Origin of the sequence: Nocardioides sp. PD653-B2, assembly GCF_002117935.1 — a bacterium.
Taxonomy (GTDB): Bacteria; Actinomycetota; Actinomycetes; order Propionibacteriales; family Nocardioidaceae; genus Nocardioides.
On sequence record NZ_BDJE01000047.1, the window covers coordinates 56,680 to 169,205 of the forward strand.

The 112,526-nt window shown below is 71.7% G+C and carries 109 protein-coding genes and 4 tRNA genes (2 of these 113 only partly in view); 70 read left to right on the forward strand and 43 right to left on the reverse strand.

Annotated features, from left to right (window positions below):
* The 3 genes from PD653B2_RS25175 to PD653B2_RS19620 form a co-directional block, all read left to right on the forward strand.
* Positions 1-119: the 3' portion of a hypothetical protein gene (locus tag PD653B2_RS25175; protein ID WP_165763552.1), read on the forward strand. Its footprint begins 31 nt before the window's first position; 119 of the gene's 150 nt are visible here — the last part of the coding sequence; the start codon falls outside the window, past its left edge; the stop codon is at positions 117-119.
* Positions 120-177: 58 nt separating this feature from the next.
* Complete coding sequence (locus tag PD653B2_RS19615; RefSeq protein WP_085874103.1) at positions 178-1,755, forward strand: phospholipase D family protein; 1,578 nt, start codon at positions 178-180, stop codon at positions 1,753-1,755.
* Between the two features lie 401 nt (positions 1,756-2,156).
* Positions 2,157-2,903 carry a hypothetical protein gene (locus PD653B2_RS19620; protein ID WP_133058998.1) on the forward strand — a complete coding sequence of 249 codons (747 nt, stop codon included), beginning with the start codon at positions 2,157-2,159 and terminating at the stop codon, positions 2,901-2,903.
* A 211-nt stretch (positions 2,904-3,114) separates the two neighbouring features.
* On the opposite strand, the gene PD653B2_RS19625 is transcribed toward PD653B2_RS19620, so the two are convergent.
* Positions 3,115-3,447 carry a hypothetical protein gene (locus tag PD653B2_RS19625; RefSeq protein ID WP_133058997.1) on the reverse strand — a complete coding sequence of 111 codons (333 nt, stop codon included), beginning with the start codon at positions 3,445-3,447 and terminating at the stop codon, positions 3,115-3,117.
* Positions 3,448-4,033: 586 nt separating this feature from the next.
* Here PD653B2_RS19625 and PD653B2_RS19630 point away from each other — a divergent pair.
* Positions 4,034-4,315: a hypothetical protein gene (locus PD653B2_RS19630; RefSeq protein ID WP_085874106.1), complete on the forward strand. Its 282-nt coding sequence runs from the start codon at positions 4,034-4,036 to the stop codon at positions 4,313-4,315.
* Positions 4,316-4,539: 224 nt separating this feature from the next.
* A complete protein-coding gene (locus PD653B2_RS19635) occupies positions 4,540-5,181 on the forward strand; it encodes a hypothetical protein (protein WP_133058996.1) in 642 nt (213 codons plus the stop codon).
* A 326-nt stretch (positions 5,182-5,507) separates the two neighbouring features.
* Here the strand turns inward: PD653B2_RS19635 and PD653B2_RS19640 are convergent, their stop codons facing one another.
* Complete coding sequence (locus tag PD653B2_RS19640; RefSeq protein ID WP_207568283.1) at positions 5,508-5,939, reverse strand: ImmA/IrrE family metallo-endopeptidase; 432 nt, start codon at positions 5,937-5,939, stop codon at positions 5,508-5,510.
* A 150-nt stretch (positions 5,940-6,089) separates the two neighbouring features.
* Positions 6,090-6,473 carry a hypothetical protein gene (locus tag PD653B2_RS19645; protein WP_085874109.1) on the reverse strand — a complete coding sequence of 128 codons (384 nt, stop codon included), beginning with the start codon at positions 6,471-6,473 and terminating at the stop codon, positions 6,090-6,092.
* A gap of 139 nt (positions 6,474-6,612) precedes the next feature.
* Between PD653B2_RS19645 and PD653B2_RS19650 the strand changes: the two genes are divergently transcribed.
* Genes PD653B2_RS19650 through PD653B2_RS19660 form a run of 3 tightly spaced genes read left to right on the forward strand, consistent with a single transcriptional unit; the run spans position 6,613 to position 8,519 of the window.
* A complete protein-coding gene (locus tag PD653B2_RS19650) occupies positions 6,613-6,918 on the forward strand; it encodes a multiubiquitin domain-containing protein (RefSeq protein WP_085874110.1) in 306 nt (101 codons plus the stop codon).
* A complete protein-coding gene (locus tag PD653B2_RS19655; protein WP_085874111.1) occupies positions 6,893-8,080 on the forward strand; it encodes a ThiF family adenylyltransferase in 1,188 nt (395 codons plus the stop codon). The genes PD653B2_RS19650 and PD653B2_RS19655 overlap by 26 nt, the downstream gene beginning before the upstream one ends.
* Positions 8,064-8,519 carry a DUF6527 family protein gene (locus PD653B2_RS19660; RefSeq protein ID WP_085874112.1) on the forward strand — a complete coding sequence of 152 codons (456 nt, stop codon included), beginning with the start codon at positions 8,064-8,066 and terminating at the stop codon, positions 8,517-8,519. The genes PD653B2_RS19655 and PD653B2_RS19660 overlap by 17 nt, the downstream gene beginning before the upstream one ends.
* A gap of 218 nt (positions 8,520-8,737) precedes the next feature.
* Here the strand turns inward: PD653B2_RS19660 and PD653B2_RS19665 are convergent, their stop codons facing one another.
* From PD653B2_RS19665 to PD653B2_RS19680, 4 genes are all read right to left on the reverse strand, one after another.
* Entirely contained in the window at positions 8,738-9,727 is a 990-nt protein-coding gene (locus PD653B2_RS19665) for a quinone oxidoreductase family protein (protein ID WP_085874113.1), read from the reverse strand.
* The gene (locus tag PD653B2_RS19670; protein ID WP_085874114.1) at positions 9,724-10,536 is read right to left on the reverse strand and encodes a citryl-CoA lyase; all 813 of its coding nucleotides are present in this window, start codon (positions 10,534-10,536) and stop codon (positions 9,724-9,726) included. Before PD653B2_RS19670 ends, PD653B2_RS19665 begins: the two co-directional genes overlap by 4 nt.
* Positions 10,533-11,699: a CaiB/BaiF CoA transferase family protein gene (locus PD653B2_RS19675; protein ID WP_085874115.1), complete on the reverse strand. Its 1,167-nt coding sequence runs from the start codon at positions 11,697-11,699 to the stop codon at positions 10,533-10,535. Before PD653B2_RS19675 ends, PD653B2_RS19670 begins: the two co-directional genes overlap by 4 nt.
* A 76-nt stretch (positions 11,700-11,775) precedes the next feature.
* Positions 11,776-12,579: an IclR family transcriptional regulator domain-containing protein gene (locus tag PD653B2_RS19680; RefSeq protein ID WP_085874116.1), complete on the reverse strand. Its 804-nt coding sequence runs from the start codon at positions 12,577-12,579 to the stop codon at positions 11,776-11,778.
* A 183-nt stretch (positions 12,580-12,762) separates the two neighbouring features.
* Between PD653B2_RS19680 and PD653B2_RS19685 the strand changes: the two genes are divergently transcribed.
* The 5 genes from PD653B2_RS19685 (at position 12,763) to PD653B2_RS19705 (ending at position 19,247) form a co-directional block, all read left to right on the forward strand.
* Entirely contained in the window at positions 12,763-13,623 is an 861-nt protein-coding gene (locus tag PD653B2_RS19685) for an extradiol ring-cleavage dioxygenase (protein WP_085874117.1), read from the forward strand.
* Complete coding sequence (locus tag PD653B2_RS19690) at positions 13,620-13,982, forward strand: hypothetical protein (protein ID WP_085874118.1); 363 nt, start codon at positions 13,620-13,622, stop codon at positions 13,980-13,982. Before PD653B2_RS19685 ends, PD653B2_RS19690 begins: the two co-directional genes overlap by 4 nt.
* Before the next feature lie 31 nt (positions 13,983-14,013).
* On the forward strand, positions 14,014-15,489 hold the full coding sequence (locus PD653B2_RS19695; protein WP_085874119.1) for an amidohydrolase family protein: 1,476 nt from the start codon (positions 14,014-14,016) through the stop codon (positions 15,487-15,489).
* Between the two features lie 127 nt (positions 15,490-15,616).
* Positions 15,617-18,220 (forward strand): ATP-dependent chaperone ClpB, encoded by a 2,604-nt coding sequence (gene clpB / locus PD653B2_RS19700; RefSeq protein WP_085874120.1) that lies wholly within the window; start codon positions 15,617-15,619, stop codon positions 18,218-18,220.
* Between the two features lie 13 nt (positions 18,221-18,233).
* A complete protein-coding gene (locus PD653B2_RS19705) occupies positions 18,234-19,247 on the forward strand; it encodes a hypothetical protein (RefSeq protein WP_133058995.1) in 1,014 nt (337 codons plus the stop codon).
* On the opposite strand, the gene PD653B2_RS19710 is transcribed toward PD653B2_RS19705, so the two are convergent.
* A complete protein-coding gene (locus PD653B2_RS19710) occupies positions 19,198-20,352 on the reverse strand; it encodes a pyridoxal phosphate-dependent aminotransferase (RefSeq protein ID WP_085874122.1) in 1,155 nt (384 codons plus the stop codon). The two genes, PD653B2_RS19705 and PD653B2_RS19710, sit on opposite strands and share 50 nt — an antisense overlap.
* A gap of 33 nt (positions 20,353-20,385) precedes the next feature.
* On the opposite strand from PD653B2_RS19710, the gene pyrE reads away from it, so the two are divergent.
* On the forward strand, positions 20,386-20,916 hold the full coding sequence (pyrE, locus tag PD653B2_RS19715) for an orotate phosphoribosyltransferase (RefSeq protein ID WP_085874123.1): 531 nt from the start codon (positions 20,386-20,388) through the stop codon (positions 20,914-20,916).
* Positions 20,917-20,931: 15 nt separating this feature from the next.
* On the opposite strand, the gene PD653B2_RS19720 is transcribed toward pyrE, so the two are convergent.
* A complete protein-coding gene (locus PD653B2_RS19720) occupies positions 20,932-21,675 on the reverse strand; it encodes a DedA family protein (protein WP_242665357.1) in 744 nt (247 codons plus the stop codon).
* A 110-nt stretch (positions 21,676-21,785) separates the two neighbouring features.
* Between PD653B2_RS19720 and PD653B2_RS19725 the strand changes: the two genes are divergently transcribed.
* Together PD653B2_RS19725 and fbaA are read left to right on the forward strand one after the other, a co-directional pair.
* A complete protein-coding gene (locus PD653B2_RS19725) occupies positions 21,786-22,424 on the forward strand; it encodes a TrmH family RNA methyltransferase (RefSeq protein WP_085874218.1) in 639 nt (212 codons plus the stop codon).
* Between the two features lie 151 nt (positions 22,425-22,575).
* Entirely contained in the window at positions 22,576-23,604 is a 1,029-nt protein-coding gene (gene fbaA, locus PD653B2_RS19730; RefSeq protein WP_085874124.1) for a class II fructose-bisphosphate aldolase, read from the forward strand.
* Between the two features lie 57 nt (positions 23,605-23,661).
* On the opposite strand, the gene PD653B2_RS19735 is transcribed toward fbaA, so the two are convergent.
* A complete protein-coding gene (locus PD653B2_RS19735) occupies positions 23,662-25,224 on the reverse strand; it encodes an MFS transporter (protein ID WP_085874125.1) in 1,563 nt (520 codons plus the stop codon).
* On the opposite strand from PD653B2_RS19735, the gene PD653B2_RS19740 reads away from it, so the two are divergent.
* Positions 25,223-25,648 (forward strand): DUF3151 domain-containing protein, encoded by a 426-nt coding sequence (locus tag PD653B2_RS19740; protein ID WP_085874219.1) that lies wholly within the window; start codon positions 25,223-25,225, stop codon positions 25,646-25,648. The two genes, PD653B2_RS19735 and PD653B2_RS19740, sit on opposite strands and share 2 nt — an antisense overlap.
* Positions 25,649-25,657: 9 nt before the next feature.
* Here the strand turns inward: PD653B2_RS19740 and PD653B2_RS19745 are convergent, their stop codons facing one another.
* Complete coding sequence (locus tag PD653B2_RS19745; protein ID WP_085874126.1) at positions 25,658-26,551, reverse strand: LysR substrate-binding domain-containing protein; 894 nt, start codon at positions 26,549-26,551, stop codon at positions 25,658-25,660.
* 101 nt (positions 26,552-26,652) lie between these two features.
* Between PD653B2_RS19745 and PD653B2_RS19750 the strand changes: the two genes are divergently transcribed.
* Positions 26,653-27,615 (forward strand): YeiH family protein, encoded by a 963-nt coding sequence (locus tag PD653B2_RS19750; RefSeq protein WP_242665358.1) that lies wholly within the window; start codon positions 26,653-26,655, stop codon positions 27,613-27,615.
* Positions 27,616-27,726: 111 nt separating this feature from the next.
* Here the strand turns inward: PD653B2_RS19750 and lysS are convergent, their stop codons facing one another.
* Positions 27,727-29,475, reverse strand: a complete 1,749-nt coding sequence (lysS, locus tag PD653B2_RS19755; protein WP_085874128.1) for a lysine--tRNA ligase — start codon at positions 29,473-29,475, stop codon at positions 27,727-27,729.
* 298 nt (positions 29,476-29,773) lie between these two features.
* Between lysS and PD653B2_RS19760 the strand changes: the two genes are divergently transcribed.
* Positions 29,774-30,766 (forward strand): helix-turn-helix transcriptional regulator, encoded by a 993-nt coding sequence (locus tag PD653B2_RS19760; protein WP_085874129.1) that lies wholly within the window; start codon positions 29,774-29,776, stop codon positions 30,764-30,766.
* 37 nt (positions 30,767-30,803) lie between these two features.
* Here PD653B2_RS19760 and PD653B2_RS19765 read toward each other — a convergent pair whose 3' ends face one another.
* Positions 30,804-31,715: a diacylglycerol/lipid kinase family protein gene (locus PD653B2_RS19765; protein WP_242665359.1), complete on the reverse strand. Its 912-nt coding sequence runs from the start codon at positions 31,713-31,715 to the stop codon at positions 30,804-30,806.
* A gap of 124 nt (positions 31,716-31,839) precedes the next feature.
* Here PD653B2_RS19765 and PD653B2_RS19770 point away from each other — a divergent pair, with 124 nt between their 5' ends.
* From PD653B2_RS19770 to purB, 4 genes are read left to right on the forward strand one after another with little or no spacing between them, the layout of a single operon-like run.
* Positions 31,840-33,123 (forward strand): adenylosuccinate synthase, encoded by a 1,284-nt coding sequence (locus tag PD653B2_RS19770; protein ID WP_085874130.1) that lies wholly within the window; start codon positions 31,840-31,842, stop codon positions 33,121-33,123.
* A gap of 23 nt (positions 33,124-33,146) precedes the next feature.
* A complete protein-coding gene (locus PD653B2_RS19775; protein ID WP_085874131.1) occupies positions 33,147-34,031 on the forward strand; it encodes a catalase in 885 nt (294 codons plus the stop codon).
* 21 nt (positions 34,032-34,052) lie between these two features.
* Positions 34,053-35,318, forward strand: coding sequence for a phosphoribosylamine--glycine ligase (purD, locus tag PD653B2_RS19780; RefSeq protein ID WP_085874132.1), 1,266 nt, complete (start codon positions 34,053-34,055; stop codon positions 35,316-35,318).
* 12 nt (positions 35,319-35,330) lie between these two features.
* Complete coding sequence (gene purB, locus PD653B2_RS19785; RefSeq protein ID WP_089504027.1) at positions 35,331-36,758, forward strand: adenylosuccinate lyase; 1,428 nt, start codon at positions 35,331-35,333, stop codon at positions 36,756-36,758.
* On the opposite strand, the gene PD653B2_RS19790 is transcribed toward purB, so the two are convergent.
* Complete coding sequence (locus PD653B2_RS19790; protein ID WP_085874134.1) at positions 36,755-38,203, reverse strand: MFS transporter; 1,449 nt, start codon at positions 38,201-38,203, stop codon at positions 36,755-36,757. The two genes, purB and PD653B2_RS19790, sit on opposite strands and share 4 nt — an antisense overlap.
* A gap of 31 nt (positions 38,204-38,234) precedes the next feature.
* On the opposite strand from PD653B2_RS19790, the gene PD653B2_RS19795 reads away from it, so the two are divergent.
* Positions 38,235-38,504, forward strand: coding sequence for an acylphosphatase (locus PD653B2_RS19795; protein WP_085874135.1), 270 nt, complete (start codon positions 38,235-38,237; stop codon positions 38,502-38,504).
* 3 nt (positions 38,505-38,507) lie between these two features.
* Here PD653B2_RS19795 and PD653B2_RS25180 read toward each other — a convergent pair whose 3' ends face one another.
* Positions 38,508-39,125, reverse strand: a complete 618-nt coding sequence (locus PD653B2_RS25180; RefSeq protein WP_165763554.1) for a hypothetical protein — start codon at positions 39,123-39,125, stop codon at positions 38,508-38,510.
* A 71-nt stretch (positions 39,126-39,196) separates the two neighbouring features.
* Here PD653B2_RS25180 and PD653B2_RS19805 point away from each other — a divergent pair, with 71 nt between their 5' ends.
* From PD653B2_RS19805 to PD653B2_RS19825, 5 genes are all read left to right on the forward strand, one after another.
* Positions 39,197-39,775 (forward strand): antibiotic biosynthesis monooxygenase, encoded by a 579-nt coding sequence (locus tag PD653B2_RS19805; protein WP_085874137.1) that lies wholly within the window; start codon positions 39,197-39,199, stop codon positions 39,773-39,775.
* Positions 39,776-39,836: 61 nt separating this feature from the next.
* Positions 39,837-40,319, forward strand: coding sequence for a hypothetical protein (locus tag PD653B2_RS19810; RefSeq protein ID WP_085874138.1), 483 nt, complete (start codon positions 39,837-39,839; stop codon positions 40,317-40,319).
* A 110-nt stretch (positions 40,320-40,429) separates the two neighbouring features.
* Complete coding sequence (locus tag PD653B2_RS19815; protein ID WP_085874139.1) at positions 40,430-41,314, forward strand: phosphoribosylaminoimidazolesuccinocarboxamide synthase; 885 nt, start codon at positions 40,430-40,432, stop codon at positions 41,312-41,314.
* Between the two features lie 8 nt (positions 41,315-41,322).
* Positions 41,323-41,715 (forward strand): SRPBCC family protein, encoded by a 393-nt coding sequence (locus tag PD653B2_RS19820; RefSeq protein ID WP_278248183.1) that lies wholly within the window; start codon positions 41,323-41,325, stop codon positions 41,713-41,715.
* Positions 41,712-43,274 carry a long-chain-fatty-acid--CoA ligase gene (locus PD653B2_RS19825; protein WP_085874141.1) on the forward strand — a complete coding sequence of 521 codons (1,563 nt, stop codon included), beginning with the start codon at positions 41,712-41,714 and terminating at the stop codon, positions 43,272-43,274. The genes PD653B2_RS19820 and PD653B2_RS19825 overlap by 4 nt, the downstream gene beginning before the upstream one ends.
* 55 nt (positions 43,275-43,329) lie before the next feature.
* On the opposite strand, the gene PD653B2_RS19830 is transcribed toward PD653B2_RS19825, so the two are convergent.
* A complete protein-coding gene (locus PD653B2_RS19830; RefSeq protein WP_207559397.1) occupies positions 43,330-43,827 on the reverse strand; it encodes a general stress protein in 498 nt (165 codons plus the stop codon).
* Between the two features lie 38 nt (positions 43,828-43,865).
* Here PD653B2_RS19830 and purS point away from each other — a divergent pair, with 38 nt between their 5' ends.
* The 3 genes from purS to PD653B2_RS19845 are packed head-to-tail and all read left to right on the forward strand — an operon-like array spanning position 43,866 to position 45,237.
* Positions 43,866-44,132, forward strand: a complete 267-nt coding sequence (gene purS / locus PD653B2_RS19835) for a phosphoribosylformylglycinamidine synthase subunit PurS (RefSeq protein ID WP_085874143.1) — start codon at positions 43,866-43,868, stop codon at positions 44,130-44,132.
* On the forward strand, positions 44,129-44,797 hold the full coding sequence (gene purQ / locus PD653B2_RS19840) for a phosphoribosylformylglycinamidine synthase subunit PurQ (protein ID WP_085874144.1): 669 nt from the start codon (positions 44,129-44,131) through the stop codon (positions 44,795-44,797). Before purS ends, purQ begins: the two co-directional genes overlap by 4 nt.
* Positions 44,794-45,237, forward strand: a complete 444-nt coding sequence (locus PD653B2_RS19845; protein ID WP_085874145.1) for a DUF3817 domain-containing protein — start codon at positions 44,794-44,796, stop codon at positions 45,235-45,237. Before purQ ends, PD653B2_RS19845 begins: the two co-directional genes overlap by 4 nt.
* 9 nt (positions 45,238-45,246) lie before the next feature.
* Here the strand turns inward: PD653B2_RS19845 and PD653B2_RS19850 are convergent, their stop codons facing one another.
* Positions 45,247-46,659: a glycoside hydrolase domain-containing protein gene (locus PD653B2_RS19850; protein ID WP_085874146.1), complete on the reverse strand. Its 1,413-nt coding sequence runs from the start codon at positions 46,657-46,659 to the stop codon at positions 45,247-45,249.
* Between the two features lie 221 nt (positions 46,660-46,880).
* Between PD653B2_RS19850 and PD653B2_RS19855 the strand changes: the two genes are divergently transcribed.
* A complete protein-coding gene (locus tag PD653B2_RS19855; protein WP_085874147.1) occupies positions 46,881-47,084 on the forward strand; it encodes a hypothetical protein in 204 nt (67 codons plus the stop codon).
* A 13-nt stretch (positions 47,085-47,097) separates the two neighbouring features.
* Here the strand turns inward: PD653B2_RS19855 and PD653B2_RS19860 are convergent, their stop codons facing one another.
* Positions 47,098-48,573, reverse strand: a complete 1,476-nt coding sequence (locus tag PD653B2_RS19860; protein WP_085874148.1) for an MFS transporter — start codon at positions 48,571-48,573, stop codon at positions 47,098-47,100.
* Positions 48,574-48,693: 120 nt separating this feature from the next.
* Between PD653B2_RS19860 and PD653B2_RS19865 the strand changes: the two genes are divergently transcribed.
* The 4 genes from PD653B2_RS19865 to PD653B2_RS19880 all read left to right on the forward strand — a co-directional run bounded on the left by PD653B2_RS19865 (position 48,694) and on the right by PD653B2_RS19880 (position 52,866).
* Positions 48,694-49,242, forward strand: coding sequence for a TetR/AcrR family transcriptional regulator (locus tag PD653B2_RS19865; RefSeq protein ID WP_085874149.1), 549 nt, complete (start codon positions 48,694-48,696; stop codon positions 49,240-49,242).
* Positions 49,243-49,338: 96 nt separating this feature from the next.
* Positions 49,339-49,668 (forward strand): hypothetical protein, encoded by a 330-nt coding sequence (locus tag PD653B2_RS19870; RefSeq protein ID WP_085874150.1) that lies wholly within the window; start codon positions 49,339-49,341, stop codon positions 49,666-49,668.
* Between the two features lie 78 nt (positions 49,669-49,746).
* Positions 49,747-52,017: a phosphoribosylformylglycinamidine synthase subunit PurL gene (gene purL / locus PD653B2_RS19875; protein WP_414689173.1), complete on the forward strand. Its 2,271-nt coding sequence runs from the start codon at positions 49,747-49,749 to the stop codon at positions 52,015-52,017.
* Between the two features lie 69 nt (positions 52,018-52,086).
* Complete coding sequence (locus PD653B2_RS19880) at positions 52,087-52,866, forward strand: alpha/beta hydrolase family protein (RefSeq protein WP_085874151.1); 780 nt, start codon at positions 52,087-52,089, stop codon at positions 52,864-52,866.
* Between the two features lie 6 nt (positions 52,867-52,872).
* Here PD653B2_RS19880 and PD653B2_RS19885 read toward each other — a convergent pair whose 3' ends face one another.
* Positions 52,873-53,481: a hypothetical protein gene (locus PD653B2_RS19885; RefSeq protein WP_133058994.1), complete on the reverse strand. Its 609-nt coding sequence runs from the start codon at positions 53,479-53,481 to the stop codon at positions 52,873-52,875.
* 22 nt (positions 53,482-53,503) lie between these two features.
* On the reverse strand, positions 53,504-54,058 hold the full coding sequence (locus PD653B2_RS19890) for a helix-turn-helix domain-containing protein (RefSeq protein ID WP_085874153.1): 555 nt from the start codon (positions 54,056-54,058) through the stop codon (positions 53,504-53,506).
* 66 nt (positions 54,059-54,124) lie between these two features.
* On the opposite strand from PD653B2_RS19890, the gene PD653B2_RS19895 reads away from it, so the two are divergent.
* Positions 54,125-54,757, forward strand: a complete 633-nt coding sequence (locus PD653B2_RS19895) for a class I SAM-dependent methyltransferase (RefSeq protein ID WP_085874154.1) — start codon at positions 54,125-54,127, stop codon at positions 54,755-54,757.
* Between the two features lie 119 nt (positions 54,758-54,876).
* Here the strand turns inward: PD653B2_RS19895 and PD653B2_RS19900 are convergent, their stop codons facing one another.
* Positions 54,877-56,142: an MFS transporter gene (locus PD653B2_RS19900; RefSeq protein ID WP_085874155.1), complete on the reverse strand. Its 1,266-nt coding sequence runs from the start codon at positions 56,140-56,142 to the stop codon at positions 54,877-54,879.
* 69 nt (positions 56,143-56,211) lie between these two features.
* Here PD653B2_RS19900 and PD653B2_RS19905 point away from each other — a divergent pair, with 69 nt between their 5' ends.
* The 3 genes from PD653B2_RS19905 to PD653B2_RS19915 are packed head-to-tail and all read left to right on the forward strand — an operon-like array spanning position 56,212 to position 58,523.
* Positions 56,212-56,799, forward strand: coding sequence for a helix-turn-helix domain-containing protein (locus PD653B2_RS19905; protein WP_085874156.1), 588 nt, complete (start codon positions 56,212-56,214; stop codon positions 56,797-56,799).
* Positions 56,799-57,158 carry a sterol carrier family protein gene (locus tag PD653B2_RS19910; protein ID WP_085874157.1) on the forward strand — a complete coding sequence of 120 codons (360 nt, stop codon included), beginning with the start codon at positions 56,799-56,801 and terminating at the stop codon, positions 57,156-57,158. Before PD653B2_RS19905 ends, PD653B2_RS19910 begins: the two co-directional genes overlap by 1 nt.
* Positions 57,159-57,185: 27 nt before the next feature.
* A complete protein-coding gene (locus tag PD653B2_RS19915; protein ID WP_085874158.1) occupies positions 57,186-58,523 on the forward strand; it encodes a dipeptidase in 1,338 nt (445 codons plus the stop codon).
* Positions 58,524-58,596: 73 nt separating this feature from the next.
* On the opposite strand, the gene PD653B2_RS19920 is transcribed toward PD653B2_RS19915, so the two are convergent.
* Entirely contained in the window at positions 58,597-60,378 is a 1,782-nt protein-coding gene (locus PD653B2_RS19920) for a sensor histidine kinase (protein WP_085874159.1), read from the reverse strand.
* A 60-nt stretch (positions 60,379-60,438) separates the two neighbouring features.
* Here PD653B2_RS19920 and PD653B2_RS19925 point away from each other — a divergent pair, with 60 nt between their 5' ends.
* Together PD653B2_RS19925 and PD653B2_RS19930 are read left to right on the forward strand one after the other, a co-directional pair.
* Positions 60,439-62,757: a molybdopterin cofactor-binding domain-containing protein gene (locus PD653B2_RS19925; protein ID WP_085874160.1), complete on the forward strand. Its 2,319-nt coding sequence runs from the start codon at positions 60,439-60,441 to the stop codon at positions 62,755-62,757.
* A 9-nt stretch (positions 62,758-62,766) separates the two neighbouring features.
* On the forward strand, positions 62,767-63,243 hold the full coding sequence (locus PD653B2_RS19930) for a (2Fe-2S)-binding protein (RefSeq protein ID WP_085874161.1): 477 nt from the start codon (positions 62,767-62,769) through the stop codon (positions 63,241-63,243).
* Positions 63,244-63,268: 25 nt separating this feature from the next.
* Here PD653B2_RS19930 and PD653B2_RS19935 read toward each other — a convergent pair whose 3' ends face one another.
* Entirely contained in the window at positions 63,269-65,053 is a 1,785-nt protein-coding gene (locus PD653B2_RS19935; protein ID WP_085874162.1) for a sensor histidine kinase, read from the reverse strand.
* A 115-nt stretch (positions 65,054-65,168) separates the two neighbouring features.
* Here PD653B2_RS19935 and purF point away from each other — a divergent pair, with 115 nt between their 5' ends.
* The 3 genes from purF (at position 65,169) to PD653B2_RS19950 (ending at position 68,112) form a co-directional block, all read left to right on the forward strand.
* Positions 65,169-66,713 carry an amidophosphoribosyltransferase gene (gene purF / locus PD653B2_RS19940; protein WP_085874163.1) on the forward strand — a complete coding sequence of 515 codons (1,545 nt, stop codon included), beginning with the start codon at positions 65,169-65,171 and terminating at the stop codon, positions 66,711-66,713.
* Between the two features lie 13 nt (positions 66,714-66,726).
* A complete protein-coding gene (gene purM, locus PD653B2_RS19945) occupies positions 66,727-67,791 on the forward strand; it encodes a phosphoribosylformylglycinamidine cyclo-ligase (RefSeq protein WP_085874164.1) in 1,065 nt (354 codons plus the stop codon).
* 132 nt (positions 67,792-67,923) lie between these two features.
* A complete protein-coding gene (locus PD653B2_RS19950) occupies positions 67,924-68,112 on the forward strand; it encodes a DUF3073 domain-containing protein (RefSeq protein WP_085874165.1) in 189 nt (62 codons plus the stop codon).
* 126 nt (positions 68,113-68,238) lie between these two features.
* Here PD653B2_RS19950 and PD653B2_RS19955 read toward each other — a convergent pair whose 3' ends face one another.
* The 4 genes from PD653B2_RS19955 to PD653B2_RS19970 form a co-directional block, all read right to left on the reverse strand.
* Positions 68,239-69,327 carry a Glu/Leu/Phe/Val family dehydrogenase gene (locus tag PD653B2_RS19955; RefSeq protein WP_085874166.1) on the reverse strand — a complete coding sequence of 363 codons (1,089 nt, stop codon included), beginning with the start codon at positions 69,325-69,327 and terminating at the stop codon, positions 68,239-68,241.
* A gap of 98 nt (positions 69,328-69,425) precedes the next feature.
* Complete coding sequence (locus tag PD653B2_RS19960) at positions 69,426-70,709, reverse strand: hypothetical protein (RefSeq protein ID WP_085874167.1); 1,284 nt, start codon at positions 70,707-70,709, stop codon at positions 69,426-69,428.
* A gap of 5 nt (positions 70,710-70,714) precedes the next feature.
* Positions 70,715-73,924, reverse strand: a complete 3,210-nt coding sequence (locus tag PD653B2_RS19965; protein ID WP_085874168.1) for a response regulator — start codon at positions 73,922-73,924, stop codon at positions 70,715-70,717.
* Between the two features lie 9 nt (positions 73,925-73,933).
* Complete coding sequence (locus PD653B2_RS19970) at positions 73,934-74,566, reverse strand: HNH endonuclease family protein (protein ID WP_085874169.1); 633 nt, start codon at positions 74,564-74,566, stop codon at positions 73,934-73,936.
* Between the two features lie 126 nt (positions 74,567-74,692).
* On the opposite strand from PD653B2_RS19970, the gene PD653B2_RS19975 reads away from it, so the two are divergent.
* The 3 genes from PD653B2_RS19975 (at position 74,693) to PD653B2_RS19990 (ending at position 77,965) form a co-directional block, all read left to right on the forward strand.
* Entirely contained in the window at positions 74,693-76,960 is a 2,268-nt protein-coding gene (locus tag PD653B2_RS19975; protein ID WP_207559392.1) for a DUF6351 family protein, read from the forward strand.
* Between the two features lie 36 nt (positions 76,961-76,996).
* Positions 76,997-77,515, forward strand: coding sequence for a hypothetical protein (locus PD653B2_RS24305; protein ID WP_089504028.1), 519 nt, complete (start codon positions 76,997-76,999; stop codon positions 77,513-77,515).
* A gap of 66 nt (positions 77,516-77,581) precedes the next feature.
* Positions 77,582-77,965 (forward strand): hypothetical protein, encoded by a 384-nt coding sequence (locus PD653B2_RS19990; RefSeq protein ID WP_085874172.1) that lies wholly within the window; start codon positions 77,582-77,584, stop codon positions 77,963-77,965.
* An 89-nt stretch (positions 77,966-78,054) separates the two neighbouring features.
* Here the strand turns inward: PD653B2_RS19990 and PD653B2_RS19995 are convergent.
* Positions 78,055-78,128 (reverse strand) — tRNA-Phe (locus PD653B2_RS19995).
* Between the two features lie 107 nt (positions 78,129-78,235).
* On the opposite strand from PD653B2_RS19995, the gene PD653B2_RS20000 reads away from it, so the two are divergent.
* Together PD653B2_RS20000 and PD653B2_RS20005 are read left to right on the forward strand one after the other, a co-directional pair.
* Positions 78,236-78,308, forward strand: a tRNA-Glu gene (locus tag PD653B2_RS20000).
* Positions 78,309-78,560: 252 nt separating this feature from the next.
* Positions 78,561-79,094 carry a DUF6326 family protein gene (locus tag PD653B2_RS20005; protein ID WP_207559391.1) on the forward strand — a complete coding sequence of 178 codons (534 nt, stop codon included), beginning with the start codon at positions 78,561-78,563 and terminating at the stop codon, positions 79,092-79,094.
* On the opposite strand, the gene PD653B2_RS20010 is transcribed toward PD653B2_RS20005, so the two are convergent.
* Positions 79,039-79,767 (reverse strand): DUF4386 domain-containing protein, encoded by a 729-nt coding sequence (locus PD653B2_RS20010; RefSeq protein ID WP_085874173.1) that lies wholly within the window; start codon positions 79,765-79,767, stop codon positions 79,039-79,041. The genes PD653B2_RS20005 and PD653B2_RS20010 overlap by 56 nt on opposite strands.
* A 219-nt stretch (positions 79,768-79,986) precedes the next feature.
* Between PD653B2_RS20010 and PD653B2_RS20015 the strand changes: the two genes are divergently transcribed.
* A tRNA-Asp gene (locus PD653B2_RS20015) sits at positions 79,987-80,060 on the forward strand.
* Between the two features lie 63 nt (positions 80,061-80,123).
* On the forward strand, positions 80,124-80,477 hold the full coding sequence (locus tag PD653B2_RS20020) for a metallopeptidase family protein (protein WP_085874174.1): 354 nt from the start codon (positions 80,124-80,126) through the stop codon (positions 80,475-80,477).
* Positions 80,478-80,555: 78 nt separating this feature from the next.
* Here the strand turns inward: PD653B2_RS20020 and PD653B2_RS20025 are convergent, their stop codons facing one another.
* Genes PD653B2_RS20025 through PD653B2_RS20035 form a run of 3 tightly spaced genes read right to left on the reverse strand, consistent with a single transcriptional unit; the run spans position 80,556 to position 82,239 of the window.
* Entirely contained in the window at positions 80,556-80,879 is a 324-nt protein-coding gene (locus PD653B2_RS20025; RefSeq protein WP_085874175.1) for a fluoride efflux transporter FluC, read from the reverse strand.
* Positions 80,876-81,298, reverse strand: a complete 423-nt coding sequence (locus PD653B2_RS20030; RefSeq protein WP_085874176.1) for a CrcB family protein — start codon at positions 81,296-81,298, stop codon at positions 80,876-80,878. Before PD653B2_RS20030 ends, PD653B2_RS20025 begins: the two co-directional genes overlap by 4 nt.
* Positions 81,295-82,239, reverse strand: a complete 945-nt coding sequence (locus PD653B2_RS20035) for an ATP-binding protein (protein ID WP_207559390.1) — start codon at positions 82,237-82,239, stop codon at positions 81,295-81,297. The genes PD653B2_RS20030 and PD653B2_RS20035 overlap by 4 nt, the downstream gene beginning before the upstream one ends.
* A 241-nt stretch (positions 82,240-82,480) precedes the next feature.
* Between PD653B2_RS20035 and PD653B2_RS20040 the strand changes: the two genes are divergently transcribed.
* The gene (locus PD653B2_RS20040; RefSeq protein WP_085874177.1) at positions 82,481-83,977 is read left to right on the forward strand and encodes an NAD(P)/FAD-dependent oxidoreductase; all 1,497 of its coding nucleotides are present in this window, start codon (positions 82,481-82,483) and stop codon (positions 83,975-83,977) included.
* 7 nt (positions 83,978-83,984) lie between these two features.
* On the opposite strand, the gene PD653B2_RS20045 is transcribed toward PD653B2_RS20040, so the two are convergent.
* The gene (locus tag PD653B2_RS20045; protein WP_085874178.1) at positions 83,985-84,653 is read right to left on the reverse strand and encodes a PaaI family thioesterase; all 669 of its coding nucleotides are present in this window, start codon (positions 84,651-84,653) and stop codon (positions 83,985-83,987) included.
* 41 nt (positions 84,654-84,694) lie between these two features.
* Here PD653B2_RS20045 and PD653B2_RS20050 point away from each other — a divergent pair, with 41 nt between their 5' ends.
* Positions 84,695-85,219 (forward strand): GNAT family N-acetyltransferase, encoded by a 525-nt coding sequence (locus PD653B2_RS20050; RefSeq protein WP_207559389.1) that lies wholly within the window; start codon positions 84,695-84,697, stop codon positions 85,217-85,219.
* Positions 85,220-85,651: 432 nt separating this feature from the next.
* On the opposite strand, the gene PD653B2_RS20055 is transcribed toward PD653B2_RS20050, so the two are convergent.
* From PD653B2_RS20055 to PD653B2_RS20065, 3 genes are all read right to left on the reverse strand, one after another.
* A tRNA-Lys gene (locus PD653B2_RS20055) sits at positions 85,652-85,724 on the reverse strand.
* 325 nt (positions 85,725-86,049) lie between these two features.
* Positions 86,050-86,766 carry a hypothetical protein gene (locus tag PD653B2_RS20060; RefSeq protein ID WP_085874179.1) on the reverse strand — a complete coding sequence of 239 codons (717 nt, stop codon included), beginning with the start codon at positions 86,764-86,766 and terminating at the stop codon, positions 86,050-86,052.
* 112 nt (positions 86,767-86,878) lie between these two features.
* Entirely contained in the window at positions 86,879-88,198 is a 1,320-nt protein-coding gene (locus PD653B2_RS20065) for a metallophosphoesterase family protein (protein ID WP_165763556.1), read from the reverse strand.
* A gap of 383 nt (positions 88,199-88,581) precedes the next feature.
* Here PD653B2_RS20065 and cspE point away from each other — a divergent pair, with 383 nt between their 5' ends.
* The 5 genes from cspE to PD653B2_RS20090 all read left to right on the forward strand — a co-directional run bounded on the left by cspE (position 88,582) and on the right by PD653B2_RS20090 (position 91,910).
* Positions 88,582-88,785 carry a transcription antiterminator/RNA stability regulator CspE gene (gene cspE, locus PD653B2_RS20070; protein ID WP_028636594.1) on the forward strand — a complete coding sequence of 68 codons (204 nt, stop codon included), beginning with the start codon at positions 88,582-88,584 and terminating at the stop codon, positions 88,783-88,785.
* A gap of 185 nt (positions 88,786-88,970) precedes the next feature.
* Positions 88,971-89,150 (forward strand): hypothetical protein, encoded by a 180-nt coding sequence (locus tag PD653B2_RS20075; protein ID WP_242665360.1) that lies wholly within the window; start codon positions 88,971-88,973, stop codon positions 89,148-89,150.
* A 41-nt stretch (positions 89,151-89,191) separates the two neighbouring features.
* Positions 89,192-89,485, forward strand: coding sequence for a metal-sensitive transcriptional regulator (locus PD653B2_RS20080; RefSeq protein WP_085874182.1), 294 nt, complete (start codon positions 89,192-89,194; stop codon positions 89,483-89,485).
* Entirely contained in the window at positions 89,482-89,697 is a 216-nt protein-coding gene (locus PD653B2_RS20085) for a heavy-metal-associated domain-containing protein (protein WP_085874183.1), read from the forward strand. Before PD653B2_RS20080 ends, PD653B2_RS20085 begins: the two co-directional genes overlap by 4 nt.
* The gene (locus tag PD653B2_RS20090) at positions 89,694-91,910 is read left to right on the forward strand and encodes a heavy metal translocating P-type ATPase (RefSeq protein WP_085874184.1); all 2,217 of its coding nucleotides are present in this window, start codon (positions 89,694-89,696) and stop codon (positions 91,908-91,910) included. Before PD653B2_RS20085 ends, PD653B2_RS20090 begins: the two co-directional genes overlap by 4 nt.
* A 6-nt stretch (positions 91,911-91,916) precedes the next feature.
* On the opposite strand, the gene PD653B2_RS20095 is transcribed toward PD653B2_RS20090, so the two are convergent.
* Complete coding sequence (locus PD653B2_RS20095; protein ID WP_085874185.1) at positions 91,917-92,978, reverse strand: hypothetical protein; 1,062 nt, start codon at positions 92,976-92,978, stop codon at positions 91,917-91,919.
* A 43-nt stretch (positions 92,979-93,021) separates the two neighbouring features.
* Between PD653B2_RS20095 and PD653B2_RS20100 the strand changes: the two genes are divergently transcribed.
* The 6 genes from PD653B2_RS20100 (at position 93,022) to PD653B2_RS24310 (ending at position 99,248) form a co-directional block, all read left to right on the forward strand.
* Positions 93,022-93,882: an NUDIX hydrolase gene (locus tag PD653B2_RS20100; RefSeq protein ID WP_085874186.1), complete on the forward strand. Its 861-nt coding sequence runs from the start codon at positions 93,022-93,024 to the stop codon at positions 93,880-93,882.
* 173 nt (positions 93,883-94,055) lie between these two features.
* Entirely contained in the window at positions 94,056-95,165 is a 1,110-nt protein-coding gene (gene pstS, locus PD653B2_RS20105) for a phosphate ABC transporter substrate-binding protein PstS (protein ID WP_085874187.1), read from the forward strand.
* Between the two features lie 75 nt (positions 95,166-95,240).
* Positions 95,241-96,176 (forward strand): phosphate ABC transporter permease subunit PstC, encoded by a 936-nt coding sequence (pstC, locus tag PD653B2_RS20110; protein WP_085874188.1) that lies wholly within the window; start codon positions 95,241-95,243, stop codon positions 96,174-96,176.
* Positions 96,173-97,264: a phosphate ABC transporter permease PstA gene (pstA, locus tag PD653B2_RS20115; RefSeq protein ID WP_085874189.1), complete on the forward strand. Its 1,092-nt coding sequence runs from the start codon at positions 96,173-96,175 to the stop codon at positions 97,262-97,264. The genes pstC and pstA overlap by 4 nt, the downstream gene beginning before the upstream one ends.
* Positions 97,265-97,290: 26 nt before the next feature.
* Entirely contained in the window at positions 97,291-98,070 is a 780-nt protein-coding gene (gene pstB, locus PD653B2_RS20120) for a phosphate ABC transporter ATP-binding protein PstB (RefSeq protein ID WP_085874190.1), read from the forward strand.
* Between the two features lie 137 nt (positions 98,071-98,207).
* Complete coding sequence (locus tag PD653B2_RS24310) at positions 98,208-99,248, forward strand: hypothetical protein (protein ID WP_089504029.1); 1,041 nt, start codon at positions 98,208-98,210, stop codon at positions 99,246-99,248.
* A gap of 94 nt (positions 99,249-99,342) precedes the next feature.
* Here the strand turns inward: PD653B2_RS24310 and PD653B2_RS20135 are convergent, their stop codons facing one another.
* From PD653B2_RS20135 to PD653B2_RS20145, 3 genes are all read right to left on the reverse strand, one after another.
* Entirely contained in the window at positions 99,343-100,341 is a 999-nt protein-coding gene (locus PD653B2_RS20135; protein ID WP_085874193.1) for an inorganic phosphate transporter, read from the reverse strand.
* Between the two features lie 7 nt (positions 100,342-100,348).
* Entirely contained in the window at positions 100,349-100,966 is a 618-nt protein-coding gene (locus tag PD653B2_RS20140; protein WP_242665361.1) for a DUF47 domain-containing protein, read from the reverse strand.
* Positions 100,967-101,045: 79 nt separating this feature from the next.
* Positions 101,046-103,196: an RNA degradosome polyphosphate kinase gene (locus tag PD653B2_RS20145; RefSeq protein WP_085874195.1), complete on the reverse strand. Its 2,151-nt coding sequence runs from the start codon at positions 103,194-103,196 to the stop codon at positions 101,046-101,048.
* A gap of 42 nt (positions 103,197-103,238) precedes the next feature.
* Here PD653B2_RS20145 and PD653B2_RS20150 point away from each other — a divergent pair, with 42 nt between their 5' ends.
* Positions 103,239-104,288, forward strand: coding sequence for an alpha/beta hydrolase (locus PD653B2_RS20150; protein ID WP_242665362.1), 1,050 nt, complete (start codon positions 103,239-103,241; stop codon positions 104,286-104,288).
* Here PD653B2_RS20150 and PD653B2_RS20155 read toward each other — a convergent pair.
* The 3 genes from PD653B2_RS20155 to PD653B2_RS20165 all read right to left on the reverse strand — a co-directional run bounded on the left by PD653B2_RS20155 (position 104,260) and on the right by PD653B2_RS20165 (position 110,329).
* Entirely contained in the window at positions 104,260-106,983 is a 2,724-nt protein-coding gene (locus PD653B2_RS20155) for a DUF11 domain-containing protein (protein WP_085874197.1), read from the reverse strand. The two genes, PD653B2_RS20150 and PD653B2_RS20155, sit on opposite strands and share 29 nt — an antisense overlap.
* A gap of 132 nt (positions 106,984-107,115) precedes the next feature.
* Positions 107,116-109,926 (reverse strand): hypothetical protein, encoded by a 2,811-nt coding sequence (locus PD653B2_RS25935; RefSeq protein WP_085874198.1) that lies wholly within the window; start codon positions 109,924-109,926, stop codon positions 107,116-107,118.
* A 43-nt stretch (positions 109,927-109,969) separates the two neighbouring features.
* A complete protein-coding gene (locus PD653B2_RS20165) occupies positions 109,970-110,329 on the reverse strand; it encodes a DsrE family protein (RefSeq protein WP_085874199.1) in 360 nt (119 codons plus the stop codon).
* A 546-nt stretch (positions 110,330-110,875) separates the two neighbouring features.
* On the opposite strand from PD653B2_RS20165, the gene PD653B2_RS20170 reads away from it, so the two are divergent.
* The 3 genes from PD653B2_RS20170 to PD653B2_RS20180 form a co-directional block, all read left to right on the forward strand.
* A complete protein-coding gene (locus tag PD653B2_RS20170) occupies positions 110,876-111,580 on the forward strand; it encodes a class I SAM-dependent methyltransferase (protein ID WP_207559519.1) in 705 nt (234 codons plus the stop codon).
* A gap of 397 nt (positions 111,581-111,977) precedes the next feature.
* Positions 111,978-112,472 carry an FABP family protein gene (locus PD653B2_RS20175; protein WP_085874201.1) on the forward strand — a complete coding sequence of 165 codons (495 nt, stop codon included), beginning with the start codon at positions 111,978-111,980 and terminating at the stop codon, positions 112,470-112,472.
* A gap of 10 nt (positions 112,473-112,482) precedes the next feature.
* Positions 112,483-112,526: the 5' end (the start) of a Fur family transcriptional regulator gene (locus PD653B2_RS20180; RefSeq protein WP_085874202.1), read on the forward strand. The gene runs 388 nt beyond the window's last position; the window shows 44 of its 432 coding nt (coding positions 1-44); it begins with the start codon at positions 112,483-112,485; its stop codon lies beyond the right edge, outside the window.

Below are 112,526 nucleotides of genomic sequence, written 5' to 3' on the forward strand. Positions count from 1 at the left end.
GCCCCCCGGGCGGAAGCCCGGAGCCCACGGACCCCACCGAGCGGCCGGACGTCGACCCGCAGCCCGAGCCGGGGCCCGACGACGACCCCGAGGTGAACCCGCCGGCCGACCCGGCCTGAGCAGCGCGGCCTGGCGTCCCCGTCAGCCGACGGGGACCATGTGAGGCACACTCACGGTGTGCTCGACGACGTGAGCGGTTGGCTCCTGACCCAGCAGGAGCGCGGCAACCCCACGACCCGTCTCGACGACGTCCACCCGCCGGGGGTCGCGTGGTCGGAGGGCAACCTGGTCCGGCCGCTGGTGCACGGAGCGTCGTACTTCGCCGAGCTGTTCGACCGGATCGAGGCCACGCGCGCGGGCGACCTGGTCCTCTTCACCGACTGGCAGGGCGACGCCGACGAGCAGCTGACCGGCCGGCCGGGCAGCGAGGTGGTCGAGGTGCTGGGCCGCGCCGACGAGCGCGGCGTCGACGTACGCGGCCTGGTGTGGCGCTCCCACACCAGCGCGATCGGCTTCACCTCCGATGAGAACCTCCGGCTCGGCCGCGCCCTGCAGCGGCGGGGCGCGGAGGCGATCTTGGACATGCGGGTGCGGACCGGCGGGTCGCACCACCAGAAGCTGGTGGTGATCCGGCACCGCGACGACCCGAGCCGGGACATCGCCTACGTCGGCGGGATCGACCTGTGCCACTCGCGTCGCGACGACCGCGCCCACGGCGGCGACCCGCAGGCCCTCGACTCCATGGCGGAGGAGTACGGCGACACGCCACCCTGGCACGACCTCCAGGCGGCCATCAGCGGCCCCGCGGTCCACGACGTCGAGACCGTGTTCCGGGAGCGCTGGGAGGACCCCACCACTCTCACGCGGAGCCCGATCATCCTGGTGCGCGACCGGCTGCGTGGCCTCGACACCACCCCCGACCCGCTCCCCGAGCAGACGCCCCCACCACCGGCGGTCGCGGGCGGGACCCACGTGGTGCAGCTGCTCCGCACCTACCCCGACCTCCGCCGCGGCCGCGACTACGCGTTCGCCCGCGGCGGCGAGCGCAGCGTGGCCCGCGGCTACACCAAGGCGGTGGGGCGGGCCCGCCGGTTGATCTACGTCGAGGACCAGTACCTCTGGGGCAACCAGGTGGGCAACGTCTTCACCGAGGCGCTGCGCAACCACCCCGACCTGCACGTCATCGCCGTGGTCCCGCTGCACCCCGACGTGGAGGGATTCAGCCGCACCGCGCAGCTCGTCGGGCGGCGTCGGGCGATGCTCGACATGATGCGAGCGGCGCCGGACCGGGTCGCGGTCTACGGGCTGGAGAACGACGCGGGCACCCCGATCTACGTCCACGCCAAGACCTGCCTGATCGACGACACCTGGGCGAGCATCGGCTCGGACAACTTCAACCGCCGGTCGTGGACCCACGACTCGGAGCTGTCCGCCGTCGTGATCGACACCGCCGAGACCTACGCCCGCACCCTGCGTCTGGAGCTGGCCGCCGAGCACCTCGACCGCGACCCCGACGACGCGATGGCCGACTGCGTCGAGCCCGCAGGCATGTTCGCGGCGTACGCCGAGTGCGCCGCCGCCCTCGACGCCTGGCACGCCGCGGGCCGACCGGGGCCGCGCCCGCCGGGCCGCCTCCGCCGGCTCTCCCCGCCCGACGTCGGACCGCTGACGCGCCTGCTCGCCCGCCCGTTCTACCAGCTCGTGCACGACCCGGACGGGCGCCCGAAGGACCTGCGACGGGCCGACGAGTTCTGACGCGAGACCGTTGACGGTGGAAGCTGCGCGCCGCTGGGCGTGTGGCAGCTGCGGGAAACCTGCCCCGCCTGTCATGCGCGGTTAGTGGAGCGCCACCTCCTTCGCGGCGGAACGACGTGGTCAGGCAGCTCGAAGAGATCAAATCTTGGATCAAGGGGCTTGATGCCAACGACGAAACGATGGAGCTCGGCTGATTTGCGACGTCACCCGCGGCAGCGACCGGGCGGTCATCGCCATCAGGATGCGACCCGCCGAAGACCCGGCTGACAGACGGGGCTATGACGTGACCGGACGGTAGAGGCGGATAGCGCATTCCGCAGGTGGGGCCGATGCTGGCTTGATTGAGGTCAAGCCTGCAGCCGTCCGAATTGCCAACATTCGTTCTGCGGAACACTGTGCCCATGGATCAGGGGACTTCACCTCACGACCAGCGGATGATCCTGGAGGAGTTGCTTGACCTCTGCGAGGTCAGTCTTGCGACATCGACCGATAGCGCGGTTCTCGCCGTCATCCACTCCTGGTTCGTCCAGACGATCGACACGGTAAGAGGCGCCCTCATCGTGCATGACGCCGGGCTAGCCAGCACGACAAGTCCCCTGGTGCGTGCGGCGATCGAGTACGCAGTTGGGATGCACTGGCTCCGTCAGGTCTGGGACGCGGGCCTTGGTGGGCTACACAACTCACATCAGCGGTGGGCGAGGAACCTCAAACGAGCACTCGCGACAGCCGAGGCGCAAGACCTGTATCCGGATGATCCAAAGTGGCCCGCTGCGTGGGCTGAGCTCATCGCCGAGATCGAAGCGAGACCTCCTGCGCCGCAGGTGAAGGGGGGCGGGAACATCGCAGAGAGGTTCGAGGTCACCGAGCTAGCCCACGTTTACGTGGCGTGGCTCAGTGAGACCTCCTTGAGCCACGCCACCCAAGCCTCCGCGACCCCGTACCTGGAACAGATCGAGGGTGTCTACAAACTCTCCCGAACCCCCCATGCGTCGCGCGGTGAGTCCTTGGAAGGAAGGTGCTTTGTCGCGCTTGGTATCGCGCTTCATGCGATCGCAGAAGCCTTGAACTCGGACTCACTGCGGACAACGCTGACGGATATCGAAGACCGCTTCGCGGCCGCTTCCGTGGTCGGCATGGAAGGGACGTAGTGGGCGCCTGTCGCGGGCGGAAACACGCACATCGCGGCAGATCAGTATTCATCGCGATAGGTCCAGGAGGTAGTCAACCTGCTGCTGGGAACGCTTCGTGCAACCTGGAAGGCCGGACCTGCAGAGTGAGGTGGGGGTGGTGTGGCTGCCGCTGACGAGGTACTTAGCGGTGCCCCCGGTTGCAGGACCGGAGGCACCGTCATCTCTATACCTAGAAGAGATGGGGTTCGTCGCCTTCGAGGGAGGCGTACAGCTCTTCGGCTGCGGCCCACATGCTGCTGACGGTCGCGACGTACGCACGGGTGCGGTCGGTGGGGGCGGTGACGGCGTCGATGATGAGGCCGCACTCGTAGAGGTCCTTCAGCGGCTTCTGCACGGAGCTGGAGTTACGGGCGCCGATCCAGTCGGATACGTCTCCGAGGTTGAAGGCCTGGTCGCGGTGGCGGGCGACGAACAGGAGCACGGAGAGCTTGTGGTCCTGGCCGAGCATGCGTCGCGACAGGTCACGTACGTCTGCTCGGTCGAACAAGCTTGCTTCGGGCACAGTTAACGAGCCTACGTGATGCACGGTACACGATACGCGAAACGCGTATCACGTATCATCGGCGTGTCTCACACCATTCGGGTGCTCGGCGGGGTGTTATAACAGCCATGGCGTCGCGGCGGTCCGACCGTTTCGCACTGCAGGTCTGTGCCGAAGCCGGGGCGGGTATCGCCCGCTGTTGTCGGCGTGTCGCGCCAGATATGACGATCCTTGGTCGATCATGTGAACTTTTGTGCAGATCTGGCTCTTCGAGGGTCGGTGAGCGTAGTGTCGGGCGGGTCCGCAGGCTTCCAAACGCTCTCAATGGGGGGCCCGCAGGCGTCGACCAAGTTGAGCACCTTCGCTGCCGCGCGAACAGGACCCGGGCTTTCGGCTCGAGGGGTTCCCCGCAGGCGGGGGTCTCTCCAAGCGCGGACGAGGTGACGGTATGAGCGAAGAGCAGCTCAGTCCCGGGCGCCCTCGAAGCGTCATCTTCTATGGATGCAGCGACTTTCCGACCGCAGCGCCTGGTGGGTCGCACCCGTTGATGGACCTGAGTATCCCGGACGGCCAAGCAGAACCAGAGCATCTTCAGTACAGGGCCTGGGTGACCATCCCGGTCGACGTGCCGGCCGGGGTGTCGGTCCTCGGCGTGGTCAAGGCCGTGAACAACAAGTTGGCCGGGCGGGACCCCCTGACGTTCGTGAAGCCCGACAGCGATGCGGTGATCACGAACTTCTCGATCTATGACGTCGGCGTCAGTTGCCGTCGCGAGGTGGACGAGTTCGCCACCTCCTTGAACGAGGTCCTTCGCCCGATGACGGTGAGCGACCCCAACGTCCAGTACCACTTCGCCGGCACCCCGATCGAGGTCCACCTGAGGCACTAACACCTTCACGCAGAAGAAAATTCACCCCGTTCCCGAGATTTGTGGGCGGGGTCGTGGCAATTCCTCGGACCTCCAACTACCTTATGGTTAAGGAGGCTGGTATGAGCGCCGAGAACTCACCAAGTGGAGGCCGCGGCTCCCAGCCTGTCTGGATGGACCTGGCCCTCGAGTTCATCGAAGCGGTCGCTCCCCGCCTCACCGACGAGCTCCTCTGGTCGTTCCAGATGGCCAACGCCGACCTGACGAACGCGAACCTCGATGCGCTCGACGCTGACGAGTTGCTTTCGCGCGCCGGCAAGCTAATGGGCACGGGACGCGCCCTCGGCATCCTGGATGACGCGGACGAGACCCTCTACGCCCGCATGACCGCTGCGCTCGTCGACCATGCGCTCAAGCACTCCCGGCCGAACGGGGCCGAAAACCCCGATGACGGCCCGCAGACCGCCGCCGACCGCCTCGGCGAGGCCCTCGGTGAGATGCGGAAGCGCGCGGTCGATGACGGCGACGGTCTCCCTGACGGTGACAGCGAGCCTCCCGCTCACAAGCGGGACCCGTCCAGTTCTTTCATCAACGCCTCCGGCAACGCCGGGGGCGTTGCTTTTGATAGGCCCGTGTGGACCACCGCGCACGGTGCACCGTTCCCGAAGACGGTCGAGGCGATCGCCCGACGTATCGACGACGAGCGGCTGGCCTACCTGCTCACGCAGTACCAGATCGCGAACCTGAACACGTGGTTGCAGTGGGAACGGGTGGGCATCATTCTCGCCACCGTCGACGCGTGGCGCCGATGGCTCACCACCGCCGGTCACGCCGAGGTCCTCGACCGGTTCAACGAGGAAGCGCCGGACTACCGGACCTGCATCTGACCTGGTGCTCGTCGGTGTCGAGCCCGGTCAAGGTTGAACCGCGAGTCGGCCACGAGCTGCCCCGCGCGGGTTATGGAGATGCCGGTGACCTCCGCGACGGCGCGGTGGCTCATGCCACCTCGGGACAACGCGACGACTGCTCGGATGCGGCAGAGCGCGACGTGTTCGGTTTCTGCGCCGCGAAGTCGCTGACCGCCTGCCCTGGTTCAGGTCCTCAGGGAACTTGCGAGGCACGACTCTTCGACGCGGCGGTCGGAGACGCTGACTTTGGCACGTTGCGTTCCGGTGGTCACCTCGGACGAGGAGTAGCGGATCGCCCGGCGCGCTCAGGTGCGGGAGTACTTCTTCGCGGCGCGCGCAGCGATGACCCGGGCGCCGTACATCCGCATCTGAGCGAACTGCTCGCTGACGTTGAACGTTCGGGCGACCTTCGCGTTGTCCCACCCCGCGTACGCCGCCTTGCGGGCACCCTCGTCCGGTACCAGCAGCTCACCGGAGATGAACGCGGCCTGCTTCTCTAGGGCCGGGTCGAACTGCTCCTTGTGGTCCTCGCCGAGGATGACGCTGTCGAATGGGTGCTCCAGGAGGTGGTGGCCCATCTCGTGTGCGATGTTCGACCGACGCCGCACCTCCAGGTGCGACTCGTTCTCCACGATCACCCGCGCGGTACCCAGCGGCACCAGGGCCGCGGACCAGTCACGGGCGCCAGCGGCGTGGAAGTGGTCCCTGGTCTCGGGGTCCAGACCGTGGTCGAGCAAGTCGGTCAGGGTGTAGGTAGGGATGCCGTGAGCCTCAGCGAGCTCGTACGGGTCCAACGGATCGAACGGATCGAGGCCGAGCTCGTCACGTTCCTCTTTGGCGACCTCACGCATACGCGCCTGGGTCCACCCCTTCTTCGCGCTCACGGATCAGTGGCCACCCTGGGTGCGCTCGGACTCGAACCGACGCAACGTGGCCTCGATGACGTCCTCCAAGTACGAACGGTTCTTGTCCGGCAGATCCGGCCTCGCTCGAAGCAAAGCAGTCAACTCCGACATCAGGGGCGCCGGGTCACCGGTCGCTGGGGCGTCGTCGCCGGCCAGGTAGAACTTCTCCGCGTCCATCCGCAGCCAGGTGGTCATTGCCGCGAACGCGTTCACGTCCGGCTTTAGGCCCTGCTGCATCCGCGAGATCGTCGACGCGTTCACGCCGATCTCCTTCGCTAACCCCCTCCACGACAGATCTGCATCCTCGCGGGCCTTATCCAGCGCGGCGTGCAGCGTCTTCACGTCAACGGTCGGGCCGGTGTTCATCGGTGCCCCGAGAAGTAAGTGGTGCTTGAAGAGTCGAGCATGTGTGATACGTTAGCATTGCTCGAAACTTCGAGCAGTAAGATAAAATCGCAACACCAGCAGGAACTCCGTACGCACCGACAAAGGAGGGGCCGCCGCGATGACCGCGACCGCAACCGAGAAGCACACCGACGACAACGACAACAATGGGAACAAGGGTCACCCGACCAAGACGTTCACCCTCATCATCAACACCCGCAAGACCGACTGGAACAAGGAGCAGATCTCCTACGAGGACCTCGTGCAGATCCGCTTCCCCGGCAAGGTCCTCGACGAGACCGAAGAGGTCACCATCGCCTACACCCGTGGCCCGAAGGAGAACCGCGAGGGCTCTCTCACTGCCGGCCGCTCGGTGTACGTCAAGAACCAGATGACGTTCGATGTCTACCTCACGATCCGTTCCTGACCCGGACCTGGGTCGCCTCCTGGACGACGGCTACGACGTCGTCGTCCAGGCGGGCCACCTGGTGATCCGGCACATCCCGTACGTGACCGCCGACCGTGAAGTGCGCCTCGGGTTCCTCACCTACCCCGTGACCGTCTCCGGCGACCGGATCGTGTCCGACACCGACCACCGCATCTGGTTCGGCGGCGACACTATCCCCTGCAACGAGCACGGCCACCAGATCAGCTGCGCCAACCCCGAGGAGCGGATCGTCTCCGAGAACTTCCGCGCCAGCTTCATGCTCTCGTCCAAGCCAGGCCCCAACGGGTATCCCAGCGAGTACGAGAAGGTCGTCGCGTACGCCCGGATCCTGTCCCACCCGGCCGCCGCGATCGACCCGACCGCGACCGCCACTCCCGGTGCCGCTTGGCAGGAAGTCGAAGACGACCTCCCGTTCGTCTACCGCGACACCGCGGCCACCCGGGCCGGCATCGCATCGCTGTACAAGGTATTCCGCGGCCAGCGGATCGGCATGGTCGGCCTCGGCGGCTCCGGAGGCTACATCCTCGACCAGGTCGCCAAGACCCCCGTCGACGCGATCGCGTGCTTCGACGGCGACACCTTCGACAACCACAACGCGTTCCGCGCACCCAGCGCGGCCACGCTCGACAAGCTCCGCGAGCGGCCCAACAAGGCCGAGTACTTCGCTGAGCTCTACTCCAATATGCACACCGGGATCACCGCGCACCCGGAGTACATCGATGAGACCAACCTCCACCTGCTCGACGCGTTCACGTTCGTGTTCATCTCCATGGACGACACCAAGGCGAAGATCCCGATCATCAACTACCTCGTCGAGCACAACATCCCGTTCATCGACGTCGGGATGGGCGTCGAGGAGATCGATGGCAAGCTCTCCGGCCTGTTGCGCGTCACCCTCGGTCTCCCCGACACGACCCCCACCCGAGAGTCGGTCCCCGAGACCGACGACCCGGATCTCGACGACTATGACCGCAACATCCAGATCGCCGACCTTAATGCGCTCAACGCGATCCTCGGTGTCATCACCTGGAAGCGACACCTCGGGCTCTACGCCGACGGCGCCCGTGAAACCTTCTTCACCTACTCCCTTTTCACCAACCACATCACCCACCAGGACACCGTCCATGACGACGAAGACTGACCAATACAAGCCGGAGTTCATCGAGTCCTTCCCGGACTCGATGAACCCCGGCGTCCTGTACATCTCCATCGAGTACGGAACCTGCGGACATCTCTGCGCTTGCGGCTGCGGCAACGAAGTCATCACCCCGCTCGGCCCTGCTCAGTGGTCGCTCACCTACGACGGCCGCAACGCCTCACTCCGACCCTCCATCGGAAACTGGAGCTTGCCCTGCAAGTCGCACTACATCGTCGACCGCGGGGGAGTCGTCCGTTGGGCCCGCACCTTCACCGACCGCGAGATCGCCCGCAACCGCGACCGCGACCGCGCATTCTTCGCTCGCGGCGACGACGACCGCACCTACGACGACTGGCCGCCCGCCCGCTGTGATCCGGGCGACGACGTCGACCAGCCGACCGGCTGGTTGCGGCCGTTCCTGGGGCGTGGCGGCGACCACTGACCCCGCGGGCGGCTAGACGGGCGGGGCCGGTTCGCAACGGCCCGGCCCTGTCCGCTGCGGACCGCGGCGCGCTGATGCTCGACGCCGCGTGCTCGTACTTCTGCTCGACGCCGCGTCATTCTGGGCGGTAGGTCGCCCGCGCGACGCCACATCCGAGTCGAGCCCGAACGCCTCGACAGTGAAACGGGATCTCACCTGCTGCGTTGCGAGATACCAGGTCAGGCGAAGCTGACGACGTAGCGCCGCTCGTTGGTGCCGTCGGCCTGGGACTGCCAGGCGGCCGGCAGGCCGTCGAGGGGGACGACGTCGTGCTCGACCGACAGATCGCCGGCGGCTGCGTGGTCCAGGAGGGCGTCGAGGGCGCCCCTGCGCAGGTCCGGGGTGAGCGCGTTGTTGGTGTAGCCGAGGATGCTCTGGCTGCCGCCGCGCAGCGTCGCCGACGAGTACGTCGCGGTCGCGCCGGCCGAGCTGCCCAGGTTGACCAGGCGCCCGTGCGGGGCCAGGCAGAGGGCGGCGGCGGTGCCGGGGATGCCGCAGAGCGGGTCGATGACCAGGTCGACGCTCCCGCCGACCGAGCGGCGGATGCGGGCGGCGAGCTCGTCGGCGTCGTCGTCGCGCAGCCGGGTGACGGAGTCGGCGCCCGCGGCCGACGCGGTCCGGGCGGCGCGGTCGGAGCGGCAGACGGCGTGGACGCTGCCGGCGCCGAGGAGCCGCGCGGCCTGCACCGCGACCTGCCCGACGACGCCGCCGGCGCCGAGCACGAGGACGGTCTCGCCCGCGACCAGGCGGCCGCGCCAGGTGAGGGACATCCAGGCGGCGACCGCGGAGAGCCCGAGGGCGGCGACCACGGTGTCAGGCACGTCCGCGGCCAGCGGCACCAGGTCGGCGTCGGCGACCAGCACCCGCTCGGCCAGGCTGCCGTCGCCCGGGGCCATGCCGGCCGAGGTCGGGAACCACACGCGGGTCCCCGGCGCGTGCTCCGGCGAGCTGACCACGGTCCCGACGCCCTGGACCCCCGGCACGTAGGGGAGCGCCGGCTCGCCGAAGTACGACGTGCCGCTCGCGCACAGCACGTCGAGCGGGGTGATCGGGGCGGCGGTGGTCGCGACCACGGCGGTGCCCGGCCCGGCGACCGGGGCCGTGGTGCGGACGAGCTCGGGAGCGGCGCCGTGCCGGGTGACGTGGACGCCGCGCACCTGGTTGCTCACTCCGGGGAGTCCGACGGGTCGACGTAGACCGCGTTGCGGTCGACCGTCATGTAGATGTCGTTGGCGATCGGGCGGCGGATCTCCTCGGCGATGTGACCGAGCAGCCCGGCGCACCGGGCCAGCAGCACCGTGCCGCGCAGCAGCTCCAGTGGCAGCCCGAGGTCGGCCAGCGCGGCCCCGCTGACACCGGCGCCGTTGAGCGGCAGCGTCTTGCCGAGCACCTCGTGGTGGGTGCGGCCGATGGCCTCGAAGAGCGCGAGGTGCGGGCCGTAGAGCCCTTCCTCGTGGGCGATCTGCACCAGCCGCGGGGTCCGCGGGTCGCCGTCCTTGTGGACCGGGTGGCCCAGGCCCGGGACGAACTTCCCCGCCTCGCGCTGCCGTCGTACGGCGGCGAGACCGACCTCGTCCCAGCCGGCCTCGTCGGTGGGCAGCCCGGCCAGGCCGGCGAGCACCCCGGCCAGGAAGCGACCGGTGTCCTCGGTGACGCCGAGGAAGCGGGAGCCGCCGCCCAGCAGGCCGGCGGCCAGCGCGCCCTGGATCGCGTCCGGGGCGCTGAGGTAGGTCAGGCGCGCGGCGATCGCGGTCGGCGTGAAGCCGTGGTCGGCCAGCCCGATCAGGACCGCCTCGAAGAGGCGGGACTGCTGCGGGGTGGGCTTCTCCAGCGTCAGCAACCAGTAGGCGAGCTCGCCGAAGGACACCGTGCCCATCAGGTCGGCGGCCAGGTCCTGGCCGAGCAGCGTGATGGTGGTGCCCTCCGAGGTGCCCAGGGAGGTGGGGAACTGCGGCGTCGGCGACGACGGGGTGGTCATGCGTTCTCCTTCGGGATGCCGAGCCAGGCGCGCACCTCGGCGCCGTGCTCGTCGAGGCCGGGCGGGGGCAGGTCGTAACGGGCCGGGCTGGCGCTGAAGCGGATCGGGTTGCGGATGGTGGGCACGCCGCCCACCTCCACGACCGGGTCGAGCCCGAGCCGCTCGGCCAGCTCGACGCCGCCGCGCACGTCGTTGATCGGTCCACACGGGATGCCCGCCTCCGAGAGCGTCTCGAACCATTCCTGCGCGCTGCGCTCGGCGAGCCGCTCGAGCAGCAGCGGGCGCAGCTCCTCGCGGTGCTCGTTGCGCTCCCCGACGGTCGCGAAGCGCGGGTCGTCGGCCAGCTCGGGTGCGCCGATCGCCGCGGCCAGCTTGCGGAACTGGCCGTCGTTGCCGGCCACCACGATCAGGTCGCCGTCGCCGGTGGCGAGCGGCTCGTAGGGGAAGAGGCTCAGGTGGGCGTTGCCCATCCGCTGCGGCACGACCCCGCCCGCGACGTACGCCGAGGTCTGGTTGACCAGCGTCGACATCGCGGTCGAGAGCAGGTTGGTCTCCACGTGCTGGCCCTCGCCGGTGGCGTCGCGGTGCCGCAGCGCGGCCAGGATGCCGATCACCGACTGCAGCCCGGTCATCACGTCGAAGACCGAGATGCCGGCCCGGTACGGCGGACCGTCGGGCCCGCCGGTCAGGCTCATCAGCCCGGACATGCCCTGCACCAGCAGGTCGTAGCCCGGCAGCGAGGCGCCGCCCTCGGCGCCGAAGCCGCTGATCGAGCAGTAGACGACCCGCTCGTTGAGCGCCCGCACCCCGTCGTAGCCGAGACCGAACCGGTCCAGGCCGCCCGGCTTGAAGTTGTGGATGAAGACGTCCGCGCGGGCGGCGAGGGCGCGGGCGACCTCGAGGTCGTCCGCGTCCTTGAGGTCGAGCGCGATCGAGCGCTTGTTGCGGTTGACGGCGAGGTAGTAGGTGCCGGTGTCGCCCCGGCGCGGCGGGACCCAGTGGCGGGTGTCGTCACCGGCGGGGCTCTCGACCTTGACCACCTCGGCGCCCAGGTCGGCCAGCAGCATGGTCGCGTAGGGCCCGGCCAGCACCCGCGAGAAGTCGGCGACGACCAGGCCCGCCAGGGGGCCGTCGGGCGTCGGCGAGGTGCCGGTCTCCGTCATCTACTACTCCTGTGACCACTAGGCGGACATCTGTCCGTCAATCTGACCGTGGCCCGGCGCCGCTGTCAAGGCGCCGTCAGGTGACCGGGGCGTCGGCGTGCGGCCTCGACTGCCACAGCGCCCAGTCGGCCGACACCTCGCCGGCGGCGCGCAGCAGCAGGGGAAGGTGGTGTCCGGTGAGCGTCTCGAGGCTCGTCTCGGCGGCGTGCACGGTGACGTTCATCGCGGCCCGGACGGTGCCGGTGGCGTCGCGCACCGGGACGGCGATCGAGCGCACGCCGCGGGCCAGCTCCTCGTCTGCGACCGCCCACCCGCGCGCCCGGACGACGCGCAGCTCGTCGAGCACCTCCTCGACCGCGGGGGCTGCGACGACCAGCCCCGAACGGGTCGGCTCCGCGAGCGCCGCCCGGACCCCGTCGTCGTCGAGGCCGGCGAGCAGCACCTTGCCCTGGGAGGTGACGGACGCGGGGAAGCGGGTGCCGATGTCGACGCGCAGCGCGATGATCTTGGGCACCGCCACCCGGGCGACGTAGACGATGTCGGAGCCGTCGAGCTGCGCCATCGACGACGACTCGTGGGTCTGCGCGACCAGCGCCTCGAGGTGCGGCCGGGCCACGTCCCACAGCCCGAGCGACCCGACGTACGACATGCCCAGGCGCAGCACCCGGGCGGTCAGCTCGAAGCCGTCGGCCGTGGCCCGCACGTAGCCGAGCTCGGCCAGCGTCAGCAGCAGGCGCCGCGCCGTGGGCCGGGCGAGCCCGGTCTCGGCGGCGACCTCGCTGAGGCTCATCGAGCCGCGGTGCGCCTCGAAGCAGCAGAGGACGTCGATCCCGCGGGCCAGGGCCTCGACGAAGTCCGGACCCGTGCCACGTCCCGCCATGCCGGCTCCTCTCGGGTGGGTGCGCCCCGATCGTGCCACAACGGACACCCGACCGGGCGGATCCACCGGCTGGTCGACGGACCCTTGACAGTGACCGCGACCACACGGCAATGTTTGAAGCCAGCCACGATACGGACCGATGTCCGCGAATGTGCGTGGCGCCCTGACCCCGGAGGTGTACGCGTGGCGAAGCTGGTGGCGATCCTGGCGACCACCCATCACCCGTTCTTCTACAAGACCAGCCGGCTCGCTCCCGAGGAGGCGCCGCCGTTCGCGGCCGAGTGGGTGCGCAAGGTCGAGGCCTACCGGGAGACCCTGACCCGGGCCCGCCCCGACGTCTTGGTGATGGTCGGCTCCGACCACTTCCACCAGCTCTGGCTCGACAACATGCCGCAGTTCCTCGTCGGGAAGGCGCCGTTCTACGACGCCAACTACTACAACGAGGAGCGCGAGTTCGGGCTGCCGCGGCTGCTGCTCAAGGGCCACGAGGAGCTCTCGTCGTACATCCTGCGCGAGGGGATCGACCGCGAGTTCGACCTCGCGTTCAGCAACGAGCTGCGGGTGGACCACTCGATCACCTGCCCGATCATCACCGTGCGTCCGCAGAACGACCTGCCGGTGGTGCCGATCTACACCAACATCTTCGCGCCACCGCTGCCGCGCCCCGAGCGCTTCGTCAAGCTGGGGCAGACGATCCGCGAGATCATCGACGCCTGGCCCAGTGACCTCCGGGTCGCCGTGATCGGCACCGGCCACCTCTCGCTCGAGCTCGGCGGCCCGCGCCAGTTCGGCGCCCACGGGCCCGACCCCGAGTTCGACGCCAAGGCCGTCGAGTGGATCGCGAACGGTGACATCGACGGCTGCCTGGCCAACGTCACCCTCGACAGCCTGCACGCGCCGGGCAACGCCACCCACGGCTTCATGGACTTCATGCTGATGATGGGCATCGCCGGGCACCGGAAGGCCGACTACGCCGACCACCTCGACCTGTTCCACACCATGGAGGCCTACTTCACCTGGTACCCGGACGGAGTCGAAGCGTGAGCAAGTACCTCGTCAACAAGTTCCTCTTCACCGTCGACCGCGACCCCGAGCTCGTCGAGCGCTACCGCGAGGACCCGGCCGGCACGGTGGCCTGGTGGGAGCAGGAGCAGGCCAACCTGCTGCTCAACTGCATCGCCGGCGAGGCGACCACCTGGCTCGAGTTCACCGACGAGGAGCGCCGGGCCCTGGCCGGGCACGACCATGTGGCGCTCTTCGAGATGGGCGCCCACCCGTTCCTGACCCTCACGTTGTGGATCGCCATGTTCGAGCGCGACCACGACGAGCCGCTCGCCATGCAGCTCGACTACGCCCACAAGCTCAGCCACATGTCGCTGCCCTACCCGGACATCACCACGTGAGCCCCGCCGGACCCCACCCCGAGGAGACCCGATGAACCCCGACGAGATCGAGCAGGTCAACGGCGGACGGCCCGCGGTCTTCCGCGGCGCGACCGTCCTCACCATGGACGACGCCGGCATCGTGCGCGACGGAGACGTGCTCGTACAGGGCGACACCATCGTCGCGGTCGGACCGCGGCTCGAGGTGCCGGACGGGACCCTCGAGGTCGACGCGTCCGACGGGATCGTGATGCCCGGCATGATCGACACGCACCGGCACATGTGGCAGACCGCGCTGCGCGGGTACGGCGCCGACTGGACGCTCTCGCAGTACTTCGTCTTCTACTACCTCACGCACGGGCCGATGTTCCGCCCCCAGGACATCCGGGCCGGCAACCTGCTCTCCGCGGTCGAGGCCGTCGACGCAGGCGTCACCACGACCGTCGACTGGTCCCACGGGCTGCAGACGGTCGAGCACGGCGAGGCCGCGCTCGACGCCCTCCAGAGCTCGCCGGGGCGGTTCGTCCTGGCGTACGGCAACCTCCTCGGCGCGCCCTGGGAGTGGACGCACGACCCCGACTTCCGCGCGTTCGTCGACCGCTTCCCGCGCTCGGACATGCTCGGGCTGCAGCTGGCCTTCGACGTCACCGCCGACCCCGAGTTCCCGGAGCGGGCGGCGTTCGAGGCGGCCCGCGAGCTCGGCCTGCGGGTGACCACGCACGCCGGCGTGTGGGGTGCCACCAACGACGACAGCATCCGGCTGATGTCCGACCACGGGTTCATGGGTCCCGACGTCACCTACGTGCACGCGGCCAGCCTGTCGACCGACAGCTACCACCGGATCGCGGCGTCGGGCGGCACCGTCTCGGTCTCCACGGAGAGCGAGCAGAGCGCCGGGCAGGGCTACCCGCCCACCTGGAACCTGCGCAAGCACGGCATCCCGGTCTCCCTGTCGATGGACACCAGCGTGTGGTGGAGCGCCGACCTCTTCTCGGCGATGCGGGCGACGCTCTCGGCCGACCGCTCCCGCGAGCACCTGGCCGCCCACAGCCAGGAGGAGACGGTGGTGGGCAACGCGCTGCGCGCCGAGGAGGTCGTGCGCTGGGCCACGCTCGGCGGCGCCCAGGCGCTCGGCCTGGACCACCTGGTGGGGTCGGTCACGCCGGGCAAGAAGGCCGACCTGGTGCTCATCAAGAACGACGCCTCCCCGGCGCTGTTCCCCCTGCTGCACCCCTACGGCACCGTGGTCTACCAGGCGGGGCGCGGCGACGTGCACACGGTGCTCGTGGACGGCCGGGTCGTGAAGCACGAGGGCGCCCTGGTCGGCGACGACCTCGCGGCCGCCAAGAGCGCCGTCGGCGAGACCGTGGACTTCGCGCGCAGCACCATGGGGGAGACGGCGTGGGAGGAGGGGATGCACCCCGAGCTGCCGGCGACCGAGCGGGTCCCCAACCCGTACACGTACACGGACTTCACGGGCAGCGACGACCGGCACCAGCCCCAGCAGGGCCCCTACGACCGGGCCTGAGTCGCGGCGGCCGACGGCCGAAATATCTCGAAGTTGAGTGGAACAGACTCAACTTTGCCGGCGTTCTCATCATGACGAGCACACTGGGTGCCGTCGACAGGTCTGAGTTGCTTGCAGGAGAACGCCCATGAGTCAGTTCGGAGCCGAGAAGTTCACGACCCGCAGTCGTGAGGCGATCGAGGCTGCCCAGCTCGCCGCGACCACGGCGGGCAACACCCACACGGAGCCGTTGCACCTCCTCGTCGCGCTGCTGCGCCAGGAGGAGGGCACGGCCCGCAACCTGGTCGCCAAGGCCGGCGTCGACGCCGCCGCCCTGACCGCGAAGGCCGAGGCCGCGATGGCCGCGCTGCCGACCGCGAGCGGCGCCACCGTCCAGCAGCCCGCCGCCTCCGCGGCGCTGACCCGGGTGCTCGCCGGTGCGCTCGACCTCGCCGCCGGCATGAAGGACGACTACGTCGCGACCGAGCACCTGCTGATCGCGATCGCCGGCACCGAGAGCCCGGCCCAGAGGCTGCTCACCGACGCCGGCCTGACCGAGGCCGGGCTGCGCGACGGGCTGACCGCCGTGCGCGGCAACCGCCGGGTCACCAGCCAGGACGCCGAGTCGACGTACGAAGCGCTCGAGAAGTACTCCCTCGACCTCACCCAGGCCGCGGAGGAGGGCCGGCTCGACCCGGTCATCGGCCGCGACGCCGAGATCCGCCGGGTCGTGCAGGTGCTGTCGCGTCGTACGAAGAACAACCCGGTGCTCATCGGCGAGCCCGGCGTCGGCAAGACCGCGGTCGTCGAGGGCCTGGCCCAGCGCGTGGTCGCCGGCGACGTGCCCGACTCCCTCAAGGGTCGCCGGGTGCTCAGCCTCGACCTGGCCGCGATGGTCGCGGGCGCGAAGTACCGCGGCGAGTTCGAGGAACGGCTCAAGGCCGTCCTCGAGGAGATCAAGGACGCCGGCGGGCAGATCATCACGTTCATCGACGAGCTGCACACGGTCGTCGGCGCGGGCGCCGGTGGCGACTCCGCGATGGACGCCGGCAACATGCTCAAGCCGATGCTCGCCCGGGGCGAGCTGCACATGATCGGTGCGACCACGCTCGACGAGTACCGCGAGCGGATCGAGAAGGACCCGGCCCTGGAGCGCCGCTTCCAGCAGGTCTTCGTCGGCGAGCCCAGCGTCGAGGACACCGTGCAGATCCTGCGCGGCATCCAGGAGAAGTACGAGGCCCACCACGGCGTCCGGATCACCGACGCCGCGCTGGTCGCCGCCGCGACCCTCTCGGACCGCTACATCACCGGGCGTCAGCTCCCCGACAAGGCGATCGACCTGATCGACGAGGCCGCGTCGCGGCTGCGCATGGAGATCGAGTCGTCGCCCGAGGAGATCGACCAGCTCCGGCGCTCGGTCGAGCGCCTGAAGATGGAGGAGTTCGCCCTCGAGAAGGAGAGCGACGACGCCTCCAAGGACCGGCTCGAGCACCTGCGCGCCGACCTCGCCGACCGCGAGGAGGAGCTGCGCGCGCTCGAGGCCCGCTGGGAGAAGGAGAAGTCCTCGCTCGAGGACGAGGGCGAGCTGCGCCGTCGCCTCGACTCCGTGCGCGTGCAGGCCGAGAAGCTGATGCGCGACGGCGGCGAGGAGAACCTGCGCCAGGCCTCCGAGATCCTCTACGTCCAGATCCCGCAGCTCGAGAAGTCGCTCGCCGCGTCCGTCGACGCCGAGACCTCGACCCTCGAGCCGCTGGTCGGCGAGCAGGTCGGCCCCGAGCAGATCGCCGAGGTCGTCGAAGCCTGGACCGGGATCCCCACCGGGCGGATGCTCGAGGGCGAGACCGCCAAGCTGCTCCGGATGGAGGAGGTCATCGGCCAGCGGCTGATCGGTCAGCGCGAGGCCGTGACCGCCGTCAGCGACGCCGTACGCCGCTCGCGTGCGGGCATCAGCGACCCGAACCGGCCCACCGGCTCGTTCCTCTTCCTCGGCCCGACCGGCACCGGCAAGACCGAGCTCGCGAAGTCGCTCGCGGACTTCCTCTTCGACGACGAGCGGGCGATCGTCCGCATCGACATGAGCGAGTACTCCGAGAAGCACTCGGTCGCGCGGCTGGTCGGCGCCCCTCCGGGCTACGTCGGTTACGACGAGGGCGGCCAGCTCACCGAGGCGGTGCGCCGCCGGCCCTACTCGGTCGTGCTGCTCGACGAGGTCGAGAAGGCGCACCCGGAGGTCTTCGACATCCTGCTGCAGGTGCTCGACGACGGCCGGCTCACCGACGGGCAGGGTCGCACGGTCGACTTCCGCAACACGCTGCTGATCCTGACCAGCAACCTCGGCTCGGCCTACCTGGTCGACCCGACGCTCGACGCCGCCGAGAAGCGCGAGTCGGTGCTGGCGACGGTGCGCGCGTCGTTCAAGCCGGAGTTCCTCAACCGGCTCGACGAGATCGTGCTCTTCGACGCCCTGACGCAGGACGAGCTGAGCCACATCGTCGAGCTGCAGCTCGGGCTGCTGGAGAAGCGGCTGGCCGTGCGCCGGATCTCGATCGAGGTGACCGACGCCGCCAAGACGTGGCTCTCCGAGACCGGCTACGACCCGGCGTACGGCGCCCGCCCGCTGCGCCGCCTGATCCAGAGCGCGATCGGCGACCCGCTGGCGAAGATGCTGATCGGGGGCGACGTCGTCGACGGTGGACGGGTCACCGTGGACCGGTCGCCGGACGGCGACGGGTTGGAGCTGACCGCCGCGTGATGAAATGGGCGGCGTGAACGAGCCGTCCCCCACCCGTCCGCGCCAGGTGACCCTGGCCGCGTGGATGATCATGGTCGGCTCGGTGGTGGTGGTCGCGATGGTCTTCGACCGGATCGCCGGGCTGCACACCATGGAGACCCGCGAGTCGATCGAGAAGTTCCTCGCGGAGCCGCCGGGCGACGACCTGGGCGTCGGCGTGAAGGGCGTGATCAGCCTGCTGCGCACGCTGTCCATGGTCGCGGCCGGGTGTGCGACGGCCGCCGCCATCCTGGGCTACCAGGTGCTCCGGCGCAGCCGCAGCGCCCGGTTCGCGCTGACCCTGCTCGCCGTCCCCCTCTTCCTCACCGGCATGGTCACCGGCGGGTTCGTCTCGTCGGTGGTGGCCGCCTCGGCCGCGATGCTCTGGCTCCAGCCTTCACGGGACTGGTTCAACGGCGTGAACCGGCCGGCTCCGGCGTCGACCCGGTCCGTGGCGCCGCCCTCGACGTCCGCACCGGTGCCTGGGGTGCCGGCCGCGGCCTGGCCGGCCCCGCCCGTGAGCGCGCCGCTCGCGCGCCCCGGGGCCGTGGTCTGGGCCTGCGTGCTCACCTGGGTCTTCGGCGCCCTGACCGCTGTGGCGATGACCGTCAGCGCGATCGCGATCGCCGTCGACCAGGACCTGCTGCTCGACGAGGTGCACCGGCAGAACCCCGACCTCCGCGAGCAGGGCGTCACCGACGGCCTCCTCGTGGCGGCGACGTACGTGATGGCCGGGCTCATCGTGCTCTGGTGCCTGGCCGCGATCGTGGTCGCCGTGCTCGTCTGGCGCCGCGTCGGGTGGGCCCGGATCGTGCTGATCGTCTCGGCGTCGGCCTGCATCGGCCTGAGCCTGCTCGGCTCGGTGCTCGGCGCCTTCCTGCTGGTCTTCCCGCTCGTCGCCGGCGTGGCCACCGTCGCGCTGCTGGTGCGCGCCGACGCCCGGCCCTGGTTCGACCGGACTACGCCGACAGGTCGGCAGCAGCCAGGCGGCGCAGACCGTCCTCGATGACGTCGGGCTGCTTGCAGAAGGCCCAGCGGACGAGCTGGTCGCCCGCGTCGGAGTCGTGGAAGCCCTGGGTGGGGATCGCGACGACGCCGGCCCGCTCGGGAAGGGCCAGGCAGAACGACAGCCCGTCCTTCCACCCGAGACGGCCGATGTCGGTGGTCGCGAAGTAGGTGCCCTCCGGGACGCGCACGTCGAGCCCGACCGCCGCCAGTCCGGAGCAGAGCAGGTCGCGGCGCTGCTGCAGGTCGGCCGCCAGCCGGGACGGGAAGTCCGGCTCCTCGTCGAGGGCGAAGGCGACCGCCGGCTGGAGCGGTGACCCCGAGGTGAAGGTGAGCCACTGCTTGGCGGCCAGGACGGCGCCGACCAGCGCTGCGGGCCCGGTGGCCCAGCCGACCTTCCAGCCGGTGAACGAGTAGGACTTGCCGACACTGGAGAGCGACAGGGTGCGCTCGAACATCCCGGGCAGCGTCGCCAGCGGGACGTGCTCGTGACCGTCGTACACGAGGTGCTCGTAGACCTCGTCGGTGATCACCACCAGGTCGTGCTCGATCGCGACGTCGGCGACGGCCTGCAGCTCCGCGCGGGTGAGCACGGTGCCGGTCGGGTTGTGGGGCGAGTTCAGCAGCAGGAAGCGGGCACGCGGCGTGACGGCCGCGCGCAGCTCGTCGACGTCGAGGCGGAAGTCGGGGCCGCGCAGGGTGACCGGGCGGCGGACGCCGCCGGCCATCTGGATCATCGCGGTGTAGGAGTCGTAGTAGGGCTCGAGGACGACGACCTCGTCGCCGGGGTCCACCAGGCCCAGCAGCGCCGCCGCGATGCCCTCGGTGCAGCCGGTGGTCACGACGACCTCGGAGTCCGGGTCCAGGTCGAGCCCGTAGTGGCGCTGCTGGTGGCGGGCGACCGCCTGGCGCAGCGCAGGCACGCCGGGTCCGGGCGCGTACTGGTTGAGCCCGGACTCGAGCGCGGCCACCGCGCGGGCGATCACGTCCGGCGGTCCGTCGACGTCGGGGAAGCCCTGGCCGAGGTTGACCGACTGCGTCCGGACGGCGAGGGCCGACATCTCCGAGAAGATCGTGGGTGGGATGCCCTGGAGGCGGGAGGCGAGCATGCGCCCGAGGCTAGCCTCGATAGGGTCGGCGCTGTGGACGAGACGCTGGCTGCCGACATCGACGCGATCTGCCGACTGACCGGGGAGTTCACACTCCGCTCCGGTCAGCAGGCCACCGAGTACTTCGACAAGTACCTCTTCGAGGCTGACCCCGGGCTGCTGCTGCGGGTCGCGCGGGAGATGGTCGGGCTGCTCCCCGGCGACACCGACCTGCTCGGCGGGCTCGAGCTCGGCGGCGTGCCGATCGCCACGATGGTCAGCAGCCTGACCGGGCGCCCCGGTCTCTTCGTGCGCAAGAAGGCCAAGGAGTACGGCACCTGCAAGCTCGCCGAGGGCCCGGACGTCGCCGGGCGGCGGGTGACCCTCATCGAGGACGTGATCACGACCGGCGGGGCGGTGCGCGACGCCACGAACGCGCTGCGCGAGGCCGGCGCGATCGTCGACGTCGTCGTCTGTGCGATCGACCGCAGCCCGGAGGGCCAGAACCCGCTCGCCGACGTCGGCCTCGAGGTGCGGCCGGTCCTCACCAAGGCGCAGCTCGACGCCGCACGAAGCGCCGGCTGACGGGGCGCGCCCGACCTAGGCGTCCGGACCGGCGTCGGTGGCCGGGACGTTCACCAGCGGGTCGTTCGGCTTCTCCGAGACCTGCTTGGGGTCGTGGCGGTGGTGTCGGTGCCGGAGCCACTCGATGCCGAACGGCACGACGGTGAAGGCCAGGATCGCCAGCGTCACGTAGTCGATGTTGTCGGCCAGCCAGGGGACCGTCGTGCCCAGGAAGTAGCCGAGCAGGGTGATCGAGAGGACCCACAGGACGGCGCCGATCGCGCTCCAGACGAGGAAGCGGCGTCGGTCCATCCGGGTCACGCCGGCCACGACGGTGATGAAGGTGCGCACGAACGGCACGAACCGGCCGATCACCAGGGCCTTGTTGCCGTGCTTGTCGAAGAACGCCTGGGTCTGGTCGAAGTACTTCTTCTTGAGCAGCCGCCCGTCGCGCTGGTAGAGCGGTGGCCCGATCTTGCGGCCTATCTCGTAGCCCACGACGTTGCCGAGGAACGCGAAGCAGCTGAAGAGCGCCAACGCGACGACCAGGTCGATCGAGTGGTGTCCGGGGACGATCTCGACCCGGTCGGTCGCGATGAAGAGACCCATCGCGAACAGCAGCGTGTCGCCCGGCAGGAACGGGAAGAACAGACCGCACTCGATGAAGACGATGAGCACGCTGGCCCAGAAGAACCATGGACCGAACCAGTCGAGGAGCTGCTGGGGGTCCATCCAGTCCATGCCGAGCAGCAAGAGCTGCCCAGGGAGGACTGTGATCACGCCGCAACGGTACCCGCCACCCCCTGACGGCGTGGGACCTATCCCCTACCGTTGCCGGCGTGCCGGACGCCGAACACGTGGAGGACGAGCCGCGCGCGCCGTACGACCCGATGCCGCACGGTCCACCGGAGGTGGGGGTGGGGCCGTGGGTGGGCCCGTGGCCGACGGGTGAGCAGTACGACGAGCAGCTGCTCGCCGAGGGTGACCGGCGCAACGTGGTCGACCGCTACCGGTACTGGTCGATGGACGCGATCGTCGCCGACCTCGACCTGCGCCGGCACGACTTCCACGTCGCGATCGAGAACTGGCAGCACGACTTCAACATCGGGACGATCGTGCGCAGCGCCAACGCGTTCCTGGCCGCCGAGGTGCACATCGTCGGCAACAAGCGGTGGAACAAGCGCGGCGCGATGGTCACCGACCGCTACCAGCACGTCCGGCACCACGCGACCGTCGCCGACCTGGCGGCCCACCTCCACGAGCAGGACGTCGTGCTGCTCGGCATCGACAACCTGCCCGGCTCGCTGCACCTCGAGACCACGACCCTCCCGCGCCGGGTCTGCTTCCTCTTCGGCCAGGAGGGGCCGGGCCTGTCCGCGAGTGCCCGTGAGGCCTGTGACGGGACGTTCTCGATCGCGCAGTTCGGCTCGACGCGGTCGATCAACGCCTCGGCCGCCGCCGCGATCGCGATGCACGCCTGGATCCGGGAGTACGCCGACCTCTCGGGCGACGACGCCTGGCGCGGCTAGGGTCCGGCCGCCGGCACTGCTCGCGGGTGACCGCCCGTGGCTGCGGCGGGGAGCTCACCGGCTGCGTGCCCGGCGTGCGGGACGCCCGGCGAGCCCCCGGTGGCGACCACTAGGGTGGAATCGCCGTCGAAGTCCTCCTGAGGAGCCCCGCATGCCGATCGCCACCCCCGAGAAGTACGCCGAGATGCTCGACACCGCGAAGGCCAACGCGTTCGCGTTCCCGGCCATCAACGTGTCGTCCTCGCAGACCCTGAACGCCGCCCTCAAGGGCTTCGCCGACGCCGGCTCCGACGGCATCATCCAGGTCTCCACGGGCGGTGCGGAGTACCTCTCCGGCCCGTCGGTGAAGGACATGGTCGCCGGGTCGGTCGCCTTCGCGGCGTACGCCGCCGAGGTCGCCAAGAACTACCCCGTCAACGTCGCCCTGCACACCGACCACTGCCCCAAGGACAAGCTGGACGGCTTCGTCCGGCCGCTGCTCGCGATCTCCGCGGAGCGCGTCGCCCGGGGCGAGGCGCCGCTCTTCCAGTCGCACATGTGGGACGGGTCCGCCGTCCCCCTCGACGAGAACCTGCAGATCGCCCAGGAGCTGCTGGCCAAGGCCGCGGCCGCGCACATCATCCTCGAGGTCGAGATCGGCGTCGTCGGTGGTGAGGAGGACGGCGTCGCCAACGAGATCAACGAGCAGCTGTACACGACGCCCGAGGACGCGCTCGCGACCATCGAGGCGCTCGGCGCCGGCGAGAAGGGCCGCTACATGACCGCGCTGACCTTCGGCAACGTGCACGGCGTCTACAAGCCCGGCAACGTCAAGCTGCGCCCGGAGATCCTCCAGGCCGCCCAGGAGGCGGTCGCCGCCAAGCTCGGGCTGCCGGCCGGCTCGAAGCCGTTCGACCTGGTCTTCCACGGCGGCTCCGGCTCGTCGGCCGAGGAGATCGGCGCGGCGGTCGACTACGGCGTCGTGAAGATGAACGTCGACACCGACACCCAGTACGCCTTCACCCGCCCGGTCGCCGCCCACATGTTCACCCACTACGACGGAGTGCTGAAGGTCGACGGCGAGGTCGGCAACAAGAAGCAGTACGACCCGCGCGCCTGGGGCAAGGCCGGCGAGGCCGGCATGGCCGCCCGCATCGTCGAGGCCTGCGAGAACCTCCGCTCGGCCGGCAAGGCTGTCTGACACCGGTTCGTCGCGCTGCCGGGGTCCCCGGGCAACCAGGGACCCCGACAGGCGTCGTCAGTCGGTGACCGGGGCGGCCGGCGCGGGGGCGGCGGTGCCCGCGTAGCCCGCGTGGCTGGGCTTCTCGAAGAACAGCACGGCCAGGAAGCCGAGCACGAAGGCCGCGGTGGGCAGCAGCACGGACGTCGCCATCGCGTCGCTGAAGGCCTGCGCCACCGCGGGCGGCAGCGCCCCTCCGCCCGAGGAGCCCTCGCCCTTGAACGCCGGCAGGCCCTCGGCGGCCAGCCGCGCGTCCATGAGGACGGCGATGGCCGCGGCGCCGAGCACCGCGCCGACCTGGCGCGTCGCGTTGTAGATGCCCGACCCCGCTCCGGCCAGCTGGATCGGCAGGTTGCGGGTGGCGGTCGCGCTGTTGGGCGCCCAGACGAACGCGTTGCCGATGCCGAAGACGGCCATCGGCGGCACCGTCCACCAGATCGAGGTGTCCGGCGTCATCACGAACGTCAGCCACAGCAGGCCGACGAAGAGGCACGCGAAGCCGAACGCCGTCAGCAGGCGCGGGTGCACGCGGTCGGTGAGCCCTCCGACGAGCTTGGCGAGCGCGATCGTCATCAGCGCCATCGGCACCAGGATCAACGCCGACCGGGTCGGGCTCAGGCCGCGGACGACCTGCGCCCAGATCATGATCGGGATCGACAGCGAGATGATCGAGAAGCCCATCACGGTGATCGCGACGTTCGCCAGCGAGAAGTTGCGGTCGCGGAACAGCCCGAGCGGCACCAGCGGCTCGTTGCGGTTGCGTGCCTGCCAGAGCACGAACAGCCCGAGCACCACGAGCCCGGTCACGATCAGCGTCCAGATCACGCCGTTCCAGTGGAACTGGTGGCCCTCCTGGATGCCGAACACCAGCAGGAACATGCCGGCCCCGCTGAGCGCGACGCCGAGCCAGTCGAACTGGTGGGTGTGGGTCGGCAGCTTCGGCACCAGCCGGGCCGCGAGCACGAAGCCGACCAGGCCGACCGGGATGTTGATGAAGAAGATCCACTCCCAGCCCAGGCCGTCGACCAGCACGCCGCCGAGGATCGGGCCGACCAGCGTCGCGACGCCCGCGGTCGCGCCCCACAGGGACATCGCGGCGCCCCGGCGGTCGGCCGGGAAGATCCGGGTGATGATCGCCATCGTCTGCGGTGTGATCATCGAGGCGCCGAGACCCTGGACGACCCGGGCCGCGATCAGCATCTCGATGCTGCCGGTGAGCCCGCACCACAGCGACGCGAGCGTGAAGACCGTCAGGCCGACCAGGTAGACGTTCTTCGGGCCGAACCGGTCGCCGAGACGCCCGGTGATGAGCACGGGCACGGCGTACGCCAGCAGGTAGGCGCTGGTCACCCAGACGACGTTGTTGACGTCGGCGTGGAGGTCCTCGATGATCGCCGGCGTCGCGACGGACACGATCGTGGTGTCGATCAGGATCATGAAGAAGCCGATGCACAGCGCGAACAGCGCCGGCCACGGCGCCTTGTCTCCGGTCGGGTCGGTGGTCTGCCCGTGGGTCTGGGGAGCGGGGGCTGGCTGGGTCACGGATTCAGTCAACACCCTGCCGTGGACAATGCAGGGCATGAGCTCTTTCACGCCCGGTGCCGACCTGATGGCAGGACCCCCGCCCACCCACCTCCCCGAGGACCCGGCGGCCGCCGAGCTGGCGGACGGCGTCGCGCCCGTCGACGTCGTACGACGCGCCCCTGCCTCGCCCTTCGCCTGGGCCGCCCTCGCCCAGCAGGCCCGCGACGAGGGCGCCGACGACGTGACCGTCTACGCCTATGCGCGGGTGGGCTACCACCGCAGCCTCGACATGCTGCGCCGCAACGGCTGGAAGGGCCACGGCCCGGTCCCGTGGGAGCACGAGCCCAACCGGGGCTTCCTGCGCTGCCTCGCGCTCCTCGCGCTGGCCGCCCGCGCCATCGGCGAGGCTCCCGAGTGGGAGCGGTGCTCGGAGTTCCTGCGCGACTCCAGCCCGACCGCGTACGCCGAGCTGCTCGGCTGAGCGGCTCCGTCAGCCCCGGGCGAGCCGGACCAGGTCGGCCGCCGGTCCCTCGGGCCGGCGGGCCGGCAGCCAGACGGCCCGCAGCGCGCGGCCGAGGTCGAGGCCGCTGACCGGCACCACCACGAGGTGGCCGGTGGCGACCTCGCCCGCGACCGCGAGCTCGCTGAGCACCGCGGCGGCCTCTCCCTCGGCGGCGGCCGACTTCACCGCGGCCGTGCTGGCCAGGTCGAGACGCGACGCGCCGAGCTCGGTGCCCACGCTCGCGAGGGCGCGGACCAGGGTGTCGCGGGTGCCGGAGCCGGCCTCGCGCAGCACCAGGTCCCCGGCGACCAGCTGCGCGGGCGTCAGCGGCGTACGCCGCCGGGCCCACGGGTGCGTCGGCCCGACCACGACCACGAGCGCGTCGCGGGCGACCGTCGTCGACGCCACCGACCGCGGCACCGTCGGCGACTCCACGAACCCGAGCGGCACCTCCCCGCTCTCCACCCGGGTGACGACCTCGACCGAGTTGCCCACCTCGAGGCTGACGTGGAGGTCGGGATGGGTGTGCCGGAAGCGCGCGAGCCAGCGGGGGAGCAGGTACTCCGCGACGGTCAGGCTCGCGGCGACCGTCAGGTGCGCCGCCCGCTGAGCGGCCAGCGAGCGGGCGCCGATCGTCACCCGGTCGACGCCGGCCAGCGCGTCCCGGGCCCACGCCACCACGACCTCGCCCTCGGTGGTCAGGTGCGAGCCGCCGGGTGACCGCACCAGGAGGGACAGGCCGAGCTGTCGCTCGAGCCGGCTGAGGGAGCGGCTGGCGTTGGGCTGGGCCATGCCGACGGCCCGCGCGGCGGCGCCGAGGGAGCCGGTCTCGGCGACCCGGACCAGCAGGTCGAGGGCGGTGAGGTCGGGACGGTCGGCCATGCCTTGATGATATGGCCGACGGGCAGGTCATATCGACTGAGCATGAGTCGAGGCCGGAAAGACGGCTACCGGCGGGCGGCTTTCCGGGCGACCGTGGAGCCATGGTCACCACCCGTCTGCCCGGACTCGGCCTCGCCGCGCTCGGCGGCGGTGCCGCGCTCGGTGTGCACGCGGCCGTCCCCTCCCTGAGCCCCACGCTGGTCGGGATCGCGCTGGGGGTGGTGGTCGCCGGCTCGGGCGGCATCGCCGACTCCGCCCGGCCCGGGCTCCGGGTGGCGTCGCGTCAGGTGCTCCGCGTCGGCGTCGCGCTGCTGGGTCTCCAGCTGGTGCTGCCCGAGATCCTCGGCCTCGGCTGGCCGATGCTCGTCGTCATCGCCGGTGTCGTGGTCCTGGGGATCGTCGGCACGATCGCGCTCGGGCGGGTGCTCGGCGTGCCCGCCGAGCAGGCCCTGCTGGTCGCCTGCGGCTTCTCGATCTGCGGGGCGGCCGCGGTCGCCGCGGTCGAGGGGGTGCGCGAGTCGAAGGACGAGGACGTCGCCACGGCCGTCTCGCTCGTCGTGGTCTTCGGCAGCGTCGTGATGCTCGCCCTCCCGCTGGGGGCCGTCGCGCTCGGCTTCGACCCGGTCTCTGCCGGTGCCTGGTCGGGAGCGTCCATCCACGAGGTCGGTCAGGTCGTGGTGGCCGGTGGCCTGGTCGGCGGCGCCGCGCTCCAGGTCGCGGTCGCCGTGAAGCTGGGCCGGGTGCTGATGCTCGCTCCGGTGCTCGCGGTCATCTCCGTGACGTCGCGGCGTACGCCGGGGGTGCGACCGCCGCTGGTGCCGGGGTTCGTGCTGGCGTTCGTCGCGTGCGCGGCCGTCCGTACCCTCCTGCCGGCGCCGGACGCCGTGCTCGACCTCGCCGGGCTCGTGCAGTCCGGCGCGCTCGCGATGGCGATGTTCGCGCTCGGCTGCGGGCTCGAGCCGGCCGCACTGCGGCGTGCGGGCCGTCCGGTCCTCGGGCTGGCGGCCTCCGCCACCCTGCTCGTCGCGCTGCTCGGCCTCCCGGCGGCGTTCGTCGCGGGCTGAGCCGCTGTCTGCGGGTTTCACCGGTCAGCCGCCGGAACCCGCACGACACGCCGTCGCTGTCCGGCGTGTCGTGCGGGGTTGGGCGGCCAGCCGGTGAAACCGGCAGCAAGATCAGGACGGCGGCGTGAGCAGCGTGCGGATCTTCTCCGCGCCGAGCGCCAGGAAGAGCGTCGGCAGCCGAGGGCCGCGGTCGGCGTCGACGAGCAGGTTGTAGAGCAGCCGGAAGAAGTCCTTCTGGTCCTGCTTCACCTGGTCGGTCGGCGCGTCGTCGAGGCCCAGCCCGCGGGCCAGCTTCGGCACGCCGTAGATCAGCGCGGTGGTGTCGTCGAGGTGGAGGTCGTCGGGCATCCGGTCGAGCAGCTGGCGCAGCCAGAGCTCCTCGTCCTCGTTCAGCGCGCCCAGCCGGTCGGCGTCCGGGGTCTCGCGCACCGTGGTGCGGTCCTCGGTCGGCACGTACTCCGAGGTCCACGTCATCGCCTTGCCGAGCCGCGGCTCCAGGTCGGCGACCGAGGCGTGCTCGTAGCCGACGTTGCCGATGATGGTGCTGATCAGCTCGGCGCTGCCCGCCGTGACGTCGGCGACCGACGACAGCAGCCGGAACGGCACGACGACGGCCGGGGTCGGCAGCCGGCCCGCGGACGACGTCGAGGACGCCCGCTCGAAGGCCAGCGTCTGCGCGTCGGAGCGCTCCGGGTCGGCGGACTTCTTGGCGAGCGCGTCCCACTCGTCGTACAGCCGGACGACCTCCGCCCCGAAGTCGACGTTGAAGGCCTGCTTGGGCTGGCGGCGCACGTAGAGCCAGCGCAGGATCGGCGCCTCGAGGATCTGCAACGCGTCGGACGCGGTCGGCACGCCACCGCGCGACGACGACATCTTCACCTGACCGCCGGCGCCGACGAACGAGTAGCCGACGAACGACGGCGCTCGGCCGCCGTAGACGCGCTTCACGAGCTCCTTGCCGACGGTGTACGACGAGCCGGGCGTGGCGTGGTCGACGCCGCCGGGCTCGAAGTCGACGCCCTCGACCGACCAGCGCATCGGCCAGTCGACCTTCCAGACCAGCTTGCCTTCGTTGTCCGTGGTGAGGTTGGTGACGCCCTGGTAGGCGCAGACCTGGCAGGTGTAGGCGAGGTCGGTCGTGTCCTCGTCGTAGGACGTGATGATCGTGGTGTCGCGGCCGCACTCGCGGCAGTAGGGCTTGAAGGGGAACCGGGCGAGGTCGTCGGTGGCGCCCAGCCCGGTCAGGCCGGACTCGTCGTCGTTGGCCACCGAGTCGGCCAGGGCGGCGGCCTCCTCCGGGCTCTCGGGCGCCGCGGAGGTCGCGCCCTCGAGCTGCTTGGTGCGGTACTTCGCCATCACCTGCTCGATGTCGTCGCGGCGTCGTACGGCGGTCAGGATCTGGTCGCGGTAGGTGCCGGCGCGGTACCGCTCGGTCTGCGACATCTCCTCCATCGCGACGCCCAGCTCGGCGAGCGCCGCCTGGAGGGGCGCCTTGAAGTGGTCGGCCCACGACTGGTGGCAGTCCCACGGGTCGGGGACCGAGGAGAGCGGACGGCCGATGTGGTCGGCGAAGGACGGGTCGATCCCGGCGGGGACCTTGCGGAAGCGGTCGTAGTCGTCCCAGCTGTGCAGGTGGCGCGCGGCGATGCCGCGGCGCTTGATCTCCTCGGCGACGAAGTGCACGGTGAGGAACTCCCGCAGGTTGCCGAGGTGGATCGGCCCGGAGGGGCTGGCGCCGGAGGCGCAGGTGATCACGTGGTCGCCCAGGTCCTCGCCGTACACGTCGCGGGCGTGCCGGATGGCGTCGTCGGCGGCGCGCGTCACCCAGTCGGTGGGCTCGCCCTGGTTGCCTCGTGCCATCGGGTCTGCTGCTCCTGTGCTCGGGGGTGCGGACAGCGGAACGCTACCCGGCCTCCGTCGCGCCCCGCAGGGGGCACAGGGTCAGCAGGACGCCGGAACCGCCGCCCAGTGGCGGCTCCGGTGCCCTGCCCTGCGCGTCCCCCGACACGACCGATCCCCCGATGTGGGTCGTGTGCGACGGTCGTGCCCCGAATGTGTCCCGAGAACGGTGCGCGGCCGCCGGCGCGTGCGGGCATCCTCGCACTGACAGGACCGTGCCACCTGGTGACAAGTGGCCGGTGTCACTAACATGCCAACCATGGCCCGCAGCGAGCAGCTCACCGTCCTCGCGGCCCTGGGCTTCTCGGCCTCGCTCGACCGCACCTACCAGCGGCTGCGCCCCCAGTCGGGACGCGACCTGGCGCGGGTGGCGGCCTCGATGCTGCGCACGCCCGACGAGCTGCTCGACGAGCTCGCCCCCCTCGTCGAGGCCGGGATCGTCCGGCTCGAGGGGGAGACCCTGGTGGTCGAGTCCCCGAGCGAGGCCCTGCGCATCATGGTCGCGATCCAGTCGGTCTACGCGGAGCGGGTGCACCGCCGGCTCGACGGGATCAGCGACGCGATCGGGCTGCTGGCGGCCGACGCGTCGCGGCCGGTGCCGGGCGACGTGGAGGCCAGTGCACCGCTCGAGGGCGAGGTCGCGACCGGCGGCGACATCTACGCGCTGGTGCGGTCGCTGGTGGTCAAGGGCAGGGGCGACCTGCTCTGGCTGCGCCCCGACCAGTGGCGCGGCCCGCGGGAGGCCCGGATGACCGCGATGGTCGCGGAGGCGATCGCCGGCGGCGACCGGGAGTCCCGGGCGATCTACCCGGTGCGCGCCGTGCACGACGCGCCCGAGGCCCTGGTCGCCCGGCTCGCCGTCGGTGAGCAGATCCGGGTGCTGCCCGACCTGCCGTCGCGGCTGCTGGTCATCGGCGACTCGCACGCCGTCCTCCCGGAGCCGTTCGGCTACGCCGACTCCCCGTTGTCGATCGTCCGCCAGCGGGGCGTGGTGGAGGCGATGGCGCAGTGGTTCGAGCTGCTGTGGGAGCGGGCGGTCGTCCCACCCCTCGACGCGGTGGCGCCGCGGCTCGACCTGCGGGCGTTCCTGCTCCAACAGCTCGCGGCCGGCGCCCACGACGAGCAGATCGCCCGGGTGCTCGGCATCAGCCTGCGCACGGTGCGCCGCCGGGTCGCCGACCTGATGAGCGAGCTCGGCGCCGACTCACGCTTCCAGGCGGGCGTCGAGGCCGCGCGGCGCGGCTGGTTGTGAGGGTCGCTGCGGCAGTCGTGGTCTCGAGGCGGACCGGCTAGGGCAGGAGCATCGAGTAGGCCTCGGGCTCGATGTGCCAGGTGCGCTTGCGCTCCGGACCGTCGATCTCGCCGTCGGCGCTGACCCAGAACGGGCCGCCGGTGATGGAGACCCGGGTCCCCCGCAGGTAGCTGACGTCGTCGCGCTCCTGGTGCTTGGCGAAGCCGAGGTGCGCGGCGTACGACAGGCGGGCGATCGGGCCGATCGAGCGGGAGACCATCACGTCGAAGCGGCCGTCGCGCGGGTCGGCGCCCGGCGTGAGCTCGGCGCCCCCGCCGACCGAGGAGCCGTTGCCGACCGCCGCCATCAGGATCGGCTCGTCCAGGTCGACCACGACCTGGCCGTCGACCTCGACCCGGACGCGGATGATCGGCGGCCTCCAGGCGGTCAGGGCCGCGCCGATCGGGTAGCCGAGCTTGCCGAGGTTGGCCTTGCCGACCCCGATCGAGTGGAGGCGCTCCTTCCAGCGGTGCCCGCGGCGGCTGGCGTTGGCCCCCGCGCCGACGTGCACGCTGTTGACCACGATCTCGCCGACCTCGTCGACGATGAGGTCCATCTTCCGGGGCTTGTCGGCCAGGATGACCTGGGCCGCCTCCTCGATCTCCAGCGGGACGCCGACGCCGCGCGCGAAGTCGTTGCCGGTGCCCATCGGGAGCAGCCCGACCACGGCGTTCTTCAGCTCGTTGCGGCGGTGCAGGGCCGCGATCACGGCGTGCAGGCTGCCGTCACCGCCGGCGACCACGATGTGCCGGGACCCGGCTCGGTGCAGGACGCCGTCCAGCTCGCCGGGGTTGGACGTGGCCTGCACCTCGACGGACGCGCGCGAGCGGAGCACGGCGAGCGCCGACGCCAGGGTCTCCTCGTCGGAGGTGCCGGCGTCACTGTTGGTGATGACGAGGAGCGGGTCCACGTCGCGGACACTATCCGAGGGGGTGTCGGCCGGGACCACCCCGACGGGTCCCGCTTTGGTAGCGTGTGGTCGCAAGAGCTCCGGTGCACTTGTGCCGGAGCTGTTTCGTTTCCAGAGGAGAACCATGCCGGCGATCGCCATCATCGGTGCCCAGTGGGGCGACGAGGGGAAGGGCAAGGCCACCGACCTCCTCGGCTCCCGCGTCGACTACGTCGTCAAGTTCAACGGTGGCAACAACGCCGGCCACACCGTCGTCATCGGTGACGAGAAGTACGCCCTGCACCTGCTGCCCAGCGGCATCCTGAGCCCCGGCGTCACGCCGATCATCGGCAACGGCGTGGTCGTGGACCTCGCGGTCCTCTTCGAGGAGCTCGACGCCCTCATCGCCCGCGGCGTCGACGTCAGCCTGCTCAAGGTCAGCGCCAACGCGCACGTGATCGCGGACTACAACCGCACGCTCGACAAGGTCACCGAGCGGTTCCTCGGCACCCGGCGGCTGGGCACGACCGGGCGCGGCATCGGACCGACGTACGCCGACAAGATGAACCGGGTCGGCATCCGGATCCAGGACATCTTCGACGAGAAGATCCTGACCCAGAAGGTCGAGGGGGTCCTCGAGCTCAAGAACCAGGTGCTGACCAAGATCTACAACCGCCGTGCCGCCACGGTCGAGCAGACCGTCGAGGAGCTGACCGCCTTCGCCGACCGGCTCGCGCCGATGGTGTGCGACACCGGGCTGCTGCTCAACCAGGCCCTCGACCGCGGCGAGACCGTGCTCCTCGAGGCGGGCCAGGCCACGCTGCTCGACGTCGACCACGGCACCTACCCGTTCGTCACCTCCTCGTCGGCCACCTCCGGCGGCGCCTGCACCGGCTCCGGCATCCCGCCGATGCGGCTCGACCAGGTGATCGGGATCGTCAAGGCCTACACCACCCGCGTCGGCGAGGGACCCTTCCCGACCGAGCTCGACGACGACTTCGGCGAGCACCTGCGCAAGGTCGGCGCCGAGTACGGCACCACGACCGGCCGGCCCCGCCGCTGCGGCTGGTACGACGCGGTCATCGCCCGCTACGCCGCCCGGGTCAACGGCGTCACCGACTTCGTGCTCACCAAGCTCGACGTGCTCACCGGCCTCGAGAAGGTCCCGGTGTGCGTCGCGTACGACGTCGGCGGGGTCCGCCACGACGAGATGCCGGTCAACCAGAGCGACTTCCACCACGCCGTACCGATCTACGAGTACCTCGACGGCTGGTGGGAGGACATCTCCGGGGCTCGCACCTTCGCGGACCTGCCGGCCAACGCGCAGGCCTACGTGAAGGCGGTCGAGGAGATGTCCGGCGCCCGGATGTCCGTGGTCGGGGTCGGCCCGTCGCGGGACGCGTCGATCGTGATTCACGACCTGATCTGAGCGTGGGGCGCTAGCGTCGGCCCATGCTGGATCCCGTGGTCGCGATCGACCGACTGCGTGCCGCGTTCGGAGGGCCGACGCAGCACCGCACCCTGCACGCGAAGGGCCGTTTCTACGGCGGCACCTTCACGCCGACGCCCGAGGCCGGTGAGCTCTGCCGGGCCGGCCACCTCCACGCGCCGACCCCGGTGACGGTCCGCTGGTCCAACGCGGGCGGCAACGCCGCCGTCCCCGACGAGAAGCCGGACATCCGCGGCATGGCCGTGAAGTTCCGGTTGGCCGACGGGACCGCGACCGACCTGCTCGGACAGACCTCCCCACGCTTCCCGACCGACGACCCCGAGACGTTCGTCGCGATGACGGAGGCGTCGGTGAAGCCGGCGACCTTCCCGCTCTTCCTGCTGCGGCATCCGCGGATGATCCCCGCGCTGGCGGCCGGCATCGCGGGGAAGGCCGTCGGGTCGCCCGTCTCCTTCGCCGAGGTGACCTTCTACCCGATCCACGCCTACGGGTGGCTCGACGCCGACGGTCGGCGTACCTGGGTGCGCTACGTCCTGGTGCCGACGGCCACCGCCGACGACCGGCTGGACCAGACCTTCGAGGGGCCGGACCGGCTCAGCGCGGAGATGGCCGCCCGGCTCGCCCGCGGCCCGGTGACCCACGAGCTGCGCGTGCAGCTGGCGGGCGACGGGCACGACCCGCACTCCGCGACGTCCGTCTGGGCCGGCGCCCGCGAGATCGTCGCCGGACGGATCGAGGTCACCGAGCTGCTCCCCGACCCCGAGGAGGGCGGCACCCCGACCGTCTTCGACCCCACTCGCGTCGTGGACGGCATCGAGCTGTCGGACGACCCGATCCTGCGCTACCGCCCGTCCGCCTACACGGAGTCCGTCCACCGCCGCGCCTGACCACCTCTAGGGTTGAGGCCCGTGAGGACTCTCGTCATCGGCACCGGCGGTCGCGAGCACGCCCTGGCCCGAGCGCTGGCCCAGGACCCCGCGGTCACCGAGGTACACGCCGCTCCGGGCAACCCCGGCATGGCTGCCGTCGCCACGCTGCACGACGTCGACCCGATGTCGGGCGCATCGGTGGCCGACCTGGCCGTGGCGCTGGGCGCCGACCTGGTCGTCATCGGTCCCGAGGCGCCCCTCGTCGCCGGGGTCGCCGACGCCGTGCGCGAGCGCGGGATCGCGGTGTTCGGCCCCAGCGGCGCGGCCGCGCAGCTCGAGGGGTCGAAGGCGTTCTCCAAGGCGGTGATGGCGGCCGCCGGCGTGCCGACCGCGGGCTCACGCACCTGCACCACCCCGGCCGAGGTCGAGGCCGCGCTGGACGCCTTCGGGGCGCCGTACGTCGTCAAGGACGACGCGCTGGCCGCGGGCAAGGGCGTCGTCGTCACCCGTGACCGCGCGGAGGCACTCGCCCACGCCGCCGCCTGCGACCGGGTCGTGGTCGAGGAGTTCCTCGACGGCCCCGAGGTGTCGGTGTTCGCCATCTGTGACGGGAGCACGGCCTACGCCCTGCAGCCGGCGCAGGACTTCAAGCGCATCTTCGACGGCGGCCGCGGCCCCAACACGGGAGGGATGGGCTCCTACACGCCCCTGACCTGGGCGCAGCCCGACCTGTCCGAGGTCGTCCTCGAGCGGGTCGTCCGCCCGACCCTGGCCGAGATGGCCGGTCGCGGCACGCCGTTCGTGGGCTGCCTCTACGTCGGCCTCGCGCTGACGGAGACGGGGCCGCGGGTGATCGAGTTCAACGTGCGCTTCGGCGACCCCGACATCCAGCCGGTGCTGGCCGTGCTCGACACCCCGCTCGGCGAGCTGCTCGCGGCCGCGGCCGAGGGTCGTCTCGCCGACGTGCCGGCGCCGACCTTCCTCGACGCTGCCGCCGTGACGGTGGTGCTCGCGTCGGCCGGCTACCCCGAGTCGTCCTCGAAGGGGGACGTCATCACCGGCGTCGACCTCGCCGACGCGCGCGACGGCGTCGACGTCATCCACGCCGGCACCGCGCTGTCCGGTGACGACCTCGTCACCGCCGGGGGTCGGGTGCTCGCGGTGCGGGCCGTCGGCCCGGACGTCGCCGCCGCGCGCGCCGCGGCGTACGCCGCCGCCGACCTGGTCTCCTTCCCCGGCATGCAGCGCCGCGACGACATCGCCGCCGAGCCGCTCGGTGTCGTCGAGGGTGCGTCGCTCCGCTGACGGCATGGGACAATGAGGCACGTGACCGTCCCCAACGTCCTGGCCACCCGGTACGCCGGTGCCGACCTCGCGGAGATCTGGTCGCCCGAGCACAAGATCGTGCTCGAGCGGCGGCTCTGGATCGCCGTCCTCGAGGCGCAGCGCGACCTCGGCATCGACGTGCCCGACGGCGTGATCGAGGCCTACCGCGACGTGGTCGACAAGGTGGACCTCGAGTCGATCGCCGCGCGCGAGCGGGTCACCCGCCACGACGTGAAGGCGCGGATCGAGGAGTTCTCGGCGCTGGCGGGCCACGAGCACATCCACAAGGGGATGACCTCGCGCGACCTGACCGAGAACGTCGAGCAGCTGCAGATCAAGCAGTCGCTCGCGCTGGTCCGCGACCGCGCCGTCGCCACCCTGGCCCGGCTCGCGCGCCTCGCCGCCGAGCACGAGACCACCGTGATGGCCGGCCGGTCCCACAACGTCGCCGCCCAGGCGACCACCCTGGGCAAGCGCTTCGCGACCGTCGCCGACGAGATGCTGATCGCGCTCGAGCGGGTCGAGGACCTCCTCGGCCGCTACCCGCTGCGTGGCATCAAGGGCCCGATGGGCACCGCCCAGGACATGCTCGACCTGCTCGACGGCGACGCCGCCAAGTTCGCCGACCTCGAGCAGCGGGTCGCCGCCCACCTCGGCTTCGACCGGGCACTGACCTCCGTCGGCCAGGTCTACCCGCGCTCGCTCGACTTCGACGTCGTCTCCTCGCTGGTGCAGCTGGCCGCCGGCCCCTCCAACCTCGCCACCACGATCCGGCTGATGGCCGGCAACGAGCTGGTGACCGAGGGCTTCAAGGAGGGCCAGGTCGGCTCGTCCGCGATGCCGCACAAGATGAACAGCCGCTCCTGCGAGCGGGTCAACGGCTTGGCCGTCGTGCTGCGCGGCTACCTCTCGATGATCGGCGAGCTCGCCGGCGACCAGTGGAACGAGGGCGACGTCTCCGACTCCGTCGTACGACGGGTCGCGCTGCCGGACGCGTTCTTCGCGATCGACGGGCTCTTCCAGACCTTCCTCACCGTGCTCGACGAGTTCGGCGCCTTCCCGGCGGTCATCCAGCGCGAGCTCGACCGCTACCTGCCGTTCCTGTCCACCACCAAGGTGCTGATGGCCGCGGTCCGCAACGGCGTCGGCCGCGAGGCCGCCCACGAGGCGATCAAGGAGGCGGCGGTCGGCACCGCGCTCGACATGCGCCAGGGCCAGGCCGACAACGACGTCTTCGCCCGCCTCGGCGCCGACCCCCGGCTCGGGCTCACCGAGGCGCAGCTGGCGTCCCTGGTGGCGGAGCCGATCACGTTCACCGGCGCCGCGGTCGACCAGGTGCAGACCGTCGTACGCCGGGTCGCCGAGGTGACCGCCCGCCACCCGGAGGCCGCGGCGTACTCGCCCGGCGCGATCCTCTAACCGGGCTGACGCCGCTCCTGGCGGAGTGCCCGGATCGCCATCACCAGCGCCGCGCCGACCAGCGCCGCGCCCGTGAGCAGCGCGACCCGGACGGCGGTGTCCTGGGACGCCGGCCCGATGGTCAGCTGGTAGACGGTGACCAGCATCGCCGCGCCGATCGAGGCGCCGATCCGCTGCCCGGTCTGCAGCGCACCGCCGGCCGCGCCGCCCATCCGGGGCGGCACGTCGGCCAGGGTGAGCGTGATGTTGGGGGAGACGACCGCGCCACCGCCGAGCCCGGTGAGGAAGAGCGTCGGCACCAGCCACGGCCAGAGCGGGTCGCGGCCGGGCGCGAGCAGCGCGACCAGCACGACCCCGGCGATCATCACGCAGAGCGCGCCGACCGTGATCCGGCGGCCGGCGTCGGACACGAAGCGACCCGCCGTCGGGGCGCTGATCGCCGACCCGACGGCGAAGGGCATCAGCAGCAGCCCCGCCTCGAGCGGTGAGTGCCCGAGGCCCTCCTGGAGGTAGATCGAGACCACGAGCAGGAGCCCGGTGAACCCGGTGAAGTAGAGGGCGCCCACGGCCAGCCCGTTGACGTAGCCGGGCACGGTGCGCAGCAGCGCGACGTCGAGCAGCGGCGGGCGGCCGCGCGCCGCCGTACGTCGCTCCCAGCGGACGAACGCCCAGGCGAAGAGCGGCACTCCCGCCAGCAGCACGAGCGGGAGCCGGGCGCCGGCCTCGACCCGGACGATCGGGTAGAGCAGGCACAGCACGGTGGCGCCGAGCAGGAGTGCGCCGGGCACGTCGATCCGGGTCTGGCTGCGGTCGACCCTGCTCGGGTCGCGGCGCGGGATCATCCGCATCACCGCGACCAGCGCGACCAGGCCGATCGGCACGTTGACCCAGAACAGCCAGCGCCAGCCGTCCTGCTCGCCCGCGAGCGCGATGATCAGGCCACCCAGCACCGGCCCGGTCGCCGAGGACACCGACACCGTGAAGCCGAACATCCCGAACGCCCGGGCCCGCTCCCGTCCGCGGAAGAGCTGCTGGATCAGCCCGGAGTTCTGCGGAGTCAGCAGGCCGGCGCTCGCGCCCTGCAGCAGCCGGGCACCCACGACGAGCTCGGCGGTCGGCGCGAAGCCGACCGCGGCGCTGGTGAGGATGAAGAGGACCAGGCCGATCAGCATCAGCCGGCGGCGACCGTAGGCGTCACCGAGGCGGCCGCCCGCGACCAGGGTCAGGCCGAAGGTCAGCGCGTAGCCCGACACCACCCACTGGATGGTCCCGGCCGAGGTGTCCAGCCCGGTCTGCATGGACGGGATCGCGACGTTGACGATCGAGACATCGAGCAGCGCCATGAAGCCGATGACGAGGGAGACGCCGAGGATCCGCCAGCGACGCGGATGCGGCTCGTACGCCGGCTCCTCCTCCTGCGGGATCTCCACGGCGTGCTCGGTCACCACTCCACCATGCCCGCGGCACCATGGGGGCATGCGCAAGTCAGTCGACGTGACCGTGACCGGCCGGGTGCAAGGGGTGTCGTTCCGCTACTACACCGGGCAGGAGGCCGCCCGTCTCGGCGTCACCGGCCGGGTCGCCAACGAGCCGGACGGCACGGTGTCCGGCCACTTCGAGGGCGAGGCCGACGCGGTCGACGCGCTGGTCGACTGGTGCCGCACCGGGCCGCGGCCGGCCCGCGTCGAGCGGGTCGACGTACGACCCGGTGTCGACGAGGGCGCGACGTCCTTCGAGGCGAGGTAGGTCTCAGGCGCGGGCGTGCCCGCCCCAGTTCTCGAGCTTGGTCGCGACCGCGTGCAGGTCCGCGCGCCAGACGTCCTCCGGGCCGGGCGGCAGGATCTCGTCCCACTCGACGGCGTACGACCCGAGGATGCTCGCGAGCCCCTCGGTCCGGGCGAAGAACCAGACGTGGAAGTGCGAGGAGCCGTCGCCCCAGCGGTTCACGTGGACGCGGCCGATGTGCTCGAGGCCCTGGATGATCCGGACCAGGCGGTTGGAGATCCGGCCGAACTGCGAGGCCATCTCGTCGTCGAGGTCGCCGAAGTCCAGGTGCTCGCGGGTCCAGAGCGTCAGCACGAGCGGGAGCCCGGTCGGCTTCTCGTCGCGGGTGAGGATCCAGAAGTCGTCCTCCCAGACGATCCGGTCGGCGAGCCCGCCGGAGCAGACGCCGCACGGCTCGCCGCCCTCCTCGCCCATCCGGACCCGTTCGGCCCCGGGGGCGCGCAGCACCTTGGGGACGACGCTGCCGTCGGCCGCCTCCCAGGGGAAGACGTCCCACGCGCCGATGGGCGGGGTCGGCAGGCGACCCTCGGCTCCGACGGCCTCGATGACCCTGACGTACACCTCTGCGGCTGACTCAGGCATGGCATCCACTGTGCCAGCACCCGTCCGGCCCGACTTGCGCACCCCGGCCCACCCCCCGAAGGATCGTGGGCATGAGCGATCCCGTCACCGTCTCGATCACCCGGACCATCGCGCCCGGCCACAGCGACGAGATGCTCGCCTGGATCCGGGCCGGGTCGGCCCTCGCCACGAGGTTCGAGGGCTTCCTCGGCTCCGGCTGGGTGCGCCCGTCGACCGGCTCGGAGGAGTGGCACATGCTCTACCGCTTCGCCGACCTGCCGTCCCTGGAGACCTGGGAGGCGTCGCCGCAGCGGGCCTGGTGGCTGGGCGCCGCGCAGGGTCTGGTGGGCGAGTCGCGAGTCGAGCGCCGGACCGGCATCGAGGGCTGGTTCGACCCGCCGGTGACCGACGACGTCCAGGACCTGCGCCCCGCCGCGCCGGCGCCGCCGCGCTGGAAGCAGGCCTGCGTGATCTTCCTCGTGTTCTTCCCGCTGAGCGTGCTGGTCAACGAGCTCTTCGTGCACCTGCTCCCGGACCTCGTGCTGCCGCTGCGGGTGCTCGTGTCGGTGCTGGTGATGACGCCGGTGATGACGTACGCCGCGCTGCCCTGGATCACCCGGCGCATGGAGTGGTGGCTGCAGGGCAGGCCGGCCCCCTGGCGCCGTCCGTAGCGGCCGGGGGCGGAACCTTCCTCTTGCCATCCGACCCTGCGGCGTGGTCACAGTGGAACCCATGAAGAAGATCTCGGGAACCATCCTCCTCACCGTCCTGGCCGTCCTCGGCCTCTCCTTCGGCACCATCGCGCCGGCCTCGGCCGTGTCGCAGTCGAGCGCCGCCTCGCAGTTCTCGGCGGCCGGCATCGGCTGGACCTCCTCCGGTGGCTGCAGCGACCCGAACAACTCGACGTGCACGTCGTTCGAGGGGATCCGGCAGGCCACCATCGACGGGGCGATCACCCTGAAGAACGCGAGCGGCTGCGGCCTGACCATCACCGGCGGCACGGAGACCGGTCACGCCGGCGGCACCTACAGCCACTCCACCGGCTACAAGCTCGACTTCTCGCGGACGACGTGCCTGACCAACTGGGTCCACAACACCTACACCTACTCCGGCACCCGCAGCGACGGGACGCCGCTCTACACCGCCGCCTCGGGCAACGTCTACGCCGACGAGGGCAACCACTGGGACGTCCTCTACTACACGTGCGGCTGCTGACGTCCCCGTGGTCGATCAAACGAGTCGACCATGCATGTTCCATGTCGCTGGACACGCGTGCCACCACGGTGACAACCGCTGGGGACGACGATCTCTCCTAGAGTGAGAGCGTGACCGACCTGAACATCCCGGAAGCGCCGGCCATCGACGGCGTCACCCATCTCCACTCCGGCAAGGTGCGCGACCTCTACGAGCTGCCGAGCGGCGACCTGCTGATGGTCGCCAGCGACCGGATCTCGATCTTCGACTTCGTGCTCGACACGACCATCCCCGACAAGGGCGAGATCCTCACCCGCATGTCGCTGTGGTGGTTCGGTCAGCTCGGCGACCTGGTGCCGAACCACGTCATCTCGACGGACGTGCCGGACGCCGTCCGCGGCCGAGCGGTGGTCTGCGAGCGGCTCGACATGTACCCGGTCGAGTGCGTCGCGCGCGGCTACCTCACCGGCACCGGTCTGCTCGACTACCGCGCGAGCGGGTCGGTCTGCGGGATCGCGCTCCCGGCCGGCCTCGAGGACGGCAGCCGGCTGTCGGAGCCGATCTTCACGCCGGCCACCAAGGCCGCGCTCGGCGACCACGACGAGAACGTGTCCTACGACGCCGTCGCGACCACCATCGGCGGCGAGCGCGCTGCGCAGCTGCGCGAGCTCACCCTCGCGGTCTACGCCCGCGCCGAGGGGATCGCCCGGGAGCGCGGGATCATCCTGGCCGACACCAAGCTCGAGTTCGGGGCGCGACCGGACGGCACCACGGTCCTCGGCGACGAGGTGCTGACGCCCGACTCGTCCCGTTTCTGGCCGGCCTCCGCGTGGCAGCCGGGCCGCACGCAGCCGTCGTACGACAAGCAGATCGTGCGCAACTGGGCGCTGTCCCCGGAGTCCGGCTGGGACCGGTCGTCCGGCGAGGCACCGCCGCCGCTGCCGCCCGAGGTGGTCGACCGCACCCGGAGCCGGTACGTCGAGGCCTACGAGCTGCTGACCGGGGAGCGGTTCTGAAGGTCCACCTGCCGGTGCCGTGCGCGGTCGCGTTCGACTACCTGGCCGACCCGCGGAACCGGGCGGAGTGGCAGTCGAGCCTGGCCCGCGTCGAGGACGTGGACGGCGAGCCGCGCGTCGGCCAGACCTGGGTCGACGTGACGAAGCCCGGGCTGCGCCCGGCGATGGAGACCACCGAGCTCGACCGGCCGCACCGCTGGACCGAGATCGGCACCTGGCGGGGCTTCTCCGCGACGCTGACGCTGACGTTCACCGAGACACCCACCGGCTGCGCGGTCGAGCCGACGATGACGGTGCGCGGCCGCGGCCTCCGGGCGCCGCTCGGGGCCGTGCTCGACGCGCTGGCGCCGTACGCCGTCCGCAGTGACCTCCGCCACGCGGCCAGTATGTTGGCGCCATGACGACGTACAACCTGGCAACGCTCCTCGAGGACAGCGCGACGAAGTACCCGGACCGCACCGCGGTCGTGCTCGGCGACAGCCGCCTCACCTATGGGCAGATCAACGCGTTCTCCAACATGGTCGCCAACCTGCTGGTCTCGCGCGGCATCGAGCCCGGCGACAAGGTCGCGCTCAGCTGTCCGAACCTGCCCTACTTCACGGTCGTCTACTTCGGCATCCTCAAGGCCGGCGGCACCGTCGTCCCCCTGAACGTCCTGCTCAAGGGCCGCGAGGTCGCCTACCACCTCAGCGACTCCGACGCGAAGGCCTACTTCTGCTTCGAGGGCACCCCCGAGCTCCCGATGGGCGAGGCCGGGCATGCCGGCTTCGAGGCCGCCGACGGGTGCGAGCACTTCTTCGTCATCACCGCCGCGCTCGACGGCGCCTCGCCGATCGAGGGCGTCGAGACGATGGCGCAGGCCATGGGCTCGCAGCCCGCGGAGTTCGAGACCGTGGCGACCGAGGAGGACGACACCGCGGTGATCCTCTACACGTCCGGCACCACCGGGCAGCCCAAGGGCGCCGAGCTCCGGCACCGCAACATGCGCGACAACGCGCGCTCCGGGGAGGCACTCTTCGGGGCGAGCGCCGACAACCCCGACACCTACCTCTGCGTGCTGCCGCTCTTCCACTCCTTCGGCCAGACCGTGATCCAGAACGGCGCCTTCGCCTACGGCGGCACCGTGGTGATGCTGCCGCGCTTCGAGGCCCACCAGGCGCTGGCGCTGATGGCCAAGGAGAAGGTGACGTTCTTCGCGGGGGTGCCGACGATGTACTGGGGCCTCCTCGGCGCCCTCGACGACAGTGTCGACGTCGCGGCCCTGGCCGCGAACCTGCGCGTCGCCGCCGCCGGCGGCTCGGCGCTGCCGGTCGAGGTGCACAAGGACTTCCAGAAGAAGTTCGGCGTCACGATCCTCGAGGGCTACGGCTTGTCCGAGACGTCGCCGGTCGCGAGCTTCTCGCCGTGCGGCGAGCCCGTGCGGGTCGGCTCGATCGGCCGGCCGATCCCGGGGGTCGAGATGGAGCTGCTCCAGCCGGACAGCTGGGAGACGGTGCCCGACGGCCCGAACGAGATCGGCGAGATCGCCATCAAGGGCCACAACGTCATGAAGGGCTACTACAACCGCCCGGACGCCACCGCCGAGGTGATCAAGGACGGCTGGTTCCGCTCCGGCGACCTGGGCCGTCGCGACGAGGACGGCTGGTACTACATCGTCGACCGGTCCAAGGACATGATCATCCGCGGCGGCTTCAACGTGTACCCGCGGGAGATCGAGGAGTTCCTGATGACCCACGAGGCGGTGTCGCTGGCCGCGGTCATCGGCGTGCCGCACGAGAGCCACGGCGAGGAGATCAAGGCGTTCCTGATCCTCAACGACGGCGCCTCGGTCACCGAGGACGAGATCGTCGCCTGGGCCAAGGAGGAGATGGCGGGCTACAAGTACCCGCGGATGGTCGAGTTCGTGGAGTCCCTGCCGATGACCTCGACCGGCAAGATCCTCAAGCGCGAGCTGAGCTGAGCGGCGAAGAACCCCACCCGTCGCATCGGCCCTCGGGTGGGCTGACGCGTCCCCGCTACGCGAACGGGTTCGGCAGCGCGCCGGGGAGCTTGGCGAGCAGCTCGCGCGCCTGGGCGGCGACCTTGTGCTCGACCAGCACCTCGTAGCGGGTGGCGACGACCTGGGTCACCGACGAGAAGTCGCGCTGGCCGCGGGTGAAGGCGTAGCCGATCAGCGCCCAGACGACGCCGAAGACCGCACCGAGCACGATGGTCGAGAGGATCATCGCGAGCACGTTCTCGTCGACGAAGAACGAGAAGATCAGGCCGACGAAGAGCCCGAGCCAGACACCCGACAGCAGGCCGCCGAGCGCGACGCGGCCGGTGGTGAGCCGGCCCGTGATCCGCTCGACGCGCTTGAGGTCGGTGCCGACGATCATCAGGTTCTTGACCGGGAACTCGTTGTCGGACAGGAAGTCCACGGTCTTCTGTGCGGCCGCGTAGTCGTCGTACACCGCGAGGGACTGCGGGAACTCGAGCTTCAGCGGGTTGGCGCCGGGAACTGCGGAGGGCATGCTCATGGCACCAGTGTGCCTTCTCGTAGACTGACCGCGTGCCCAGAGTCGTCGTCGACGTCATGCCCAAGCCCGAGATCCTCGACCCGCAGGGGAAGGCCGTCCACGGCGCCCTGCCCCGTCTGGGTTTCTCCGGCGTCACCGACGTCCGCCAGGGCAAGCGCTTCGAGCTGGAGGTGGAGGGCGAGGTCACCGACGAGGTGCTCGACCAGGTCCGCCAGATGGCCGAGACGCTGCTGTCCAACCCGGTGATCGAGAACTACACCGTCCACGTCGAGGACGCTGCCGTCGGAGCGGGCGCATGAAGGTCGGCGTCGTCACCTTCCCGGGATCGCTCGACGAGGTCGACGCGCAGCGCGCGGCCACGCTCGGCGGCCACGACGTCGTGGCGCTCTGGCACGGCGACCACGACCTCCGCGGCGTCGACGCCGTGGTGCTGCCGGGTGGCTTCTCGTACGGCGACTACCTGCGCTGCGGTGCGATCTCCCGCTTCTCCCCGGTGATGACCGAGGTGATCGAGGCGGCCGGCAAGGGGATGCCGGTGCTCGGCATCTGCAACGGCTTCCAGATCCTCTGCGAGTCCCACCTGCTGCCGGGTGCGCTGATCCGCAACGACCACCGCAAGTTCGTCTGTCGTGACCAGCGGCTCCGGATCGAGAACAACCGCACGCCGTGGACCTCGTCGTACGACGAGGGCGCCGAGGTCACGATCGTCCTCAAGAACGGCGAGGGCGGCTTCGTGGCCGACGCCGAGACGCTCGACCGGCTCGAGGGGGAGGGCCGTGTCGTCGCCCGCTACCTCGACGTGAACCCGAACGGATCGCTGCGCGACATCGCCGGCATCACCAACGAGGCGGGCAACGTGGTCGGCCTGATGCCGCACCCCGAGCACGCCGTGGAGTCCCTCACCGGTGCCGGCACCGACGGCATCGGCTTCTTCACCAGCCTCGTGGAGCGCACCTTCGCATGACCCCGCTGCTGCTGTTCCGCCGCGTCGCGATCGCGGAGGCGGTCACCTGGGCGCTGCTCCTGGCCGGCATGTTCCTCAAGTACGTCACCGACACCACCGAGCTCGGCGTCCGCGTCTTCGGGATGGTCCACGGCGTCGTGTTCATCGCCTACTGCCTCACCACCGTGCTCGTCGCGGTCGACCAGCGCTGGTCGCGCGGCCGGCTGCTCGTCGGCCTGCTGGCGTCGATCCCGCCGTTCTTCACGGTGGTCTTCGACCGCAACGCCGAGAGGCAGGACGTGCTCGGCACGTCCTGGCGGCTCCAGCACGAGCAGCCGACCGGTCTCGTCGACCGTCTGGTGTCGTGGCTGCTGCGCAACCCGCTGCAGGGCGTGCTCGCCGGGCTGGTCGCGGTCGCCGCGCTGACCGGCCTCGCGCTGCTCGTCGGCCCGCCCGCCTGAGGGCGGGGGTCAGCGGCGGATCTTGCCGTGCGCGAACGCGGCCCAGGTCTGCCGGTTCGCGACGCCGGTGACGTCGAGGCCGACGAACTTCTGCCAGGCCTCGAGAGCGTCGGTCGTGCGGGCGTCGAAGACGCCGGTCGCCTTCACCGGGACCTCGCGGTCGGTGACCGCGTTCAGGGTGCGCTGGACCCGTCGGACGGCGGGTCCGGTCGAGCCGTACTTCGCCACGGGCCGGTCGCCCGCGCTCAGCAGTGACATCCAGTTGCGCTTCGACCACGTCGTGGAGGCCTCGAACCCGGCCGTGGCCTGCCACGCGTTGGCGGCCTTGACCGTCCGGGTGGAGTAGAGGCCGTTGACCTTGCCGGCGTACAGGCCCTGCTCCTGGAGCAGGCACTGCAGGGCCTTCACCTTGGCCGCCGGCGGCGTCGCGGTGGTCGTCGCCGGCTTGAGCGTCGGGTAGAGCCCGTAGCCGATCTTGACGCCCCCGCAGTGGGTCTCGGGCACGGCCACCGAGCCGCGGCCGACATCGAGGAAGTTGCGGTCGATGTTGATCGTGATGCCGCCCCACGTCTCGTCATGCCCGCCCTGGTACTGCTTGACCCGCGCGTGGGGGTGCCAGCCGTCGGGGCGGAGGTACGACGTGGTCGTGTTCGCCTTGCCGTCCCACCGGGCCACCCAGATCTGGTCCGGCAGCACGACCGCGTCGGGGCGGTTGACCCGGGCGTCGTCGAGCATCTTGATGCCCGAGCCGGCGCTCGAGTAGACCCCGGAGACCCAGCCGAGCTGGTGGAGCTGCCAGGTCCAGCCGCTGAGGAAGGCCAGCGCCGACTCGCGGCAGTGGGTGTTCGCGAGCTCGAAGCCCTCGAGGTCGTACCAGAGCGTGCTCCCCGGGGCGATGCCGAGCCCGGTCGCGACGTCGACGGCGTCGAGCGCCTCGTTGTTGCCCTGCTTGCGGGCCACGCTGTAGCGGCCGTTCTTGCCCGGCTTCGGGTTGATCTTCACGTCGTCGTCGTAGCGCGGGAAGCGCGGCTGGCACGAGGCCTGCGGCCCGAGCGTGATGGGCAGCAGCCGCCAGCCCTTCGCGAGCTGGGTGCTGATCCAGGCCGGCGTGAGGTTCGGCTGCTCGCGACAGGCGCGGGAGTCGCCGGAGATGTAGATGCCGACGGCGAGGAACGGCGAGTACTGCAGCCAGCGGTTCATCTTCGCCTGCTCGGGCGCATGGCACTGGTCGAAGCCGTAGCCGGTGAAGTCGCCGGGGGTCACCACGTTGGCCTTGCGGGGCGCGCTCGCCGTGGCGGCGGCGCCGCCCTCCGCGTCGGCGGAGGCTCCACCGAGCGTCGTCAGGGCCGCGGTGGCGAGCACGCCGGCGACGACGCCACCGAGGGCGCGGCGCACCGTGCTGGACAGAGCGGGGCGGGGCATGGCGGGACTCCTGGGGAAGAAGGCAGTCGGCATCGAAGCCTCGTCACCATAACCCCACTAGTCACACGCGTAACAGCCGTTCCGGAGAACTACCACGCTGTAATTCGGGACCGGTGATCCGCAAGGTTTGCGCAAGTGCCGACGCCACGGCGATCGCCGGGTCCACGCTGAGACCGGATGCATCTGGTCTGGGATGCACCTGATCGAGGGGGGAACCGATCATGAGCGACAGCTGGAACACCCTGCCCTTCCTGGGGCTGGTCCCGCACTTCCACGCCGACCCGGTCGAGGACGGTCCGCCGTTGCTCAGCGCCGACGGGCACTGGTGGTGGGACGGCCACTCCTGGACGCCGACACACCAGCCGGGGGACCCGGCCGCCCGCGACGCAGAACAGCCGGCCTCCGCTCTCGCGGAGACCGGCTGACCGGCGGTTCTGGTCAGGCCGCCTCGGCGGCCGCCGGCTCGGTGCGCTCCTCGCCGGCCGCCGTGCGCTGCCGCTCGGGTCGCAGCACGAACGTCGCGACGAGCAGGGCCACGGCCGCGAACGCAGCCGAGGTGAGGAACGCCGCCTGGACGCCGGGCACGAACTCACCCGGCACGGCGCCGGCCGCGTAGATCGACACGATGGCGGCGACGCCGACCGCGGCACCGAGCTGCTGCGTGGTCTGCAGCAGCCCGGACGCGGCGCCGGCGTGCTCGGGCTCGACCCCGGCCAGCACGGTCGCGGTGAGCGGCATGAACACCAGTCCGGTCGCGACGCCGGCGATCACCATCGGCCCGAAGACGGCCCCGACGTAGGTGTCGGTCGTGCCGATCGTGCTGAGCCAGGCGTAGCCGGCGGTCATGGCCGCGGTGCCGACCATCAGCATCGCCCGCGCGCCGACGCGCGCCATCAGCTGCGGCGACACCCGCGACATCGCGAAGATGCCCAGGCTGAACGGCAGGAAGGCGACCCCGGACGCGAGCGGCCCGAAGCCGAGCACCCGCTGGACGTACTGCACGACCAGGAAGAACATCGACAGGTTCGCGCCGACGACCAGGGCCATCACCGCGAGGGCGCCGACCCGGCGCCGGTTGCGGACGAGGTGGGGCTGGACCATCGGGTGGGGGTGCCGCAGCTCGGTGCGGGCGAGGAGCGCCAGCAGGGCGATGCCGAGGACGAACCCGCCGATCGTGCGCGCCGAGGCCCAGCCGTGCTCCGGTGCCCCGATCAGGGCCCAGACGAGGGAGACCGCGCCGAGGGTCGCCGAGAGCGCGCCGACGATGTCGAACCGGCCGGGGCGGCGACGGGTCTCGTCGACGAACCGGCGGGCGAGCACCAGGACGGCGATGCCGAGCGGCACGTTGATGAAGAGCGTCCAGCGCCACGACCCGACGTCGGTGAGCAGCCCGCCGAGCAGCAGACCGATGGACGCGCCACCCGAGGAGACGGCACCGAACAGCGCAAATGCGCGGTTGCGGGCGGGCTCGTCGGGAGCGCTGGTGGTGAGCAGGGCGAGGACGCTCGGGGCGGCGAGCGCGGCACCCACGCCCTGGAAGGTGCGGGCCGCGATCAGCTGACCGGGCGTCTGGGCCAGGCCGCCGAGGGCGGAGGCGACGGTGAAGACCGCCAGGCCGACCTCGAAGACCTTCAGGCGGCCGAAGACGTCGCCCAGGCGACCGCCGAGCAGCAGCAGCCCGCCGAAGGCGAGCGTGTAGGCGTTGAGGATCCACGACAGCGACGCGGGGCCGAAGCCGAGGTCGGTGTCGATGCGGGGGAGCGCGACGTTCACCACGGTGGCGTCGAGCACGAGCATGAGCTGGGCGACCAGGACGATCGCGATGCCGGTCGCGGCGCGGCCGGCGTTCGGCGGCAGCTCGACCGGGAGGCCCGCGGTGGTGCCGCGGGCTGGGGTACGGGTGTCTGTGGACATGAGGTGGAAGTCCTGTTCTGGTCGGAGCGGCCGAGGTACTCTTGATCCGGAGGATGGCTCCGCTTCCTCCACTACGATACGGAGACCGTCTCCGTTTAGCAAGGTCTGAGGTGGGATTTCGTGCGAGCCGATGCCCAGCGCAACTACGACCGCATCGTCGAGGTCGCGCGTGAGGTGTTCCGCGAGCAGGGCTACGACGCCTCGCTCGACGAGATCGCGAAGCGCGCCGGCGTGGGTCCGGGCACCCTCTACCGGCACTTCCCGAAGCGCGAGAACCTGCTCGACGCGATCATGCAGAGCTGGGTCGACCGGGTGACGGCGGCCTCGGAGAAGGCGCTGGCCTACGAAGGCGCCGACCGCGAGCTGCTGCTGCGCTGGTTCGAGGAGTACGTCGCCCTGATCAGCCTCCACAAGGGCGGGCCCGCGAAGATCACCTCGGCGCTGGGCGACCCCTCGTCCCCGATCCTCACCAAGTGCCAGGTGCTGACCTCCGCCAACGACCGGGTCATCGAGCGGCTCCGCGAGGACGGCGTGCTGCGCGACGGGGTCGACACCGTCCAGGTCTGTCGTCTCGTCGGCGGCATCGCGACCGTCGCCGACCAGGGCGACCTGGACGCGGCCGCCGTACGCCCGCTGCTCGAGGTCGTCGCCGACGGCCTGCTCCGCTGACCATCCTCTTGTGAGGGGTGGGCGCCGGGCGTAGCGTGCTGTGGCCCGGTGCTCGGGCTCTCGGACTCTGGACTCTCGGACTAGGGGAGCGTGTCCATGGGCTTGTTCAAGAAGGCGAAGCCCGCCCTCGGCGTCGTGCCCTACGACGACCTGATCCGCGACGGCGAGCCGTGCACGGTCGAGGTGTCGGCGGTGTTCCCGCTCGACCAGCTCACCCAGGACGGGCTGCCCGCCTCGGGCCTGATCCTGCAGGTCCAGCGCGACGGGGTGGCGCCGTACCAGGCCCAGGTCGGGCTCCACATCCCGGACGCCTCGGTCCCCGTCGTGGTGCCGGGCGCGCGGCTCCCCGGGAAGTGGCTCCCGGGTCCGAGCCCCCGGGCCGGCGTCGACCTGGTGACCATCGACTTCGCGGCCCTGCAGGCGTAGCCGGTCGCGGGACAGGACTTCGTCCTCCCTCGCCCACCGGAGGGGCGCCGTTGGGGAGGAACCTGCCCGCGCCGGTAGATTGACCGCGTGCCAGAGACCCGCATCGCCCATCTCGACACCGTCGCCGTCGCCGCCGAGGACTCCCAGCGAGAACAGCCCTGGGCCGACCTCGGGCTGAAGGCCGACGAGTACGCCGAGATCCGCGAGATCCTCGGCCGCCGCCCGACCAGCTCGGAGCTGGCGATGTACTCCGTGATGTGGAGCGAGCACTGCTCCTACAAGAGCTCGAAGGTGCACCTCAAGCAGTTCTCCGAGATCCCCCAGGAGACGCCGATCGGCGCGATGCTGGCCGGCATCGGCGAGAATGCCGGCGTCATCGACATCGGCCAGGGCTACGCCGTCACGTTCAAGATCGAGTCCCACAACCACCCGTCGTACGTCGAGCCCTACCAGGGCGCCGCGACCGGGGTGGGCGGCATCGTCCGCGACATCCTCGCGATGGGCGCCCGGCCGGTGGCCGTGATGGACCCGCTGCGGTTCGGGCCGCTCGACGCCGACGACACCCACCGGGTGCTGCCCGGGATCGTGGCCGGCGTCGGCGGTTACGGCAACTGCCTGGGCCTGCCCAACATCGGCGGCGAAGCCGTCTTCGACGCGACCTACCTCGGCAACCCGCTCGTCAACGCCCTCTGCGTCGGCGTGCTGCGCCACGAGGACCTCCACCTCGCCAAGGCGAGCGGCGCCGGCAACCAGGTGATCCTGTACGGCGCGCGCACCGGCGGCGACGGCATCGGCGGCGTCTCGGTGCTGGCCTCCGAGACGTTCGACGCGGACGGCCCGGCCAAGCGGCCGAGCGTGCAGGTCGGCGACCCCTTCATGGAGAAGCTGCTCATCGAGTGCACGCTCGAGATCTTCGCGGCCGGCCTGGTCGCCGGCATCCAGGACCTCGGCGGCGCCGGCCTCTCGTGTGCGACCTCCGAGCTCGCCTCCGCCGGCGACGGCGGCATGCACGTCGAGCTCGACCGGGTGCCGCTGCGTGACTCCACGCTCGCGCCCGAGGAGATCTTGATGAGCGAGTCGCAGGAGCGGATGATGGCGGTCGTCGAGCCCGACGACGTCGCGGCGTTCATGGCGATCTGCGCGAAGTGGGACGTCGAGGCCGTCGTGGTCGGCGAGGTGACCGACACCGGGCGCCTCCAGATCGACTGGCACGGCGAGCGCGTCGTCGACGTGCCGCCGCGCTCGGTGGCCCACGACGGGCCGACGTACCACCGGCCCTTCGCGCGCCCGGACTGGCAGGACGACCTGCAGGCCGACGCCGCCGAGCGGCTGCCGCGCCCGTCGTCCGGCGACGAGCTGCGCAAGACCCTGTTGACGCTCGTCGGCTCGCCGAACCTCTGCGACAAGTCCTGGATCACCGACCAGTACGACCGTTACGTCCGCGGCAACACCGTGCTGTCGCAGCCGTCCGACAGCGGGATGATCCGCGTCGACGCCGAGACCAACCTCGGGGTCGCGGTGTCGACCGACTGCAACGGCCGCTTCGCGCTGCTCGACCCGTACGCCGGCGCGCAGCTCGCGCTCGCGGAGTCCTACCGCAACGTGGCGACCGGCGGCGCGACCCCGCTCGCGATCTCCGACTGCCTCAACTTCGGGTCGCCGGAGGACCCGGGCGTGATGTGGCAGTTCGCCGAGGCCTGCCGCGGGCTCAAGGACGCCTGCGCCGAGCTCGGCATCCCGGTCACCGGCGGCAACGTCAGCCTCTACAACCAGACCGGCGACACCCCGATCCTGCCGACGCCGGTCGTTGCGGTCCTCGGCGTGATCGAGGACGTCACCCGGCGCACGCCGTCGGCCTGGTCGGTCGGGGGCGAGCGCATCTTCCTGCTCGGCGAGACCCGCGAGGAGCTCTCCGGCTCGGAGTGGGCGCACGTCGTGCACGGGCACGTCGGCGGCCTGCCGCCGCAGGTCGACCTGGCCGCCGAGAAGACCCTGTCCGAGCTGCTCCGCGAGGCCGTCGGCCTGATCACCTCGGCCCACGACCTCTCCGACGGCGGCCTCGCCCAGGCGCTGGTCGAGGGCGCGCTGCGCCACGACGTCGGCGCCGCGGTGACCGTGCCGGGCGACGCGTTCCTGGGGCTCTTCAGCGAGTCGACCGCGCGGGTGCTGGTGACGGTGCCCGACGGTGCGGCCGAGCGACTGGTCGAGCTGGCGCGGCGGCACGGTGTCGTCATCACGCCGCTCGGCCTGACCGGCGGTGACGCGCTCGTGGTCGACGACCAGTTCGACGTACCCCTCGCCGAGCTCCGCGAGACCTGGACCGCCACCCTGCCGGCCGCGCTGGCCTGATCGGCACGGCTGGCCGAGAAGTGTGACGCTCGGGGCAGTCGATCCGGGGTTCCGCCACGAACCACCGGCGTGCACCGTCGTACCCTGCTGTCGCTGCCTGCCTTCGGCGGGCTCGCGGTCCTGACCGCCTGTGCCGGAGAGAAGGAGCGGTCGATGTCGAAGGCCACGACCGGGACCCGCAGGGTCGACTACGGCGACGACCCGGCGCAGTACGGCGAGCTGACGCTGCCGAGCGGCGACCCGCGCGGCCTCGCGATCGTCGTGCACGGTGGCTTCTGGAAGCCGGAGTACGGCATCGAGTACGCCCGGCCGCTGGTGCCGAGCCTGGTCGCTGCGGGTTGGGCGACCTGGGCGATCGAGTACCGCCGCGGCAGCGGTGCCGCGGACACGTTGGCCGACGTGAGGGCGGCGATCGCGGCGGCGCCGGTCGAGGCCGAGACCGTCGTCGGGATCGGCCACTCCGCCGGCGGCCACCTCGTCACCTGGGCGGCCTCGGGCGGAGGGCTCACCCACGTCGTCTCGCAGGCCGGGGTGCTGGACCTGACCGCGGCGTACGACGAGGACCTGGGCGGTGGCGCCGTCGAGGCGTTCCTCGGCCACCCGCCCGGGCCGACCGACGCCGACGTCGACCCGATCCGCCTGGTGCCGCTCGACGTCCCGGTCTGGTGCATCCACGGGGCCGACGACGACAACGTGCCGATCAGCCAGTCCCGGTCCTACGTGGCGGCGGCCCGCGCGGCGGGTGCGGAGGCCGACCTGGTCGAGATCGAGGGCGACCACTTCACCCTCGTCGATCCCGACTCCGACGCCTGGGCGACGACGCTCGCCCACCTCGCGACCCTCGCCTGACGGTGGCTACGACCGAGCGACCCGCTCCGCCAGCCGGACCGCGGCGTGCAGCACCAGGTCGGCCATCTCGGGGTCGGTGACGGCCTCCTCGGGTGCGCGGCCGAGGGTGAGAGCGGCCGGCTGCGTCAGCCAGGCCCAGGCGCGCCAGGGATCCATTCTCGCGGCGAGCAGCGGCTCCAGCAGTGGTGCTATCCCGGCGCGGACCTCGCCCTCGCCCGTCAGCTGGAAGCCGGGGACCACGACGCGCTCCTCGACCGGCACGACCAGCAGCCGGTGGGTCTGGGCGGCCTTGTGCACGGCGAACCGGGTCGCGTCGACCGACGTGCCGCGCAGCTCGCCGAGCGTCGCGTAGGTGAACCACGGCGTGGCGAGCAGGGCCGTGCGCAGCCGCGCCTGCCGGGCGATCAGGACCAGGCCGACCGGGACGGCGTGCTCGGGCTCGCTGCCGTCGCTGCGCAGCAGCCGCTCGAGCTCGGCGACCCGGTCGGGCGCGGACCAGACGGCCCGGCCCTCCGCGTCGCGGGTGAAGGTCGGTAGCCCGGCGTCGGCCAGGTGGTCGGCCAGGCCGAGGTCCTCGAGCCAGGCCGCGAGCCGGTCGCCGTCAGCAGCACTCACGACCTCAGCCTCTCGCACCGCCTCAGCGCACGTGCATCCGCTCCCCCTGGGGCCCGAAGAGCGCGAGCGCCTCCGTCGGCTGCGGCCCGGGGTTGCCGACCCAGTGCGGGGTGCGGGTGTCGAACTCGACCGCCTCGCCCGGCCCGATCGTCAGGTCGCGGTCGCCGAGGAGCAGCCGGATCCGCCCGGACAGGACGTAGAGCCACTCGTAGCCCTCGTGGGTCTGCTTCTCGGGGACCGCATCGGGCTCCGCCGGGAGCACCATCTTGAAGGCCTGCGGGCCGCCCGGACGCCGGGTCAGCGGCAGGAACGTCCGGCCGTGGCGCACGACCGGCCGCAGCTGCACGCGCGGGTCGCCGGTCTCGGGCGCATCGACCAGCTCGTCGAGCGTGACCTGGTGGGCGCGCGCCAGCGGGAGCAGCTGCTCGAGGGTCGGCCGGCGCTGCCCGGACTCGAGCCGCGAGAGCGTGCTCACCGAGATGCCGGTCGTCGCGGAGAGGTCGGCCAGGGTGGCGCCGCGCTCCTGACGCAGCGCACGCAGCCGCGGTCCCACCCCGTCGAGCACGTCGTCACTCATCGCCTCAGTTTGCCAGAACGGCAACGGATGTTGTCGATCAGGCGATGGTGCCCGGAGACTCGTGGCATGAGCCACGCAGAGATCACGCGGGAGATGTTCGAGCAGTCGTCGTGGGACGAGCGGTACGGCGGCGACGGGCACATCTGGAGCGGCCGGCCGAACGCCGTCCTGGCCCGCGAGGCGGCCGCGCTGACCCCCGGCCGGGCGGTCGACCTCGGCTGCGGCGAGGGGGGCGACGCGATCTGGTTGGCCGAGCGCGGCTGGCAGGTCACCGCTGCCGACTTCTCGGGAGCGGGGCTGGCCCGGGCGGCGGCCCACGGCGCCGAGCGGGGGGTCGCCGACCGGGTCGAGTGGCGGCAGGCCGACCTGCGCACCTGGCGGCCAGAAGGTGAGCAGTGGGACCTGGTCACGTCGCACTTCCTGCACCTGCTCGACGACGGCATGCTCGAGGCCACCCGGCAGATGGCCGACGCGGTCGCGCCCGGCGGCACCCTCCTCGTGGTCGGACACCACCCGGACGACGCCCACACGGGTCTGCGGTGGTCGATGCCCGGCGTGCTCTTCGCGGCGGAGGAGCTCGCGCAGGCGGTCGACCCCGACCTGTTCGACGTGCACACCGAGGCCCGCGAGCGCCGCGAGACCCGTGACGGCGTGGAGCACGTCGTGACCGACGCCGTGCTGCTGGCCCGTCGGCGCTGACCGCCTCCGTCGCGAGAGTCGAGCCGCCGGCCCGCCCGCTCTGCTGTAACGCGGTGTTAGGACTTCTATGAACCCGTTAGAAGGGGGTCACCAGAGGGTCTAACACCGCGTTACAGCGGTTAGGCCGCGGCGGGGACCGGGCCGGCGGCGGGCTCCACGTGCCGCTCCCAGTCGGCCGGGCGGGGGACCGACCGGACCGAGCGGGAGAGGGTGGGGATCAGGGCGACGCCCGCCGTGAGGATCCCGAGTACGGCGATCGCCGGGCCGCCGCCGAGACCGGCGAGCAGCACGCCGGCGAGCACCGGGGCCAGTGGCATCGCCGACATCGACACGAACTGCGACGTCGACTGCACGCGCCCGATCAGCGCCGGCGGCGTGATCGCGAGCCGGTAGGAGCTCATCCCGGCGTTGCCGGCCGGGTTGAGCAGCATGCCGAGCGAGACCGCGGCGGCCACCACGGCCGGGGAGTTCCACACGACCATCGGCACCACCAGCGGCAGGAAGCTCCACGCGATCGTCACCGTCAGCCAGCCGGTCGGCATCCGCGCGATGAGCCACGGCGCGACGATCGCGCCCAGGATCCCCGCCACCCCGGCCGCGGTCTCGACCAGCCCGATCTGCAGCGGGTCGAAGCCGCCCTCTATCAGGCGCAGCACGGCCACGAAGAACAGCGCGTTGATGGCGAGGTTGGTGAGCGCGCCCCAGATCGTCACGACCCGGAAGAAGGGCCGCGACGCGATGAACCGGATGCCCTCGGCCAGGTCCTGGCGCGGGCGCCGCCGCGGGCCGTCGACCTGCGGGGCGGCGAGGTCGGTGCGGACCCGCCCGAGCAGCAGCCACGAGGCCGCGAAGCTCGCCGCGTCGGCGGCGAACGGCAGCCAGCGCGTGACGGCGTACAGCACGCCCCCCAGGGGTGCGCCGATCAGTCCCGCGACGTGGAGGCGGGCCTGGTTCTGGCTCAGCGCGGTCGGCAGCTCGTCAGCCGGTACGACGGTCCGCACCGCCGAGATCTCGGCCGGGGCGAAGAGCCCGGCGCCGGCGCCGGTGAGCAGCGCGACGGCCAGCAGGTGGGGGACCGTCAGCGCGCCGGCGACGCCCGCGACGGCCAGCGAGCCGTAGAGCAGCACGCCGGTCCCGCTGGCGAACCGCATGATCCGGAGCCGGTCGACGCGGTCGGCGAGCACGCCCGCCGGGAGCAGGGTCGCCGCGAGCCCGAGCAGGTGCACCGCCTCGGCGAGCGCGGCGAGCAGGGCCGAACCGGTCATCGCGAAGGTGATCAGCGGGAAGACGAACATGCTCACCCGGCTGCCGAGCTCGCTGATCGTCTGGCCGACCCAGAGCACGGTGAAGTCGTGGTTGCGGGCGAGGCTGCGGAAGCCGGTCATATCCGCAACATAACGTGCGCACGTTGTGTTGCGCAATGGAGCGTGCGCATTATTGGGTAGGATGGCGACATGCCGTACAGCCATCAGGGCCAGCAGGTGCACGACCCCAAGATCCTGCGGGCGATCTCGCATCCGGTGCGCAACCGGATCCTGACCGAGCTCTCCGCGAGCGGGCCGATGCGTGCGGCCGACATCGCGCGCGAGCTGGACCTCCCGGCCAACCAGGCGAGCTTCCATCTGCGCCAGCTGGCCAAGTACGGCCTCGTCGAGGAGGACCCCGAGGCCGCCCGCGACCGGCGCGACCGGGTCTGGCGGCCGACCTCCGAGCAGGGGCTGATGGTGCGCCTCGACGACATCGAGAAGACGCCCGGCGGCAAGATGGCGGCCGCGGTGTTCCGGCAGAACGCCGCGGGCTGGGGCCACGCGGTCGTCGAGGCGGCCTACCACGGGCCGCGTCCGCCGGACACCCTGCGGACCATCAGCGAGAACGCGCTCAAGCTCACCCAGGAGGAGGCCGGGCAGCTCGCGAAGGAGCTCGACGAGGTCGTCGCCGGCTGGCTCGCCCGGACCCGCGGCCGTGACCCGGAGCGGAGGACCTACCTGTACTTCTCGGTGCTCCAGCCCTATCCCGAGTCCCTGCACCGGGACCAGGACTGATGGCGGCACGGCTCCGCCCCGCCGACCCCGCCGAGGTGTCGGAGGCGCTGGCCCGTCTCGACACCGACGAGCCGGACCGGGCCGACCTGCGGCTGCTGACCAAGCACTACCTCGCGGTGCTCGAGGACCGAGCGCCCGGCCACTCGGTGGAGGTCCGGGTGCCGCCGTACGCCGCGGTCCAGGTCGTGCCCGGTGTCCGGCACACCCGCGGCACCCCGCCCGCCGTCATCGAGACGGACGCCGTCACCTGGATCGCTCTCGCCACCGGCACGCTCACCTGGCCCGAGGCCGAGGCCGCCGGCCGGGTCCGCGCCAGCGGCGAGCGAGCCGACCTCACGCCGTACCTCCCGCTCGGCTGACCGGGACGCGGGGATAAGTTGGCGGGCATGACCGACGACATGCGCACCCAGGTCCAGGCCGTGCTCCCCGGGATCCGCCGGGACCTCGAGGACCTGGTCCGGATCCAGTCGGTCAGCGCCGATCCCGCCCGCCTCCAGGACGTGGAGCGCAGCGCGCAGCGGACGGCCGAGCTCTTCGCAGCCGAGGGCGTCGACGTCGAGATCGTGCGTGCCTACGACGGCGCGCCGCCGGCGGTGATCGGGGAGAAGAAGGGCCCCGAGGGTGCGCCCACCGTGCTGCTCTACGCCCACCACGACGTGCAGCCCGAGAACGACCACGCCGACTGGGACTCCCCGCCGTGGGAGCCCACCGAGCGCGACGGTCGGCTCTACGGCCGCGGTGCCGCCGACGACAAGGCCGGCATCCTGGCCCACGTCGGCGCACTGCGGGTCTACGGCGACGACCTGCCGGTCACCGTGCGCCTCTTCATCGAGGGCGAGGAGGAGGTCGGCTCCGACACCCTGGTGGAGCTGCTGGGCAAGTACCAGGAGCGCCTGGAGGCCGACGTCATCGTGATCGCCGACTCCGGCAACTGGGACATCGGGGTGCCGGCGCTGACCACCAGCCTGCGCGGCCTGGTCCGCGTCGACGTCGAGGTCCGCACGCTCACCCACGGCGTGCACTCCGGCATGTGGGGCGGGCTGGTGCCCGACGCGCTGATGACGCTGAGCCGGGTGATCGCCTCCCTGCACGACGACGCCGGCGACGTCGCGATCGACGGCCTCCACAGCGGGCCGGCCGCCGACGTCGACTACCCCGAGGAGCGGCTGCGGGCCGAGTCCGGCGCCGCGCCCGGCATCGCGTGGATCGGCACCGGGTCGACCGTCGAGCGGCTCTGGACCAAGCCGGCCCTGAGCATCACCGGCCTCGACGCCCCGAAGGTCGCCGGCGCCAGCAACACCCTGGTCCCGGCCGCCCAGGCCCGGATCTCCCTGCGCGTCGCGCCGGGCGACACCACGGAGAACGCCCTCGCCTGCCTGGTCCGCCACCTCGAGGCGCACGTGCCGTGGGGGGCCACACTCACCCACACGGTCGTCGACACCGGCGAGGCCACGCGGATCGACGCGACCGGCCCGGCGTACGACGCCGCGCGCGCCGCGTTCGCCGAGGCCTGGGACGGCACGGCCCCGATCGACATGGGTGTCGGAGGTTCGATCCCCTTCATCGCGGAGTTCCTCGAGGCGTTCCCCGACGCGAGCGTGCTGGTCACCGGCGTCGAGGACCCCGACACCCGCGCGCACGGCGCGAACGAAGGCTTGCACCTCGCGGAGTTCGAGCGGGTCGTGCTGGCCGAGGCGCTGCTGCTGCGCAACCTCGCCCGGTAACGCGGCCTTCCGGGCGCCGGCGAGCGTCGTCGAGACCCCTCGACCGGTATGGGTGCGGGGCTCTCGGGTGGCCTCATGCGCTGGGCAGGTACACGCGGAACGTGCTGCCCCGCCCCAGCTCGGACTCGACCTCGATCCGGCCGCCGTGGCGGACCACGATCCGGCGCACGATCGCCAACCCGAGGCCGGTGCCCGGCTGCGCGACCGCGGCCGGGTTGGACGAGCGGAAGAACTCCGCGAACAGCTGGGCCTGGTCGGCCTCGGAGATGCCGAACCCGTCGTCGGCGCAGGTGAGCACCACCTCGTCGCCGACCCGCTCGTGGCGCACCGTCACGGAGCCGCCGTCCGTCGAGTACTTGACCGCGTTGCTGACCAGGTTGGTGACCACCTGGTCCAGGTCGCGGGCCACGCCGAGCACGAGCGTCGGCTCCGGCGGCTGCTCGGCGGTGAGCGTGATGCCGCGGCCCCGAGCCACGGCGGCGTTCATCTCGAGGACCTCGTCGACGATCGGGGCGAGATCGACCGGCGCGGGCTCCAGGTCGTCGGCGTCCGTCAGCTCGTGCAGCAGCAGCAGGTCGCCGACCACCCGGGCGAGCCGGTCACCCCCGCGCTGGATCGCAGCGATCCAGGCTCGTGCGTCGTCGCTGAGGCTCGGCTCCGACTCGAGCATCTCGACGTACCCCAGGATCGCGCTGAGCGGGTTCTTCAGCTCGTGGGAGACGGTCGCCACCAGTCGGCCCTTGTAGTCGGCGAGGTCCTGCAGCTCCTGGACCAGCTCGTGCTCACGGGCGAAGGTCCGGGCGTTGGCGAGCGCCCGACCCAGGTCGCGGCCGATGTCGAGGGCGGCCGCCGACTCCTCGTCGCTCCACTCGGCGCCGTGGTGGCCGCGGGTCAGGCCCATCACGCCGAAGCACGCGGGACCCGCACCGAGCGGGACGAACAGCAGCGAGCCGACCTCGACGCTGGCGAAGAAGTCGAGCAGCTCGGCCACCTGCTCGTCGCCCAGCACGCCCGGGACCGGCCGGTCGGGCGCGAGCACGGCGACGCACTGGCGCTCCCATGCCCGCTGGGCGTGGGCCGACACCAGTGCGCGTACGCCGGACGGCAGTCGCACGGTCGGCCCGCCGTCGACGTGCAGCGGCCCGTCGCAGCGGTGGTCGGGGCCCAGCAGCTGCACCCACAGGGAGTCGGCGCGGAAGCCCCGGGTCACCTCCCGGCCGCACTCGGCGAGCAGCGCCTCGGGTGACTGCGTCCCCGATGCGAGCCGGACGATGTCCGCGGCGGTGCCGGCCAGCCGGACCCGCTCGGCGAGCCGCTCGCGCTCGAGGGTCGTGACGACCGCGCGCCCGGCCTGCCGGGCGTAGATCTCCAGCAGCGCGCGTTTCTCGGCGCTCGGGACGAGTCCGTCGCGCGGCAGCTCCATGCCGAGGAAGCCGAGGAAGCCGCCGTCCGCGCCTTCGAGGGGCGCGATCAGCATGTCCTCGGGGTGCCAGGCACCCGCCGCGACGTTGTCACGCGGCGCGTCGGAGAACCAGCCCCACTTCTCGATGTCGAGGACCAGCTTGTCGTGGGGGATGAACTTCAGCGCCCCCCAGTCCTCGGCGGTCTCGAGCTGCACGAGCAGCTGGTCGACCGGCGCCAGGCTGTCGACCAGCACCCGCCGGGCCTCCTCCGGGCCGACCAGCGCCAGCGTGTGCAGGTAGCCGTCCTCGCGGGCCACCGAGATGCCCACGAGGTCGAAGCCGGCGACCTCCGCCACGCCCTCGGCGATCGCCTGGAGGGCGTCGCGTGACTGGGTGTCCGACCAGCGCGACCCGCGGACCGGACGCACGAAGTCAGGAGCGTCTTCGGACATCGCTTCGATCCTACGAGCCGGAGGCCGTGACCGCCTTCACATGGCGTCGTTGGGTCCGGTGTGACCCCTGATCTCGACGCCACGACCGCTGCTCCCGGGATCGGTCGCCGATCCTTCATCGGCTACGTGCTGGGCGGTACGACGCTCGTCGCGGCCGCCGACCTCGTCGGGGCCGGGGTGCCGGCCGCGGCGGTCCCGGGCACGCCCCAACCCGCGGAGTCCTACGACCTCAACGACTTCCTCACCGAGGCCGCGATGCCGACCGCGAACCTGATCACGGTGACCGTCCACGAGGACGGCACGGCGTCGTTCGCGCTGCCGCGGATGGAGGTCGGGCAGGGCATCACCACCTCCACCGCGATGCTGATCGCCGAGGAGCTCGAGCTCCCGGTCGACCGGGTGCGCGTGACCCTGGCCGACGCCCGGCCCGAGCTCCTCTACAACCAGCTCACCGGTGGCTCCAACACCACGATCTCGACGTACACCCCGATCCGGGTCGCCGCGGCCGTCGCCAAGGGGGCCCTGCTCGAGGCGGCCGCGATCCAGCTCGGCGACACGGTCGACAACCTCCGGGCCAAGGGCGGCGTCGTCCAGGCGCCGGACGGCTCGTCGGTGACGTACGGCGAGCTCGCGCGCGCGGCCGCCGGCAGCACCACCCGCGCGATGGAGGTCCGGCTCAAGGAGCCGGGTGAGTTCCGCGTCGTCGGCGTCGGCCAGCCGCGGATCGACGCGCTGGACGCCGTGACCGGCCGCAAGCTGTACGCCACCGACCTCCAGGTGAAGGGTGCGCTGCCGACGATGGTCTGCCGCGCGCCCACGCTCAACGGCACCCCGAAGCGGCTGCGCAACAAGGCGGCGGTCCTCGCGATGCCCGGGGTCCGCAACGTGGCGGTCGTCGACTCGGGCGTCGCGGTCCGCGCGGAGACCTTCGGCCAGTGCATCGACGCGATCCGGGCGATGAAGGTGGACTGGGTGGACGGGCCCGTCGCCGGCCTCTCCGACGCCGACATCGTCGACGAGCTGCGCGCGGCGGAGCTCCCGCTGCCGACGCTGCCCGACAACCCCTTGGCGAAGACCGTCGACCTCGACGTCCTCTTCTACTTCCGCAGCAACTCCGCGATGGACACCAACTCCGCGATCGCCGACGTCCGACCGGACCGGGCCACGGTCTGGGCCGGGCTGAAGTCGCCGATCACCGCACAGCAGAAGATCGCGGAGGCGCTGGGCCTCAGCCAGGACGCCGTGAAGGTCCACGTCGTGCAGGGCGGCGGGTCCTTCGGGCGCCGCCTGTTCTTCGACGGGGCCCTCGAGGCCGCGAAGATCTCGCAGGCGATGGGCAAGCCGGTCAAGCTGATGTGGCACCGCGCCGACGACGCCCGGGTCGGCCGCGGGCACCCCATGGCCACCAGCCGGGTCCGGGCCGTGCACGCGAACGGCGAGGTGCTCGCCTTCCAGCAGAGCCACACCAGCATCGAGACCGACTTCCGGCACGGTCTCGGCGAGATCATCACGGCGAACTCCGCCGACCTGCCCGGCGGGCTCGGCAACCTCGGCTTCGCCGAGACGGTCTTCGAGCTGACGCAGGAGGTGCCCTACGACTTCGGCGTCATCACCCAGACGCTCACCGAGACCGACGACCGGTTCAACACCGGCAGCATGCGCAACATCTACTCACCCGACGTCCGTGTGGCCGGCGAGCTGATGGTCGACCGGCTGGCCGCGGCGATGGGCCAGGACCCGTACGAGTTCCGCCGCGCCCACCTCCGCAACGACCGGGTGCGCGCGGTTCTCGACACGGTCGCCGACGTGGGCGACTGGGGGCGTTCGATGCCGGCCGGCACGGCGCAGGGGATCGCGATTCACAAGGAGTACAAGGGCTGCAGCGCCTGCCTGGTCGAGATCGACAACCGGCCTCAGCAGACCGGGCGCGACATCCGGGACGGTGTCGGCGGCCCCCGGGTGACGAAGGTCGTCTTCGCGATCGACGTCGGGCTCGTGGTCAACCCGCGCGGCCTGGAGGCGCAGATGCAGGGCTGCATCAACGACGGCATCGCCCTCGCGCTGACGTCGAGCATGCACCTGCGCGACGGGCACTTCCTGGAGGCCAGTTGGGACAACTACTTCTACACGCGCCAGTGGAACACGCCGCCCGACGTGGAGGTGGTGGTGATGGCGTCCGACAGCGCCCAGCCCGGCGGCGCCGGCGAGGCGGGTGTCGCGGCGACGTTCGCCGCGGTCGCGTGCGCCTTCGCCCGCGCGGCCGGGAGCGTCCCGACGTACTTCCCGGTCAACCACCGCGACCCGCTCGAGTTCACGCCCAAGCCGTTCGTGCCACCCATCCCGCAGTCGCCCACCAACGGGCTCAAGCTCACCTACTGAGGAGCCGACGTGCCTCGACAGACCTTCGTCCTCAACGGCAAGCCGACGACCGTCGACGTCCACGACGACGTCCGCGTGCTCTGGGTGCTGCGCGACCTGCTCGGGGTCACCGGCCCCAAGTACGGCTGCGGCATCAACGTCTGCAAGGCCTGCACCTCGCACGTCAACGGCCGGGCGTTCAACCCGTGCTCGGTCCGCGTCGGCGACCTGGAGAAGACCGACGAGATCACCACGATCGAGGGCCTCGCCGACACCGTCGACGGCGACCTGCACCCGATGCAGCAGGCCTGGCTCGACCGTGACGTCGCCCAGTGCGGCTACTGCCAGCCCGGCCAGATCATGGCGGCGGTGGCGCTGGTCCGCAAGGTTCGCCGGGAGGGCCGATCGATCACCGACGCGGACCTCGACGGCATCCGCAACATCTGCCGCTGCGGCACCTACACGCGGATCCGCGAGGCGATCGCGCAGGGCGAGCGCCAGATGTGACCGGCCCGGGTCGAAGCGGCCCGGGTCAGAGCGGCGCGGCCGGGAGGATCACCCGGAACGTGCTGCCGCGGCCCAGCTCGGACTCGATCTCGAGTCGGCCGTGGTGCCGGTCGACGACCCGGCGGGCGATCGCCAGACCCAGGCCGGTGCCGGGCTGGGCGACCGCGGCCGGGTTCGTCGAGCGGAAGAACTCGGTGCCGAGCCGCGCGACGTCCGCGGCCGCGATGCCGATGCCCTCGTCGGCCACGGAGAGCACCACTGCCTCGTCGGTGCGCGACACGGTGATCGTGACCACGCCGCCGTGGGGCGTGTACTTCACCGCGTTGCTCACCAGGTTGGCACAGACCGTGTCGAGCTCGTCGGGGTCACCGAGCGCGAGCACCGGCTCCGCGGGCGCCACGACCCGGACGTCGATGCCCTTCTGCTCCGCCGCGACCATCGTCAGGTCGACGACCTCGTCGACGAGGCGGTGCAGGTCGACCGGGGCGGCGATGATCGGGTTGTCGGCGTCCCCGACCTTCGCCAGCAGGAGCAGGTCGTCGATGACGCGGACCATCCTGCGGGCACCGCGCCCCATGGCGTTGAGCGAGCTCTGGGTGGTGCCGGAGAGGTCGGGAGACGACTCGAGCATCTCGAGGTGCCCGAGCACCGACGTGAGCGGGTTCTTCAGCTCGTGGGCGACGGTGGCGATCAACTGGCCCTTGTAGGTGTCGAGCGCCTGGAGCTCCTCGACGAGCTGGTGCTCGCGCTCGAAGGTCCGCGCGTTCAAGATCGCGCGGCCCAGGTCGTGGCCGATGTCGAGCGCGGTGGCGGCCTCGGCCTCGGTCCACGCCGGGGCGCCGGGCGGCCGGGTCAGCACGAGGTTGCCGAGGCACTCGGGGCCGGCACCGATCGGGGTGAAGAGCAGCGACTCGACGCCGATGTCGGCGATGAAGGCGAGGATCTGCTCAATCTCCTCCGGGGTGATCGTGTCGGCGAAGCCGCGGTACTGCGCGACGACCACCGCACGCTGCTCGTCCCAGGCGGCCCGGGCCGCCCTCTCGGCGATCGCGACCATCTCGGGGCCCAGCTCGATCGAGTCGCCGTCAGCGGAGTAGATCGCGCTCCGCCCCGAGCTCTCGAAGGCCTGCAACCACATGCCGGCCGCGCGGAACCCGTCGAGCAGGGCCCCCCGGCTGTCGGCGACGATCCGGTCGAGGCTCAGCTGGGCGGTCGCCCGGCGCACGATCAGCCGGGCCGCCTCGGCCATCCGCACCTGCTCGGCGAGCGCCTCCCGCTCGAGAGCGACGACGACGGCGCGCCCGGCCTGCTCGGCGTAGCTGTTGAGCACCGCGCGCTGGGCCGCGCCGGGCCGGCGGCCGTCGACCGGCAGGTCGATGGCGAGCGTGCCGCGCAGGGTCCCGTCGACGTACAGCGGCGCGATCAGCAGGTCGAGCGGGTGCCAGGCGTCCGGGGCGTCGATCGGCTCGATGTCGGGGACCCAGCCCCAGTCCTCGCCGGCGCCGGGGTCGAGCCGCTCGTGCGGCACGAAGCGGAGCAGGCCCCAGTCGTCGGCCTTGGCGATCTCCCGGTTGAGCCGGTCGACCGGCGTGCGGGTGCCCTGGAGCTGCTGGCGCGCGGCGTCGCTGCCGGCGACCGCCATCACCTCGAGCCTGCCGTCCGCGCGAACGACGCTGATCGCGGCGACCCCGAAGCCGGCGAGCTGGGTGACCCCCTCGGCGATGAGCTGGAGGGCGTCGCGCGAAGGGGCGTCCGACCAGCTGGTTTGCGGGTCGGACACCGGCGTGGTCTGGGAGTTCTCCCGAGACATAGTTCCTCGTGTCCTTCGGTGGGGCGCTCGCCCATCGTACGCACGCCGACGTATCCGACCGCCACGGTCGGGACGGCGAATGGGACCCGCCGCCGAGGAGACCTAGACTTTCGACGTGCCCTTCCACAACGGCCCCCGCAAGGGTGGCGACGGCAGGTTGACCGCGGCCCTCGATCCGCACGACCAGGGACCCCAGGACGCCTGCGGTGTCTTCGGCGTCTGGGCGCCGGGGGAGGACGTCGCCAAGCTGACCTACTTCGGGCTCTACGCACTCCAGCACCGTGGTCAGGAGTCCGCCGGCATCGCGGTGAGCAACGGCCGCCAGATCCTGGTCTACAAGGACATGGGCCTGGTCTCGCAGGTGTTCGACGAGACGACCCTCGCGTCGCTGCGCGGTCACCTCGCGATCGGCCACAGCCGCTACTCGACCACCGGGGCCAGCACCTGGCAGAACGCGCAGCCGACGTTCCGGCCCACCGCCGACGGCTCGATCGCGCTCGGCCACAACGGCAACCTGATCAACACCCACGAGCTGGCCCAGATGGTCGTCGACCTGCCCGGGCCCGACGACGAGCTCGAGCTGCACACCCGCCCGTCGGAGCCGTCCACCAACGACACCGGCCTGGTCACCGCGCTGCTCGCGCACCACCCCGACACCTCGCTCGAGCAGCGCGCCCTCGAGGTGCTGCCGCTCCTCAAGGGCGCGTTCTGCTTCGTCTGGATGAACGAGAACACGCTGTACGCCGCGCGCGACCCGCAGGGCATCCGCCCGCTCGTGCTCGGCCGCCTCGACCGCGGCTGGGTCGTGGCCAGCGAGGACGCCGCACTGGCGACCATCGGCGCGAGCGTCGTCCGCGAGGTCGAGCCCGGCGAGATGATCGTCATCGACGAGAACGGCCTGCGCTCCCACAAGTTCGCCGAGCCGGCCCGCAAGGGCTGCGTGTTCGAGTACGTCTACCTCGCCCGCCCGGACGCCACCATCAACGCTCGCAGCGTGCACGAGTCGCGGGTCGAGATGGGCCGCCAGCTCGCCCGCGAGTTCCCCGTCGAGGCCGACCTGGTGATCCCCGTCCCCGAGTCCGGCACACCGGCCGCCGCGGGCTACGCCGAGGAGAGCGGGATCCCCTTCGGCCAGGGCTTCGTGAAGAACGCCTACGTCGGCCGCACATTCATCCAGCCCAGCCAGACACTGCGCCAGCTCGGCATCCGGCTCAAGCTCAACGCCCTCGAGCACATGATCCGCGGCAAGAAGATCGTGGTGGTCGACGACTCGATCGTGCGCGGCAACACCCAGCGCGCGCAGGTGCGGATGCTCCGCGAGGCGGGGGCGCTCGAGGTGCACGTGCGGATCTCGAGCCCGCCGGTGAAGTGGCCGTGCTTCTACGGCATCGACTTCGCGACCCGGGCCGAGCTGATCGCCAACGGGCTCACCCCCGAGGAGATCGCCGCCAGCGTCGGGGCCGACACCCTCGGCTACATCTCTCTCGACGGCATGATCGATGCCACGAAGCAGACGCGCGACACCCTCTGCACGGCGTGCTTCACGGGCGAGTACCCGATCGCGCTGCCCGACGAGAGCCTGCTCGGCAAGCATCTGCTGGAGTCGTCCATCCAGGCGCCGACGTACGGCAAGGCGCTCCCTGTCCTGAACAACCCCTGACCAGGAGCCCCCGTTGAGCGAGTCGAACGCGTACGCCGAGGCCGGCGTCAACATCCAGGCCGCCGACACGGCGATCGAGCTGATGAAGGGCTGGATCGAGAAGTCCCGGCGGCCCGAGGTCATCGGGGGGCTCGGCGGCTTCGCCGGTCTCTTCGACGCCTCCGCGCTGACCCGCTACCAGCGACCGCTGCTCGCGACCTCGACCGACGGTGTCGGCACCAAGGTCGCGATCGCCCAGGCGATGGACGTCCACGACACGATCGGTTTCGACCTGGTCGGGATGGTGGTCGACGACCTGGTCGTCTGCGGCGCCGAGCCGCTCTTCATGACCGACTACATCGCGACCGGGCGCGTCGAGCCGGAGAAGATCGCCTCGATCGTCAAGGGCATCGCCGAGGGCTGCGTGCTCGCCGGCTGCGCCCTGATCGGTGGCGAGACCGCGGAGCACCCCGGGCTGCTCGCCCCCGACGAGTACGACGTCGCCGGCGCGACCACCGGCGTGGTCGAGGCCGACAAGCTGCTCGGCCCGGGCCGGGTCCGCCCCGGTGACGTGGTGATCGCGATGGAGGCCTCGGGCCTGCACTCCAACGGCTACTCGCTGGTGCGCCACGTGCTCCTGGAGAAGGCCGGTCTCTCGCTGGAGGCCCACCACGACGAGTTCGGCCGCACCCTCGGCGAGGAGCTGCTCGAGCCGACCCGGATCTACGCCAAGGCGTGCCTCGACCTCGCCGACCGCACCCGCACCCACGCGATGTCCCACGTGACCGGCGGCGGCCTGGCGGCCAACCTCCAGCGGGTCATGCCGGTCGAGCTGCGCGCGACCCTCGACCGCCGTACCTGGACGCCCCAGCCGATCTTCGACTTCGTGCGCCGTACCGGCGACGTGCCCCAGCCCGACCTCGAGGCGACCCTGAACTGCGGCGTCGGCATGGTCGCACTCACCGACCCCGAGGACGCCGACACGGCGATCGCCGTGCTCGCCGAGCACGGCGTCCGGGCCTGGGTCGCGGGCGAGGTCACCGTCGACCCGGATCAGCGTGGCCGGGTCGAGCTGACCGGCCAGCACCCCGGCTGGTAGGTCCGCGCCGCATTTCGGGCAGGTGATGTGCGGGAACAGCCGCGCAACAGGTAGCGTTGCCCCCACGAGAACTCTTTGAGACCAGCCCGGGAGCCAGAGTGCCCCGGCCGAGCGTGCGAGGGGGCTGACCCTATGGGGCGCGGCCGAGCGAAAGCCAAGCAGACGAAGGTCGCCCGCGACCTGAAGTACCGCACTCACGAGACGGACTTCGGGGCGCTCGCCAGTGAGCTGCACGGTTCCAGTGGTGAGGACGACACCGGTCAGGTGGAGCCCGAAGAGCTCGAGAAGTGGTCGGACTACTCCGGCCCCCGTCGCGACTGACTCTCTCCAGTCACAGCTGACGCGGGTTTCACCGGTTGACCGCTGAAACCCGCAGGACACGCCGTCACGACACGGCGTGTCGCGCGGATCTCGGCGGCTGACCGGTGAAACCCGCGCGCCGCGCCATCAGGCGCGGAGCCACATCCCGCGCAACCGCCCGACCTCGCGCATGCGTCGTTCGGCGAGCCGGTCGGCGGCGATCGCGGGCGGTACGCCGTCGGACGCGGCCAGCTCGAAGACGTGCCGCGTGGTGTCGAAGATGCCGGCGGCACGCTGCTGCGCCCGCTCGAAGGAGAAGCCCTCGAGCTCGTCGGCGACCTGGATCAGGCCGCCGGAGTTGACGCAGTAGTCCGGCGCGTAGAGGATGCCGCGCTCCTCGAGCGCCTTCTCCACGCCCGGGTGGGCCAGCTGGTTGTTGGCGGCGCCACACACGATCCGCGCCGACAGCACCGCGACCACCTCGTCGGTGATCGCGTCCCCGAGCGCGCACGGCGCGTAGACGTCCAGCTCCGACGCCACCAGCGCCGCGGCGGACGCGGCGACGCGCACCGAGGGGAGCTCGTCGCGGACCCGCTCGACCGACGGTGCGTGCACGTCGGTGACGACGACGGTGGCACCGTCCTCGACCAGGTGCCGGACCAGGTGCGTGCCGACCTTGCCGACGCCGGCCACGCCCACCGTGCGCCCGGCCAGCGACGTGGTGCCCCAGACGACCGACGCCGCGGCGCGCATGCCCTGGAACACGCCGTACGCCGTGAGCACCGAGCTGTCCCCGGCGCCGCCGTGGGCGACCGTGCGCCCGGTGACGTAGGAGCACTCCCGGGCGATCTGGTCCATGTCGGAGGAGTTCGTGCCGACGTCGCAGGCCGTGTAGTAGCGGCCGTTCAGCGACTGCACGTGGCGGCCGTAGGCGCGCAGGAGCGGCTCCGACTTGAGCGTGGCGGGGTCTCCGATGATGACCGCCTTGCCGCCGCCGAGGTCGAGCCCGGCCAGCGCGGCCTTGTAGGACATGCCGCGCGAGAGGTTGAGGACGTCGCGCACCGCGTCGGCGGTGGTGGCGTAGGGGTGGAAGCGGGTGCCGCCGAGGGCGGGACCGAGGGCGGTGGAGTGGATCGCGATCACGGCCTTGAGGCCGGTGGCGGGGTCGTTGGCGAAGACGACCTGCTCGTGCTCGGAGCCCAGCTCGAAGACGTCGGCGGACGCGGCTGCAGACATGGATGGTGCCTACTCTCTGGTTCGGCCACGGGATGGTGTGGCGCTGTCGTGAGGACGCGGCAGGGGTGGCGTCGTGTCCTTGCTCACACCGTAGACCGTCACACCGGACGGGCGAAGACCACGTCCCCGTGCGTCCCGTAGCCCGGCAGCGGACCGCCGTACGGCCGCCCGTTGAAGCCCACCAGCAGCCACGAGTCGCTGTCGGGCACCAGCGTCGGCCACGGGATGTTGGTGGGGTACGGCGCGTCGAGGGCGCCGACCTGCTGGAGGTCGAGGTCGAACACCGGGTAGCCGCGGCGCTGCCCCCGGCGCCCGTCGCGGCCGTCGCTGGCGAGCACCCGCCACGCGCCGTCGAGCTCCATCACCGTGGTGCCCTCGGTCGCGATCCGGTCGGTCGCGGCGGAGCGCAGCGACAGCGAGTCCAGCGCCGGACCGGCCGCCAGGGCCGGGTGGAAGCGGAAGAACCGCGGCGCGGTCACGAAGCCCACCAGCCAGCCGTCGTCGGTCCGGACGAGGTGCGGGTCCCACACGCCGACCGACCTGAGCCCGGTCGTGGGCAGCACGAGCGGCCGGGTGTCGAGGAGGTGCCGACCGGCGAGCAGGTCGGCGTTCGTCTCGGCGAGGGTCACCGCCACGGTCGCGCCCGCCCGGCGCCGGTCGAAGTCCCCCCACGTGCTCGTCGCCACCAGCCACCGCTCGCCGTCGCGCACCAGGTGCGTCGCGTGGTCGCCGAACGCGCCCGGGCGCTCCGGTCGCCGGAAGAAGAGATCCGCGCGGTGGCTCAGCTCCAGCGTCACCGGGTCCAGCGACCACACCGAGGTGTGCGCGGTGTCGAAGAAGCCCGGTCCGGCGCTGGTCGCGGTCAGCAGCACGCGCCCGTCGAGCCGGTACGTCGTGCCGTCGGCGTGGGTGACCTGCCGGACGTCGCGCAGCCCGAGCTGCCCGAAGCCGCCCGCGCGGACGTCGGTCAGCGCGCCGCGGGAGGCCGGGGCCAGGTCCGCCAGCCACGCCTCGGCACGCGTGTCGACCCGGTCGGCCAGGTCGACCCGGCCACGGACCGTCCAGGGTCCGTCGGCCCGGGTGAGCACGCTCAGGTGGGTGCCGGTCAGGGTCAGCCCGAGCTCCGTCACCGGCCCGTCCGGGCGCCCGTGCCGGCGGGACCGGTGCGTGGTCGTGCGGCCGCCCGCGGTCACCTGGAGGCCGGCGCCGGTGCCGTCGTATGCCCCCGACAACCGCACCTCGCCGCTCGTGAGCTCCAGCGTCGCGGGCCCGTCCAGCGCGGCGGTCACCGCGGCGTACGGCGCCAGCAGCGGTGCGGCCGGACCCGGGGCCACCAGGTCGACGGGTCGCCGCCGGGCGACGACCTCGAAACGGGGCAGCACCGGGGTCAGCCGCGCGCGGCCGTAGCCCGCTGGAGGGCGGTGACCGCGGCCTCGATCTCGGTGGTGAGCTCGGTGAGCATCGGCCGCGCGCCCGCGGTGTGGCCGGCGATGCCGAGCGCCTCGAGCTGCGCCGCGGCCGCCGCCACCCGGGGGAGACCCAGGTTGAGCGCGCTGCGCTTGAGCTGGTGGGCGGAGGTGAGCAGCGACATCGCGTTGTCGCGGTCGACGGCCTCGCGGATGGCCATCAGCTGGTTGCCGACGCGGCCCATGAACGACGCCGCGGTGCGCTCGAAGAAGCTCACGCCGTCCTTGACCAGGCCGTCGAGCATCGAGATCCGTGCCCGGTCCAGCACCAGGTCGTCGTGCGGGGTGGCCTTCGGGCGCGGTGCCGGGTCGGGAGGCGAGCCGGCCGCCTGCGTCGCGCCGGCGGGCTGCACCCACTCCCGGACGACCCGTTCCAGCTCGGCGGCGTCGACCGGCTTCGTCAGGTAGTCGTCCATCCCGGCGGCCAGGCAGCGCTCCCGCTCGCCCTCGAGCGCCGACGCGGTCATCGCGATGATCGGCACCCGGCGGCCGACGGGCTCGCGCCGGCGCACCTCCCGGGTCGCTTCGAAGCCGTCCATCCGCGGCATCCGGCAGTCCATCAGCACGGCCGCGTAGTCGTGGGGACGGGTCAGCCGCTCGACCGCCTCGACGCCGTCGGCGGCCAGGTCGACCGCACAGCCGAGGTGCTCCAGCATCCCGGTCGCAACCAGCTGGTTCACGAGGTTGTCCTCGACGACGAGCACCCGGATCCCGAGCCCCGGAGCGCTCGGCGACGCGGGGGCGGGTGCGTCGCTCGGCCCGCCGAGCGCGGCCATCAGGGCCCCGTGCAGCTCCGAGTGGCGCACCGGCTTGCTCAGCGAGGCGCCGATGCCGGCGTCCTGGACCGCCTGGCGCGGCACCGACTGGTCGGAGGTCAGGAGCAGCATCGCCACCGGGCCGAGGGTCGGGTCGGCACTGATCTGCCGGGCCAGGCCGAGGCCGTCGGTGCCGGGCATCACCAGGTCGAGCAGCGCGATCTCGAAGGGCTGGCCGGACCGGGCGGCTTCCCGCAGCGTGGCGAGCGCCTCGGTGGCCGACGCGACCGCTACCGGACGCAGCCTCCAGGCGGAGAGCTGCTCCTCGAGGATGAACCGGTTGGTCTCGTTGTCGTCGACCACGAGCACCCGCCGGCCCTCGAGCCGCCGGGAGGGGTCGGGCTGTCGGGGTGCGGCGCCGGCAACCCGGCCGAGCCGGACGGTGAAGGAGAAGGTGCTGCCCTGTCCGGGCTCGCTGGCCACCCAGATCTCACCGCCCAGCGCCTCGACCAGCTGCCGGGAGATGGCGAGCCCGAGACCGGTGCCGCCGTGCCGGCGGGTCGTGGACGGGTCGGCCTGGGTGAACGCGTCGAAGAGCCGTTCGCGGGACTCGGGCTCCAGTCCCACGCCGGTGTCGGAGACGTCCACCCGGAGCACCACGTCGGTGGAGGACTGGCGCTCCACCTGCGCCTGGATCACCACCTCGCCGCGATCGGTGAACTTCACCGCGTTCGACCCGAGGTTGGTCAGCACCTGGCCGAACCGCACGGCATCGCCCCGCAGCTGGAGCGGTACGTCGGGGTGGCAGGCGACCACGAGCTCCAGGCCCTTGTCGTGGGCCGGCCCGCTGAGCACGGAGGCGGCCTGGTCGAACACGGACCGCACGTCGAAGTCCACGGCCTCGAGCTCGAGCTTGCCGGCCTCGATCTTGGAGAGGTCGAGGATGTCGTTGATGATCCCGAGCAGGGTCAGGCCGGCGCCCTGGAGGTTCTCCGCCAGCCGGCGCTGGTGGTCGTCGAGGCCGGTGCGGAGCAGCAGGTCGGTGAGCCCGATGACGCCGTTCATCGGGGTCCGGATCTCGTGGCTCATGGTCGCGAGGAACTCCGACTTCAGCCGCGACGCCTCCATCGCGTCGTCGCGCGCGTCGGCGAGCTGCAGTGCGCTGCGCTCGCGTTCGGCCACGACCGCGAGCTGGTTGGCGATCTGGGCCATCAGCTGGTGGGAGTTCTCGTCGGGCGGCAGCTCGTCGGCGAGCAGCTGGACGACGGCGAGCACCTCGCCGTCGAGGATCACCGGCATCGCGACCAGGCTGTGGGTCACGGCTCGCCCCGTCGTCGGCCCGACGGTCACCTGGGCGCTGGCCCGCGCCCGCTCGGCGAGCTCCGGGTCGGGGTCGACCAGGGCGGCGCCGCCCAGGTCGAGCTCCTCGACGGCGTCGGAGCGGTACAGGAACGCGCACACCGCGCCCCACGTCGTGTGCTCGGGGAGGCCGGCGCCGGCCATCAGCAGGGCCTCACGCAGGCTGGTGGCGCTGTTGGCCGCCATCGCCATCTGCTGGAGCAGGTAGAGGCGGCGGTTGGCCTCCGCGGCCTGCTCGTCGGCGCGGGCGACATCGGTGATGTCCTGGGCGGTGCCGCCGAGCCGTTCGACGGTGCCGTCCGGGCCGCGCTCCACGACACCGCGGCCGCGCACCCAGCGGACGGAGCCGTCGGCGTGCACCACGCGATGGTCGAAGCCGTACTCGTCGTCGTCGGCCATCGCCTTCTCGACGGTGGCGCGTGCGCGTGCGCGGTCGTCGGGGTGGATCATCTCGGCGTACTCGGCATACGTCGGGGACGTGCCGGGATCGACGCCGAAGATCCGGCACATCTCGTCGGACCAGTGGACCCTGTCGTCGGCGACGTCCCACTCCCAGCTGCCGATGTGGGCGATCACCTGGGCGGTCGCGAGCTGCTGCTCGCGCTCCTGGAGCGTCTCCAGGAGCTCCTTGCGCTCCGTGTAGGGCGTGACCCGGTGCAGCCACCCGATCCGCACGCCGGCGTCGTCCAACACCGGCGCGTAGCTGACCAGCCCCCACACCGGGTCTCCGACCGGACGGGAGAAGCGGGTCTCGAGGTTCTCCCGCCCGCGGGCCGACGTCTCGAGCTCCGCCATGTGTGCCTGGAACTGCTCGCGGCCGACATTGTCGAGCAGCTCGGTCACGGGCAGGCCGTGCATCTCCTCGACGGTCCGGCCGACGATCGCGGCCATCCGGGCATTGGCGTACGTCGTGATGCCGCGTTCGTCGAACATCCAGAGCCCGTCCGGCATCGCCTCGAACAGACGCCGAACGAGGTCGGCGTCATCGCCCGCCTGGTCCTTCGCCGCCGAGCCCATGTGCCATTCCTACCCCGCTGCCGGTCGGACATGTATGAACTTGTTGGGACATGTCCCCGCCAATCGCACCAGCTCTGCCTTTTCGGTGCCGTCGACGGCCAGTCCCCAGCGCAGCTTGACGGCCGTCCAGTGCCGCACGTAGGCGCACCCGCCGTACGTCGGCCGCCACTGCGCGACGTCGCGGTCGCCCTTGGACTGGTTGACGTTGTCGGTGACCGCGACCAGCGACCGCGGGTCGCGCAGGTCGTTGGCGTAGCGCTCCCGGCGGTGGTCGCCCCACGCGCCGGCGCCCGAGTCCCAGGCCTCCTTGAGCGGCACCAGGTGGTCGATGTCGACGTCCGACGACGCCGTCCAGGTCGCGTGGTCGTACGGCGAGAACCACTCGCCCTCGGTGACGGTGCAGCCGTCGAGCGGCACCCGCGACTCGGCGATCAGCACCTCCTCACGGGTGTCCTGGCAGTCGCCGTCGGCGTCGATCCAGTGCCGGAAGAGGTCGCGGTCGTAGCCGTCGGGCGTCTCATCGGCCTGCGCCAGGCTGCGCACCGCCGCCCGGAGCCGCAGCGTCTCGGCGCCAGCGGCCGCGGGCACGGCCAGCGCCGCGAGGGACGTGACGACGACGAGGAGCAGCAGGCGGCGCAGCATCCCCCGATCATCCCCCGAGCCCGACGCTCGACGGGGGACGAGGTCGCGTCTCGAGACCCGGATGCCGCCGTGGGCGTGTCGACACCGGCTCACGTGACGACCGCCACCCTCCCTCGTTGGAGGGGCATGCGATCCCGCCTGGTCCTCGTCCTGCTCGCCCTGCTGGCTCCCCTGCTGGCGGTGCTCCCGACCTCGGGCAGCTCCGCGGCGCCCCAGGGCCGGCTGACGATCGAGGTGCTGTCCAACCGCTCGGACCTGATCTCGGGCGGTGACGCCCTGGTCGCCGTCCGGGTGCCGAAGGGCGTGCGGCCCGGGCAGGTGCGGGTGCGGCTCGGCGACCGCGACGTCACCCAGCGGTTCTCGACCCGCGGCGGCCGGCTGCTCGGGCTGGTCACCGGCCTGGACCTGGGCCGCAACGTGCTCCGCGCGACCGCGCCGGGCGCCCGCCCCGACCGTGCGGTCGTGGTCGACCACCCCAACGGCGGGCCGCTGTTCTCCGGCCCGCACTCCCCGCACTACGTGTGCCAGGAGTCGGCCACCGACGCACAGTGCAACGAGCCGGCGACGTACGACTACCTCTACAAGTCCACCGACCCGGCGACGCCCGACCTCCAGCCCTACGACCCGGCCGACCCCCCGGCCGACGTCGCCACCACCACCACCGACCAGGGCGTGGAGGTGCCGTTCGTCGTCCGCCGCGAGCAGGGCTACCAGGACCGCGACCGCTACACGATCCTCACGCTGTTCCGGCCGGGCCGGGCCTGGAGCGCGGTCGCCCCGCAGCGGCAGTGGAACCACAAGCTGCTGGTCACCCACGGCGGCGGCTGCGGCGCGTCGTACACCCCCGGCGGCCCGCCCCTCGCCGACTACTCCGGCACCTTCGAGGGCGCCCCCGCCGTCACGCCGAGCTATGTCACCGCCCTGGGCCTGGGCTTCGCGGTGGTCTCCACCGCGCTCGACAACACCGGCCACAACTGCAGCGTCGCGATGAACGCCGAGTCCGTGCTGATGGCCAAGGAGCGCCTGGTCGAGCGGTACGGCCTGCTGCGCTACACGATCGGCACCGGCTGCTCCGGCGGGTCGATCGCGCAGCACACGGTCGCCAACGCCTACCCCGGCATCTACCAGGGCCTGATCACCAGCTGCTCCTACCCCGACACGTTCACGGCCGGCGCGCAGTTCGCCGACTACCACCTGCTGCGTCTCTACTTCGAGGACCCGTCCCGCTGGGGCGCCGGCGTCGTCTGGTCGCCCACCCAGATGGCCCAGGTCGAGGGACACGCCTCCCACCTCAACGCCGTGGTCGCCGACGAGGGCCTCTTCAAGGCCGCGCTCGACCCCGAGAACGCCTGCCCCGGTACGACCGACCCGGTCGCCGGGGACCCGACGACCCGCTACGACTCCGAGACCAACCCGACCGGGGTGCGCTGCTCGGTGCTCGACCTGCTGGTCAACCAGCTCGGGCGTCGCCCCGAGTCCGTCTGGACCCCGCAGGAGAAGGCAGCCGGCCACGGCTTCGGTGGCATCCCCTTCGCCAACAAGGGCATCCTCTACGGCCTGTCGCAGCTGAGGGCCGGCACCATCACCCCCGCCCAGTTCGTCGACCTGAACGCCAAGGTCGGCGGGCTCGACGTCGACTCCGGGCTGATCGCCGACCGCACGGCCGGCGACCCGGCCGCGATCGCCCGCGCCTACCGGACCGGGCTCATCGACGAGGCCAACCACCTCGACGAGGTCGCGATGATCAACCACGGCGGCCCCGACCCGGGCATCGCCCACGACTACGCCCACGCCTTCTGGACCCAGGAGCGGCTGCAGGCCGACCAGGGCAACACCGACAACCGGGTGATGTGGTTCGGCCCGACCCCGCTGATCGGTGACGTGAACTGGGCCAACGAGGCGCTGACCAAGATGGACGAGTGGCTTTCCGCCGTGGAGAAGGACACCGGCTCGCGGCCGCTCGCCCGCAAGATCGCCGCGGACCGGCCCGACGACGTCACCGACCGGTGCGTCGTCGGCGAGGCCGCGGACGCCTGCGACGTCGAGGAGCTCCAGGTCCTCCAGACGCGGCTCAGCACCCCGCGCCAGGAGGCCGGGGGCCCGGTCGCCAACGACAAGGTCGCCTGCAGGCTCGAGCCGCTCGACCCGAGCGGGTTCGACTTCATGCTGGTGCCGTTCACCGACGACCAGTGGGCGACCCTCGAGGCCACCTTCCCCGACGGCGTCTGCGACTGGTCGCAGCCCGGCCGGGGCCAGGGCCCGGCGCAGACCTGGCTGCGGTACGACGCGGCCGGCGGCGGCGTCGTGTACGGCGGCCGCAACCTGCCCGCCGTACCCGCACACTCGGCGGGTGGCCTGCTCGGCCCGGTCTTCGCGCCGATGCTGCGGCGGTAATCGGAACCGCCCAGCGGTCGGCCCCGTCGTACGGGCATGACGACGCTGCGGATCCTCCTGGCCGGTCTCCTCGGGGCGTGCGGCCTGGTGGTCTTCACCGCGATGCCGTCACACGCCTGCTCGTGCGTGGTGGCGTCCACCGACGACTACGTCGAGTGGGCCGACGCGATCTTCACCGGCACCGTTGTCGAGGTCACGCCGCCGCCCCAGCGTCCGGTCATGTCCAGCGGTGACCCGGTGACCCACACGTTCGACGTCGAGACCGTGCACGAGGGCGACGTCGCCTCGACCGCGGAGGTCACCAGCGCGATGTCCGGGGCGTCCTGCGGCCTCGAAGGCCTGCGCATCGGGACGTCGTACCTCGTGTACGCCGAGAGCGGCCACCGCGGGCTGAGCGCCAACCTCTGCGGTGGGACCGGCCCGGCCAGCCCGGCCCGGGTCGACGGGGTCGAGCGGGTCCTCGGGACGGGGGGACCGCCGGCGACGGCCGTCCCGGACAGCGTGGTGCTCGCGTCCCTCGCGGACGGTCTCGGCGTCTTCCGCGGCTGGTGGTGACGCCGTGACGGGCGATCCGGCCCCGGAGTCTTGACGTCGAGCGGAACCCTCAGGGACCGTTCCTGCATGCGTCGCGCTCCGCACGAGAACGTGGCGACCGTGCTGGTCGCCCCGGCCGCGCTGCGCGAGCTCGAGCTCGAGCTGATGCCGCTCGACCTCTGGGTCTGGCCGGTCGCGACCGCCGCGGTCTACGAGGACGGGCCGCGTGCGGCCTTCCAGATCCGGCGCCGGATGCTGATGGCCCGCCGCGGCGCCTGGGACGACGCCGCCGGGTGGACGCCGGTCTGGATCGCCTTCGGCGAGAGCTGGTACGACGGCGCCGAGCCGCTGCCCTGGGCCGCGCACCAGACGCTCTGGCGGGTCCTGGAGCGGTACGCCGAGCACACCCGCTACCGGCTCGGCCTCGGCGGGATCCCGCGCGTCGACGTGCCCCACGAGCGGAGCGCGTAGAGCACGACCGGCTCGCGGTCGCCGTGACGGCGAACGCCCCCGCCGGATCCGGCGGGGGCGTTCGTGCAGGTCGCGGCCTGCGGTGCCTGTGGCCAGGGGCGGGGTCGAACCGCCGACCTTCCACTTTTCAGGCGGACGCTCGTACCAACTGAGCTACCTGGCCAAGCGACCGAAACCCTACAGGAGCGCGCGCGGCCTCACGAAAACGGGGAGGGCCGGTGCTTTTGGAGGCCGCTCAGGCGGCCCCTATGCTGTGCCGAAGCATGTCCGGCCCCCATCGTCTAGCGGCCCAGGACCCCGCCCTTTCACGGCGGTAGCACGGGTTCGAATCCCGTTGGGGGTACTGCGTCGAACAGGGGTCTGACCAGCGGAAGCGCTGGGCGGGACCCCGTGGCCATGGTGGCCCCACCCGGGGCCTCCGCGGAGCTGTGGTGCTGCGGGCAGAACCCAGATCGCACAACACAGGTCTCGCAGTGACAAGACGGCGGTCAGTCGGGCACGTGACCAAGGACCCTGTTCGTCGTCCTGGCCGGGGCTCTAGCGTGAGGTCGAACCGCTCGATGCGGAGCGTGCCTCTACCCAGCAGGTGAGTTCCATGCGACAGCCCGAGCCTGACGTCAGGATCCTGCTTTCCACCCTCTGGATCTTTGCGACCCTCAACTATCTCTATTGCGACGTGCTGTCCTTGATGGACTCTCACCTGCTGCGTCAGTACCTGGTGGGGACCGTGGGCGACATCGAGATGACCCAGACATTCCTGGTCGGCGCCGCGGTGCTCATGGAGATCCCGATCGGCATGGTCCTGGTGTCCCGGGTGGCGGGCTATCGGGTCAACCGGTGGGCCAACATCGTCGCTGGTTCGTTGATGACGGCAGTCCAGGCGATCACCGTGTTCGTGGGCTCGACGACTCCGTACTACGCGTTCTTCAGCGTGGTCGAGATCGCGACCACCGCGTCGATCGTCTGGCTGGCCCTGCGGTGGCACGTGGCCCCTGTGGTGCGCGACCAGCCGTTGCTGGCGACACCGAGCACACTGCTGACGACGACCGGCGGCGTCCCGCCTGCCAGGCGTCCTACGACACGGGCGGACGCAGGTCGATCTTCGTTCTGGAGCCGGCCTCGGCGCTGACGCCGCGGACGAGCAGGTAGCCGATCATCCAGAACTCGCCGATGGTGGCAGGCAGCGCCAGGAGGCTGGCCGCGAGCTGGGTGTCGGTGAGGTAGGTGAGGAACGGGGCGAGGACGTAGGCCGCTCCGCCGACGATGAGAACCCAGCCCAGGGGGCGGGGCATCCAGGCGGACAGGTGCACGAGCCGGCCCATGGGGATCAGCCACAGCCCGAAGAAGATCTCGCCAGCAAGCCAGAGTTGGTCGCTCGCGACGTACAGCAGCTGTGCGGTGGCGGCCGCGTCGCCGCCGGGGGCGAGGGACGTGTCGAGGGCGACATCGAGGGAGGTGGCGAGGAGCGCCGCGCTGATCAGGATCGCGATGGCGTTGACGAAGCTGAACGCCACCAGGGACCCGGCCGCGAAGGTGTCGACCGACCGGAAGAGTCGGTAGAACCACAACCCGGCGAGGGCCTGGGTCACGACGATGCCCAGCTCGAGGGCGATCCCGATCCGAGCGAGGGTCTCGTTGCCGGTCAGTTGGGTCAGCGTGGTGGCCGGGCTGTCGGCGTCGAAGAGTTGCGGGCGGATCAGCAGGTGGCCGCCCAGGCCGGTGAGCGCGATGCCCAGATACAGCAGGCCGGTGGTGCGGGCAGTGCGAAGGAGGGCTGGGCGAACGAGGTCGCGCGGCGACATGGTGTCCTCCTGGGTGCCGTACGGCGCAAGCTAGCCCGCACTGACAGGCGATGGCTAGGGTCGGAGGTCCTCGAACGGCGCGGCGAGCGCTGGAGCCTCGAGCGCGTGCCGGTGCCACCGTCGCCGTAGCGGGTCCCGATTGGGAGTCGACGCGATGTGTGGGTTAGAGTTCCACCGCTTCAGCAATGAGGCCCAGCACGGCAACACAGCACCACACCTGGCCCCGTAGCGCAGTTGGTTAGCGCGCCGCCCTGTCACGGCGGAGGCCGCGGGTTCGAGTCCCGTCGGGGTCGCAGACGAAACGCTCCGGATCACACCGATCCGGAGCGTTTCTGTTGCTCCAGCACAATGGCCCCATGCCGATCGAGATGGGCCGTGCGGACTTCGAGGACCTCGTCGACCGGGCCCTCGACGAGATCCCCGACGAGATCACCGCGCTGGTCCGCAACGTGGTCGTCCTGGTCGAGGACGAGCCGCCCGAGGACGAACCCGACCTGCTCGGCCTCTACGACGGCATCGCGCTCACGGAGCGCTGGGGCGACCCGATGATGGAGCTGCCCGACCGGATCTTCATCTTCCGCGGGCCGCTGCTCGACATGTGCGACACCGTCGAACAGCTCGTCGACGAGGTCCGGATCACCGTCGTGCACGAGGTCGCCCACCACTTCGGCATCGACGACGACCGGCTCCACGACCTCGGCTACGCGTGACGTCCGGGGACGGTAGTCCCTGACGTTTCGGGCCTGGATCTGCGCGTCTCACCCCGGAAACGTCAGGGACTACCGCACTCAGACCAGCCAGAACCCCAGTGCGCAGGCGGCCAGCGACACCCCGATCGTGAGGACGGCGTACGCCGTGCCCCGCGCTGGGCCCTGCGCGTGGGTCTGCACGGCGAAGGCCGAGTACGTCGTGAAGCCGCCGCAGAAGCCGGTGCCGAGCAGGGCCATGGCGTGGCCGGACAGCGCGAGCGCCGAGAACAGCCCGAGCAGGAAGGACCCGGCGACGTTGACCGCCCCGGTGCCCCACGGGAAGTCCCGGTCGTGGCGGCTCGCGACGGTGAAGCGCAGCGGCGCACCGACAGCGGCGCCCAAGGCGACCAGCAGGACCGTCACTCGTCGCCTCCCTCGCCGGCGAAGATCCCGCGCTCGAGCGCCGTCGACCAGCGGTCGGCCACCAGGACCGCGACCAGGCACGCGCCCAGCGTCGCGACGAGGTAGGTCGACGCCAGGGCGACGTGGCCGGCGTCGAGGAGGGCGCGCGACTGCTCGGAGTAGGCGGACAGGGTCGTGAACCCGCCGAGGACGCCGGGGCCGAGGCCGACGGCGAGGGTGCGGTTGTCGCGGACCCGGGCGGCGGCCGGCAGCAGCGCCAGCAGGAAGGCGCCGGCGACGTTGATCGCGAACGTCGACCAGGGGAAGGCGTCGGCGTCAGCCGGGAACACCTCGGTGAGGCCCCACCGGGCGACGGCTCCGACCGCGCCTCCGACCGCCACCGCCGCGATCAGCCGCGGCGGCGGGAGGGCCGTCGTCACGAGACGCTGCTCTGCCGCCTGGACACGGGCGCATCCTGCCACGCCAGCGAGGCCTCGCCCTTCTCCTGTCGCACGAACTCGTTGAGGAACCAGCGTTGGAACCGCTGCTGCTCGGGGGTGCGCGCCAGCGACAGCAGCCGCTCCTCGCGGCAGAACGCGTCCGCCAGGTCGAGCAGCTCGATGAACCGGCCGATCTTGGCGGCCGTCTGGCGGGGCATCGCGACGTGCAGATCGGTCGTCGCGGCGCCCGACTGGAGCGCCTGGTCGATCTGGTCGGCCCCGATGCCTTCGCGCAGGTCGCGCTCCAGGGAGCCGAAGAGGTCGGAGAGGTCCTTGGCGAGCGGGTACTCGGACTCGTGGGCCAGGGCGAGCAGCCGCACCTCGCGGCGCAGCTCGCGGTAGTGGCGCTGGAACTCGACGAACGAGCGCAGGGGCACGCCGCGGATGTCGATGCGCATCTCGTCGGTCGAGGGCTGGGTGGACACCGGCGTCGCCGTCTCGCCGGTGACCACCCCCTCGACCATCTCGTCGCGGGCCTGCGCCGCCGGCACGAACCAGACGAGCTTGCCGTTCTCCTCGACCTCGACGCCCCACGCGTCGGAGCAGCGCGCGACGATGCTCAGGCCGCGCCCGAAGGTGAGCATCAGGTCGTCGTCGTCCGCGGGACCGACCCCGGGCATCTGGGGCAGCTCGACCGACCCGTCGCGGACCTCGACGCGGGGGTGCTCGCGGGTGCCGCGGACGCGGACGCTCAGGGGCGGCCCGGCGTGCAGCAGCGCGTTGGTGACGAGCTCGGAGACCCCCAGCTCGGCGCACTCGACGAGGTCGCTGCGGGCGATGTCATGGCAGGTCTGGACGACCCAACGGCGTGCGTCCTGCACGCCGCGGGGACCCGAGCCCAGGGACAGGGCTGGCCTGTTCAGCGGCACGGTGGTCTCCACGAGGAACGAAGGCTGGCGGCGAAGCCATTGTCGGCTCGTGTACCCCTCGATATCCACGCCAAACATCCGTGTCGGCGCCTTCTTCGAGCGGTCCAGACGGGTACGACGATCGAATCGATGGCGAATCGCCCTGTGATCGAGGAGACGTACCCCGATTGCGCCCGGGAGCCCCTGCGACGGAACAATGGGAGTACGAGAGAGTGTTCTTCTGGCACGATCCAATTCGTAGGAAAGGTCCGTGATGGCAGCCACCGAGGCAGCTCCGCAGACACCCCAGCACCGCCACCAGGTGGTCGTCATCGGCTCCGGCTTCGGAGGCCTCTTCGGCACCAAGGCGCTGCGTCGTTCCGACGTCGAGGTCACGATGGTCGCCAAGACGACCCATCACCTCTTCCAGCCGCTGCTCTACCAGGTCGCGACCGGCATCCTCTCCCAGGGAGAGATCGCGCCGCCGACCCGCGAGGTGCTGAGCAGCCAGAAGAACGCGAGGGTCCTGCTCGGGGAGGTCACCGGCATCGACCTCGAGCAGCGGCTGGTCACCTCGCAGGTGCTCGGCCGTCAGACGGTCACGCCGTACGACTCGCTGATCGTCGCGGCCGGCGCCGGCCAGTCGTACTTCGGCAACGACCACTTCGCGGAGTTCGCTCCCGGCATGAAGAGCATCGACGACGCCCTCGAGCTGCGCGGCCGGATCTTCGGCGCGTTCGAGATGGCCGAGCTCGGCGCCGCCCGCGGCGAGAACGTCGACCACCTGCTGACCTTCGTGGTCGTCGGTGCCGGCCCGACCGGCGTGGAGATGGCCGGCCAGATCGCCGAGCTCGCCCACCGCACCCTGCGCAAGGACTTCCGCTCGATCAACACCCGCAGCGCGCGGGTGATCCTCGTCGACGCCGCGCCGCAGGTGCTGCCGCCGTTCGGCGCGAAGCTCGGCGCCAAGGCGCAGACCGAGCTCGAGAAGCTCGGCGTCGAGGTGATCCTGGGCGCGATGGTGACCGATGTCGACGAGCGCGGCATCGAGATGAAGTTCAAGGACGGCCGGATCGAGCGGATCGACACCGTCACCAAGATCTGGGCCGCCGGCGTCCAGGCCAACCCGCTGGGCCGCACGCTGTCGGAGCAGACCGGTGCGCCGCTCGACCGCGCCGGCCGGATCAGCGTGAACCCCGACCTGACGCTGCCCGGTCACCCCGAGGTCTTCGTCGTCGGCGACATGATCTCGCTCGACCACCTCCCGGGTGTCGCCCAGGTCGCCATCCAGGGCGCCAAGTACGCCGCCAAGGAGATCGACAACCGGCTGAAGTCCAAGGCGTCGGCCGGCCCGTTCCACTACTTCGACAAGGGCTCGATGGCGATCATCAGCCGCTTCCGGGCGGTCGCGCTGATCGGCAAGTTCCGGATCACCGGAGTGCTCGCCTGGCTGATGTGGCTGGCCCTGCACCTCATCTACATCACCGGCTTCAAGAGCCGGGTCACGGCGCTGCTGCACTGGGCCGTCTCGTTCATCGGCCGCGGCCGGTCCGAGCGCACGACCACCGAGCAGCAGATCTTCGCCCGCAGCGCCCTCAGCAGGCTGAAGCGCGGCGCGGCCGACCTGGTCTCCGACCCGGGCGCGTACGACGCCGCGCGGCAGCTGCTCGAGACCACCCGGCGCGCCGAGCTCGAGGCCCAGGCGCTGGAGGAGGCGCGGCTCACCGACGCCGGCCAGCGCGGTGTGCCCGTGGGCGAGCGGGTCGGCTAGCTCCGCGTTACTCGAAGTAGCGGGGCGTCGCCTCGGCCTCGTGCTGGGCGATCGCCGCGCGCGCCCAGCGCGGCAGGATGAAGACGCCCTCGGCCTCCACGGTCACGCCCTCCTCGTCGAGGATGTGGCCCTTCGCCCAGGTCTTGATGCCCTCGCTGCGGTCGATCCAGCTCTCCGCGCGCAGGTCACCCAGCCGGGTCCCGCGCCGGTAGCGCAGGGTGAGGGTGCCGGTCATGCCCGGCTTCCCACCGGCGCCCGCGGCCTCGCCGAGCATCTGGTCGAGGATCAGCGCGGAGACGCCGCCGTGCACGAGGTCGGGCGGCCCCTCGTAGGCCGCGCCCAGGTGGAACGACGACCAGGAGCGGCCGGTCTCGTCGTGCTCGACCACCAGCGGCGGCGCGATCGGGTTGCGCAGCCCCACCACGGAGTTGCCCCACGGGCGCCCGCGCCCGGTGACGCCGAACCGCACGCCGTACGGGCCCTCGAGCTGGCGGGTGCGCAGCCGGGCGGTCAGCGCCTCGACCTGGGCCTGCACGGCCCGGATCTCGTCGTCGTCGACCTCCGTGCGGATCGTGGCGTCGACGAGCTCCCGCACCGCCTGGGTGAACGGCACGTAGACCGCCTTCTGGCGCTCCAGCTCCTCCGGGGCGATGTCGTCCTGCACGTATCCGGCCACGCCCGGATCCTAGAACACGTTCCATTTGGTCCAATGTCCCGGTGACCGCGCTCTCGACACCCGACGTCCGGCTGCACGCGTCGTGGGCGGAGGCGGTCGCGGAGTTCTACGCGGTCGGCGAGGAGCACATGCACGGCTCCGGGCTGTGGGACTTCGAGCACCTCGACGTGACCGAGGCCGGCTGCCGGACCGTCGTCGAGCACCTCCTCGCTCAGGCCGACCCCGCGACGCTGCAGCCGGAGGGTCGGGTGCACTGCACCTACTACTGGATCACCGAGGGCGACGAGTTCGTCGGCTACCTCGCCCTGCGCCACGCGCTCACGCCCTGGCTGCTCGAGGAGGGTGGCCACATCGGGTACGCCGTACGACCGTCTCGACGCGGTGAGGGACACGCCTCCCGCGCCCTCGCCCTCGCCGTACGGGCGGCGGGCGAGCACGGGCTGGACCGGGTCCTGCTCACCTGCGACGCGGACAACGTCGCGTCGAGGCGCACCATCGAGGGCGCCGGGGGAGAGCACGAGGACTCGCGCAACGGCAAGCGCCGCTACTGGATCAGGACGCGCTGACGGGCGCGGCCGGCTCGGCCGCGCCCGTCGGTGCCCGCTCGTCCGTCGACGCGTCGTCCTCCGGTGACGGCGCGGTCTCGGCAGGATCCGGCTGCCGGGACGACGTGGCATGCGGGGAGAAGACAGCCCGCGCCAGGTCCTCGACCACCGCCCGACCGAGGTCGGGCGGGGCAGGCTCGTGCTCAGGTGTCCCTCTCCCCATGCCCTGAGAACGGTCCTGCGAGGCGGGCGTTATGAGGAGCGGTGCGGTGGTCTGGTCCAGTGGGGGCCCGGAAATAGAGTGAACCGCCGGCGTCTCGGGTCACCGACGGTTCAACAGCCGTGAGGTTAGGGGCTGCCGCCCGCGCCGCGCATCTGAATCCAGGCAAAATCTGGTCCGGACGCCGACTGGAGTAGACCGGCTGTCCGGTGGCCCCGTGCGGACCGCCTCGGTAGGCCCCGTGGGACTCGAACCCACAACCAAAGGATTAAAAGTCCTCTGCTCTGCCAATTGAGCTAGGGGCCCGGGGCATGGGACGTGAGTCCGGGCCTCCCTCGGGACTTCCCTGGGGAAGACCGCCCCATGATCGGGCGCCATCATCGCAGACCGACCCGCCGGGCGGCCTCTGGGCCCTGGCCCCAGGCGGCCGCTCGACGTGCCCGGTAGTGGTGACCCGACGTCGTTCCGAGGGTCGATGTTCTCCCGGGCAAGCTCCTCGACGTTCGGCCATGGGTACGGCCATCCGCCCGATGGCGTCGTGACCGTAGGGGTCGGGCGCTCGATGGGCGCCGCTTCCGACTCGTTGCCGGCTTCGTCCCGGCCTTCGTCCGTGGCCACGCTGTCGTCGGGCTCAGGCGCGGGCTCGACCACGAGCGAACTCCTCGAGGTGGTCGGTCAATGCGCGTGCCCCGACGTCGTGCTCGCGCGCGTCCAGCGAGCCGGCTGCATCCAGCGCCGCGAGTGCCCCGTTTCCCTGGGTCGCGATGCGCTTGATGCCGTTGGTGTCGAAGTGGGTCGACCGGAGGGTCATGGTGCCTCGAGCGGAGCGGCGCAGGCCGTAGCGTTTCTCGAGCTCGTCGAGCTCGTCGGCGGCGATGTACCCGTCGACCTGGTCCTTGCGGGCGTCGGCCAGCCCGAGTCCCCGACGGCTGACGACCACCATGTCCTTGCGCATCCTCGGCGCCAGGAAGTCGTAGTACTCGTACGTCCGTGTCGCGGCTCGGTTGCGGGCCCGGCCGACGAGCTCGTGCGCACCGGTCTCGCTCTCAGCGAGCTGGCGCAGCCGTGACCTGAGTCGGGATGTCTGCACCTGGCCGAGCCAATCGACCTCGAGGCCGGACAGGAGTGCTACTGCTGCCCAGGCGGTGACTTCGTCCCAGGCCCGCGTGCGGGAGAACCCACGTTCCCGGAGGTACGCCGCAAGAGAAGCGCGCTCCACCAGACCGCGTCCCACGTAGCTCACCTCGCCGGCGCTCCCGAGGCGCGCGACCTGACGGGTGGTCACGCCGAGGAGGCGCGCAGCCTCTTCGACCTCGACGTACTCGCCGCTCCTCGCCCGGGTTGCCATAACAGACACAGTCCTCTTGGAGACGTCGTTTGTAAAGGTGAAGACACAACAGATGACGTCTGTTGGCAGACGCTATCTGTTAAGCACCTCGGCCTGCGCCGGGCGGGTGCCGTCAGATCACGGTCTCCGGGTGCAGCGTGCCCTCGTACTTCCACGGGTCGTGGGCCGGGTGGTAGGTGCCGAGCTTCGCGGTGTGCTTGATCAGCTCCCGGTTGCGGGTGACGATCCGGCCCCGGCGCACCGGGTCGCCGTAGACCAGCTCGGTGCGCTGCCACTTCCTGCGGTCGGTCGACCACAGGGTCTGCTCGGCACTGGCCGCCTCGACCGACATCTCGTAGTAGTCCAGCGTGGTGGTGCCGTCGGCGTAGACGTTCCCGACCAGGTAGTTGAAGGCGTAGCGGAAGATGCTGCCGTGGCTGATCTGCACGACCGAGTGCTTGCCGTCCTGGTGCACGGTGGTGTCGTGCACCTCGCCGCAGAAGTAGAAGTCGGCGCCCTCCTCCTCGAGCGCGGCGTACAGCTTCGACTGCATCCCCTCCGGCACGTGGAGCATGCCCGACGAGACGTTGCGCACCGGCATGATGATCGGGATGTGACCCTGCACGATGACGATCCGGCCGGCCTTCTTCGCTGCGCGGATGGTGCGCCGTAGCCAGGAGAGCTGGCCGCCGAACACGCCGAGGCGGACGCCGTCGTCGTGGTGCTGGAAGACGTCGACGGTGATGAGGGTGAGCTGGGGGCCGATGTCGACGGCGTACGCCGTCTTGCCGGTCGCGGTGCCGACCGGGCGGTTCGCGAAGCGCGGCTTGCCGCCGACGGTCGTGAAGTGGCGCGACCAGGCGTCCTTGCAGGTCGGCACCAGGTAGTAGCGGTTGTCCTTCTCGCCCTTGTCGTGACCGGCGAGGTAGCGCCCGGACGGCGACCAGGCGTCGTTCTGGTCCGGAGCCGGCCGGTCGTCGAGGAGCTCGTGGTCGCCGACCGCGGGATAGACGGTCAGGCCGCGCGAGGAGAAGAGGTTGGCCCAGAAGCCGTAGTAGAGGTCGCCGGCGCGCTGCACGGCCGACTCGCAGTCGGCGATGGAGCGCGCGTCCCTGCCCTGGCTGACGGGGCCGAACAGCTGACGGCCGGTGGTGTCGAGGTTCCATCGCCCTTCGACGAGGTCGCCGCCCACGAACACGGCGTCGGGCCGGTGCGCCGCGACGGCCGCCAGGCACTTGTCGATCGCGGCCAGCCAGGAGCTGTTGACCGAATTGGGGCCGCCGTCGTAGTTCGACAGCACGCGCAGGTCGCCCACGTCGCCGTTGAAGAAGTCGGGGGTGGAGACGAACTTCGCGACCGGCGTGCGTGCGAGCGCGGGGGCGACGTCCGCGTCGAGACCCAGGGCCGCGGCCGCTGTCACCGACGTGCCGAGGAGAGCCCTGCGAGTGAGCACCGCGGGCTCCTTCCGGGAGAGGTCGGTGTCGACGCGATCTTTCCTGCAGGATACCGCCCCGTACGACGCGATCCGGGGGCTCTGCGCCCGGTGCGGGGGAGCCCGAAATCCGGTCCGAGTCCCCGCCCCGTCACACTCCTGACGCGCAACCTTCATCCGCGAGGAAGAGATTTCCTGTCCTGGCATGTTGGCATGGGGCCGAAGATTGGTAGCCTGTGTCACGCAACAGGTGCAAGTTCCAGCAGGTCTGACGCCCGCGGAGTTTGTGATCCAACGGCGTTTCTTCTCGTGGTAGCCAATCCAGGGTGGGAGCGACGTGTCACCGCATCTATTGCGGGGCCGTCGAAGTGACGGCCTCTCGCCCCATATAGGAGTAACGAGCAATGGCTCAAGGCACCGTGAAGTGGTTCAACGCCGAGAAGGGTTTCGGCTTCATCGCGCAGGAGGACGGCGGCGACGACGTTTTCGTGCACTACTCGGCGATTCAGTCGCAGGGCTACAAGTCCCTCGATGAGAACCAGAAGGTCGAGTTCGACGTCACGCAGGGCCCGAAGGGTCCTCAGGCGGAGAACGTTCGCGCCATCTGATCGCGCAAGGAGGCTCGAGCACCTGCTGCTGAGTCTTCCAGGAGGCCTCACCCGTACGGGTGGGGCCTCCTCGCCATTTCGGGGGAGGACGTATGGCCCACCCGGGCCAGATTTCGCCTTCGGTGTTTGGTGCCCGTGACCGTCGGGCACGCTGGGCGTTGATGAGGAGGTCCGAACATATGCGTATGAGGAGTGATGAGGTGCACGACCAGTTCGACGTGACCCTCGAGGACTCCGATCTCCTGGGCGAGGTGGAGCTCACCACCAATCTGATCATCGCGGCCAGCGAGTCCGACGATCATCTGTCCGACGACGAGATCGACCAGATCCTCGGCGTCGTACCGGAGCCCCGCCAGGAGTCCTGACGAGGACTTGAATTGATACCCCTTGGGGGTATTCTCGCCGTATGGCGGAGCACGAGCACGGCTACATCCACCGCAAGGACGACTACCTCAAGCGGCTGCGCCGCATCGAGGGTCAGGCCCGCGGGCTCCAGCGGATGGTCGAGGACGAGAAGTACTGCATCGACATCCTGACCCAGGTCTCGGCGATGACGAAGGCCCTCCAGGCCGTCTCGATCGGCCTGCTGGAGGAGCACATGAACCACTGCGTGGTCGACGCCGCGCGGGTGGGCGACGACGAGGCCCGCGAGAAGGTCTCGGAGGCCGTCGAGGCGATCGCCCGGCTGGTGCGGTCATGACCGGCCCCACGCTGAGCACCTGGCACGTGAGCGGCATGACCTGCGGCCACTGCGTCGCCTCCGTCACCGAGGAGCTGCTCGACATCCCCGAGGTCTCCGCCGTCGACGTGACGCTCGAGTCCGGCGAGGTCGTCGTCACCAGCACCGCGCCGGTGGAGCCGGCCGCCATCGAGGCGGCGGTGACCGAGGCGGGCTACGCGCTGGCCCGATGACCATGGCTACCCCCACCAGCCCCACCAGCATCGAGCTCGACATCACCGGGATGACGTGCACGTCCTGCGCGAACCGGATCGAGCGCAAGCTGAACAAGCTCGACGGGGTCAGCGCCACCGTCAACTACGCGACCGAGAAGGCGCGCGTGACCTACGCCGGCCCGGTCACCCCGGCCGATCTGCTCGACACGGTCGCCGCGGCCGGGTACGCCGCACGGCTGCCCCGGCGCGAGGCCGAGCGGCCGGAGGACGAGGGGGACCCGGAGCTCGACACGTTGCGCCGGCGCCTGGTCGTGTCCGCCGTGCTCACGGTGCCCGTCATCGCGATGGCGATGGTGCCGGCGCTGCAGTTCGACTACTGGCAGTGGGCCTCGCTGGCCCTGGCGGCGCCGGTGGCCGGGTGGGGGGCCTGGCCCTTCCACCGGGCCGCCTGGACGAACCTGCGCCACGGCACGACGACGATGGACACGCTGGTGTCGCTCGGTGTGCTCGCCGCGTTCGGCTGGTCGCTGGTGGCGCTCGTCTGGGGGAGCGCCGGCATGCCCGGGATGACCCACGCGTTCCGGTTCACCGTCGAGCGCACCGACGGCCTCGACAACATCTACCTGGAGGCCGCCGCCGGCGTCACGACCTTCCTGCTCGCCGGGCGCTGGTTCGAGAAGCGCTCGAAGAAGCAGGCCGGCTCGGCCCTGCGTGCGCTGCTCGAGCTGGGCGCGAAGGACGTCACCCTGCTGCGCGACGGCGTGGAGCAGCCCGCGCCCGCCGACCGTCTGGTCGTGGGCGACCTGTTCGTCGTACGGCCGGGGGAGAAGATCGCCGCCGACGGGCTCGTCGAGTCCGGGACGTCGGCCGTGGACACCTCGATGCTGACCGGCGAGCCGGTGCCGGTCGAGGTCGGGCCCGGGTCCGAGGTGTCGGGCGCGACCGTGAACGCCGGGGGTCGCCTGGTCGTGCGCGCGACGCGGGTCGGGGCCGACACCCAGCTCGCGCAGATGGCGCGGCTGGTCGAGGAGGCGCAGCACGGCAAGGCCGAGGCCCAGCGGCTCGCGGACCGGATCTCGGGGTTCTTCGTCCCCGTGGTCATCGCCCTGGCGGTCGGCACCCTCGGGTTCTGGCTGGGGTCCGGGGCCGAGGCGTCGGCGGCGTTCACGGCCGCGGTCTCGGTGCTGATCATCGCCTGCCCCTGCGCGCTCGGCCTCGCGACGCCGACGGCCCTGATGGTCGGCACCGGCCGCGGTGCCCAGCTCGGCATCCTGATCCGCGGCCCCGAGGTCCTCGAGCGCACCCGCCGCATCGACACGGTCGTCCTCGACAAGACCGGCACCGTGACGACCGGCCGGATGACGCTCGTCGACGTGGTGCCCGCCGACGGCGAGTCCGCCGACGACGTACGGCGGATGGCTGCGGCCGTGGAGGCTGCCTCCGAGCACCCGATCGGCCGCGCGGTGGCAGCGGGCCTGACGCCGCCGCCCGTCACCGGCTTCGCCATCGTCGAGGGCCTCGGTGCCCGCGGCGTCGTCGAGGGCCACGACGTCGTGGTGGGACGACCGCGGCTGCTCACCGAGGCGGGCCTCACCCTGCCGGGCGGGCTCACGGCGGAGCTCGAACGCGCGCAGGCGGCCGGTCGGACGGCGGTCGTCGTCGGCTGGGGCGGTCGGGCGCGCGGCGTGCTGGTCGTCTCCGACCTCGTCAAGCCGACCTCGGCCGAGGCGGTGCGCGAGCTGCGCGCCCTCGGGCTCGAGCCGATCCTGCTCACCGGCGACAACGAGCGGTCCGCGCGCGCCGTGGCCGCCGAGGTCGGCATCGACCGGGTGATCGCCGAGGTACTGCCCGCCGACAAGCTCGCGGTCGTCTCCGGCCTCCAGGCCGAGGGGCGGGCGGTCGCGATGGTGGGCGACGGGGTCAACGACGCCGCCGCCCTGGCCCAGGCCGACCTCGGCATCGCGATGGGCACCGGCTCCGACGTGGCGATCGAGGCGAGCGACCTGACCCTGGTGCGCGGAGACCTGCGCGTCGCGGCGGACGCCGTACGACTCTCCCGGCGCACGTTGGCGACCATCAAGGGCAACCTCTTCTGGGCCTTCGCCTACAACCTGGCGGCCCTGCCGCTCGCGGCCGCCGGCCTGCTCAACCCGATGATCGCCGGCGCCGCGATGGCGCTCTCGTCGGTGTTCGTGGTCGCGAACAGCCTGCGGCTGCGTCGCTTCCGCTGAGTGCGCTCAGCAGGTCGCGAAGAGCAGCGGGCCGGAGCTGAGGTCGGAGAAGACGTAGGTGTCCGGGCGCGGTTTCAGGTCCAGCGTCACCAGGGGGCCGTCGGCGGTCACCGACGCGACCGAGAACCGGTCGCCGAAGTCGCCGCCCTGTCCGGGGGCGGGCCCGGCGGCCAGCGCCGCGCGCGAGTCGGCGTTGGTGCGGGCCTGGTCGTCGTTCTCGAAGGAGAGCACCACGCGCACGTGCCCGCGGGGCTGGACCGACATCGCGAAGCCGGTGACGGGGTTGACCTCGCCGGCCTCCGCGACCAGCTGGTCGGCCTCCGCCTGGTCGGCCGCGTCGGCCTGGGCCATCGCCAGCGCCGAGCAGGTGTAGTCGCCCGCGTAGACGACGGCGGTCAGCGGCTCTCGCGAGGCCCCGAGGGTCGCCTGCATGCCGTCGGGGAGGTCGTCCTCGCCGAGCCCGTCGACGGTCTGCTGGAGGTAGTCCGCTGCGTCGCTGGTCAGCACCAGGTGGTCGTCGCGGTCGAGCGCGACGTACTGGAGCTCGGGGGTGAGGTCGGAGCCGATGCTCGGGAGCAGGGTGTCGCCGCCCTGCCACACGCCGTCGTCGTCGGCGGGGCGGGTGAACCCGCTCTCCTCGAGCTGGTCGCCGATCGCGTCGAAGTCGGTGTCGTCGGGCATCGTCACGATCACCACGGCGCCCTGGTCCGACTGGCTGAAGAGCTCGGACTCCGCGGTGGCGGGGGAGAAGCCGAAGTGCGCCTGGAGCACCGGCGCCGACTGCACCAGCGCCGAGGCCGAGGACAGGTCGGCGTCGTACGCGTCGTCGAGGAAGCCCTGGACCTCGTCACCCGACGACGACGCGTCGAGCCGGGCGCCGACGTCGTCACGGACGGCCGCCCAGTCGGTCCAGGAGAGCCGCTGCGCGTCGCCCGGGGCGTAGGCCGCCGCCCGCTCGAGGCCGGTGCGGTGCGCGTCGCGCCACCGGTGCGTGCCGACCACGGCCGCGATCGCGACGAGGGCCACCGCGAGCACGACCACGACCGCGATCGTGAGGCGTTTGCGCACGGGGGCTCCTGTTCCTGGGCTGAGTGGTGTGAGACTAACGACCATGGCCGCGAAGGACGTGCTCGCCGCGGGTGCCGTGGTCTTCCGACCGGGCAAGCGAGTGCTGCTCGTGCACCGCCCCAGGTACGACGACTGGTCCTTCCCGAAGGGCAAGCTCGACCCCGGCGAGCACCCGACCGCGGCCGCCGTCCGCGAGGTCGAGGAGGAGACCGGCCTGCACGTCCGCCTCGGCGTCCCACTGTCCGGACAGCGCTACCCGATCGCCGGGGGCAGGATGAAGTCCGTCTTCTACTGGGCCGGCCGGGCCGTCGTCGATCCCGACGTCAGCGGCTACCGGCCCAACGCGGAGATCGACGAGGTGCGCTGGGTGGCGTACGACGAGGCGCTCGACCTGCTCACCCACCCGCACGACCAGGACACCCTCCGCGAGGCGCGCACGGTGCGCCGCAGGACGCGCGCGATCGTGGTGCTGCGGCACGGGCAGGCGCGGTCTCGGAAGGCGTGGCGACACGACGACCGGCTGCGGCCGCTGGTGCAGGCGGGCCGGCACCAGGCCCAGCGGGTGGTCCCGGTGCTCGCGGCGTACGACGTGACCCGCATCGTGAGCTCCAGCAGCACCCGCTGCGTCGAGACGATCGCGCCGTACGCCGACACCACCGGCTGGAAGCTCGAGCTCGACGACGGCCTCAGCGAGGAGGACGCGACCGCGACGTCGGTGGTCCGGCTGGTCGACGAGCTGGTCGCGGCGGAGGACGGTGCCGTGATCTGCACCCACCGCCCGGTGCTGCCGGCGGTCTTCGACGCACTCGGCGTCCGGGACCCGGACCTCGCGCCCGGCGAGATGCTGGTCGCCCACCTGCGTCAGGGCACGGTGCTCGCCACCGAACGCCATCTCGCGGGCTGACGTCAAGGTCCTCCCGGCCTTGTTCACGTGATTGACGTCTCGCGAGCGGCTGTGCGTCTCCGATTGGGCGATCCGAGTTCACCCCTCGTTCACCGACGACCACGGATCCGTCCACCTCGGCTCCCTAACTTCGAGGCGACAGAGAAGACAAGAAGACCAACAGGAGCTTCGAAGTGACTCGCACTTCTTTCCGCCGGGCCATCGTTCCCGGCATCGCCGTCCTGGCGATCGCCCTCTCCGCGTGCGGCGCCGCCAACGAGAGTGACGGTGGCAGCGACGGCGGCACCAGCGACAGCAGCCTCAGCGGCACCCTCGCCGGCGGCGGCTCCAGCGCCCAGGACTCCGCCCAGCAGGCCTGGCGTGCGGGCTTCCAGGGCGACCACCCCGACGTCACCATCACCTACGACCCGGTCGGCTCCGGCACCGGCCGCCAGAACTTCATCTCGAAGGCCACCTCGTTCGCCGGCTCGGACTCCTACCTCACCGACGACGAGGGTGAGCTGAGCGCGGCCAAGGAGCGTTGCGGCGGCGAGGACCCGATCGAGGTGCCGGCGTACGTCAGCCCGATCGCCGTGGTCTTCAACCTGCCGGGCATCGACACGCTGAACCTCGACGCCGACACGATCGCGCAGATGTTCGACGGCAAGATCACGACCTGGAACGACCCGGCGATCGCCGCGCTCAACGACGGCGTCGACCTGCCCGACACCGCGGTGTCGCCGGTGCACCGCTCGGACGACTCCGGCACGACCGACAACTTCACGCAGTACCTCAACGCAGCGGCCGGCGGCTCCTGGTCGTACGACCCCGACGGCGTGTGGCCGATCAAGGGCGGCGAGGCCGCCGAGGGCACCTCGGGCCTGGTCGCCTCGGTCAAGGGCGGCGAGGGCACCATCGGCTATGCCGACGAGAGCCAGGCCGGCGGCCTCGGCATCGCGGCGGTCAAGGTGGGCGAGGAGTTCACCGCTCCGTCGGCCGAGGGCGCGGCCAAGGCCGTCGCCGTGTCGAAGCCCGTCGAGGGTCGCGCCGACGTCGACATGGCGGTCGACATCGACCGCACCACCACCGAGTCGGGCGCCTACCCGATCGTGCTGACGTCGTACCTGATCGCCTGCCAGCACTACGACGACGCCAACGAGGCCGCTCTGGTGAGCGGGTTCCTGTCGTACATCGTCTCGGACGCCGGCCAGCAGGCCGCGGCCGAGCAGGCCGGCTCGGCCCCGCTGGACGCCGAGCTCGCCGGCAAGGCCGCCGACGTCGTCGGCGCGATCTCGGCCAAGTAGCACCAGACAGATCTGTGGACGTGCGGCGGCTCGGGCACCGAGCCGCCGCACGTGCATGAACCGAACAGGAGCCCCGTGTCCGTCACCGCCCCTCCCGACACCAAGCCGGTCGTCCGGCTGGGCGACCGGTTGTTCGCCGGGACCGCGCGCGTCGCAGCACTGACGATCATGCTGGCGCTGGCCGGCGTGTTCGTGTTCCTCGCCATCGAGGGCATCCCGGGCCTCTCCGCGCCCGCGGAGATCTACCAGCCCTTCGACAACTTCTGGTCGTACGTCGGCCCGCTGGTCTTCGGCACCGTGCTCGCCGCGGTCGTCGCGCTCATCATCGCGGTCCCGTTCTCGATCGGCGTCGCGCTCTTCATCTCCCACTACGCGCCGCCGCGGGTCGCCGGTCCGCTCGCCTACGTGATCGACCTGCTGGCCGCCGTGCCCAGCGTGGTCTACGGCCTCTGGGGTGGCCTGGCGCTCGGTCAGGCGATGAAGCCGGTCTTCGGCTGGCTCTTCGACAACCTCAGCTTCCTCCCGTTCTTCGAGGGCCCGCCCTCGGTCACCGGCCGGACCATCCTGACCGCGGGCATCGTGCTCGCGATCATGGTCGTCCCGATCACCACGGCCATCTCGCGCGAGGTGTTCGCGCAGACCCCGCGCCTCCACGAGGAGGCCGCGATGGCCCTGGGCGCCACCCAGTGGGAGACGATCCGCTACGCCGTCTTCCCCTACGCCAGGTCCGGTGTCGTCTCCGCCGTGATGCTCGGCCTCGGCCGCGCCCTCGGCGAGACCATGGCCGTCGCGATGGTCCTCTCCGCGACGCCGGTGGTGACGCTCAACCTGATCTCGAACACCAACCCGGCGACGATCGCCTCCAACATCGCCTCCAACTACAAGGAGGCCACGCCGGACAAGCAGGCCGTGCTGATCGCGACCGGCCTGGTGCTCTTCGCGGTGACGTTCGCGGTCAACTTCCTGGCCCGCTGGGTCGTCGGGCGCAGTGAGCGGAAGGTGACCCGATGACCACCACACCCCTGGAGCCGGACTTCGCGGTCAGCGTCGGGCTGGTCCAGCCGCGGCTGCCGCGGTGGGCGTCGATCCTGGTGGGCGTCATCTCCCTCGGTGTCGCCGGGCTGCTCACCATGTTCCTCGGCTGGAACCCCGTCGGGGGGATCGTCGTCGCGGTGCTCCTCTTCGTGGTCGGCCTGCCGCTCTGGTCGGCCCTGCTGGAGGGCCGTCGTACGGCGGTCGACCGGCTGGCCACCTGCCTGGTGTGGGTCGCGTTCGGCTCGGTCGTCGTGCCGCTGGTCTGGCTGATCTGGCTGGTGCTGAAGAACGGCGTCGGCGCGATCGACATGGAGTTCCTCACCTACGACATGCGCAACATCGTCGGCGCGGGCGGTGGCATCTACCACGCGCTGATGGGCACCCTGCTCGTCACGATCGCCGCCACGATCATCTCGGTGCCGATCGGGCTGTTCACGGCGATCTACCTGACCGAGTACGGCAAGGGCAGCCGCCTGGCCCGCGTCACGACGTTCCTGGTCGACGTGATGACCGGCATCCCGTCCATCGTGGCCGGCCTGTTCGCGCTCGCGCTGTTCGTGCTGATCTTCGGGCCGGCCATCCGGATCGGCTTCGGTGGCTCCGTGGCGCTGTCGCTGCTGATGATCCCGACGGTGGTGCGCTCCGCGGAGGAGATGCTCCGGCTGGTGCCGAGCGACCTGCGCGAGGCGTCGTACGCGCTGGGCGTGCCGAAGTGGCGCACGATCGTGAAGGTGGTCCTGCCGACCTCCCTCGGCGGCATCATCACCGGTGTGGTGCTGGCGATCTCGCGGGTGATCGGCGAGACCGCCCCCCTGTTGGTGGTCGCCGGCGCGACGGACTCGGTCAACTTCAACCTCTTCGACGGCCGGATGATGACCCTGCCGGTCTACATCTTCAGCCAGTACAGCTCCCCGGGTGTCGCTCCGATCGGTGGCGGTGACCCGCCGGGCTACGCCCGGGCCTGGGGAGCGGCGCTGGTGCTGATCGCGATCGTCATGGTCCTCAACCTCATCGCCCGCATCATCGGCAAGATCTTCGCCCCTCCGACCGACCGGCGCCGGTGAGCGCGGAAACCGCAGAAGGACACACCATGGCCAAGAGCATCGACATCTCCGACCTCGACATCTACTACGGCGACTTCAAGGCCGTCGAAGGTGTCAACATGACCATCCGCGCCCGGGCGGTGACCGCGTTCATCGGGCCGTCCGGATGCGGCAAGTCCACGTTCCTGCGCGCGCTCAACCGGATGCACGAGGTCATCCCCGGGGCACGCGTCGAGGGCAAGGTGATGGTCTCGGGCCAGTCGCTGTACGACCCCGGCGTCGACCCGGTCGCCGTACGCCGCCAGATCGGCATGGTCTTCCAGCGCCCCAACCCGTTCCCGACCATGTCGATCTACGAGAACGTGCTCGCCGGCAACCGCCTGAATTCGCGGAAGATCAAGAAGGCCGAGGCCGACGAGATCGTCGAGCGGTCGCTCAAGAGCGCCAACCTCTGGACCGAGGTCAAGGACCGCCTCTCGAAGCCCGGCATGGGCCTCTCCGGCGGCCAGCAGCAGCGGCTCTGCATCGCCCGCGCGATCGCGGTCGAGCCGGAGGTGCTGCTGATGGACGAGCCCTGCTCGGCTCTCGACCCGATCTCCACCTCGGCCATCGAGGACCTGATCCACGAGCTCAAGGCCGACTACACGATCGTGATCGTCACCCACAACATGCAGCAGGCCGCCCGCGTCTCCGACGACACCGGCTTCTTCAACCTCAAGGCCGCCGGCCAGCCCGGCCACCTCGTCGAGTTCAACCCCACCAACAAGATGTTCACCAACCCGGACGAGGAGTCCACCGAGGCCTACATCTCGGGCCGCTTCGGGTGATTTTTCTCCGGTAGTCCCTGACGTTCGCGGGGTCGAATCCGCGGTGGGACCCCGCAAACGTCAGGGACTACCGCACCACAGCTGCACCCTGTGGATGACGGGAGCGCGCCGGCCGCCCTTCGGGGGATCGTCCGGGGATGGATCTCTCGGGTGTCACACGTGACGTGGTGGTCCCGGTGCGGGTGGACCCCGCCGGACGGACCGGTCCGACGCCGGACCAGGCGCGCGGACCGCACTGGCGACGTACCAGCCGGGGGTTCTACGTCCCCGCCGACGTCGACCCCACGACGGTCGAGCAGCGGATCGTCGAAGCCGCCGTGGCGCTGCCCGACACGTGGGGCGGCGTGACCGGATGGGCGGCGCTGGCGTGGGCGGGCGCGGTCTGGTTCGACGGCTCGCCCTGGGGCGGAGGCACGGTGCGGCCGGTGACCCTCGCGGTCGGTGGCAACCGGACCATCCGCTCGCAGTCCGGATTCGCGACCTCGGAGGAGCGGCTCCTCCCGGGGGACCTCGTGGTCGTGGACGGGCTGCGGGTGACCCGTCCTGTGCGGTCGGTGTGCTTCGAGATGCGCTACGCCCGCAGCGTCGTGGCTGCGGTCACCACCCTCGACATGGCCTGCTTCAACGACGTCGTCTCGCTCGACGAGGTGGCGGAGTACGCCGCGGCGCTGTCCGGCTGGACCGGCATCCCTCGCTACCGGGAAGCGGCAGCGCTGAGCGACGAGAACGCCTGGTCACCCCGCGAGGTCGAGATGCGCGACGTCTGGAGCCTGGCGGCCCCGCGGGTGCGACCTCTGTGCAACCGTCCGGTCTTCGACACAGCCGGTGGCTTCCTGGCCACGCCTGACCTGATCGACCCGGTGGCCGGGGTCGTCGGTGAGTACGACAGCGCTCTCCACCTCCCGGGCCCGCAGTGGTCGCGCGACCTGGACCGGACCGATCTCTTCCGCTCCCACGGTCTCGAGCCGGTCTCCATGGTCAGCAGCGACCTGCTGGACCCGACCCACTTCGTGAGGCGGCTGCAGTCGGCGTACGAACGCGCCGCCGAGATCCCCGCGTCGCGGCGTCGTTGGACGCTCGAGATGCCACCCTGGTGGCGGGACACGACCACGGTCGAGGCGCGCCGTTCGCTGGACGAAGCTGCGCGGGCCCGGCTGCTCGCCCACCGGGCGGCATGAGCCCCCCCATTCGCGGTAGTCCCTGACGTTTCCGGGGTGACGAGAGGTCTGCGAGCCCGAAAACGTGAGGGACTATCGCACATGGACGGACGAGCTACGCCCCGAGGATCGCGTGCAGTACGACGTAGCACCCCGCGGCGACGAGGCCGGCCATGGGGAAGGTGAGGACCCAGGCGGCGATGATGGAGCGCGCGACGCCCCAGCGGACGGCGGAGAAGCGCTTGGTGGCGCCGGCGCCCATGATCGCAGAGGTGATCGTGTGGGTCGTCGAGATGGGTGCGTGGAAGGCGAACGCCGTCGTGTAGAGGACCGCGGCACCGACCGACTCGGCCGCGAAGCCGCGGGCCGGGTCGAGGTGGATGATCCGCCGACCGAGGGTGCGCATGATGCGCCAGCCGCCGGAGTAGGTGCCGAGCGAGATCGCGGAGGCGGCCGCGATCACGACCCACAGCGGCAGGTCGTCGTCGGCGGACGCGTGGCCGGAGGCGACCAGCGCCAGGAAGATCACGCCCATCGTCTTCTGCGCGTCCTGGAGCCCGTGGCCGAGGGCCAGCCCCGCGGCCGAGACGGTCTGGGCCATCCGGAACCCGCGGAAGACCTTGTGGGGATTCCGCTTCCGGAAGATCCACATGATCGACAACATCACCAGGAACGCCGCGAAGAAGCCGAACAGCGGCGAGAGCACCATCGGGATCAGCACCTTGTCGACGATCGTCGACCAGTGCACGATCGCGCCCGCGGTGAGCGCGGCGCCGACGAGGCCGCCGATGAGCGCGTGCGACGACGACGAGGGCAGGCCGAAGTACCAGGTGATCAGGTTCCAGGCGATGGCCCCGAGCAGGCCCGCCAGGACGATGATCAGCCCGTGGTTGCCCGCGGGTGGCGCGATCACGTCGCTCACGGTGTGCGCGACCTGCTGGCCGAGCAGCGCGCCGACGAAGTTCATGACGGCGGCCAGCACCAGCGCGATGCGCGGGGTCAGCGCCCGGGTGGAGACCGACGTGGCGATGGCGTTGGCCGCGTCGTGGAAGCCGTTGGTGTAGTCGAACGCGAGCGCGACAGCAACGACCGCGATGACGATCGCGAGGTCCATGGTGGGCTCAGGACTCCTTGACCGCGATCTGCTCCACGATGTTGGCGACCTTCTCGAACGAGTCGATCGCCTCCTCGAGGGACTCCACGATGTCCTTGAGCTTGAGCACCTCGATGGTCTTGAACTCGCCGCTGAAGAGCTTGGCGAGAGTACGGCGGTGGTTCTTGTCGCCGGCGTTCTCGAGCCGGTTGATCTCGATCCAGTACTCCTCGAGCGACGCCGGCGCCTGCAGCTTGGGCAGCCACTCCGCGGTCAGCTCGGCGCAGCGCTGGATGACCTCCACCTGGGTGGACAGCTCCGGCGGCAGCACCTTGACCTCGTAGAGCAGGATCAGGTCGACGACCTCGTCCATGATGTCCATGACGTCGTCGAGGCCGGAGCCGAGCGCGTAGATGTCCTCGCGGTCGAACGGCGTGACGAACGTGCTGTTCACGCGCTTGATGAGCGCGTGCGTCGTCTCGTCGGCGATGTGCTCGGCCTCGCGCATGCGGCGCGCGACGTCAGCGTGGTCGGCACTCTCGCCGAGCATCTCGGCCAGCAGCCCCGCACCGGTCACCAGGTGCTGGGCGGCCTCACTGAAGAGGTCGTAGAACGACGTGTCGACGGGGCGGAATCGCAAACCCACGGATAACTCCTGAGGAGGAGGAAGAGAACGCGCAACAGACTAGGGGGTGTCGTCCCGAATCACGCAAGTCGGTGCTCGCTCAACTCCCCGAGCGGCGGCGGCGCTGCCGCTCGATGAGCGCCTCCTGGAGGTGCACGGTGCCGGCGTTCCGGGCCCAGTTCCCGTCGCTGCCGAGCAGCCAGGCGCTGGTGTCGTCGTCGAACGCGAGGTCCAGCAGCCCGCCGACCGCGGCGACGTTGCCGTCGCCGGGGAGCCGGACCAGCACCTCGACGCGTCGGTCGAGGTTGCGGTGCATCATGTCGGCCGAGCCGATCCACGCGGTGGGCTCACCGCCGTTCTCGAACCAGAACACCCGGCTGTGCTCGAGGAACCGGCCGAGGATGGACCGCACGGTCACCGTCTCCGACAGGCCGGGTACGCCGGGTCGCAGCGAGCAGATGCCGCGCACCAGCAGCTCGACCGGGACCCCGGCCTGCGACGCGAGGTAGAGCGCGTCGATCACGGCCTCGTCGACCACCGAGTTGGCCTTCATCCGGATCCGCGCGGGCCGGCCCGCCTCGAGGTGGGCGACCTCCTGGTGGATCTGGTCGACCAGACCAGTGCGCACGGAGTCGGGTGCGACCAGCAGCTGGTCGTACGACGCGTTGCGCGACCACCCGGACAGGTTGTTGAAGAGGTGCGCGACGTCCTCGCCGATCCGGTCGTCGGTCGTGATCAGCCCGAGGTCCTCGTAGGTCCGCGACGTCTTCGGGTTGTAGTTGCCGGTGCCGATGTGGGTGTAGCGGCGGATGCCGTCGGGCTCGTCGCGGACGACCATCGCCAGCTTGCAGTGGGTCTTGAGCCCGACCAGCCCGTAGACCACGTGGCAGCCCGCCTGCTCCAGCTTGCGGGCCCAGCGGATGTTGGCCTCCTCGTCGAAGCGCGCCTTGAGCTCGACGATCACCAGCACCTGCTTGCCGGCCTCGGCGGCGTCGACGAGGGCGTCGATGATGGGGGAGTCGCCGGAGGTGCGGTAGAGGGTCTGCTTGATCGCCAGCACGTGCGGGTCGGCGGCGGCCTGCTCGATGAAGCGCTGCACGCTGGTGGCGAAGGAGTCGTACGGGTGGTGCAGGAGCACGTCGTTGCGCCGCGCCGCCTTGAAGACGTCGACCGGTGAGGCCGACTCGACCTCGGCCAGCCGGTGGTGGGTCGTCGGCACGAACGCGGGGTACTTCAGCTCCTGGCGGGGCAGGTCCGCGATGTCGTGCAGCCCGCGTAGGTCGAGCGGCCCGCGCAGCTTGAACACCTCCGCGTCGGAGACGCCGAGCTCGGAGACGAGCAGCTCCAGCACCTGGGGCGCGATCGACTCCTCGACCTCGAGCCGCACCGGCGGGCCGAAGCGGCGGCGGAGCAGCTCCTTCTCGAGCGCGGCCAGGAGGTTCTCGGCGTCGTCCTCCTCGACCTCGAGGTCCTCGTTGCGGGTGACCCGGAAGGTGTGGACCTCGAGGACGTCCATGCCCGGGAAGAGCCGCTTGAGGTGCTCGCCGATGACGTCCTCGAGCGGCACGAAGCGCTGGTTGCCGACGGGCACGAAGCGCGCGAAGATCGGCGGCACCTTGACCCGGGCGAAGTGCTCCTTGCCGGTCTTCGGGTTGCGGATCAGCACGGCGAGGTTGAGCGACAGCCCGGAGATGTAGGGGAACGGGTGGGCCGGGTCGACGGCCAGCGGCGTGAGCACCGGGAAGACCCGGTCGCGGAAGAGCCGCTTGCAGTTCTTCTGCTCCTCGCGGTCCAGGTCGTCCCACCGGACCAGCTCGATCCCGACGTCCGCGAGCGCCGGCACGATCTCGTCGCGGAAGAGCCGCGCCTGGCGTTCGGCGAGATCACGGGTGGTCGACCAGATCAGCTCGAGCACGTCGGTCGGCATCAGCCCCGACGCGGACGGCACCGCGAGCCCGGCGGCGATCCGGCGCTTGAGGCCGGCCACCCGGACCATGAAGAACTCGTCGAGGTTGCTGGTGAAGATCGCCAGGAAGCGGGTCCGCTCCAGCAGCGGCAGCTGCGGGTCCTCGGCCAGCTCCAGCACCCGCTGGTTGAAGTGCAGCCAGGACAGCTCGCGGTCGAGGAAGCGGTCCTCGTACTTCTCGACGGCCGCGAGCGCCTCGTGGTCGGGCTGGTAGGGCGGCTCGACCTCGAACGACTCCTCGGGCACGCCCTCCCCGTGGCTGGAGGGCAGGCTGTCGAGACTCATGGGGCCAGTCTGGCACCGTTCGGTGAACGGTAGGTTGCGCTGGTGACCATCTCGGAGCGTGGCAAGACCTGGGGCCTGCGGGGCGCGCTGGCCCTTCCGGAGCGTGCCCAGCGCCTGCTCGCCGGACGGCCGGTCGTGCGCGACGGGCAGACCCTGGCGACCGACACCCAGCTGATGCTGCGCCTGCAGCGGCTGGCCCGGGAGCCCGGCGCCGAGACGCTGCCGATCCCGGACGGTCGCCGCGCGATCCTCCGCCACTCGGCGATGACCGCCGGCAGGCAGCCCGTCGGCGGGGTCGGCGCGCTCACGGTTGCGGGCCGGCCCGCGCGCCTCTACGTGCCGAGCCCGGTGGTGGAGCAGGCGCAGCAACCGTCTCGACACCACGCGCTGCTGGTCTTCTTCCACGGCGGCGGCTTCATGTACGGCGACCTCGACTCCCACGACGCCACGTGCCGCTTCCTGGCCGAGCGCGCCGGTGTGCAGGTGCTGGCGATCGACTACCGGCTCGGGCCCGAGGAGCCGTTCCCGGCGGCGTACGACGATGCGCTCGCGGCCTACCGCTGGGTGGTCGACCACGCCGACGAGCTCGGGGCGGACCCCGCCCGGATCGCGGTCGGCGGTGACTCGGCCGGCGGCAACCTCGCGGCCGGCGTCGCGATCGAGGCCGCCCGGTCGGGACTGCCGCTGGCCTTCCAGCTCCTCGTCTACCCGGCCACGGACGCGGTGCGCGACACCGAGAGCGCCGCGATGTTCGCCGAGGGCTTCTACCTGACCACGGCGTTCATGGACCTCGCCAACGCGAACTACGTCGGGGCCGCCGACCCGCGCGACCCCCGGGTCTCGCCGGCGTACGCCGACCTGCCCGCCGGGCTCGCTCCGGCGTACGTCGCGACCGCCGGCTTCGACCCGCTCCGCGACGAGGGCGAGGCCTACGCCCGCAAGCTCGCCGACGCCGGCGTCGAGGTCGAGCTGCGGCGCTTCCCCGACCAGATCCACGGGTTCTTCAACGTGGTCGGCGTGGGTCGCACCAGCCGGGCCGCGATCGCCGAGATCGCGGTGAAGCTCAGGGCCGGAGTCGCATCACGCGGCTGAACGTCGCGCCGTCGGTCGTCGTGACCACCAGCCTCGCCCGGAGGACCTTCCCGGTCCGCAGCGACGCGCGTGCGGCGGCCGTCGCGCGCAGGTGCACGGATCTCGGGGTGCTCGCCGCGACGCTGACCCTTCCGGTGGCCAGCGTGCTCCCGGCCCTGATCGACGTGTGAGCGACCCGCCCCAGCGCGACCATCCGCGCCGACACCGTGCACGCCGACGCACACCGCAGCGCGACGGCCACGGTCGACCCGGACGACGACACCGCGGCAACTCCGTCGGGCAGGGTCGCCCAGCCCTCGCCGTACGCCGTGAAGGTGGCCGTGGCGGTGTCGTCGGCCGGGGTGGCGTCGGTGGCCGTGGTGGTCACCGTCGCGGTGTTGGTGATCCGCGTGGCGACGGGCTCGCCGCTGGTGCGGATGTCGACGCAGGTGAGCCCGATGTCGGCGGACAGCGGGTGGTCCGTGGGGTTGGTGAACCGGAACGCCCGGATCTTCGCCCGCGGGTCGGTGCCGCGGTCGACGAGGCCGGCGTCGACGCGACGCGAGGCCACGATGCCCTTGGCCTCGTCGGCACAGCTCAGCTGGGTCTCGACGGTCTGCCCGGCGGGGACGGTCACGGTCTCGGCGCGGTGGTCGAGGCCGAGCACGTGGAAGTGCCCGTCTGTCGTGGTGGTGCGGGCGTCGAGGCAGGAGACCCCGAAGACCCCGCTGCCGGCGGAGGCGGCGTCGACCACGAAGGTCCAGCCGCTCCCGCTGGGCCGTGAGGTGGTCACGACGCCGGCGCCGGTGAGGGCGTACGCCGGGGCGAACGGCGTCTGCCCGGTCGCACAGCTGACGTCGACGGTGTTCGCGCCCGCGGTCAGCGCCGCGTGGGTCGGGGCGCTCGTGCTGGTGGTCAGGTCGTGCTGGTGGCTGCCGGTGACCGTGGTGCGGGCCAGGCAGGCCACTGTGACCTTGGCCAGCGCAGCACCCGGGTTCGCGTTGGCGAGGGTCGCGGTCCAGCCGGTGCCGTCCGCGGTCGGTCCGCTGGACGGGACCGACGTGGCGGCGACGGAGCCGCCCTGGTCGACGGCGTCCAGGCGGATGCCGCCGTCGGTGGCGACGTAGCCGCTCGGGCAGGACGCCGTCGCCGTCCTCGTCTCATCGCGCTCCACGCGCAGGTCGGTCTCCGCCTTCTGCTCGAGCACCTGGTGGGCGGTGTTCGGGTCCGGCCGCATCGGCATCGGGTCGACCGTGGCGCTGATGGTCGCGGTCTTCGTCGTACCGGCCGCGACGGTGCCGAGGTCGCAGCGCACGGTGCCCACCGTGTTCGCGCACCCGTCGCTCGCGCCGGCGAAGGTCACGCCCGCGGGCAGCACGTCGGTCACGACCGTGCCCGTCGCGTCCCCGGCGCCGGCCGCGTTCGTGGCCGACAGCGTGTAGGTGACCGTGTCGCCGGGCAGGGCGATCGTCGGGTCGACCGAGGACGAGAGCGAGAGCTTCGCGGGTGAACCGGTGTCGACGGGCTCGTCCGGGACCACGACCGGGATCGCCAGGGTGGCGGTGTTGTCGGCCGGCGTGCGCTCCTCGGACGAGCTGGAGGCCGTGGCCGAGAGCGTCAGGGTGCCGCTGGCTTCCGGCGAGACCTCGAACGCCACCTGACGGGTGACGCTCTCGCCCGGGTCGAGCTCGGTGGCTGCGATGGTGCACACCACCGGTGCACTCGGGCCCGAGCGGGCGCACGACGGTGGCATCGAGACGAGCGTCGCGCCGGACGGCACGGGGATCGACACCTGCGGGGCGATCGGCGTCGCGGGGCCGGCGTTCGACACGCGAACCGAGGCCGTCGCGGTGTCGCCGCGGTGCGCCTCGGTGACCGACGCGGTGAGGGTGGTGGACAGGTCGACCGAGTGGTCCTCGACGACGGTGGTCGCGCTCGGGCAGGTGTTGGTGTAGCGGCCGACCTTGTCGCCGAGGTTGCAGGTGAGGTGGTAGGTGCCGGCCGGGGCGTGGGCGGGGATCTCGGTGGTGCCGGTGAAGGTGCCGTCGAGGTCGGTCCCGCTGGTGCGGGAGGCGTTGCCGACCCAGATCGGGTAGGTGATGTTGCCGGGGCCCTCCAGGTAGGCGTAGCCGCCCTGGTAGCCGGAGACGTCGTCGGTGATCTGGGCGGTCAGGGTCACGATCGCCTTCGCGGTGCTGACGTCGACCGAAGCCGGCGACAGGGACAGCGACCGGACAACCGGCGCCTGCGTGTCGTCGACGGACCTGACGGTCAGCGTCGCGCTCGGGCAGGTGTTGGTGTAGTGGCCGACCTTGTCGCCGAGGTTGCAGGTGAGGTGGTAGGTGCCGGCCGGGGCGTGGGCGGGGATCTCGGTGGTGCCGGTGAAGGTGCCGTCGAGGTCGGTCCCGCTGGTGCGGGAGGCGTTGCCGACCCAGATCGGGTAGGTGATGTTGCCGGGGCCCTCCAGGTAGGCGTAGCCGCCCTGGTAGCCGGAGACGTCGTCGGTGATCTGGGCGGTCAGGGTCACGAGCGCCTTCGCGGTGCTGACGTCGACCGAGGCCGGCGACAGGGACAGCGACCGGACGACCGGCGCCTGCGTGTCGTCGCCGATGATCTCGATGTCGGCGTTCGCCGGAGCGGCGACGAGCAGTGCCAGCAGCGGCAGGACCACGATCGACGAGTGGACGAGTGCGCGCAGGCGTGCACGGTGAGACATCTGGCCCCCCAGAGTTCGGGGCGCACCGCGAGTACCTCCCGCGTCCCCCGACCAGGATGTTATGGAGCCCTGACGTCGGTGCGGGTGCAGTTGCTCAGATTTGCGGACCTGGTCTGGACAGTGTCGCCGGCCTCACTTCGACCGGAACCAGCCCTTCTTGCTCTGCAGCTCCAGCAGCTCGGCCCGGGTCTTCTCCAGCTCGACCGCGAGGTCGCGGGCCTTCTCCTCGGCGGCGACCCGGTCGTTCATCGCCTCCTCGGCGATCTCCGCCTGCCGTCGTACGGCGGCCTCGACGGCGCTCCGGTCGGCGGCTCGCCGGGACGCCGCCTCCTCGGCCTCGCCGCGCAGACGGGCCTGCTCGGCCGCCTCACGCTCGGCGGACTCCCGCGCCTCGATCGCGGCGCGCAGCTCGGCGGCCTGCTGGGCCGCCGCCGCGGCGGACTCCTCGAGGACCTCGCGGAGCCGGTCCTCGGCGGCCTGCCGGTCGGCCGCGGCCTGGCGGGCGAGCTCGGCGTGGGCGTGGGCGTCGTCCTCGGCGGCGCGGTGCGCGGCCGCGGACTCCGCGGCGGCGCGCTCGGCCGCCTCGCGGGCGGCGGCCTGCTCCTGGGCGGTGGCGTCGGCCGCGGCGCGGGCGTCGTGGGCGAGGCGGGCCTGCTCGGCCTGCTGCTCGGCGCGCTGGTGGGCGGACGTCTGGTCGGTCGCCGCCGCGGCGGCTGCCTCGGCCTGCTCGCGGGCGCGCATCTCGGCCTGCTCGCGGGCCTGCTGGGCGGCGTCGGCCCGTTCCGCGGCAGCGCGGGCGGCTTCCTCGGCGGCCTCCCGTGCGGCCTCGGCGGCGGTGGCCGCCTCGGTCTGGACCCGGGCGGTCTCCTCCGCCTGCTGGCGGGCGGCGGCCGACTCCGCGGCGGCGCGCTCGGCCTCCTCGCGGGCGGCGGCCTGCTCCTGGGCGGTGGCGTCGGCCGCGGCGCGGGCGTCGTGGGCGAGGCGGGCCTGCTCGGCCTGCTGCTCGGCGCGCTGGTGGGCGGACGCCTGGTCGGTCGCTGCCTGGGCGGCGGCGTCGGCCTGCTCACGGGCGCGGATCTCGGCCTCGGCGCGTGCGGCCTGAGCGGTCGCCGCCCGCTCGGTGGCCTCGCGGGCCATGACCTCGGCGGTCTGACGCGCCGCCTGGGCGGCGTGGGCCGACTCGGTCTGGACACGGGCCGTCTCCTCGGCCGCTTCGCGCGCGGCGGCCGACTCGGCCGCGGTCGTCTCGGCGGTGATCCGGGCCTCGTGCGCCTCGCGAGCCAGGTCGGCGTGGGTGCGCGCCTTCTCGTCGGCGGCGATCCGCGCCTCGTGGGCGATGCGCAGGGCTTCGGCGAGGTCGGAGGCGGTGCGGTGCGCCGCCTCCTCCGCGGCGGCGGCCTGGGCGGCAGCGGCGGCCTGGTGGCGGGCCGCCTCCTCGGCGGTGGTGCGGGCGAGCTGGGCTGCCGCGGCGGCGGCGGTCTGTGCCGCGGCGCTCTCCTCGGCGGCGAGGCGGGCGGTGTGGGCCTCGTCGGCGCGCCGGGCGTGGTCGGCCGCGGACTCGTCGGCGGCGGCCCGCTGGCGGGCCTGCTCGGCCGCGACCTCCTCGGCCTCCGCACGGGCGGTGGCCTGCTCGGCGGCGGCGTGCTCGGCCGCCGTACGCGCATCGGTGGACACCCGGACGGCGTCCTCGTGGGCCTGGCGGGCCTCCGTCAGGTGGCGGGCCAGCTCCTCGGCGCGCGCCTCGGCCGACTCGCGGGCCTGGTGGGCGAGGGCGGCCTTCTCGTCGGCAGCGAGCGCGGCCCGGTCGGCCGCCTCGCGCATGGTCGTGGCCTCGGTGGCGAGCTCGGTCTCCGCGCGGGCGGCCTCCTCGGCAGCGGCGCGGGCGGCGTGCGCCTGGGCCGCCAGGCGCGCCTGCTCGGCTGCCGCCTGGTCCGCGGCGGCCCGCTCCTGGGCCTGCTCGGCGGCGGCCGCCTCGGCCTCCGCGCGGGCCTGCGCCTGCTGGGCCGCGCGCTCGTCGGACGCCTGGCGGGCGCGGGCGCTGGCAGCCAGGGCCTCTTCGTGCTGCTGGGCGGTGGCCGCGAGGCGTTCGTCGTACGCCGCCGCCTGGGCCTCGGAGCGCTCGGTCGCGGCCCGGTGGGCGGCGGCCAGCTCCTCGGCGAGCTCCTGGGCGCGCGCCTCGGCGGCCGCGCGCTCCTCGTGGGCGGCGGCGGCCGACTCGGCAGCCGCGCGGGCGGCCCGGTCGGCCTCCTCACGGGCGGCGGTCGCGGCTGCCGCGCGCTCGGCGTAGGACCGGGAGGCCTGCTCGGCCTCGACCCGGGCGGCGCGGGCCGCCTCCTCGGCGTCGGCGCGGGCAGCCTGCGCTGCCTCCTCGGCCTCGGTCCGCAGGGCGTAGGCGGCTTCGGCCGCTTCGGCGGCGAGCCGCGCGGACTCCTCGGCGGCGGTGCGGTCGACGGCCTGCTGGGCGGCGGCCTGCTCGGCGGCGAGGCGGAGCGCGGTGGCGACCTTGGCCGCGTCGACGAACTTGCGGGCGGACGCCTCGGCCTCGTCGCGGCCCCGTGCCGCGTCGGTCGCAGCCTCCTCGAGCCGGGCGCGCTCCTCGGCGTGGGCGGCGCCGGCCTGCTCGGCGGCGAGGCGGGCCTGGTGGGCCTCCGCGGCGGCGTTGGCGTGCTCCTCGGCGCGGCGGTCGGCCTCGAGGCGAGCCAGCGCGGAGTCGCGGGCGGACTCCTCGGCGACCAGCCGCTCCGCGGCCTGCTCGGCGGCGGCCTGCTCGGCGCGGCGGCGCAGCTCGGCGGCGCGCTCGATCGCGGCCTGCAGGTCGGCGGGCGTGCGCACTGCGGGCTCGGGCACGCTCGGGGGCGTCGTCGGCTCGTCGGGGGTCGACGCGGGCTCGAGATCAGCCTTGCGTTGCCACCAGCGCGCGTTGCCCGGGTCGTTCGTGGTCATCAGCGGAAACCTAGGGGTTGATGAGGCGGGTGTTGTCGATGAGTCAGTACACCAGCGCCTGCACGTCCGGCGCGAGCACTTCCTCGATGTAGGCCGCAGCTCCCGCGATGCGAACACCGGCCAGCACGTCGTCCTCGGTGATCTCGCGGCGCGCCGCGCACTGCGTGCACACCGTGACCCGACCACCCGCGAGCACCGCCGCGACCAGGTCCGCGGCCGGCGCGGCCTGGGGCAGCGCGACGTCCGCCCGGCCCGGTACGCCGAACCACGCGCCCTCGCCGGTCAGCCACAGGCTGACGTCAGCGCCCGCGCTCAGCGCGGTGGCGGCGACGGTGAGACCCTGGTTGGCGCGCTCGGGGTCGTCGGCTCCGCAGGTGACCTTGACGACGAGTGGGCGAGGCATGAGGTCACGCTACTGATCCTTGTTCTGCTCATAGGCGGGGTGTCCTCGCGGCGACCATGGAAACGGTCAGGCAGAGGCGACGACTGACAGCGCCGCGGCGACTAGTCCTAGTTGAGCGGTCGTAGCGTTCTCGGGGTAGCCGCGTGAATGAAGTAAGAGAATGCGTCATGCACGAGCAGCCGATTGTGCGGAGCCAACAGATCACGGCGGACACTCGTTCCCTCTGATTGCTCAATTGCTGTTCTGGAATCGCCGGCCGCCTCTCATCACACGGCAGGTATCGCATCGTCTCGGCGGGGTAGGGTCCGGCCATGGTCGGCGATAGCGAGCGTCTCGTGTGGCTGATCTTGGGTGCCCTCGTAGCGGCGACGCTGATCTACATCGTCTGGGCAGTCGCGCGCTGAGAGCGCCGTAGGATCGCCAACCATGTCTCTCCGTCAGCGGATCGCGACATCGCCCATGGCTCGTGTCGCCGCATTCCCGGGCCGCGCTCGGATGGTCGCTCGGCATGACGTAGGCGTACTCCGCAACTCTGCGCGATGGCTGGTGAAGTCTCGAGAGCACACGAACTTCACCTATGACCTGCAGCCACTCAACCGCGAGCACCTCGCATGGTGGGTGGCCAACGCTGCAGGTACGCCTGTCTCTGTCGTGCGGGACTACATCGACGAGGCTGACCACGACGCCGATCTGATCGAGCACGTCCTCGCCGCCACTCGAGTTAGCGATCGGCGCGGACTGGCCGACGACGAGGTTCGCCTCGGGAAACGGCTCGGCTGGTATGCCCTCGTCCGGGCGATGCGCCCAAGTCACGTCGTGGAGACAGGGACCGACAAAGGTCTCGGTTCCGTCGTGCTCGCTGCTGCGCTTCTGCGCAATGGCTCCGGACGCCTGACCACGGTCGACGTGAACAGCGCCTCGGGCTACCTCATCACCGGGAGGTACGCCGCCGTGACGGACAGGGTCGTCGGCGATTCGTTGGCCGTGCTCGCCGAACTGGTAGCGCCAGTCGACCTCTTCCTTCACGACAGCCTGCACACGCGTGAGCACGAGTATGCGGAGTTCGAGGCTGTCGAAGAGCGGCTCGCCCGTGGGGCGGTGGTCCTCAGCGACAACTCCCACGTGACGGATGCGCTGCCGTCGTGGGCTGAGAAGACGGGGCGCAGCTTCACGTACTGGCATGAGTGGCCGGCGAGTCACTGGTACCCAGGATCGGGGATCGGGCTCGCCCAGTTCGTGGCGCCGGAGTAGAGCCCGTCGACTTCGTCCGGGTCGTCTGGTCGGCGCACGGGCCGGTCACGCACGCGTGGTGAGTGAGCACGTTGCAGTTGGAACCGGAGTTGAGGAGCACCCTGCAGCCGGTCAGATCGAGGGTCGTGCCTGACCTGAGCCACGGCGGCACGAGCTCGCATGTCGTGCTGGGCCTGCCCCGAACTATTCCCACGTCGCATGCGTCGAGGGCGGTGAGGACTGCCTGACTGCGACAGTGTCGTCTGTGCCGTTACTCGCCGGGAGCTGGACGACGGCACCCTCTGTCGAGGCAGTGGGCTGTCCAGGAGGGGGCCTCCAGACAACCACCCGGACGTCGAGCGTGAGGTGACCCTCGCGACGAGTGGGCCAGGCGTGCCGCCCACCCTAGAGTGAGCCCATGCCGTTCGAGCTCCCCGAGAACCTCCACCCCGACTGCGGACCCGTGGCCTGGCTGCTGGGTCGATGGGGCGGTCGCGGCCACGGCGACTACCCGACGATCGAGCCGTTCCAATACGGCCAGGAGCTCGTGTTCACCCACGACGGGCGCCCGTTCTTCCACTACTTCTCGCGCGCGTGGATCGTCGACGAGGAGGGCGAGGTGGTCCGCGAGGCCGCCCAGGAGGCCGGCTTCCTGCGCTGCCAGCCCGGCGGCAAGGTCGAGCTCCTCCTGAGCCACAACACCGGCTTCGTGGAGATCTGGCACGGCGAGGCCGGCGACGGCAAGCTCGAGCTGGTCACCGACGCGGTCGCGCGCACCGAGACCGCCAAGGAGTACACCGCCGGCAAGCGCCTCTACGGCAACGTCGAGGGCGACCTGCTCTACGCCTACGACATGGCCGCGATGGGCCAGACCCTCCAGCCGCACCTGTGGGCGCGGCTGATCCGGCTGTGAGGTCGCGCCCGTGAGTGACGAGCTCGCCCAGCGCCTGCGCAAGGAGGGCTACCG

Coding starts and splice junctions, on each gene's coding strand:
- PD653B2_RS19900 (WP_085874155.1), bottom strand. CDS start 56,142: ATGACCGGCTTCCGCAGCCTCGCCCGCAACCACGACTTCACCGTGCTC.
- PD653B2_RS19670 (WP_085874114.1), bottom strand. CDS start 10,536: ATGACCACCCCGTCGTCGCCGACGCCGCAGTTCCCCACCTCCCTGGGC.
- fbaA (WP_085874124.1), top strand. CDS start 22,576: ATGCCGATCGCCACCCCCGAGAAGTACGCCGAGATGCTCGACACCGCG.
- PD653B2_RS19890 (WP_085874153.1), bottom strand. CDS start 54,058: ATGAGTGACGACGTGCTCGACGGGGTGGGACCGCGGCTGCGTGCGCTG.
- PD653B2_RS19810 (WP_085874138.1), top strand. CDS start 39,837: ATGAAGAAGATCTCGGGAACCATCCTCCTCACCGTCCTGGCCGTCCTC.
- PD653B2_RS19975 (WP_207559392.1), top strand. CDS start 74,693: ATGCGATCCCGCCTGGTCCTCGTCCTGCTCGCCCTGCTGGCTCCCCTG.
- PD653B2_RS20085 (WP_085874183.1), top strand. CDS start 89,482: ATGACCGGCCCCACGCTGAGCACCTGGCACGTGAGCGGCATGACCTGC.
- PD653B2_RS19740 (WP_085874219.1), top strand. CDS start 25,223: ATGAGCTCTTTCACGCCCGGTGCCGACCTGATGGCAGGACCCCCGCCC.
- PD653B2_RS25935 (WP_085874198.1), bottom strand. CDS start 109,926: ATGACCACGAACGACCCGGGCAACGCGCGCTGGTGGCAACGCAAGGCT.
- PD653B2_RS20010 (WP_085874173.1), bottom strand. CDS start 79,767: ATGTCGCCGCGCGACCTCGTTCGCCCAGCCCTCCTTCGCACTGCCCGC.
- PD653B2_RS19745 (WP_085874126.1), bottom strand. CDS start 26,551: ATGGCCGACCGTCCCGACCTCACCGCCCTCGACCTGCTGGTCCGGGTC.
- PD653B2_RS19920 (WP_085874159.1), bottom strand. CDS start 60,378: ATGTCCGAAGACGCTCCTGACTTCGTGCGTCCGGTCCGCGGGTCGCGC.
- PD653B2_RS20175 (WP_085874201.1), top strand. CDS start 111,978: ATGCCGTTCGAGCTCCCCGAGAACCTCCACCCCGACTGCGGACCCGTG.
- pstB (WP_085874190.1), top strand. CDS start 97,291: ATGGCCAAGAGCATCGACATCTCCGACCTCGACATCTACTACGGCGAC.
- PD653B2_RS19645 (WP_085874109.1), bottom strand. CDS start 6,473: ATGAACACCGGCCCGACCGTTGACGTGAAGACGCTGCACGCCGCGCTG.
- purQ (WP_085874144.1), top strand. CDS start 44,129: ATGAAGGTCGGCGTCGTCACCTTCCCGGGATCGCTCGACGAGGTCGAC.
- PD653B2_RS19655 (WP_085874111.1), top strand. CDS start 6,893: ATGTCTACCTCACGATCCGTTCCTGACCCGGACCTGGGTCGCCTCCTG.
- PD653B2_RS19870 (WP_085874150.1), top strand. CDS start 49,339: ATGGGCTTGTTCAAGAAGGCGAAGCCCGCCCTCGGCGTCGTGCCCTAC.
- PD653B2_RS19770 (WP_085874130.1), top strand. CDS start 31,840: ATGCCGGCGATCGCCATCATCGGTGCCCAGTGGGGCGACGAGGGGAAG.
- PD653B2_RS19710 (WP_085874122.1), bottom strand. CDS start 20,352: ATGCTCGCCTCCCGCCTCCAGGGCATCCCACCCACGATCTTCTCGGAG.
- PD653B2_RS19725 (WP_085874218.1), top strand. CDS start 21,786: ATGCCGCACGGTCCACCGGAGGTGGGGGTGGGGCCGTGGGTGGGCCCG.
- PD653B2_RS20090 (WP_085874184.1), top strand. CDS start 89,694: ATGACCATGGCTACCCCCACCAGCCCCACCAGCATCGAGCTCGACATC.
- PD653B2_RS20155 (WP_085874197.1), bottom strand. CDS start 106,983: ATGTCTCACCGTGCACGCCTGCGCGCACTCGTCCACTCGTCGATCGTG.
- PD653B2_RS20005 (WP_207559391.1), top strand. CDS start 78,561: ATGCGACAGCCCGAGCCTGACGTCAGGATCCTGCTTTCCACCCTCTGG.
- PD653B2_RS20165 (WP_085874199.1), bottom strand. CDS start 110,329: ATGCCTCGCCCACTCGTCGTCAAGGTCACCTGCGGAGCCGACGACCCC.
- PD653B2_RS19620 (WP_133058998.1), top strand. CDS start 2,157: ATGGATCAGGGGACTTCACCTCACGACCAGCGGATGATCCTGGAGGAG.
- lysS (WP_085874128.1), bottom strand. CDS start 29,475: ATGGCACGAGGCAACCAGGGCGAGCCCACCGACTGGGTGACGCGCGCC.
- PD653B2_RS24305 (WP_089504028.1), top strand. CDS start 76,997: ATGACGACGCTGCGGATCCTCCTGGCCGGTCTCCTCGGGGCGTGCGGC.
- purB (WP_089504027.1), top strand. CDS start 35,331: ATGAGGCACGTGACCGTCCCCAACGTCCTGGCCACCCGGTACGCCGGT.
- PD653B2_RS19935 (WP_085874162.1), bottom strand. CDS start 65,053: ATGTCTCGGGAGAACTCCCAGACCACGCCGGTGTCCGACCCGCAAACC.
- PD653B2_RS19970 (WP_085874169.1), bottom strand. CDS start 74,566: ATGCTGCGCCGCCTGCTGCTCCTCGTCGTCGTCACGTCCCTCGCGGCG.
- PD653B2_RS19855 (WP_085874147.1), top strand. CDS start 46,881: ATGAGCGACAGCTGGAACACCCTGCCCTTCCTGGGGCTGGTCCCGCAC.
- PD653B2_RS19845 (WP_085874145.1), top strand. CDS start 44,794: ATGACCCCGCTGCTGCTGTTCCGCCGCGTCGCGATCGCGGAGGCGGTC.
- PD653B2_RS20080 (WP_085874182.1), top strand. CDS start 89,192: ATGGCGGAGCACGAGCACGGCTACATCCACCGCAAGGACGACTACCTC.
- PD653B2_RS19955 (WP_085874166.1), bottom strand. CDS start 69,327: ATGTCTGCAGCCGCGTCCGCCGACGTCTTCGAGCTGGGCTCCGAGCAC.
- PD653B2_RS20100 (WP_085874186.1), top strand. CDS start 93,022: ATGGCCGCGAAGGACGTGCTCGCCGCGGGTGCCGTGGTCTTCCGACCG.
- PD653B2_RS19905 (WP_085874156.1), top strand. CDS start 56,212: ATGCCGTACAGCCATCAGGGCCAGCAGGTGCACGACCCCAAGATCCTG.
- PD653B2_RS25180 (WP_165763554.1), bottom strand. CDS start 39,125: ATGCCTGAGTCAGCCGCAGAGGTGTACGTCAGGGTCATCGAGGCCGTC.
- PD653B2_RS19830 (WP_207559397.1), bottom strand. CDS start 43,827: ATGCCCTCCGCAGTTCCCGGCGCCAACCCGCTGAAGCTCGAGTTCCCG.
- PD653B2_RS19650 (WP_085874110.1), top strand. CDS start 6,613: ATGACCGCGACCGCAACCGAGAAGCACACCGACGACAACGACAACAAT.
- PD653B2_RS19915 (WP_085874158.1), top strand. CDS start 57,186: ATGACCGACGACATGCGCACCCAGGTCCAGGCCGTGCTCCCCGGGATC.
- cspE (WP_028636594.1), top strand. CDS start 88,582: ATGGCTCAAGGCACCGTGAAGTGGTTCAACGCCGAGAAGGGTTTCGGC.
- clpB (WP_085874120.1), top strand. CDS start 15,617: ATGAGTCAGTTCGGAGCCGAGAAGTTCACGACCCGCAGTCGTGAGGCG.
- PD653B2_RS19965 (WP_085874168.1), bottom strand. CDS start 73,924: ATGGGCTCGGCGGCGAAGGACCAGGCGGGCGATGACGCCGACCTCGTT.
- PD653B2_RS20040 (WP_085874177.1), top strand. CDS start 82,481: ATGGCAGCCACCGAGGCAGCTCCGCAGACACCCCAGCACCGCCACCAG.
- PD653B2_RS19795 (WP_085874135.1), top strand. CDS start 38,235: ATGCGCAAGTCAGTCGACGTGACCGTGACCGGCCGGGTGCAAGGGGTG.
- PD653B2_RS19680 (WP_085874116.1), bottom strand. CDS start 12,579: ATGGCGGGACGTGGCACGGGTCCGGACTTCGTCGAGGCCCTGGCCCGC.
- PD653B2_RS19635 (WP_133058996.1), top strand. CDS start 4,540: ATGGCCAACGCCGACCTGACGAACGCGAACCTCGATGCGCTCGACGCT.
- PD653B2_RS19850 (WP_085874146.1), bottom strand. CDS start 46,659: ATGCCCCGCCCCGCTCTGTCCAGCACGGTGCGCCGCGCCCTCGGTGGC.
- PD653B2_RS20135 (WP_085874193.1), bottom strand. CDS start 100,341: ATGGACCTCGCGATCGTCATCGCGGTCGTTGCTGTCGCGCTCGCGTTC.
- PD653B2_RS19895 (WP_085874154.1), top strand. CDS start 54,125: ATGAGCCACGCAGAGATCACGCGGGAGATGTTCGAGCAGTCGTCGTGG.
- PD653B2_RS19950 (WP_085874165.1), top strand. CDS start 67,924: ATGGGGCGCGGCCGAGCGAAAGCCAAGCAGACGAAGGTCGCCCGCGAC.
- PD653B2_RS19760 (WP_085874129.1), top strand. CDS start 29,774: ATGGCCCGCAGCGAGCAGCTCACCGTCCTCGCGGCCCTGGGCTTCTCG.
- PD653B2_RS19775 (WP_085874131.1), top strand. CDS start 33,147: ATGCTGGATCCCGTGGTCGCGATCGACCGACTGCGTGCCGCGTTCGGA.
- PD653B2_RS19750 (WP_242665358.1), top strand. CDS start 26,653: ATGGTCACCACCCGTCTGCCCGGACTCGGCCTCGCCGCGCTCGGCGGC.
- PD653B2_RS19660 (WP_085874112.1), top strand. CDS start 8,064: ATGACGACGAAGACTGACCAATACAAGCCGGAGTTCATCGAGTCCTTC.
- PD653B2_RS20020 (WP_085874174.1), top strand. CDS start 80,124: ATGCCGATCGAGATGGGCCGTGCGGACTTCGAGGACCTCGTCGACCGG.
- PD653B2_RS19910 (WP_085874157.1), top strand. CDS start 56,799: ATGGCGGCACGGCTCCGCCCCGCCGACCCCGCCGAGGTGTCGGAGGCG.
- PD653B2_RS20060 (WP_085874179.1), bottom strand. CDS start 86,766: ATGGCAACCCGGGCGAGGAGCGGCGAGTACGTCGAGGTCGAAGAGGCT.
- pstA (WP_085874189.1), top strand. CDS start 96,173: ATGACCACCACACCCCTGGAGCCGGACTTCGCGGTCAGCGTCGGGCTG.
- PD653B2_RS19675 (WP_085874115.1), bottom strand. CDS start 11,699: ATGACGGAGACCGGCACCTCGCCGACGCCCGACGGCCCCCTGGCGGGC.
- PD653B2_RS24310 (WP_089504029.1), top strand. CDS start 98,208: ATGGATCTCTCGGGTGTCACACGTGACGTGGTGGTCCCGGTGCGGGTG.
- PD653B2_RS19860 (WP_085874148.1), bottom strand. CDS start 48,573: ATGTCCACAGACACCCGTACCCCAGCCCGCGGCACCACCGCGGGCCTC.
- PD653B2_RS20145 (WP_085874195.1), bottom strand. CDS start 103,196: ATGAGTCTCGACAGCCTGCCCTCCAGCCACGGGGAGGGCGTGCCCGAG.
- PD653B2_RS19695 (WP_085874119.1), top strand. CDS start 14,014: ATGAACCCCGACGAGATCGAGCAGGTCAACGGCGGACGGCCCGCGGTC.
- PD653B2_RS19805 (WP_085874137.1), top strand. CDS start 39,197: ATGAGCGATCCCGTCACCGTCTCGATCACCCGGACCATCGCGCCCGGC.
- PD653B2_RS19735 (WP_085874125.1), bottom strand. CDS start 25,224: ATGCCCTGCATTGTCCACGGCAGGGTGTTGACTGAATCCGTGACCCAG.
- PD653B2_RS19825 (WP_085874141.1), top strand. CDS start 41,712: ATGACGACGTACAACCTGGCAACGCTCCTCGAGGACAGCGCGACGAAG.
- PD653B2_RS20075 (WP_242665360.1), top strand. CDS start 88,971: ATGAGGAGTGATGAGGTGCACGACCAGTTCGACGTGACCCTCGAGGAC.
- PD653B2_RS19990 (WP_085874172.1), top strand. CDS start 77,582: ATGCGTCGCGCTCCGCACGAGAACGTGGCGACCGTGCTGGTCGCCCCG.